General features: G+C 65.0%; 104 protein-coding genes, 3 tRNA genes and 1 pseudogene (1 of these 108 only partly in view). 52 read left to right on the forward strand and 56 right to left on the reverse strand.

Annotation, left to right across the window (positions count from 1 at the left end):
• Positions 1-50: 50 nt before the first annotated feature.
• From ACK4FK_RS11145 to ACK4FK_RS11175, 7 genes are all read right to left on the reverse strand, one after another.
• Positions 51-1241, reverse strand: coding sequence for an ABC transporter substrate-binding protein (locus tag ACK4FK_RS11145; protein WP_409745033.1), 1191 nt, complete (start codon positions 1239-1241; stop codon positions 51-53).
• Between the two features lie 343 nt (positions 1242-1584).
• Positions 1585-3213 carry an AMP-binding protein gene (locus tag ACK4FK_RS11150; protein ID WP_409745034.1) on the reverse strand — a complete coding sequence of 543 codons (1629 nt, stop codon included), beginning with the start codon at positions 3211-3213 and terminating at the stop codon, positions 1585-1587.
• Positions 3206-4678, reverse strand: a complete 1473-nt coding sequence (locus ACK4FK_RS11155) for an NADH:flavin oxidoreductase (RefSeq protein ID WP_409745035.1) — start codon at positions 4676-4678, stop codon at positions 3206-3208. The genes ACK4FK_RS11150 and ACK4FK_RS11155 overlap by 8 nt, the downstream gene beginning before the upstream one ends.
• Positions 4675-5874 carry an acyl-CoA dehydrogenase family protein gene (locus ACK4FK_RS11160; protein WP_409745036.1) on the reverse strand — a complete coding sequence of 400 codons (1200 nt, stop codon included), beginning with the start codon at positions 5872-5874 and terminating at the stop codon, positions 4675-4677. Before ACK4FK_RS11160 ends, ACK4FK_RS11155 begins: the two co-directional genes overlap by 4 nt.
• Before the next feature lies 1 nt (position 5875).
• Positions 5876-6718, reverse strand: coding sequence for an enoyl-CoA hydratase family protein (locus ACK4FK_RS11165; RefSeq protein ID WP_409745037.1), 843 nt, complete (start codon positions 6716-6718; stop codon positions 5876-5878).
• Positions 6715-7242: a MarR family winged helix-turn-helix transcriptional regulator gene (locus tag ACK4FK_RS11170; protein ID WP_409745038.1), complete on the reverse strand. Its 528-nt coding sequence runs from the start codon at positions 7240-7242 to the stop codon at positions 6715-6717. Before ACK4FK_RS11170 ends, ACK4FK_RS11165 begins: the two co-directional genes overlap by 4 nt.
• Positions 7239-8057, reverse strand: a complete 819-nt coding sequence (locus ACK4FK_RS11175; RefSeq protein WP_409745039.1) for an SDR family NAD(P)-dependent oxidoreductase — start codon at positions 8055-8057, stop codon at positions 7239-7241. Before ACK4FK_RS11175 ends, ACK4FK_RS11170 begins: the two co-directional genes overlap by 4 nt.
• A gap of 161 nt (positions 8058-8218) precedes the next feature.
• Here ACK4FK_RS11175 and ACK4FK_RS11180 point away from each other — a divergent pair, with 161 nt between their 5' ends.
• A complete protein-coding gene (locus ACK4FK_RS11180) occupies positions 8219-8701 on the forward strand; it encodes a hypothetical protein (protein WP_409745040.1) in 483 nt (160 codons plus the stop codon).
• 13 nt (positions 8702-8714) lie between these two features.
• Here the strand turns inward: ACK4FK_RS11180 and ACK4FK_RS11185 are convergent, their stop codons facing one another.
• A complete protein-coding gene (locus ACK4FK_RS11185) occupies positions 8715-8957 on the reverse strand; it encodes an Lrp/AsnC ligand binding domain-containing protein (protein WP_300302524.1) in 243 nt (80 codons plus the stop codon).
• A gap of 133 nt (positions 8958-9090) precedes the next feature.
• Positions 9091-10671 carry a DEAD/DEAH box helicase gene (locus ACK4FK_RS11190; protein ID WP_409745041.1) on the reverse strand — a complete coding sequence of 527 codons (1581 nt, stop codon included), beginning with the start codon at positions 10669-10671 and terminating at the stop codon, positions 9091-9093.
• A gap of 185 nt (positions 10672-10856) precedes the next feature.
• Between ACK4FK_RS11190 and ACK4FK_RS11195 the strand changes: the two genes are divergently transcribed.
• From ACK4FK_RS11195 to ACK4FK_RS11270, 16 genes are all read left to right on the forward strand, one after another.
• A complete protein-coding gene (locus tag ACK4FK_RS11195; RefSeq protein WP_409745042.1) occupies positions 10857-12026 on the forward strand; it encodes a M20 aminoacylase family protein in 1170 nt (389 codons plus the stop codon).
• A gap of 23 nt (positions 12027-12049) precedes the next feature.
• Complete coding sequence (locus ACK4FK_RS11200; RefSeq protein WP_409745043.1) at positions 12050-12874, forward strand: MBL fold metallo-hydrolase; 825 nt, start codon at positions 12050-12052, stop codon at positions 12872-12874.
• A gap of 9 nt (positions 12875-12883) precedes the next feature.
• Positions 12884-13444 carry a histidine phosphatase family protein gene (locus ACK4FK_RS11205; protein ID WP_409745044.1) on the forward strand — a complete coding sequence of 187 codons (561 nt, stop codon included), beginning with the start codon at positions 12884-12886 and terminating at the stop codon, positions 13442-13444.
• A 96-nt stretch (positions 13445-13540) separates the two neighbouring features.
• A complete protein-coding gene (locus ACK4FK_RS11210; protein WP_409745045.1) occupies positions 13541-13999 on the forward strand; it encodes a MarR family winged helix-turn-helix transcriptional regulator in 459 nt (152 codons plus the stop codon).
• A gap of 175 nt (positions 14000-14174) precedes the next feature.
• Positions 14175-15050 carry an FAD binding domain-containing protein gene (locus tag ACK4FK_RS11215; RefSeq protein ID WP_409745046.1) on the forward strand — a complete coding sequence of 292 codons (876 nt, stop codon included), beginning with the start codon at positions 14175-14177 and terminating at the stop codon, positions 15048-15050.
• A gap of 6 nt (positions 15051-15056) precedes the next feature.
• Complete coding sequence (locus ACK4FK_RS11220; RefSeq protein ID WP_409745047.1) at positions 15057-17783, forward strand: molybdopterin-dependent oxidoreductase; 2727 nt, start codon at positions 15057-15059, stop codon at positions 17781-17783.
• 16 nt (positions 17784-17799) lie between these two features.
• Positions 17800-19293: a 6-hydroxynicotinate reductase gene (locus tag ACK4FK_RS11225; protein WP_409745048.1), complete on the forward strand. Its 1494-nt coding sequence runs from the start codon at positions 17800-17802 to the stop codon at positions 19291-19293.
• Entirely contained in the window at positions 19290-20177 is an 888-nt protein-coding gene (locus ACK4FK_RS11230) for a UPF0280 family protein (protein WP_409745049.1), read from the forward strand. The genes ACK4FK_RS11225 and ACK4FK_RS11230 overlap by 4 nt, the downstream gene beginning before the upstream one ends.
• A 4-nt stretch (positions 20178-20181) precedes the next feature.
• Positions 20182-20766, forward strand: coding sequence for an amino acid synthesis family protein (locus ACK4FK_RS11235; protein ID WP_409745050.1), 585 nt, complete (start codon positions 20182-20184; stop codon positions 20764-20766).
• Positions 20767-20838: 72 nt separating this feature from the next.
• The gene (locus ACK4FK_RS11240) at positions 20839-22050 is read left to right on the forward strand and encodes an ABC transporter substrate-binding protein (RefSeq protein WP_409745051.1); all 1212 of its coding nucleotides are present in this window, start codon (positions 20839-20841) and stop codon (positions 22048-22050) included.
• Between the two features lie 103 nt (positions 22051-22153).
• A complete protein-coding gene (locus tag ACK4FK_RS11245; RefSeq protein WP_409745052.1) occupies positions 22154-24055 on the forward strand; it encodes an ABC transporter permease in 1902 nt (633 codons plus the stop codon).
• Positions 24052-24816 (forward strand): ABC transporter ATP-binding protein, encoded by a 765-nt coding sequence (locus ACK4FK_RS11250; protein WP_409745053.1) that lies wholly within the window; start codon positions 24052-24054, stop codon positions 24814-24816. Before ACK4FK_RS11245 ends, ACK4FK_RS11250 begins: the two co-directional genes overlap by 4 nt.
• Before the next feature lies 1 nt (position 24817).
• A complete protein-coding gene (locus ACK4FK_RS11255; RefSeq protein ID WP_409745054.1) occupies positions 24818-25519 on the forward strand; it encodes an ABC transporter ATP-binding protein in 702 nt (233 codons plus the stop codon).
• A gap of 10 nt (positions 25520-25529) precedes the next feature.
• On the forward strand, positions 25530-27572 hold the full coding sequence (locus ACK4FK_RS11260) for a hydantoinase/oxoprolinase family protein (protein ID WP_409745055.1): 2043 nt from the start codon (positions 25530-25532) through the stop codon (positions 27570-27572).
• A 10-nt stretch (positions 27573-27582) separates the two neighbouring features.
• Positions 27583-29307: a hydantoinase B/oxoprolinase family protein gene (locus ACK4FK_RS11265; protein ID WP_409745056.1), complete on the forward strand. Its 1725-nt coding sequence runs from the start codon at positions 27583-27585 to the stop codon at positions 29305-29307.
• A 3-nt stretch (positions 29308-29310) separates the two neighbouring features.
• Positions 29311-30105, forward strand: coding sequence for a hypothetical protein (locus tag ACK4FK_RS11270; protein WP_409745057.1), 795 nt, complete (start codon positions 29311-29313; stop codon positions 30103-30105).
• Here the strand turns inward: ACK4FK_RS11270 and ACK4FK_RS11275 are convergent, their stop codons facing one another.
• On the reverse strand, positions 30106-30600 hold the full coding sequence (locus ACK4FK_RS11275) for a hypothetical protein (RefSeq protein WP_409745058.1): 495 nt from the start codon (positions 30598-30600) through the stop codon (positions 30106-30108). It lies immediately after the preceding gene.
• A 163-nt stretch (positions 30601-30763) separates the two neighbouring features.
• Here ACK4FK_RS11275 and ACK4FK_RS11280 point away from each other — a divergent pair.
• Positions 30764-30840 (forward strand) — tRNA-His (locus tag ACK4FK_RS11280).
• Between the two features lie 124 nt (positions 30841-30964).
• Here ACK4FK_RS11280 and ACK4FK_RS11285 read toward each other — a convergent pair.
• Positions 30965-31846, reverse strand: a complete 882-nt coding sequence (locus ACK4FK_RS11285; RefSeq protein WP_409745059.1) for a sulfurtransferase — start codon at positions 31844-31846, stop codon at positions 30965-30967.
• A gap of 177 nt (positions 31847-32023) precedes the next feature.
• Positions 32024-32485: a DUF2147 domain-containing protein gene (locus ACK4FK_RS11290; protein WP_409745060.1), complete on the reverse strand. Its 462-nt coding sequence runs from the start codon at positions 32483-32485 to the stop codon at positions 32024-32026.
• A 96-nt stretch (positions 32486-32581) separates the two neighbouring features.
• Between ACK4FK_RS11290 and ACK4FK_RS11295 the strand changes: the two genes are divergently transcribed.
• The gene (locus tag ACK4FK_RS11295; RefSeq protein WP_409745061.1) at positions 32582-33676 is read left to right on the forward strand and encodes an FIST C-terminal domain-containing protein; all 1095 of its coding nucleotides are present in this window, start codon (positions 32582-32584) and stop codon (positions 33674-33676) included.
• 3 nt (positions 33677-33679) lie between these two features.
• On the opposite strand, the gene ACK4FK_RS11300 is transcribed toward ACK4FK_RS11295, so the two are convergent.
• A complete protein-coding gene (locus tag ACK4FK_RS11300) occupies positions 33680-34741 on the reverse strand; it encodes an alcohol dehydrogenase (RefSeq protein ID WP_409745062.1) in 1062 nt (353 codons plus the stop codon).
• Positions 34742-34839: 98 nt separating this feature from the next.
• Between ACK4FK_RS11300 and ACK4FK_RS11305 the strand changes: the two genes are divergently transcribed.
• The 4 genes from ACK4FK_RS11305 to ACK4FK_RS11320 are packed head-to-tail and all read left to right on the forward strand — an operon-like array spanning position 34840 to position 39908.
• The gene (locus ACK4FK_RS11305; protein ID WP_409745063.1) at positions 34840-35604 is read left to right on the forward strand and encodes an SDR family oxidoreductase; all 765 of its coding nucleotides are present in this window, start codon (positions 34840-34842) and stop codon (positions 35602-35604) included.
• A gap of 9 nt (positions 35605-35613) precedes the next feature.
• The gene (locus ACK4FK_RS11310) at positions 35614-37011 is read left to right on the forward strand and encodes a cytochrome P450 (RefSeq protein WP_409745064.1); all 1398 of its coding nucleotides are present in this window, start codon (positions 35614-35616) and stop codon (positions 37009-37011) included.
• A gap of 15 nt (positions 37012-37026) precedes the next feature.
• Entirely contained in the window at positions 37027-38427 is a 1401-nt protein-coding gene (locus ACK4FK_RS11315; RefSeq protein WP_409745065.1) for an amidase, read from the forward strand.
• Positions 38427-39908 carry an NAD(P)H-hydrate dehydratase gene (locus ACK4FK_RS11320; RefSeq protein ID WP_409745066.1) on the forward strand — a complete coding sequence of 494 codons (1482 nt, stop codon included), beginning with the start codon at positions 38427-38429 and terminating at the stop codon, positions 39906-39908. Before ACK4FK_RS11315 ends, ACK4FK_RS11320 begins: the two co-directional genes overlap by 1 nt.
• On the opposite strand, the gene ACK4FK_RS11325 is transcribed toward ACK4FK_RS11320, so the two are convergent.
• Both ACK4FK_RS11325 and ACK4FK_RS11330 read right to left on the reverse strand, forming a co-directional pair.
• Positions 39868-41598 (reverse strand): SulP family inorganic anion transporter, encoded by a 1731-nt coding sequence (locus ACK4FK_RS11325; protein ID WP_409745067.1) that lies wholly within the window; start codon positions 41596-41598, stop codon positions 39868-39870. The genes ACK4FK_RS11320 and ACK4FK_RS11325 overlap by 41 nt on opposite strands.
• A gap of 2 nt (positions 41599-41600) precedes the next feature.
• Positions 41601-41867 carry a transcriptional regulator gene (locus tag ACK4FK_RS11330; protein WP_409745068.1) on the reverse strand — a complete coding sequence of 89 codons (267 nt, stop codon included), beginning with the start codon at positions 41865-41867 and terminating at the stop codon, positions 41601-41603.
• Between the two features lie 201 nt (positions 41868-42068).
• On the opposite strand from ACK4FK_RS11330, the gene ACK4FK_RS11335 reads away from it, so the two are divergent.
• The 5 genes from ACK4FK_RS11335 (at position 42069) to clpX (ending at position 46704) form a co-directional block, all read left to right on the forward strand.
• Positions 42069-42779, forward strand: coding sequence for a glycosyltransferase (locus ACK4FK_RS11335; RefSeq protein ID WP_409745069.1), 711 nt, complete (start codon positions 42069-42071; stop codon positions 42777-42779).
• Between the two features lie 100 nt (positions 42780-42879).
• A tRNA-Leu gene (locus ACK4FK_RS11340) sits at positions 42880-42964 on the forward strand.
• 100 nt (positions 42965-43064) lie between these two features.
• Positions 43065-44387 carry a trigger factor gene (gene tig / locus ACK4FK_RS11345; protein WP_409745070.1) on the forward strand — a complete coding sequence of 441 codons (1323 nt, stop codon included), beginning with the start codon at positions 43065-43067 and terminating at the stop codon, positions 44385-44387.
• A gap of 176 nt (positions 44388-44563) precedes the next feature.
• On the forward strand, positions 44564-45187 hold the full coding sequence (clpP, locus tag ACK4FK_RS11350) for an ATP-dependent Clp endopeptidase proteolytic subunit ClpP (RefSeq protein WP_409745368.1): 624 nt from the start codon (positions 44564-44566) through the stop codon (positions 45185-45187).
• Between the two features lie 254 nt (positions 45188-45441).
• Complete coding sequence (gene clpX / locus ACK4FK_RS11355) at positions 45442-46704, forward strand: ATP-dependent Clp protease ATP-binding subunit ClpX (RefSeq protein WP_374299060.1); 1263 nt, start codon at positions 45442-45444, stop codon at positions 46702-46704.
• Between the two features lie 72 nt (positions 46705-46776).
• On the opposite strand, the gene ACK4FK_RS11360 is transcribed toward clpX, so the two are convergent.
• Positions 46777-47094, reverse strand: a complete 318-nt coding sequence (locus ACK4FK_RS11360) for an antibiotic biosynthesis monooxygenase family protein (protein WP_409745071.1) — start codon at positions 47092-47094, stop codon at positions 46777-46779.
• 130 nt (positions 47095-47224) lie between these two features.
• Here ACK4FK_RS11360 and lon point away from each other — a divergent pair, with 130 nt between their 5' ends.
• From lon to putA, 4 genes and pseudogenes are all read left to right on the forward strand, one after another.
• Complete coding sequence (gene lon, locus ACK4FK_RS11365; RefSeq protein WP_409745072.1) at positions 47225-49639, forward strand: endopeptidase La; 2415 nt, start codon at positions 47225-47227, stop codon at positions 49637-49639.
• A gap of 18 nt (positions 49640-49657) precedes the next feature.
• Positions 49658-49939, forward strand: a pseudogene (locus ACK4FK_RS11370) (HU family DNA-binding protein); the annotation flags it as partial.
• Between the two features lie 96 nt (positions 49940-50035).
• A tRNA-Val gene (locus ACK4FK_RS11375) sits at positions 50036-50110 on the forward strand.
• Positions 50111-50393: 283 nt separating this feature from the next.
• The gene (gene putA, locus ACK4FK_RS11380) at positions 50394-54242 is read left to right on the forward strand and encodes a trifunctional transcriptional regulator/proline dehydrogenase/L-glutamate gamma-semialdehyde dehydrogenase (protein WP_409745073.1); all 3849 of its coding nucleotides are present in this window, start codon (positions 50394-50396) and stop codon (positions 54240-54242) included.
• On the opposite strand, the gene ACK4FK_RS11385 is transcribed toward putA, so the two are convergent.
• Positions 54239-54700, reverse strand: coding sequence for an Lrp/AsnC family transcriptional regulator (locus ACK4FK_RS11385; RefSeq protein WP_409745074.1), 462 nt, complete (start codon positions 54698-54700; stop codon positions 54239-54241). The genes putA and ACK4FK_RS11385 overlap by 4 nt on opposite strands.
• 152 nt (positions 54701-54852) lie before the next feature.
• Here ACK4FK_RS11385 and ACK4FK_RS11390 point away from each other — a divergent pair, with 152 nt between their 5' ends.
• On the forward strand, positions 54853-55572 hold the full coding sequence (locus tag ACK4FK_RS11390; RefSeq protein ID WP_409745075.1) for an aspartate/glutamate racemase family protein: 720 nt from the start codon (positions 54853-54855) through the stop codon (positions 55570-55572).
• Between the two features lie 13 nt (positions 55573-55585).
• Here the strand turns inward: ACK4FK_RS11390 and ACK4FK_RS11395 are convergent, their stop codons facing one another.
• Positions 55586-56104, reverse strand: coding sequence for a hypothetical protein (locus ACK4FK_RS11395; RefSeq protein WP_409745076.1), 519 nt, complete (start codon positions 56102-56104; stop codon positions 55586-55588).
• Between the two features lie 237 nt (positions 56105-56341).
• Here ACK4FK_RS11395 and ACK4FK_RS11400 point away from each other — a divergent pair, with 237 nt between their 5' ends.
• Genes ACK4FK_RS11400 through ACK4FK_RS11410 form a run of 3 tightly spaced genes read left to right on the forward strand, consistent with a single transcriptional unit; the run spans position 56342 to position 58736 of the window.
• Positions 56342-57682 carry a two-component system sensor histidine kinase NtrB gene (locus tag ACK4FK_RS11400; RefSeq protein WP_409745077.1) on the forward strand — a complete coding sequence of 447 codons (1341 nt, stop codon included), beginning with the start codon at positions 56342-56344 and terminating at the stop codon, positions 57680-57682.
• Positions 57679-58311 carry a response regulator FixJ gene (gene fixJ, locus ACK4FK_RS11405; protein WP_409745078.1) on the forward strand — a complete coding sequence of 211 codons (633 nt, stop codon included), beginning with the start codon at positions 57679-57681 and terminating at the stop codon, positions 58309-58311. Before ACK4FK_RS11400 ends, fixJ begins: the two co-directional genes overlap by 4 nt.
• Positions 58312-58358: 47 nt before the next feature.
• Entirely contained in the window at positions 58359-58736 is a 378-nt protein-coding gene (locus tag ACK4FK_RS11410; protein ID WP_409745079.1) for a response regulator, read from the forward strand.
• A gap of 111 nt (positions 58737-58847) precedes the next feature.
• On the opposite strand, the gene ACK4FK_RS11415 is transcribed toward ACK4FK_RS11410, so the two are convergent.
• Positions 58848-59570 (reverse strand): Crp/Fnr family transcriptional regulator, encoded by a 723-nt coding sequence (locus tag ACK4FK_RS11415; protein WP_409745080.1) that lies wholly within the window; start codon positions 59568-59570, stop codon positions 58848-58850.
• Positions 59571-59735: 165 nt separating this feature from the next.
• Here ACK4FK_RS11415 and ggt point away from each other — a divergent pair, with 165 nt between their 5' ends.
• Both ggt and ACK4FK_RS11425 read left to right on the forward strand, forming a co-directional pair.
• Positions 59736-61511 (forward strand): gamma-glutamyltransferase, encoded by a 1776-nt coding sequence (ggt, locus tag ACK4FK_RS11420; RefSeq protein WP_409745081.1) that lies wholly within the window; start codon positions 59736-59738, stop codon positions 61509-61511.
• 182 nt (positions 61512-61693) lie between these two features.
• The gene (locus ACK4FK_RS11425; RefSeq protein WP_409745082.1) at positions 61694-63574 is read left to right on the forward strand and encodes a potassium transporter Kup; all 1881 of its coding nucleotides are present in this window, start codon (positions 61694-61696) and stop codon (positions 63572-63574) included.
• A 22-nt stretch (positions 63575-63596) separates the two neighbouring features.
• Here ACK4FK_RS11425 and ACK4FK_RS11430 read toward each other — a convergent pair whose 3' ends face one another.
• The 13 genes from ACK4FK_RS11430 to alr form a co-directional block, all read right to left on the reverse strand.
• On the reverse strand, positions 63597-64682 hold the full coding sequence (locus ACK4FK_RS11430) for an alkene reductase (protein WP_409745083.1): 1086 nt from the start codon (positions 64680-64682) through the stop codon (positions 63597-63599).
• 104 nt (positions 64683-64786) lie between these two features.
• A complete protein-coding gene (gene hemN / locus ACK4FK_RS11435) occupies positions 64787-66163 on the reverse strand; it encodes an oxygen-independent coproporphyrinogen III oxidase (RefSeq protein WP_409745084.1) in 1377 nt (458 codons plus the stop codon).
• A 263-nt stretch (positions 66164-66426) separates the two neighbouring features.
• The gene (locus tag ACK4FK_RS11440) at positions 66427-67704 is read right to left on the reverse strand and encodes an FCSD flavin-binding domain-containing protein (RefSeq protein ID WP_409745085.1); all 1278 of its coding nucleotides are present in this window, start codon (positions 67702-67704) and stop codon (positions 66427-66429) included.
• Between the two features lie 17 nt (positions 67705-67721).
• Entirely contained in the window at positions 67722-68036 is a 315-nt protein-coding gene (locus ACK4FK_RS11445) for a c-type cytochrome (RefSeq protein WP_409745086.1), read from the reverse strand.
• 100 nt (positions 68037-68136) lie between these two features.
• Positions 68137-69036: a DMT family transporter gene (locus tag ACK4FK_RS11450; RefSeq protein ID WP_409745087.1), complete on the reverse strand. Its 900-nt coding sequence runs from the start codon at positions 69034-69036 to the stop codon at positions 68137-68139.
• A 126-nt stretch (positions 69037-69162) separates the two neighbouring features.
• Complete coding sequence (locus tag ACK4FK_RS11455) at positions 69163-69915, reverse strand: hypothetical protein (RefSeq protein WP_409745088.1); 753 nt, start codon at positions 69913-69915, stop codon at positions 69163-69165.
• A 3-nt stretch (positions 69916-69918) separates the two neighbouring features.
• Positions 69919-70641, reverse strand: coding sequence for an SDR family NAD(P)-dependent oxidoreductase (locus tag ACK4FK_RS11460; protein ID WP_409745089.1), 723 nt, complete (start codon positions 70639-70641; stop codon positions 69919-69921).
• 26 nt (positions 70642-70667) lie between these two features.
• Positions 70668-72125 (reverse strand): amidophosphoribosyltransferase, encoded by a 1458-nt coding sequence (gene purF / locus ACK4FK_RS11465; protein WP_409745090.1) that lies wholly within the window; start codon positions 72123-72125, stop codon positions 70668-70670.
• A 55-nt stretch (positions 72126-72180) separates the two neighbouring features.
• Positions 72181-72849, reverse strand: coding sequence for a CvpA family protein (locus tag ACK4FK_RS11470; RefSeq protein ID WP_409745091.1), 669 nt, complete (start codon positions 72847-72849; stop codon positions 72181-72183).
• Entirely contained in the window at positions 72849-74306 is a 1458-nt protein-coding gene (gene radA / locus ACK4FK_RS11475; protein WP_409745092.1) for a DNA repair protein RadA, read from the reverse strand. The genes ACK4FK_RS11470 and radA overlap by 1 nt, the downstream gene beginning before the upstream one ends.
• Entirely contained in the window at positions 74306-75082 is a 777-nt protein-coding gene (locus ACK4FK_RS11480; RefSeq protein ID WP_409745093.1) for an ABC transporter ATP-binding protein, read from the reverse strand. Before ACK4FK_RS11480 ends, radA begins: the two co-directional genes overlap by 1 nt.
• Positions 75079-75855 (reverse strand): MlaE family ABC transporter permease, encoded by a 777-nt coding sequence (locus ACK4FK_RS11485; RefSeq protein ID WP_409745094.1) that lies wholly within the window; start codon positions 75853-75855, stop codon positions 75079-75081. Before ACK4FK_RS11485 ends, ACK4FK_RS11480 begins: the two co-directional genes overlap by 4 nt.
• Positions 75852-76982 (reverse strand): alanine racemase, encoded by a 1131-nt coding sequence (alr, locus tag ACK4FK_RS11490; protein WP_409745095.1) that lies wholly within the window; start codon positions 76980-76982, stop codon positions 75852-75854. Before alr ends, ACK4FK_RS11485 begins: the two co-directional genes overlap by 4 nt.
• A gap of 179 nt (positions 76983-77161) precedes the next feature.
• On the opposite strand from alr, the gene ACK4FK_RS11495 reads away from it, so the two are divergent.
• A complete protein-coding gene (locus ACK4FK_RS11495) occupies positions 77162-78076 on the forward strand; it encodes a DMT family transporter (RefSeq protein ID WP_409745096.1) in 915 nt (304 codons plus the stop codon).
• A 30-nt stretch (positions 78077-78106) separates the two neighbouring features.
• Here ACK4FK_RS11495 and ACK4FK_RS11500 read toward each other — a convergent pair whose 3' ends face one another.
• The 9 genes from ACK4FK_RS11500 to rpsF all read right to left on the reverse strand — a co-directional run bounded on the left by ACK4FK_RS11500 (position 78107) and on the right by rpsF (position 86587).
• Positions 78107-78874, reverse strand: coding sequence for a ZIP family metal transporter (locus tag ACK4FK_RS11500; RefSeq protein ID WP_409745097.1), 768 nt, complete (start codon positions 78872-78874; stop codon positions 78107-78109).
• Between the two features lie 123 nt (positions 78875-78997).
• On the reverse strand, positions 78998-79528 hold the full coding sequence (locus ACK4FK_RS11505) for a Spy/CpxP family protein refolding chaperone (RefSeq protein ID WP_409745098.1): 531 nt from the start codon (positions 79526-79528) through the stop codon (positions 78998-79000).
• Positions 79529-79692: 164 nt separating this feature from the next.
• Positions 79693-80163: a chemotaxis protein CheW gene (locus tag ACK4FK_RS11510; protein WP_409745099.1), complete on the reverse strand. Its 471-nt coding sequence runs from the start codon at positions 80161-80163 to the stop codon at positions 79693-79695.
• 2 nt (positions 80164-80165) lie between these two features.
• Positions 80166-82259, reverse strand: a complete 2094-nt coding sequence (locus ACK4FK_RS11515; RefSeq protein ID WP_409745100.1) for a methyl-accepting chemotaxis protein — start codon at positions 82257-82259, stop codon at positions 80166-80168.
• A gap of 179 nt (positions 82260-82438) precedes the next feature.
• Positions 82439-83956: a replicative DNA helicase gene (locus ACK4FK_RS11520; RefSeq protein ID WP_409745101.1), complete on the reverse strand. Its 1518-nt coding sequence runs from the start codon at positions 83954-83956 to the stop codon at positions 82439-82441.
• A gap of 302 nt (positions 83957-84258) precedes the next feature.
• Positions 84259-84807, reverse strand: a complete 549-nt coding sequence (gene rplI, locus ACK4FK_RS11525) for a 50S ribosomal protein L9 (RefSeq protein ID WP_409745102.1) — start codon at positions 84805-84807, stop codon at positions 84259-84261.
• Positions 84807-85778 (reverse strand): DUF2232 domain-containing protein, encoded by a 972-nt coding sequence (locus tag ACK4FK_RS11530; protein WP_409745103.1) that lies wholly within the window; start codon positions 85776-85778, stop codon positions 84807-84809. The genes rplI and ACK4FK_RS11530 overlap by 1 nt, the downstream gene beginning before the upstream one ends.
• A gap of 45 nt (positions 85779-85823) precedes the next feature.
• The gene (rpsR, locus tag ACK4FK_RS11535; RefSeq protein ID WP_409745104.1) at positions 85824-86102 is read right to left on the reverse strand and encodes a 30S ribosomal protein S18; all 279 of its coding nucleotides are present in this window, start codon (positions 86100-86102) and stop codon (positions 85824-85826) included.
• Entirely contained in the window at positions 86102-86587 is a 486-nt protein-coding gene (gene rpsF, locus ACK4FK_RS11540) for a 30S ribosomal protein S6 (RefSeq protein WP_409745105.1), read from the reverse strand. Before rpsF ends, rpsR begins: the two co-directional genes overlap by 1 nt.
• A gap of 423 nt (positions 86588-87010) precedes the next feature.
• Between rpsF and ACK4FK_RS11545 the strand changes: the two genes are divergently transcribed.
• The 3 genes from ACK4FK_RS11545 to ACK4FK_RS11555 are packed head-to-tail and all read left to right on the forward strand — an operon-like array spanning position 87011 to position 88624.
• Positions 87011-87274 (forward strand): FitA-like ribbon-helix-helix domain-containing protein, encoded by a 264-nt coding sequence (locus ACK4FK_RS11545; protein WP_409745106.1) that lies wholly within the window; start codon positions 87011-87013, stop codon positions 87272-87274.
• A gap of 13 nt (positions 87275-87287) precedes the next feature.
• Positions 87288-87710 carry a type II toxin-antitoxin system VapC family toxin gene (locus ACK4FK_RS11550; RefSeq protein ID WP_409745107.1) on the forward strand — a complete coding sequence of 141 codons (423 nt, stop codon included), beginning with the start codon at positions 87288-87290 and terminating at the stop codon, positions 87708-87710.
• Complete coding sequence (locus ACK4FK_RS11555) at positions 87695-88624, forward strand: SAM-dependent methyltransferase (protein ID WP_409745108.1); 930 nt, start codon at positions 87695-87697, stop codon at positions 88622-88624. The genes ACK4FK_RS11550 and ACK4FK_RS11555 overlap by 16 nt, the downstream gene beginning before the upstream one ends.
• Positions 88625-88628: 4 nt before the next feature.
• Here ACK4FK_RS11555 and ACK4FK_RS11560 read toward each other — a convergent pair whose 3' ends face one another.
• Complete coding sequence (locus ACK4FK_RS11560) at positions 88629-89681, reverse strand: methyl-accepting chemotaxis protein (RefSeq protein ID WP_409745109.1); 1053 nt, start codon at positions 89679-89681, stop codon at positions 88629-88631.
• Between the two features lie 250 nt (positions 89682-89931).
• On the opposite strand from ACK4FK_RS11560, the gene ACK4FK_RS11565 reads away from it, so the two are divergent.
• Both ACK4FK_RS11565 and ACK4FK_RS11570 read left to right on the forward strand, forming a co-directional pair.
• Positions 89932-91323: a class II fumarate hydratase gene (locus tag ACK4FK_RS11565; RefSeq protein ID WP_409745110.1), complete on the forward strand. Its 1392-nt coding sequence runs from the start codon at positions 89932-89934 to the stop codon at positions 91321-91323.
• 107 nt (positions 91324-91430) lie between these two features.
• The gene (locus tag ACK4FK_RS11570; RefSeq protein ID WP_409745111.1) at positions 91431-92852 is read left to right on the forward strand and encodes an FMN-binding glutamate synthase family protein; all 1422 of its coding nucleotides are present in this window, start codon (positions 91431-91433) and stop codon (positions 92850-92852) included.
• Here ACK4FK_RS11570 and eutC read toward each other — a convergent pair.
• A complete protein-coding gene (eutC, locus tag ACK4FK_RS11575) occupies positions 92845-93597 on the reverse strand; it encodes an ethanolamine ammonia-lyase subunit EutC (RefSeq protein WP_409745112.1) in 753 nt (250 codons plus the stop codon). The genes ACK4FK_RS11570 and eutC overlap by 8 nt on opposite strands.
• Complete coding sequence (locus tag ACK4FK_RS11580; RefSeq protein ID WP_409745113.1) at positions 93594-94979, reverse strand: ethanolamine ammonia-lyase subunit EutB; 1386 nt, start codon at positions 94977-94979, stop codon at positions 93594-93596. The genes eutC and ACK4FK_RS11580 overlap by 4 nt, the downstream gene beginning before the upstream one ends.
• Before the next feature lie 103 nt (positions 94980-95082).
• On the opposite strand from ACK4FK_RS11580, the gene ACK4FK_RS11585 reads away from it, so the two are divergent.
• Complete coding sequence (locus tag ACK4FK_RS11585) at positions 95083-95832, forward strand: SDR family NAD(P)-dependent oxidoreductase (protein WP_409745114.1); 750 nt, start codon at positions 95083-95085, stop codon at positions 95830-95832.
• A 3-nt stretch (positions 95833-95835) separates the two neighbouring features.
• Here the strand turns inward: ACK4FK_RS11585 and ACK4FK_RS11590 are convergent, their stop codons facing one another.
• The 8 genes from ACK4FK_RS11590 to ACK4FK_RS11625 all read right to left on the reverse strand — a co-directional run bounded on the left by ACK4FK_RS11590 (position 95836) and on the right by ACK4FK_RS11625 (position 102369).
• Positions 95836-96510, reverse strand: a complete 675-nt coding sequence (locus ACK4FK_RS11590) for an SOS response-associated peptidase (RefSeq protein WP_409745115.1) — start codon at positions 96508-96510, stop codon at positions 95836-95838.
• Between the two features lie 258 nt (positions 96511-96768).
• The gene (locus ACK4FK_RS11595) at positions 96769-97554 is read right to left on the reverse strand and encodes a serine hydrolase domain-containing protein (RefSeq protein WP_409745116.1); all 786 of its coding nucleotides are present in this window, start codon (positions 97552-97554) and stop codon (positions 96769-96771) included.
• Position 97555: 1 nt separating this feature from the next.
• Positions 97556-98023 carry a nuclear transport factor 2 family protein gene (locus tag ACK4FK_RS11600; protein WP_409745117.1) on the reverse strand — a complete coding sequence of 156 codons (468 nt, stop codon included), beginning with the start codon at positions 98021-98023 and terminating at the stop codon, positions 97556-97558.
• A gap of 50 nt (positions 98024-98073) precedes the next feature.
• Positions 98074-98922, reverse strand: coding sequence for a substrate-binding domain-containing protein (locus tag ACK4FK_RS11605; RefSeq protein ID WP_409745118.1), 849 nt, complete (start codon positions 98920-98922; stop codon positions 98074-98076).
• A gap of 19 nt (positions 98923-98941) precedes the next feature.
• Complete coding sequence (locus ACK4FK_RS11610) at positions 98942-99676, reverse strand: ATP-binding cassette domain-containing protein (protein WP_409745119.1); 735 nt, start codon at positions 99674-99676, stop codon at positions 98942-98944.
• 10 nt (positions 99677-99686) lie between these two features.
• Positions 99687-100394: an ABC transporter permease gene (locus ACK4FK_RS11615; protein WP_409745120.1), complete on the reverse strand. Its 708-nt coding sequence runs from the start codon at positions 100392-100394 to the stop codon at positions 99687-99689.
• 92 nt (positions 100395-100486) lie between these two features.
• The gene (locus tag ACK4FK_RS11620; protein ID WP_409745121.1) at positions 100487-101230 is read right to left on the reverse strand and encodes a cytochrome c biogenesis CcdA family protein; all 744 of its coding nucleotides are present in this window, start codon (positions 101228-101230) and stop codon (positions 100487-100489) included.
• A 38-nt stretch (positions 101231-101268) separates the two neighbouring features.
• Complete coding sequence (locus tag ACK4FK_RS11625; RefSeq protein ID WP_409745122.1) at positions 101269-102369, reverse strand: YeeE/YedE family protein; 1101 nt, start codon at positions 102367-102369, stop codon at positions 101269-101271.
• 151 nt (positions 102370-102520) lie between these two features.
• On the opposite strand from ACK4FK_RS11625, the gene ACK4FK_RS11630 reads away from it, so the two are divergent.
• The 5 genes from ACK4FK_RS11630 to ACK4FK_RS11650 all read left to right on the forward strand — a co-directional run bounded on the left by ACK4FK_RS11630 (position 102521) and on the right by ACK4FK_RS11650 (position 105694).
• Positions 102521-102745 carry a sulfurtransferase TusA family protein gene (locus tag ACK4FK_RS11630; protein ID WP_409745123.1) on the forward strand — a complete coding sequence of 75 codons (225 nt, stop codon included), beginning with the start codon at positions 102521-102523 and terminating at the stop codon, positions 102743-102745.
• Positions 102746-102828: 83 nt separating this feature from the next.
• Entirely contained in the window at positions 102829-103038 is a 210-nt protein-coding gene (locus ACK4FK_RS11635) for a hypothetical protein (RefSeq protein WP_409745124.1), read from the forward strand.
• Positions 103039-103058: 20 nt separating this feature from the next.
• Positions 103059-103643: an SPOR domain-containing protein gene (locus ACK4FK_RS11640; RefSeq protein ID WP_409745125.1), complete on the forward strand. Its 585-nt coding sequence runs from the start codon at positions 103059-103061 to the stop codon at positions 103641-103643.
• Positions 103644-103789: 146 nt separating this feature from the next.
• Entirely contained in the window at positions 103790-104674 is an 885-nt protein-coding gene (locus tag ACK4FK_RS11645; RefSeq protein ID WP_409745126.1) for a hypothetical protein, read from the forward strand.
• Between the two features lie 69 nt (positions 104675-104743).
• On the forward strand, positions 104744-105694 hold the full coding sequence (locus ACK4FK_RS11650; protein WP_409745127.1) for a calcium/sodium antiporter: 951 nt from the start codon (positions 104744-104746) through the stop codon (positions 105692-105694).
• A gap of 17 nt (positions 105695-105711) precedes the next feature.
• Here the strand turns inward: ACK4FK_RS11650 and ACK4FK_RS11655 are convergent, their stop codons facing one another.
• Both ACK4FK_RS11655 and gltX read right to left on the reverse strand, forming a co-directional pair.
• On the reverse strand, positions 105712-106260 hold the full coding sequence (locus tag ACK4FK_RS11655; RefSeq protein ID WP_409745128.1) for an RBBP9/YdeN family alpha/beta hydrolase: 549 nt from the start codon (positions 106258-106260) through the stop codon (positions 105712-105714).
• Positions 106261-106264: 4 nt separating this feature from the next.
• The gene (gltX, locus tag ACK4FK_RS11660; RefSeq protein ID WP_409745129.1) at positions 106265-107668 is read right to left on the reverse strand and encodes a glutamate--tRNA ligase; all 1404 of its coding nucleotides are present in this window, start codon (positions 107666-107668) and stop codon (positions 106265-106267) included.
• Between the two features lie 117 nt (positions 107669-107785).
• Here gltX and ACK4FK_RS11665 point away from each other — a divergent pair, with 117 nt between their 5' ends.
• Positions 107786-109993: a ComEC/Rec2 family competence protein gene (locus ACK4FK_RS11665; RefSeq protein WP_409745130.1), complete on the forward strand. Its 2208-nt coding sequence runs from the start codon at positions 107786-107788 to the stop codon at positions 109991-109993.
• Positions 109994-110061: 68 nt separating this feature from the next.
• On the opposite strand, the gene lexA is transcribed toward ACK4FK_RS11665, so the two are convergent.
• Positions 110062-110799 (reverse strand): transcriptional repressor LexA, encoded by a 738-nt coding sequence (lexA, locus tag ACK4FK_RS11670; RefSeq protein WP_409745131.1) that lies wholly within the window; start codon positions 110797-110799, stop codon positions 110062-110064.
• 365 nt (positions 110800-111164) lie between these two features.
• On the opposite strand from lexA, the gene ACK4FK_RS11675 reads away from it, so the two are divergent.
• Positions 111165-113471, forward strand: coding sequence for a methyl-accepting chemotaxis protein (locus ACK4FK_RS11675; protein ID WP_409745132.1), 2307 nt, complete (start codon positions 111165-111167; stop codon positions 113469-113471).
• Here ACK4FK_RS11675 and ACK4FK_RS11680 read toward each other — a convergent pair.
• A protein-coding gene (locus tag ACK4FK_RS11680; RefSeq protein WP_409745133.1) for an O-acetyl-ADP-ribose deacetylase crosses the window boundary here: on the reverse strand, positions 113441-113661 show its end. 298 nt of this gene lie beyond the right edge of the window; the window shows 221 of its 519 coding nt (coding positions 299-519); its start codon lies beyond the right edge, outside the window — the gene reads right to left on this strand; its stop codon occupies positions 113441-113443. The genes ACK4FK_RS11675 and ACK4FK_RS11680 overlap by 31 nt on opposite strands.

Below are 113661 nucleotides of genomic sequence, written 5' to 3' on the forward strand. Positions count from 1 at the left end.
CGCCGCACCCCGCGCCCCCCCGCCCGGACCGGGCTGTCAGACCTGCGGCATCACATCTTGCACTTGGATGCGTTCGGGTCTTCCAGGTTGTCGATGATCTTGCTGATCGTGCGGATGTCATACTCGGAGTCGGACACCTTGTAGACTTCCTGCTGATAGATCGCGTGGATCGGGAAGTGGTTCTTGTTGAACTTGAACGGGCCGCGCACGGAGTCGAATTTCGCCGCCTCCAGTGCCTTGCGCACGGCATCCTTGTCCTTGATGTTGCCCTTCGTCGCGGCCACCGCAGAGGCGATCAGGTTCATCGCGTCATAGGACTGCGCGCCGTAGAAGGTCGGCGTGTCCTTGTGCTTCTTCTTGTAGTCGCCGACGAATTTCTGGTTGCTGGCATAGGGCAGGTCCGGTGCCCAGAACAGGCCGAAATAGGTATCCAGCGCCACGTCCTTCTGCAGCTTCAGCGTCACCGCGTCGATGGTGAACACGGAATAGAGCGGGATCTCCTTCTTCAGACCCGACTGGCTGTACTGCGTGTAGAACTGCACGCCCCAGCGGCTGGGATAGAAGACATAGACCGCATCGGGCTTGGCGGCGCGGATCTTGGAAATCTCGGCCGAGAAGTCGAGCTGGTCGGGCCACTTGGTCATGTCCTGGCCGACGACCTGGCCCTTGAACGTGGCCTTCACGCCGTTGGCCATGTCCTGGCCGGCGGCATAGTTCGGCGCCACGATGTAGAGCTTTTTCACGCCCTTCTGGTTCAGCAGTTCGCCGACGCCCATCGGGTTCTGCTCGTTGGCCCAGGAGGCGGCGAAGAAATAGGGATTGCACTGCTCGCCGGCCAGCGGCGAGGGGCCGGCATTGGCGCTGATCAGGAAGGTCTTGCTGTCGACCACCGGCTTGTAGGAGGCCAGCAGTACGTTCGACCAGATGAAGCCGGCGACGAAATCGACCTTGTCGCGCTGCAGCAGCTTTTCGGTCTTCTGCTTGCCGACCTCGGGCTTCTGCTCGTCATCCTCGTAGATGACCTCGACCGGGATGCCGCCCATCTTGCGGCCCATATGCTCCAGCGCCAGCTCGACGCTGTTTTTCATGTCCTGGCCATAGGCGGCATTCGGACCCGACAGCGTGGTGACGAAACCGATCTTGATCTTCTTGGCAGCCTGCGCCTCAGCAGGCTGGGCGATCAGCGGCATTGCGGCGAATGCCAGCGCCGTGGTCATGCTGAGCAGCGTGGAAAATTTCATGGTCGGGCCTCCCTCTCTTACCCTTGCCCGGCTCCCGGATGCATTCCGGGCTGCCGATATTGCTTTCATTGCCGGTCTGCCCGCCGGGTGGCGCGCATGCCCCGGTACGCACTCTACTTCATGCCTCTCTCCGATGTCCCATGCGGCCTAAGTCACACGAGCGTCGTCAAAGGCTTATTGCGGCGCAACAGGAGAGGATGTCGATATGCAGCCTGAATAATAGTGCGCATATCGCACGACTCTGCTCGCGACGCCTCCCTTAATTCTTCTGTTCAAGCAGGTACTATAATGCCGGTTCGAAGCGTCGCAAGCATTATTCTGCATGTGAGGCAGCGTCCCGGAGTCAATTCCGCTGGCGTAGTATGAAACGCTGCACCTTGCCGGTCTCGGTGCGCGGCAGGGCGTCGATGAATTCAACCGCACGGGGATATTTGTAGGGCGCGATCTCGGCCTTCACGAAATCCTGCAACAGCTTCGCCGTCTCCGGCCCGGCCTTGGTCTTGTCGCGCAGTACCACATAGGCCTTCACGATCTGGCCGCGTTCGGGGCAGGGGGCGCCGATCACGGCGCATTCCTGCACCAGCGGATGCAGCATCAGCACGGCCTCCACCTCGGGACCTGAGATGTTGTAGCCGGCCGAGATGATCATGTCGTCGGCGCGCGCCTGGTACCAGTAATAGCCGTCCTCGTCGCACATGTAGGCGTCGCCGGTGAAATTCCAGCCATTCTGAACATAGGCCTTCTGGCGTTCCGGATTGTCGAGATAGCGACAGCCAACTGGCCCCCGGATCGCCAGCCGCCCCACCGTGCCGGGCGGCACGCGATTGCCGTCCCTGTCGAAGATCGCCGCTTCGTAGCCGGGGATCGGCTTGCCGGTGGCGCCGGGACGGATGCCGTCGCCTTCGGAGGTGATGAAGATGTGCAGAATCTCGGTGCCGCCCAGGCCGTCGATCAGTTTGACGCCGGTGGCGTCATACCAGCCCTGCCAGACCGGCAGCGGCAGGGTCTCGCCGGCCGAGACGCCTTTTTTCAGCGAGGATACATCGTAATCCTTCACCATGTCGGTCATCGCGCGATAGGCGGTCGGCGCGGTGAACAGGATGGTGACCTTCTTCTCCTGAATCGTCTGCAGCATCTTCTGCGGATTATACTGCTCGACCAGCACGGTGCTGGCGCCCACGTGCATGGGAAAGGTGACCAGCGCGCCAAGACCGAAGGTGAAGGCCAGCGGCGGCGATCCGGTGAAGATGTCGTCCTTGGTCGGCCGCAGCACATAGCGGTTGAAGGTGTCGCAGATCGCCATCACGTCGCGATGGAAATGCATGCAGCCCTTGGCCGGCCCGGTGGTGCCCGAGGTGAAGGCGATCAGGCAGACATCGTCCCAGGCGGTGTCCAGCGTCTCGAATTCCGCCGGCTTGCCAGCCATCATGCTTTCCAGGGAATCCCCGCCATCCTCGTAGAAATAGACGGCGCGCTTCAGGTTCTTCGACTCTTTCAGCGTGGTTTCCATCTCGTCGCGCAGGCGCCAGTCGCAGATCGCCAATTCGATCTCGGCCTTCTCGGTCATGAAGGTGAGTTCGCGCCAGCGATAGAGCGGCATGGTCGCCACCGCGATGGCGCCAACCTTCATCACCGCGAACCAGCAGGCGACATACATCGGGTTGTTGGGCGAGCGCAGCAGCACGCGATTGCCCGGCTTCACGCCCAGGTCCTGCACCAGCACATGAGCGATGCGGTTGGCGGTTTCCAGCAGGCGGGAATAGGTCCAGATCTCGTCGTTGTAATAGATCACCGGACGGCTGCCGTGGATGGCCGCCTGCTTGTCCAGCAGCTCGCGGGCGCAGTTCATCCGTTTCGGATAGGCTTTCAGTTCCGGCAGGGTATCCCACAGCATCACCGGCCACTGGTCCTGCGGCGGCAGATGGTCGCGGGCAAACGTGTCGACATGAGCAGATGGCTCGAACCTATGCATGATGCACCTCGGAAAGGGGAGAGGCGGGTCCGGCGATCGGGACGGGAAGGTCGATGCGCACCGCATCTGACGGCGGTGTCGCGCGTCCGGCCGCATCATGGGCGCGGACGTAATAGGTATAGCGCAGGCCGCCCAGCACGGTCTTGTCGGTGTGCTTGGTCGACTTCACGGCTTCGGTGACGCGGGCGGCGCCGTCATCCTCGGCACGATAGACGTTGTAGCCGGCAATCGGTGCGGCGCCGGCCTCGGCCTTTTTCCAGCTCAGTTTCACCATGCCACGCTCGACGGTTGCGGCAAGTGCCGCGCCGCCTTCGGGCCAGCGCGGTCCAAGGCCGTCGGTGGCATCGGGCGGTGCCTGGTTCACGCCCTTGGGCCAGAGGAAGCAGGTCACTTCCTTGAAATTCTCGTCGAGCTGCTTGCAGACGTTGCAGTAGATGCAGCGCACGATCTGGTCGGCGCGGCCCTGTGCCACCTTCTTCGGCCAGTCGGGATCGGCCAGCAACTGCCGCGCCATGCCGATCATGTCGGCCTGGCCATTTTGCAGAAGGGATTCTGCATCTGTAGGATCACTGATCTTGCCGACCGATATCACCGGCACGGTGTAGCCCTTGGCGTTGATATACTGCTTCACGCTGGCTGCCAGATGGGCGTGCGGCAGGGGCGGATACCAGTCGCCGGGCATGCAGCGGTCGCCGGAATAGCCGGTATAGGGATAAAGCGGTTGGCCCTCGCGATGCACCGCATCCTCGAACTTGCCGCCGACCGAAAGCGAGATGTAATCCACGCCGAGCTGTGCCATGCGCAGCGCGATCAGCTTGGCATCCTCCACGGTGTAGCCTTCCTTGATCGCTTCCTCGGCCAGGAAGCGCACGCCCACGGTCCAGTCGCTGCCGACATATTTGCGCACGCTGGCCATCACGCGGCCAAACATGGCCAGCCGGCCTTCCAGCGTGCGGCCATCGTAGTCGTCGCGGCGCGGATTGCGGCGCGAGAGAAAGGACGACAGCGTATAGGCATGGGCGGAATGCAGCTCGACGCCGTCATAGCCGGCCTGGCGCGCACGCGCGGCCGCCTGGCCGAACTGTTCGATGATGCGTTCGATGTCTTCCGTTGAAAGCGAGTCGATGGTCTGGCGCCAGCCCGAGCGCGCCACCTTCAGGAAATGGATGATCTGCGGCACCACCTTGGAATCCGAGGCCGCATGCACCTGGTTCACCAGCTCGCGGTGGCCGGGGATGAATTCGTCGTCGGACAGCCGCAGCAGCGGGCCGGACTTGTTGGAATGCACCGCCGTGGCTTCCACTACGATCAGGCCGACATTGCCCCGGGCGTAGCGCACGTAGCGGTCGATGATCGGCTGATTGACGAAGCCGTCCTCGCCCGACAGCCGCGTCACCATCGCCGGCACCGCAATGCGGTTGGGCAGGGTGGTCCCGTTCAGCCGGAGCGGTTCGAGAATCTTCATGCCCGGTTACCCGCGTCCTGCGTCTTCTCGCCGGCCCAGGCGGCATAGGTCTGGCCGGCGATCACCAGCTTGTTGATTTCGGTGGTGCCTTCGTAGATGCGCAATGCCCGCACCTCGCGATACAGGCTTTCCACCATGTTGCCCCTGGTCACGCCCAGGCCGCCCCAGAGCTGCACGGCGGCGTCGATCACGCGTTGGGCGGCCTCGGTGGCATACATCTTGGCCATCGAGGCTTCGCGGGTGACGCGGGCGGCACCCATGTCCTTGGTCCAGGCGGCGCGGTAGATCAGCAGGGCCGATGCGTCGATCTCGGTGGCCATGTCGGCGATCTTGGCCTGGGTAAGCTGGTAATCGGCGAGTTTCTGGTTGAAGACGCGGCGTTCGTGCACGCGGAAAAGCGCCTCGTCCAGCGCCCGCTTGGCAAAGCCGAGCGCGGCTGCGCCGACGGTGGAGCGGAAGACGTCGAGATTGCTCATGGCGATCTTGAAGCCATCGCCCGGCTGGCCGATCAGGTTGCCGGCCGGCACCACGCAATCCCTGAATTCCAGGCGGCCAAGCGGATGCGGCGCGATCACGTCGATGCGTTCGGGCACGCTGAAGCCCGGCGTGCCGGCCTCGACGACAAAAACTGCCAGCCCCTTGGCGCCAGGTGCGTCACCAAGGCGGGCGACGACCGTATACTGGTCGGCAATGCCGCCATTGGAAATCCAGGTCTTCACGCCGTTCAGGCGATAGCCCTGACCGTCCGGAACGGCCACGGTGCTGACATTGGCCACATCCGAGCCGGCATCGGGTTCCGACATGGCCAGCGCCGCGATCCTGTCGCCGCGCGCCACGCCGGGTAGCCAGCGCTGTTTCTGCTCAGGCGTGCCGAACAGGCTGATCGGCCCCGAACCTAGGCCCTGCATGACGAAGGCGAAATCGGCCAGGCCGTGGTGATAGGCGAGAATCTCGCGCGCCAGGGCCAGCGAACGCACTTCCAGCTTGTCCAGCGTGCCGCCGCCATCCTTGGGCACGGTCAGGCCGAGGAAGCCGTCGCGGCCGAGTTGCTTCACGAAGCCGCGGCAGACCGCGTCGATGTCTTCGTGCTCGTCGTGATGGGCGGCATGCTGCTTCGCCCAGGCCTGCAGGTTCTTGGCCAGCAGGCGGTGGCGGTCTTCGAAGAATGGCCAGGCAAGATAGCTGGTATCGGCCATCTCAGTTGCCCTCGAAGACGGGTTTCTGCTTCGCTACGAAGGCATGGTAGGCGCGGGCGAAATCCTGCGTCTGCATGCAGATCGCCTGCGCCTGGGCCTCGGCCTCGATGGCGGCATCCAGGTCCATCGACCATTCCTGGTGCAGGCAGGTCTTGGTGATGCCATGGGCGAAGGTGGGGCCGTCGGCCAGCTCCTTCGCCAGCGCCTGGGCCTCTGCCAGCATCTGCTCGGGCGCGACGAGGCGATTGTAGAAGCCCCAGCGCTCGCCTTCCTCGGCACTCATGCTGCGGCCGGTATAGAGCAGTTCGGCAGCGCGGCCCGAGCCGATGATGCGCGGCAGGATGTTGCAGGCGCCCATATCGGCGCCGGCCAGGCCAACGCGGGTGAACAGGAAGGCGGTCTTGGTGCGCGGGGTGCCGATGCGCAGGTCGGAGGCCATGGCGAGGATCGCGCCGGCGCCGGCGCAGACGCCATCCACGGCGGCGATCACCGGCTGCGGGCAGTGCCGCATCGCCTTCACCAGGTCGCCGGTCATGCGGGTGAAGGCCAGCAGGCCGGCCATGTCGCCGGAGTCCTTCATCTTCACCAGCGGGCCGATGATCTCGTGCACGTCGCCGCCGGAGCAGAAATTGCCGCCCTCGCCGGTGATCACCACCGTTTTCACGTCAGCGACGTAATTCAGGGCGCGGAAGGTGTCGCGCAGCTCGGCATAGGAGTCGAAGGTGAGCGGATTCTTGCGCTCGGGCCGGTTCAGCGTGACGGTGGCGACCTTGCCCTCGACCGACCAGCCGAAATGCCTCGGTTTGAAATCCTTCGCCAGCCTGCTCACGCCCAACGTGCTCATACCTTGTCTCCCTTATCCGGTTCGACGGCGTTCTGGTGCACCGACTGTTTCAGCTTGCCCAGAAGCTGGAAAAGCTGCTGCATGTCCTGGCGGTTCAGGCCCGCCATCATCGCGTCGATCCAGCCCTCATGTTCCGGTGTCATGGCGTCGAAAGCCTTCTTGCCAGCCGGGGTCAGGCTGACATGGCTGGAGCGGCGGTCGCGCACAGACGGTGTGCGCTTGACCAGTCCTTCCTCGACCAGCCGGTCGGTCAGGCCGGTGATATTGCCGTTCGACACCATCATGCGGGCCGACAACTCGCTCATGGTGAGGCCATCGGGCGCCCGATCAAGCTGGGCCAGCAGGTCGAAGCGGGGCAGGGTGGTGTCAAACCGTTCGCGCAGGGCGGTGCGCACATTCTGCTCGATCAGGCTGGAGCAGGTGAGCAGGCGCAGCCACAGCCGCAGTTCCAGCTTGTCGTCGCGGGTTGCCGCAGTCTCGCGGTCGTTCGCCGGCGCGGGCGTGGGCTGGCGCAGTTCGCTCATGGCATCACCTCTCCCCCGGCAATCGCAATGCATTGTCCGGTCACGGACCCGGCGGCATCGCCGGCCAGCCACAGCACGGCATCGGCCACTTCCTCCGGCTGGATCAGGCGGCCCTGCGGGTTGCTTTTCGCCAGCTCGGCCCGTGCCTCTTCGGCGCTGCGGCCGGTTTTCCGCACGATGGTATCGATGGTCGCGGCCGTCATCTCGGTATCGACATAGCCGGGGCAGACCGCATTCACCGTGATGCCCTGGCTGGCGTATTCGCGCGCCAGCGCGCGGGTCAGGCCCACCACGCCATGCTTGGCGGCCACATAGGCGGCGACATAGGCATAGCCGGTCAGCCCCGCCGTTGAAGCAATGTTGACGATGCGGCCCTGCTTGCGGGCCAGCATGCCGCCGATCGCAGCGCGGGTGACGTGGAACACGCTGGAGAGATTGACGGCCAGCATCTGATCCCAATGCTCGCTCGCCATCTTGGCGAAAGGCTGGCTGGCGCCATAGCCCGCATTGTTCACCAGCACGTCCAGGGGGCCCTGGGCTGCGATGGCCAGTTCGACGATCCTGGCGGCAGCGGCGGGGTCGGTGAGATCGGCCACGAAAGCCGCATGTCGGCCCGCAAGAGCGGTGCGGCGCTGTTCAAGCAGGTTGGCATCGCGGCCGCAGAGCGAGAGTATCGCCCCCTGGGCGGCGAAGGCCCGGGCGACGGCCCAGCCGATGCCGCGGCTTGCGCCGGTCACCAGCACATGCCGGCCGGCAAAGGCCGTCGTCATGCGCGGCTGCTCAGTCTGTGTGCCGTCCCGCGGTTGTGCCGTCACGCCAACCCTCCCGAATATTATTTTAAATCTAAAATAATTTGAGCGGCGGCACAAGACCATGCAACGAGAGCATTGGAACGCCACTTCGGCAGTCACAACGCGACGGACGGGGTCTGGTATGGTAAATAAAGATTGGCCGATTCGCGGGGGTGGCAGGCGCAATGAGCAAGGCGCAGTTCAACAGGATTCCGGTGTTTCTCATGGTTGCCATGCTGGCGCTAGCCGGCTGTAATTCCATGAATATCGGCGGCAGTTCGGGCAGCAGCGGGGGCAGTTCCGGCGGTCCGCCGCCGCAGATTTCCGGCGTTGCCCTGCCCGAGGGCTATTCGCTGGACGCCGACCGCACGATCATCCTGGGCGAGGGGGACCGCTGGATCGGGCGCCTGTCCTACAGCGTCAGTTCCTCGGCCGACTCAATGTTCGATTTCATCCGCTCGCAGATGTCGAATTACGGCTGGAAGGAAGTGGCCGTGGTGCGGGCCGAGACCAGCCAGCTCACCTACCTGTCGGGCGATGCCGACCGCGTTGCCTCGATCCTGATCACCCGCAGCACGCTCTACGGCTCCAAGGTCGACATGACGGTATCGCCGTCCTCGGGCAGCGGCACGATATCCTCGGGCCGTGCGCCGGCGGCGCGCCGCTGAACGGGGCAGATCGCTAGCTGAAAGCCTTGAAGGTGATGAGGGTGAAGGTGTCCTTCACGCCTGTGATGGTTTGCAGCTTGTTGACCACGAAATGGCCGATATCCTGCCCGTCGGGCAGGTAGCATTTCATCATCAGGTCGTACTGGCCCGATATGGAATGCACTTCGGAAACCTGTTCGATTTCCTCCACGGCCTTCACCGCCACGTCATAGGCGCGGCCCAGCTCGCATTTCACCATCACGAAAATCGTCTGCATCGCCGGCTCCGTTCGCTTTGCTGCCGCGGACTGTAAACGAAGCCGGCCGCCGCAGCCAAGTGGCTGGGCCCGGGATCGTCGGCCTGGATCAGGGGACCTGGCCCCAGGAGACCAGGCTTCAGGAGGCCAGGCTTCAGGAGGCTCGGCGGCTCGGACGCAGCAGGAAATCGGGGACATGGTCGCCCATGCCGATCACCGGCGGCTCGCGGTCCTCGCGATTGTCGCGGCGATTGCGGTCACGGTCGCCGCGATCCCGGTCGTTGCGGTCCCGGTCGCTGCGGTCGCGGCGCGGTTCGGCCTGCTGTTCGTGGCGCGGCCGATCCTGCTGCGGCCGATCCTGCTGTGGGCGGTCCTGGCGCTGCTTGTCGCGGCGCGGCCCGCGTTCGCGCGGCTTGCGTTCAACCTGCGCCTCTGCGACGGCCGGCTGTTCGCCCGCTGGTTCGACAAAGGCGGGCTGCGGCTGCATCGAGGCATCGCCGGCGCGTGGTTCCCGGGTGCGGTCCCGGCTGCGCTTGCGGTCGCCGTCGCGATCCCGGCTGCGGCCGCCGCGACCGCGGCTCTTGCGCTCGTCGCCGCGCTCGCTGCGCTCCTCGCCGGCTTCGCCTTCGTCATGGCCAAAACCATGCAGCTCCATCACAGGGATGTCGCGCTGGATCAGCCGGGTGATGGCGGAGAGATACTTGCCGTCCTCGCCGGCCACCAGCGTGAAGGCGCGGCCATTCATGCCGGCGCGGCCGGTGCGGCCGATGCGGTGCACATAGTCTTCCGGATGGGTCGGCACATCGAAATTGAACACGTGCGTCAGGCCCTGGACGTCGAGGCCGCGCGCGGCCACGTCGGAGGCAACGAGGATGCCGATCTCGCCCTTCTTGAATTTCTCCAGCGTGGCGGTGCGCACCGACTGGTCCATGTCGCCATGCAGCGCCGCGGCATCGAAGCCGTGGCGGATCAGCGATTTTGCCAGGATATCCACGTCGCGCTTGCGATTGCAGAAGATGATGGCGTTCTTCACGTCTTCGTTGCGGATCAGCGTACGCAGGGCTTCGCGCTTCATGCGATGCGAAACCTGGATCTGGAACTGGGCAATCGATTCCGCCGTGGTGGCCTGGCGGGCAACCTCGATTTCCTTCGGATTGCTGAGGAACTTGTCGGCCAGCTTGCGCATTTCGGGCGCCATGGTGGCCGAGAAAAACAGCGTCTGGCGCAGCGGCGGCAGCATCTTGGCGATGCGTTCGATATCGGGCATGAAGCCCATGTCCAGCATGCGGTCGGCTTCGTCGATGACGAAGATTTGCACGCCGGTCAGCATAACCTTGCCGCGCTCGAAATGGTCGATCAGGCGGCCCGGCGTGGCAATCAGCACATCGACGCCGCGGTCAAGCAGCTTTTCCTGCTCGGTGTAGTTCACGCCGCCGATCAGCAGCGCCATCGAAAGCGGAGAGTTCTTGCCGTATTTGTCGAAGCTCTGGGCCACCTGGTCGGCCAGTTCACGGGTCGGCTCCAGGATCAGGGCACGCGGCATGCGCGCCCGGGCGCGGCCGCCGGCCAGGATGTCGATCAGCGGCAGGGTGAAGCCGGCGGTCTTGCCGGTGCCGGTCTGGGCGGTGCCAAGCACGTCGCGGCCCATCAGTACGATCGGGATCGCCTGAGCCTGGATCGGGGTGGGGGTCGTGTAACCGGCTTCGGCGACAGCCTTGAGAACCGGCTCGCTCAAGCCTAGATCAGCAAATTCCATGGATTTCCGTAATGTCTTGACGGCGTTTGCGCAGATGCGCACCGTCCGCCGGCGGACAAGACCACAGCATACCCCCTGAGTCAATGCCAAACTCAGCGGCTAGAAACAGCAAAATCAATCGGTTATCGTGCGTTTCCCGATTTTTCCGTAGCCGGAGGGCCCCGATGAAGCTGATCAACGAGATCGTTGCCAACAAGGACCAGCTGACCGCCTGGCGGCGCGATCTGCACATGCATCCCGAAACCGCCTTCGAGGAGCACCGGACCTCCGATTTCGTCGCCAAGACGCTGGAGTCCTTCGGCATGCCGGTGCATCGCGGGCTGGCCAAGACCGGCGTGGTGGGCACGCTGAAGGCCGGGAAGGGCAACCGGGCCATCGGCCTGCGGGCCGACATGGATGCGCTGGACCTGATCGAGCTGAACGATTTCGGCCACAAGTCCAAGCACGAGGGCAAGATGCATGGCTGCGGCCATGACGGCCACACCATCATGCTGCTGGGCGCGGCGCAGTATCTGGCCAAGACGAAGAATTTCGACGGCACGGTGCATTTCATCTTTCAGCCGGCGGAAGAGAACCTGGCCGGCGGCAAGGTGATGGTGGATGACGGCCTCTTCGCCAAGTTCCCCTGCGAATCCGTGTTCGGCATGCACAACATGCCCGGCATCGACGTGGGCAAGTTTGCCGTGCGCGTGGGGCCGATGATGGCCTCGGCCGACATGTTCTGGATCAAGGTGAAGGGCGTGGGCGCCCATGGCGCCTACCCGCATCGCGGCGTCGACCCGGTGGTGATCGCCTCCGAGATCGTGCTGGCGCTGCAGACCATCGTGGCGCGCAACACCGATCCGCTGCAATGCGCGGTGGTCAGCTGCTGCCAGATTCAGGCCGGTCACACCACCAACGTGATTCCGGAAGAGGCGATGATCGCCGGCACCACGCGCGCCTTCCTGCCCGAGGTGCAGGACATGATCGAAAGCCGCCTGAAGCAGATCGCCACCGGCATCGCCGCCGCCCATGGCGGCAGCGCAACCGTCGACTACCAGCGCCGCTATCCGCCCACCATCAACACCGCCGACGAGACCGAGATGGCGGCGAATGCCGCGGCCATGGTGGTCGGCGGCGACAATGTGCTGCGCAACCTGAACCCCAGCATGGGCGCCGAGGATTTCGCCTGGATGCTGCGCGAAAAGCCGGGTTCCTATGTGTGGATCGGCAACGGCGCCGGCGAAGGGAGCTGCATGGTGCATAACCCGCGCTACGACTTCAACGACGACATCCTGCCGATCGGCGCCAGCTACTGGTCGCGTCTGGTCGAGAGCGTTCTGCCGGCAGGCTGAGGCAAGCGGAGGGAGCGGGGACGATGAGCTTCAAGGTGAAGTTCTGGGGCGTCCGAGGCAGCATTGCCACGCCGTCCCCGCGTCATATCGGCTTTGGCGGGAACACATCCTGCGTCGAGCTGAAGATCGGCTCGCGCCACATCATCCTCGATGCCGGCACCGGCATCCGCAACCTCGGCCACTGGCTGCTGCGTCGCAGCGTGATGCGGGGCGATATCTTCCTGTCCCATACGCACTGGGATCACATCAACGGCTTCCCCTTCTTTTCGCCCGCCTTCAAATCCGACCGGCACTTCACCATCCATGCCGGCCACCTGATCGATCAGGGCGGCATCGGCAAGGTGCTGGCGTCGCAGATGCAGCAGCCGTTTTTCCCGGTACCGCTGGAGAAGATGGGGGCGAAGATCGACAATGTGGATTTCCGCGCCGGCGACAGTTTCAACCTGGATGGCGGCATCAGGGTCCGCACCACCCCGCTGAACCATCCGGACGGGGCGACCGGCTACCGGTTCGAGTATGGCGGCAAATCGGTCTGCTACGTGACCGACACCGAGCATGTTCCGGGCAAACCGGACCAGAACATCCTGGGCCTGATCGAAGGGGCCGATCTGGTCATCTACGACAGCACCTACACCGACAAGGAATTCGAGGAGCATGTCGGCTGGGGGCACTCGACCTGGCAGGAAGGGGTGCGTCTTTGTCGCGCCGCCGGTGTCAAGACCCTTGCGATTTTCCACCATGATCCCGATCATGAGGATCTGTTCATGGAGGCTCTGGAAGCCGAGGCCAGACAACTCTGGTCCGGGGCCCTGGTGGCGCGCGAGAACATGCGCGTCAATCTGCTGTAAGGGGGAAACATGGCACGGCTCTATCTGGTGCGTCACGCCAAGGCGGCCGCGCGGTTCGACGAAGACCCTGATCCCAGCCTGTCGGAAGAGGGCAAGGAGGCGGCCGTCGACCTGGCGCTGCAGCTTGAAGGGCTGGGGCCGATCCCGATCTATACCTCGCCGATGGAGCGTGCCCGCGAGACGGCCCTGCCGCTGGCCAATCGCTGGGGCGTGATCCCCGAGGTGAGCGCGGCCTTCAGCGAAATTCCCACACCGCCCGAAATCGCCCAGCAGGGCATCAAGGCGCGCGGCCCCTGGCTGCAGCAACTGGCCGGTCAGCGCTATCCCAGCCAGCCGCCGATCATCCGCGCCTGGCGCGAGGGCCTGATCGGCATGCTGCGTTCGTGTCGCAGCGACACTATCGTATTCACCCATTTCATGGTCATCAACGCGGCCCTCAGCGCCGCCCTGAACGACGACCGCATGGTGGTGTCGCAGCCCGATTACTGCTCCTGCACGGTGGTCGAGAGCACCTCGCGCGGGCTGAATCTGCTGACCCGCGGCCTGGAGGCCGCGACCAAAGTTCTGTAGCGGCAGCATTCGAATATCTTGGCCGGGGCGCATCGCCCCGGTTAGACTGAACCATGCTGGACCGAACCCGGCAGGCTGTCGAGGAATTGCCCCGCGATGAACATGAAGCCCGAGATCAAGACCGAGCCCTCCCGCATGCCGGATGGTTATGTGCTGGAGGATCAGGTCGGGCATCTGATCCGGCGGGCACACCAGCGTCACACCGCGCTGTTCATTGCCATGATCGGCGACGAGCAGGTGACGCCGACGCAGTATGCCGCCCTGGTGAAACTGCATGAGATGGGCGAACTGTCGCAAAACCATCTCGGCCGCCTGACCGCGATGGATCCGGCCACCATCCAGGGCGTGATCCGGCGGCTGGCCGGCCGCAAGCTGATCTCGCACCGGCCCGACAAGAACGACAAGCGCCGCCGCTGCCTCAGCCTCACGGCGAGCGGTCGCGACCTCGTCCTGCGCCTGCTGGCCAATGGTCCGAAAGTGAGCAAGGCGACGCTCGATCCGCTGTCGCCGGCCGAGCAGCAGCAGTTCCTCGCGCTCCTCAAGCGCATCACGTAAGCCCTTTTGTCCTTCCTGCGCCGTATGCTGCACTGCCGCATTGCTGTGCAGACGATGCTCATATTTTGACGTTGACTCTTTCGAGACAGCATCGCAGCATCATTTGCACACGAATGATGTTGTCCGTGCAGGGCGGGCAGCGCATCGGGATGCCAGCGGGGAGGCCCCAAGTCCAATGGCGTCGTATGTGCGTCCAACGAGTCTGGAGGAGGCGCTTGCCCACTTGAGCGGCGCCCATGCCCGTGCGGCCCAGGGCGGCACGGCCTTGCCGGTGATTCTGGCCGGTGGCACCGATTTCTATCCCGCCCGCGTCGGTCGCGCGCTGGACGAGGATGTGCTGGACGTTACCGCCATCCCCTATCTGCAGGGCATCAGCGAAACCGACGAGGGCTGGCGCATCGGCGCCGCCACCACCTGGAGCGCGGTGGCCAAGGCCGACCTGCCGCCATTGTTCGACGCCCTGCGCCGGGCGGCGCGCCAGATCGGCGGCGCGCAGATCCAGAATGCCGGCACGGTGGCTGGCAACCTGTGCAATGCCTCGCCGGCGGCCGACGGCGTGCCGCCATTGCTGGCGATGCGGGCAAAAGTGGAAATCCATGGCCCGGCGGGGCGCCGCGAAATGCCGGTGGGCGAGTTCATCGCCGGCAACCGCCGCACGATGCTGAAGTCCGGCGAACTGGTCTCTGCCGTGCTGGTCCCGCGCCCGAAAAAGCAGGCGCGCAGCGTGTTCCTCAAGCTGGGCGCGCGCGAATACTTGGTGATCTCGATCGCCATGGTCGCGGTGGTGCTGGAAACCGAGGGCGGCGTGGTGTCGGGCGCCAGTGTCGCGGTCGGTGCCTGCTCGGCGGTGGCGCAGCGCCTGCCGTTCCTGGAATCCGAACTGATTGGCCGCCGGCTGAATGACGCGCTGGCCAATCGCGTGAAGCCGGCGCATTTCGACGCGCTTTCGCCGATCGACGACATCCGCGCCAGTGCCGCCTATCGCCGCGAGGCCGCGCAGACGCTGGTACGCCGCGCACTCGCCGTGCTGGGCAAGCAGAGGGAGAACTGAGGGCAGATGCGTCTGATCGTCAACGGAAAGCAGCACACCTATCACGGCTCCCCGCTGAAGCGCCTGAGCGATGTGCTGCGCGACGATTTCGGCCTGACCGGCACGAAGGTCGGCTGCAACGCCGGCGATTGCGGCGCCTGCACGGTGATGCTGGCGGGCAAGCAGGTCTGTTCCTGCCTGACCCCGGTCGGGCAGGCGGTCGGCCAGCCGGTGGTGACGGTGGAGGGCCTGAAGGCCCATGGCGCCCTGTCGCGCCTGCAGCGCGCCTTCCTGAAGCACGGCGCCGCGCAGTGCGGCATCTGCACGCCCGGCATGCTGATGGCGGCGACCGACCTGCTGGCCGAGACGGCGCGGCCGAGCGAACAGCAGGTGGCCGATGCCATCGGCGGCGTGCTGTGCCGCTGCACCGGTTATCGCAAGATCGTCGAGGCCGTGCTGGATGCTTCCCGCACCCCCGACCTGCCGCCGCAGCCCGAACTGGGCCAGGCCGTTGGCGCGCGCAGCGTGAAGGTCGACGGCCAGGCCAAGGTGGAGGGCACCGAGAAATACGGTGCCGACTATATCCCACAGGATGCCCTGTGGCTGCGCGTGATCCGCAGCCCGCATGCCCGCGCCAGCTTCACGCTCGGCGATTTTTCGGATGCGATCCGCAAATACGGCCTGGCGCGGGTATTTACGGCCGCCGACGTGCCGCGCAACGGTTTCGCCATCTTCGATGCCAAGGACCAGCCCGTGCTGGCCGACGGTCAGGTGCGCTATCGTGGCGAGGCGGTGGTGGCGCTGGTGGGGCCGCGCGATGCCGTGGAGGCCGTGAAGGCCGAAGAGCTGCCGATCCGGTATGTTCCCGAGGAGCCGGTGGTCGGCGTGATTGCGGCCGCAGCGGAAGGCGCCAAGCTGGTGCAGGCCGACAAGCCTGGCAATGTGCTGATCCGCGGCAACGTCGCCAAGGGCGATGTCGAACAGGGCTTCGCCCAGGCCGCCGCCATCGTGGAAGGCCAGTTCCAGACCAGCTTCGTCGAGCATGCCTACATCGAGCCGGAAGCCGGCTGGGCGATCCGCAAGGGCGACCGCATCGAAATCCATGCCACCACCCAGGCGCCCTACATGGACCGCGACGAGGTGGCGAGCGTGATGCAGTTGCCGCCCGACCGCGTGCGCGTGGTGCCCACGGCCTGCGGCGGCGGCTTCGGCGGCAAGCTGGATGTGTCGGTGCAGCCGCTGATCGCCCTGGCGGCCTGGAACCTCGATCGGCCGGTGGCCTGTGTCTACACGCGCCCGGAAAGCATGGCTTCCAGCACCAAGCGCCATCCGGCGCGCATCAAGGCGAAATTCGGCGCGGCGAAGGACGGCAGGCTGGTGGCCGTGGAGACCCATGCCGATTTCGATACCGGCGCCTATGCAAGCTGGGGGCCCACGGTGGCCAACCGCGTGCCGGTGCATGCCAGCGGGCCGTATCTGGTGCCGCATGTGAGGAACCGCAGTTGCGCGCTGTTCACGAATGCGCCGCCCTCGGGCGCCTTCCGCGGCTTCGGCGTGCCGCAGGCCGCCATCGCCCACGAAACCCTGATGGACGACCTCGCCGAAAGGCTGAAGATCGACCGGCTGGAAATCCGCCACCGCAACGCGCTGCGTGCCGGCGATCTCACCGCCACCAGTCACAGGCTGGAGCATTCCGCCGGCCTGGCCGCCTGCATCGATGCCCTGCGGCCGCAGTGGCAGGCCCTGAAAGCCGAGGCCGAAGCCTTCAACGCCCGCCGCAAGGGCGTGCGGCGCGGGGTGGGTATCGGCTGCATGTGGTATGGCCTGGGCAATACCTCGATCTCGAATCCGTCCACCATGCGGATCGCGCTACGCGCCGATGGCCGCGTGTTCTTCTACAATGGTGCCGTCGATATCGGGCAGGGTTCGAACACCATCTTCGTGCAGATCCTGGCGGATGCGCTGGGCGTGACGATGGACCGCATCGACTACGTGATGGGCGATACCGATCGCACGGAGGATGCCGGCAAGACCTCGGCCTCGCGCCAGACCTTCGTCTCGGGCAAGGCGGTGGAACTCGCCGCCCGCGACCTGCGGGGACAGATCCTGCGGCTGGCCAATGCCGGCGATAATGCCACGCTGAAATTCGATGGCGCCGCGCTGAGCGTGGACGACGGCGGCGTGGTCCGCCGCATCGACCTGGCCGCCCTGTCGCGCCTGAACGACGATGGCGACGTGCTGGTGGGGCAGGGCCGGTTTGATCCGCCCACCACCATGCTGGACGCCAATGGCCAGGGCGTGCCTTATGCCACCTATGGCTTTGCCGCGCAGATGGCGCTGGTCGAGGTCGATACCGAACTCGCCACCGTGAAGGTGAAGAAGATCATCGCCGCGCATGATGTGGGCAAGGCGGTGAACCCCACCCAGGTGGAAGGTCAGATCCATGGCGGCATCGCGCAGGGCCTGGGGCTGGCGCTGATGGAGGAATACCTGCCGGGCCGCACAGAGAACCTGCACGACTACCTGATCCCCACCGTGGGCGACGTGCCGGAGATCGAGGTGCTGATGATCGAGGATGCCGAGCCGCTCGGCCCCTTCGGCGCCAAGGGCGTGGGCGAACCGGGCCTGGTGGCCACAGCGCCGGCGATCCTGGGCGCGATCCGCCACGCCACCGGCGTACGCGTCACCGAGGTGCCGGTGCTGCCGCATCGCCTGCATGCAGCACTGAAAAGCCTGCCGCAGGCGGCAGAGTGAAGCGAGGAGGGCAGCCATGACCGCCGTTGCCACTGCCGAAGCCGTCAAGGATGATGTCGTCCGCTGCGACGCCTGTCCGGTCCTGTGCCGCATCCGCCCGGGCAAGGCCGGCGCCTGCGACCGTTATGCCAATGTCGAAGGCGTGCTCACTCGCGTCGATCCGCTGATCGTTACCGAACGCGCGCTGGCCCAGGGAGGCAGCGTCACTCCCTTCCTGTCCGGCAGCGAGGGCTGGAACGGCTCGGTCGCCGCACCGCCTCCCGCCGCTTTCGTCACCGGCGTCGGCGCCGGCACCACCTATCCCGATTACAAGCCGGCGCCCTTCATCGTCGCCTCGCAGCATGACGGCGTCGACATGGTGACCGTGGTGACCGAAGGCATATTCAGCTATTGCGGCGTGAAGGTGAAGATCGACACCGACCGCTATCTCGGCGCCGAACAGGCCGCCGTGCGGGTGAATGGCGAGGCCATCGGCCATGTCACCACCACCGAATACGGCTCGCAGATGCTCTCGCTGGGCGGCGTGCATCACCTGACCGGCGGCAGCAAGAAGGAAGGCACCGTCACCTGCGACGCATTGCTGGCTTTGTGCAACAAGCAGGCCGTGACCGTGCAGATCGATGGCGGCGCCGAGGTGGTGATCCAGGCCAACAGGCCGCCCGTGGTGAACGGCAAGCCCGAGGCGCGCATGCGCGTGGGCTGTGGCTCGGCCACCATCGGCATCTTCGCCAAGCAGTGGCTGGGCCATGCTGACGAGGTGATCGTGGTGGACGATCATATCACCGGCGTGCTGACCGAACATCAGGCCGGGCGCTTTCTCGACATGAAGCTGTCGGGCATCCGCGTGCGCGGACGCAAATCGACGCCGGGCCGCTATTTCCAGGTGGCCGAACCGGGCCTGGGCTGGGGCGGCACCAATGTTTCCGACCCGCTTGAGATCATCGAAAGCATCGACCCCAAGGTGGCCTGGCCGGGCATGCGGCTGCTGATGGTTTCCACTACCGGCGAACACAGCGCCTGGTATGTGCTGGACGGAAACCTCCAGCCGCAGCCGGCGGAGATGCCGGCGCCGATCAGGATGGTCGTCGAACGCATTGCCGAGAATTGCGAGCCCTCGCTGTGTACCGTGCTGTTCATGGCCGGCGCCGGCGGCAGCCTGCGTGCGGGCGTGACGGAAAACCCGGTGCGCCTGACGCTGTCGGTCAAGGATCGCCTCACGCGTGTCACCTCGGGCGGTGCGCCGGTCTATGTCTGGCCGGGCGGCGGCATCACCTACATGGTGGATGTGGCGCGCATGCCGGACAACTCCTTCGGCTACGTGCCGACTCCAGCGCTGGTGGCCCCGATCGAGTTCACTCTGCGGCGCGACGATTATGCGGCGCTGGGCGGCCATACGGATTATGTGGTGCAGCTTGACGACGTGCTGCAGACCGGCCGGTTGAGCAAGCTGGCCTGGCGACCGGACAATCCCTGGCCGATCACCCGGCCCACCGCCGAGGAACAGCCGTGATCGGCCAGCCCCCCAGCGCCGTCTGGCTCGCCGGCCGCGATCCGGCCGCGCCGAGACTGCATCTGCAGCACGGGCCGATCGACCTTATCGTCGAGGCCTTTGGCCCGGCCGCCGAACGCCACCGCGCCTATGAACAGGCGGTGACACGCTTCCAGGATATCCTCGGCACGCTGGTGAGCGAATTGCATACCTTGCGCAAACCGCTGAAACATGCCCATCCGCTGCTGCGTGGCCCGGTGGCCCGGCGCATGGCGGCGGCCTGCTGGCCCTATCGTGATGTCTTCATCACGCCGATGGCGGCCGTGGCCGGTTCGGTGGCGGATGAAATCCTGCAGGCGATGCTGGACGATGCCGCATTGAGCAAGGCCTACGTGAACAACGGCGGCGACATTGCCTTCCACCTGGCATCCGGGGAGTCATTACGCGCCGCCGTGGTCTGCAATCCCGAGTTGCCGCATCTGGATGCGGTTGCGACCCTGTTGGCCGATCAACCATCGCGTGGGATCGCCACATCCGGTTGGCGCGGTCGTTCGTTCTCGCGTGGCATTGCAGATGCCGTCACCATACTGGCGCCGAATGCCGCGATGGCTGACGCGGCGGCCACCATCGTCGCCAATGCCGTCGATGTTGATCACCCCGCGATCGAACGCCAGCCTGCCAGGGCTTTGCGCGATGAATCCGATCTGGGTGAAATTCCCGTGACAGTGAACGTAGGTACACTGCCGTTTTTTGCCGTGGACGAGGCCTTGTCGGCGGGTCAGCGCCGCGCGCAGGATTTGCGCCGCGCTGGCCTGATTCACGCGGCATTCCTCTCGCTGCAGGGCGAGCATCGCAGTATCGGCGGCGAGGCGCTGCTGAGCAGTGAACGAAAGGCAATGGGGTAGGGGCATGGTATCGGTCGAGGTCCGCAGGATCGTCTGCATTACCGACGAAATTTTCCACGACGGTGGCGCGAAGGTTGCCAGGCCGCCGCGGCGCGGCGTGATCGGAGCGCTGGTGAAGAATCCCTATGCCGGCCGGTATGTCGAGGACATCACGCCGATGATGGAGGCATTGAAGCCCGTCGGGGTCGAACTGACGCGCCGGCTGGTGGCCGCACTGGGCGGCAATCCGAAAGAAATCCAGGCTTATGGCAAGGGCGCCATCGTCGGTGCCGGCGGCGAACTGGAGCATGGCGCGTTGTGGCACGTGCCCGGCGGCTATTCGATGCGCGAAGTGCTGGGCAACGCCAAGGCCATCGTGCCGTCGACCACCAAGCTGGCAGGCGTGGGCAGCCGCATCGACATTCCGCTGCATCACATCAATGCCGCCTATGTGCGGAGTCATTTCGATGCCATCGAATTCTGCGCGCCCGACGGGCCGCGCGACAACGAGATCGCGTTCATCCTGGCCATGAGCACGGGCGGACGCGTGCATGCCCGCGTCGGCGGCCTGCAGGTCCACGAGATCAAGGGCGAGGACGGGCAGCGATAGGGGCTGAAAACAGAGCGATTAGCGTACCCGCGTTTCGGGGGATCCACAGAACTATCACCAAGGAGGCAGATTATGGATCGCAGGACCTGGTTGAAGTGGAGTGCAGCGTTCGGTGTCGCAGTGGCGGGTCTGATGGGGAATGGCGCTCAGGCGCAGGACACCATCAAGATCGGCGAAATGAATTCCTACAAGAATTTCGCCGCCTTCCTCGAGCCCTACAAGAAGGGCTGGGAACTGGCGGTTGAGCAGGTGAATGCCAGCGGCGGTCTGCTGGGCAAGAAGCTGGAGATCGTCAGCCGCGACGATAACGGCCAGCCCGGCGACGCCGTGCGCATCGCCGAGGAACTGGTGACGCGCGAAAAGGTGTCCTTCCTGATCGGCACCTTCCCCTCCCATGTCGGCCTGGCGGTGGCCAGCTTCGCCAAGGAGAAGAAGGTTCTCTTCATTGCCGCCGAGCCGCTGACCGACAAGATCGTCTGGGACCAGGGCAACAAGTATACCTTCCGCCTGCGCGCCTCGACCTATATGCAGACGGCCATGCTGGTGCCGGAAGCAGCCAAGCTGAAGAAAAAGCGCTGGGCCATCGTCTATCCGAACTACGAATACGGCCAGTCGGCCACGGCTGCCTTCAAGAAGCTGATGAAGGAAGCCCAGCCGGACGTCGAATTCGTGATCGAGCAGGCGCCGCCGCTGGGCAAGATCGAAGCCGGCGCGGTGGCCGATGCCATTGCCGCCGCCAAGCCCGACGCGATCTTCTCCTCGCTATTCGGCCCGGATCTGGCCAAGTTCGTGCGCGAAGGCCAGACCCGCGACCTGTTCAAGGGCGTCGAGGTGTTCAACCTGCTGGCCGGCGAGCCGGAATATCTCGACCCGCTGAAGGACGAAGCCCCGGTTGGCTGGTGGGTCACCGGCTATCCCTGGTATGCCATCAACACGCCGGAGCATAAGGCGTTCGCCGATGCCTACCAGAAGAAGTTCAACGACTATCCGCGCCTGGGGTCCATCGTCGGCTATGCCACCGTGCAGTCTGCGGCGGCAGTGATCAAGAAGGCGGGCTCGCTGGACACCGAGAAGCTGGTGGCGGCGATGAAGGGCCTGACCCACTCCACGCCGCTGGGCAACATCACCTATCGCCCGCAGGACCATCAGTCGACCATGGGTGCCTATGTCGGCAAGATCGGCCTGAAGGACGGCAAGGGCATCATGACCGACTGGTATTATGCTGACGGCGCCAAGTTCCTGCCGTCAGATGCCGATGTCGCCAAGATGCGCCCTGCTGACTAGGCGGCCGAATAAGCCATCGCGTGAAGTCCGCCCCCTGCCCATGCCGTCAGGCTGAGGGCAGGGGGCATCCTCTCCCTTCCATTCCTATTCGCGGGTCGCGGCCTTGCTTGCCAATATCGTCATCCAGTTCATGAACGGCCTTGCCGGCGCATCGTCCCTGTTCCTGGTGGCGGCCGGCCTATCGATCATCTTCGGCGTGAGCCGGATCGTGAATTTCGCCCATGGCTCGCTCTATATGCTGGGCGTCTATCTGGCCTATACGCTGGTGGAATTCTTTGGCCGTACTTCGATCTTCGGCTTCTGGGGCGGCGTGCTCGGCGCCGCCATCGCCGTCGGCCTGATCGGCGTCGTGATCGAGGTGGTGGTGTTGCGCCGCATCTACCGCGCGCCTGAATTGTTCCAGCTGCTGGCCACATTCGCGCTGGTGCTGGTGATCAAGGATGCGGCCCTCTACATTTGGGGTGCCGAGGATCTGGTCGGCCCACGTGCCGCGGGCCTGCGCGGAGCGGTCGATATTTTCGGCAAGCGCTTCCCGCAATACGACCTGGTGCTGATCGCCATCGGACCGGTGGTGCTTGGCCTGCTGTGGCTGTTGATGAACCGCACGCGGTGGGGCACGCTGGTGCGCGCCGCCACGCAGGATCGCGAGATGGTCGGCGCGCTGGGCGTGAACCAGAGCGGCCTGTTCACCAGCGTGTTTTTCCTCGGTGCCTTCCTTGCCGGCCTGGGCGGCGCGGTACAGCTGCCGCGCGAACCGGCCCAGCTCATGCTCGACATCACCGTGATCTCGGACGCCTTCGTCGTGGTGGTGGTGGGCGGCATGGGCTCGATCGGCGGCGCCTTCCTGGCCGCCCTGCTGATTGCCCAGGCCAAAGCCTTCTGCATTGGTATCGGCGACGTTTCGATATTCGGCACCACGCTGTCCTTCACCAAGTTCACCCTGGTGGTCGAGTTCGTCATCATGGCCATCGTGCTGGTGGTGCGCCCGCTTGGCCTGCTTGGCAAGCCGCAGGGAGCCCAGCGCGGCGCCGCCACTGTCGAACCGCCGCTCTATCCGCTCAGCCGGCCGTTCTGGCTGGCCGTGCTCGGCCTTGTCGCGCTGCTGGCGCTGATGCCCCTGGGCCGCGACGACTACATGCTGGTGCTGCTGATCGACATCGCGGTATTCGCCGTTTTTGCCGTCACGCTGCATTTCCTGATGGGACCGGCCGGCATGGTGTCGTTCGGCCATGCCGCCTATTTTGGCCTGGGTTGCTACGGAGCGGCATTGGCATTGCTGAAACTCAAGCTGCCGATGGAACTGGCGCTGCTGGCGGCCCCGGCGCTGTCGGGCCTTGGCGCGCTGATCTTCGGCTGGTTCTGCGTGCGGCTGTCCGGCGTCTATCTCGCCATGCTCACACTGGCCTTTGCCCAGATCGCCTGGTCGGTGATCTATCAGTGGGATGCCTTCACCGGCGGGTCGAATGGCCTGATCGGCCTGTGGCCCAGCGAATGGCTGAAGGATCGCACCGCATTCTACTTCTTCGCCCTGGCCATCTGCGCCGCCAGCATCGTCTTCCTCTGGCGTGTGGTGCATGCCCCGTTTGGCTACGTTTTGCGCGCCGGACGCGATTCCACCCTGCGCGCCGATGCCATCGGCATCGACGTGCGGCGGTTCCAGTGGTTCGGGTTCATCCTGGCAGGCACCTTCGCAGGCCTGGCCGGCGGCCTGTTCGCCTTCTCCAAGGGCAGCATCTCGCCCGAAACGCTGGCCGTGTCGCGCTCGGTCGACGGACTGGTGATGGTGCTGCTGGGCGGCGTGCAGACCCTGACCGGCCCGGTAGCCGGTGCCGCCGTCTTCACCTGGCTGCAGGATTCGATCGCGCGCAACACCGAATACTGGCGCGCCATCCTCGGCCTGACGATCCTGATGATCGTGCTGGCCTTCCCGCAGGGCATCGCCGGGTTCATCAAGCAGGCGACGACCCGATTTACCAGCATGCGTGAACGGGAGGCCGTGCGATGACCGTCCTCTCGGTGAAAGGCTTGCACAAGTCCTTCGGCGGTGTGCAGGCGGTGCAGGATGTCAGCTTTCAGGTCGCCGCCGGCGAGCTGCTGGCCCTGATCGGTCCCAACGGCGCGGGGAAGAGCACCTGCTTCAACATGCTGAACGGCCAGCTCAAGCCCGATACCGGGGAAGTGACCCTGCTGGGTCGCAGCCTGCTCGGCATGGCGCCGCGCCAGATATGGCGCCTGGGCGTAGGCCGTACCTTCCAGATTACCGCCACCTTCAATTCGATGACGGTGCGCGAGAATATCCAGATGGCGCTGCTGTCGTTCCATAACGGCCTGATGTCGTTCTGGCGGCCGGCCAATGCGCAGTATCGCGACGAGGCGATGGTGCTGCTGGACCGCGTCGGCATGGCCGATCAGAGCGAGCGGCCATGCGGCATCCTGGCCTATGGCGACCTCAAGCGCGTCGAACTGGCGATCGCGCTGGCCAACCAGCCCAAACTGCTGCTGATGGACGAGCCGACCGCCGGCATGGCGCCGAGCGAACGCATCGCCCTGATGGACCTGACGGCCAGGCTGGCGCGGCAGGACGACATCGCCGTGCTGTTCACCGAGCATGACATGGACGTGGTTTTTGCCCAGGCCGACCGGATCATCGTGCTCAATCGCGGCCGTCTGATCGCCGAGGGCAGCCCCGCCGAGGTGCGGGCCAATCCGGAGGTGCAAGCCGTGTATCTGGGCTCTGGCGCGGTCTTCGCCGGGGAGGGCCACTGAGATGCTGACGATCGAAGGGCTCAATACCTTTTACGGCCGCGCCCATATCCTGGCCGATCTGTCGTTGCAGGCCAATCCGGGCGAGGTAGTCGTGCTGCTGGGGCGCAATGGCGCCGGCAAGTCCACCACGATGAAGTCGGTGATCGGCATGGTGCCGGCGCAAAGCGGCAGCATCACCTTCGATGGCGCGCGGATAGACCGCATGCCGTCGCATCGCATCGCCCGGCTGGGCCTGGGCTATGTGCCCGAGGAGCGCCGCATCTTCACCGACCTGACGGTGATGGAGAACCTTGCCGTCGGCAAGCAGCCGCCGCGGGAGGGGGCGCCGACCTGGACGCCGGAACGCCTGTTTGAACTGTTCCCCAACCTGGGCCGGATGAAGGATCGTCCCGGCGGTCGCATGTCGGGCGGCGAGCAGCAGATGCTGACCATTGCGCGGACGCTGATGGGCAATCCCCGCCTGATCCTGCTGGACGAACCGTCCGAGGGCCTGGCGCCGGTGATCGTCGAGCAGATGGCGAAAACCATCCTGCAGCTCAAGGACGAGGGCCTGTGCGTGCTGCTGTCGGAGCAGAACCTGCATTTCGCGCAGATGGTGGCCGATCGCGCCTACATCATCGAGAAGGGCCGCATCCGCTATTCCGGCACCATGGCCGAACTCGCGGCCAATGCGGCCGTGCGTGAACAGTATCTTTCGGTGTGAGGGTCGCGTCATGGGTTGGATTGTCGGGATCGATGTCGGCGGCACTTTCACCGATCTGATCGGAATCGAGCCGTCGCTGGGCGCCGTTGCCCTGGCGAAGGTGCCCACCACGCTGGACAACCAGGCCTTCGGCGTGCTCGGTGCGCTGGAAAAGGGCGGCATCGCCCTGCCGCAGGCCGACACCATCGTGCATGGCACCACCACCACCACCAACGCCCTGCTGGAGCGCAAGGTGGCCCGCGTGGGCCTGATCACCACAAAAGGCTTCCGCGACAGCCTGGAGCTTGGCCGCCGCACCCGGCCGCAGGCCTATGGCCTGACCGGCAATTTCGAGCCGCTGGTGCCGCGCCAGTGGCGCCTGGAAGTGCCCGAGCGCATGGATGCCGATGGCGAGGTGGTCGTGCCGCTCGACGAGGCCGCCGTACGCGTCGCCGCCGAGCAGCTCAAGGCCGCCGGCTGCGAGGCCCTGGTGATCCATTTTCTGCACAGCTACATCAACCCGGCGCATGAAAAGCGTGCATTGGAGATCGCAGCCGAGGTGTGGCCGAACGGCTATATCACTGCCGGCCATCAGTTGCTGTCGGAATACCGCGAATACGAACGCGGCACCACGGCCTGCGTGAATGCCAGCGTGCAACCCGTGCTGCATCGTTACATCGAGCGCCTCAACGGCGAGCTGAAGGGCAAGGGCTTCGGCCGCGATCTGCTGGTGATGCAGGGCAATGGCGGCACCATCGCCGCCGGCATCGTGGCCGAGGCTGCCGTGAACACGGTGATGTCCGGTCCGGCCTCGGGCGTGATGGCGGCGGCCTATACCGCGCGCGCCGCGGGCCTGCCCAACGTGATCACCTACGACATGGGCGGCACATCCTCGGATGTGGGCCTCATCCAGGACGGCGTGCCGCAGGTCTCGTCCGAGCTTGAGATCGAATACGCCATGCCGATCCATGTCCCCATGGTGGATGTGCATACCATCGGTGCCGGTGGCGGCTCGATCGCCTTCATCAACGAGGCCGGCATGCTGCAGGTCGGTCCGGAAAGCGCCGGTGCGCGGCCAGGGCCGATCTGTTACGGCCGTGGCGGCACACGGCCGACCATCACCGATGCCAATCTGGTGCTCGGCCGGCTCAATCCCGACGGCCTGCTCGCCGTCGACAGCAAGGTTTCGCTGCAGGATGTGAAGGATGCCATCGACCGCGAGGTCGGCAAGCCGCTGGGGCTGAACACCGACGATGCCGCGGCCGCCATCCTGCGCATCGCCAATGACAAGATGGCCGGTGCGATCCGCATGGTCAGCCTGAGTCGTGGCCACGACCCGCGCGATTTTGCGCTGTTTGCCTTCGGCGGCGCCGGACCGCTGCATGCGGCGGCGCTGGCGCGCGAGCTGGGCATCCCGAAGCTGCTGATCCCGGCGCGGCCAGGCATCACCAATGCCCTGGGCTGTGTGGTGGCCGATCTGCGGCATGATTACGTGCGCACCGTGAACAAGCCGCTGGGCGTGCTGCCCGACGGGCTGGTGGCCGAGGTGCTGGAAGGGCAGATCGCCGAGGGCATGGCGACGCTGGAGCGCGACGGCGTGAAGGTGGAAGAGATGCAGGTGCTGCATTCGGCCGACATGCAGTTCCAGGGCCAGAGCCATCTGCTCACCGTGGCGGTGCCCGACAAGGGCATCACGCGCGAGGCCCTGCAGAAGGCTTTCGAGGAGGCCTATTGGCAGCGCTTCGAGGTGGAACTGCCGGAAATCCGCGCCGTGCTGGTCAATCTCCATACCGCCGTGATCGGCCGGCGGCCGCAGCTTTCGCTGGATCGCCTGCTGGCCGCCGAGCCGGCCAGGGATGTGGCGGGAGCGAAGAAGGGCAGCCGCAAAGTCTGGTATGATGCCGGCGGCTGGCAGGACACGCCGGTCTATGACCGCGAACGGCTGCCGCGCAATGCCGATTTTGCCGGCCCCGCGATCCTGGAGCAGCTCGACACCACGGTGGTGATCGAGCCCGGCAATCGCGTGCATGTCGACAATCTGGGCAACCTGATCGTCGCCGTCAGTGCAGAGTAAGAGGTGGACCATGGCCAAGCCGATTGATCCCGTCACCCTGGTCGTCATCCAGAATGGCCTGCAGCAGGTCTGCAACGAGATGGACCTGGCCTTCTGCCGCGCCGCTTTTTCGCCGGTGATCTCGGAAGCGCTCGACCGCTCCGATGGCATCTATGACGGCGATACCGGCGAACTGATCGCCCAGGGCGAGCTCGGCCTGCCGGTTTTCGTCGGCACCATGCAGTTCTCGACCCAGGCCGTGATCGAGCGCGCACGGAACACGCCGCTGCTGGCGCCCAAGCCCGGCGACGTCTACATCGTCAACGATCCCTATCTGGGCGGCACGCATCTGATGGACGTGCGGTTCGTCAAGCCGTTCTTCTACAAGGGTCGGCTGTTTGCCTGGCTGGCCAATACCGGCCACTGGCCCGATATCGGCGGCATGGTGCCGGGCGGCTTTTCGGCCAATGCCACTGAAGTCGAGCAGGAAGGTCTGCGCCTGCCGCCCGTGAAGCTGTACAAGGAAGGCGTGCTGGACGAGGAAATCCTCTCCATCATCCTCAGCAACATCCGCATCGCCGACCAGCGCATCGGCGACATCAAGGCCCAGGCGGCCGCGCTCGCCATCGGCGAAAAGCGGCTGGCGGCCCTGCTGGACCGTTACGGCGCCGATGTGGTGAAGCAGGCCATCGGCGAGTTGAAACAGCGCGCCAGCCAGCAGATGCGCGCCCGCATCCGCACCATCCCCGATGGTGTCTATCACGGTGAGGCAGTGGTGGATTCCGACGGCGTGGTCGACGAGCCGCTGCTGATCAAGATGAAGGTGGATAAGAGGGGCGAAGAGCTGCATTTCGACATGACGGGCTCCAGTCCGCCCTGTCGCGGCCCGATGAACAGCGTGATCGCCACCACCTATTCATCCATCTATCTCGCCGTGAAGCACATCTTCCCCGATGTGCCGATCAATGCCGGTACCTTCGAGCCGCTGAAGATCACCGATCCGCATGGCACTTTCCTGTATGCCAAATATCCGCGCCCGGTTTCGGGCTGTGCGGCCGAGGTCAGCCAGCGCATTGCCGAGGCTGTCTTCAACGCCCTGGTGCAGGCGATGCCCGACCGGCTGTTCGCCGCGCCGGCCGGCACCTCTGGGAATCTCGCGCTTGGCGGCTACGACCCCAAGCGCGACCGCAGTTACGTGATGTATGTGATCTCGGGCGGCGGCTATGGGGGCTGGCATGGCGGCGACGGCATCAGCAACGGCTGCTCGACCATTGGTATCTCCAAGACCACGCCGATTGAGGTGATGGAGCAGTATTATCCCGTGCTGTTCGAGGAATACTCGCTGCATGAGGGCTCGGGCGGGGCGGGGCAGCATCGCGGCGGCTTCGGCGTCAACTACACGATCCGCCTGCGGCGCGGCGAGGCCCGTGCCTCGATGGTGATGGACCATGGCCGCACCGGGCCGCGCGGCGTGCTGGGCGGCGAGGATGGCGGAATCAACACCGTCTCGGTCGAGTTGCAGCAGCCCGATGGTCCCAAGGTCTATGTACCGCCGCATCTGTCGAAGGACCAGGATATCGAGATCAAGGCCGGCGACCGCCTGCATGTCTCGACGCCGGGCGGCGGCGGCTATGGCGATCCGGCCAAACGCGATCCGGTCCTGATCGCGCGCGATATCGAGCGGGGCTATTACACGCGCGAGCAGATTGCCCAGCGCTTCGGTGTCAAACCGCCGGCGCGGTCGGCCGCCGAATAGGCGATGCTGGCCGAACTTGCCGTCTGGGCCGGGGTGCAGGCCGATCCGGCGGCGCGGCGGCTGGGCTATGCGAAGGCGGCGGTTTCGCTGTGGTCGCGCCGGCGCCGCTGTCACAAGGCATGGTCCGGGCATGAAGCCAACACACGCGATTTCGCGCTGAGTGTGACGCAGGATTGCGAGCGGCGCGACAGGCTGTGGCTGCTCGGCGGCGGCACCCTGGCCGACCTGCCGCTGGCCGAGCTCAGCACGCAGTTCAAGCATGTCCTGGTGTTCGACATCGCCTGGCTTGCCCCGGCGCGACGACTGGCGCGGCAATTCTCCAATGTTGAGCTGCGGCTGGCGGATGTGACCGGGGTGGTTGGGCCCCTGGCGGAATGGCGTGCTTCCCTGCCGCTGCCGATCCCGTCGGCCCGCGCGCTGATCGAACTCGATGACGTGCCGCCGGATTGCGTGTTGTCGCTAAACCTGTTGTCGCAGCTGCCGCTGCTGCCGATGGAGCATGTGCAGAAGCAGGGTGTCAGCCGCACCGGGGCGGAAAGCTTCGGCCGCGCCATCCTGCAGGCGCATCTGGATGGTTTGCGGGCGCTGGCCTGCCCGGTCGGCCTGGTGACGGATGCACGCCGCATCTGGCACAGCCGCGCGGGCGAAGTGATCATGAGCGAGAATGCGTTGCTCGGGCTGGGATTGCCGCCTGCCGAGCGGGAATGGCGCTGGCCGGTGGCGCCGCGCGGCGAGATCGATAACGAAAGCAGCCTTGATATAACCGTGCAGGCGCTGCACTGGCGCAACGAGGCCTGATTACTTCTTCACTTCCTGCACGGATTCGATCACGAAGCCTCGCTCGGGCGGGAATTTGCGCATGATGGTGCGGCGCACTTCGTCATCGTTGGTGGCCTGCAATTCGACGTAATTGATCTCGCCCCATTTATCATCGAGCTGACGATGTTTTTCTCCCATCATGTGGGCGCGGCGCACTTCGGAATTGTAGATGCCGATGCTGAAGGTCTTCACATTCGCCTCGGCCGCCACGGCCTTGCTGGCGAGTTTCTCCAGCTTGGCGACTTCCGCCTCCAGCTCGAATTTCTGCTTGGTCAGTTCCGCGATTTTCTGCTGGGCGGAACGGGTCAGTTTTTCCAGTTCATCCAGGCGCTGGCCGCGGCGCACCACCTCGGCGGCACTCCACTCATAGGCAAGCACCTGCCGCTTATGCTGCGCGATGAGCTGCAGCACGATGAAGGTAGCGCCGGGCACGCCGATCAGCAGGGCGCCCATGATGAGCCAGAAGCTGGTCATATCCTTAGTGTTTAGCGGAGTGTGAAATTCCCGACAAGGTGCTGAAATAGCACCAAAAGTCGGGACACGCCGGGCGGGTATCTGCTGCCTGAGCCTTGGTGGCGGCCGCGGAGGGAAAGCTTGACCGGGAGAGGGGGGCGGTTTAAGAAGCGCCTGCCCTGTGGCGGGGGTAGCTCAGTTGGTTAGAGCACCAGGTTGTGGCCCTGGGGGTCGCGGGTTCAAGTCCCGTTCCTCGCCCCATCGAATTTGAACGGCCGATCAATGACTTAATCATTGATCGGCCGTTTTCGCATGGGCAGCCCCATGCCTCCCGATTTTGCTCGGCCCGGACTGCGCCGCCGCAATTGCCCTAGGGGCAATCCAGCTATTCCGCCGCCGCCGCCAGGGCCGCCGGAGCGGGGAATCCGGTATCGATCGGCAGGGCGGGGTCGCGGGACCATTCATTCCACGAACCGAAATACAGCCGCACATTCTCGATGCCGGCCTCCTTCAGTGCCACCAGGGTGTTCGAGGCGCGGGCACCCTTGAAGCAATACAGCACCACGGGGGTCTTGGCCGAGATGCCGACGGTGGCGCATTCGGCGAGGATTTCCTGTCTGCTCTTGAACATCGGGCCTGAAGCGGTCGGTTTCATCATGCGGTACCACTCGATCCAGACGGCGCGCGGGATGCGGCCCTTGCGCGGGCAGAAATCCTTGCCGTAGGGCGAGGAGCTTTCTCCGATCCACTCGTCGACGTCGCGGGTATCCAGAATGGCGATCTTGGGATCGGCCACGGCGCCCTTCATGCCGTCCAGATCCAGCAGAATGCCCGCATTGGCGGCGCTGAGCGGGAAGGCCTTGGGCACCGGCATCGCCGGATCGGTCGTGACCGGCAACTCGGCAGCCACCCAGCCGGCATAGCCGCCGTGCAGGATCTTGATCTTCGGATAGCCCAGATAGCTGAGCAGCACGTAGCCGCGGCAGGACTGCCCGAAGCCGGAATTCATCGACTGCTCGTAGACCACGGCGGTCTCGGCGCCCGACAGGCCGGCGGCGCCGAACACGGCAGCGAATTTCTCGCGCATCGAAGCCACGCCTTCGGGCGTGGACGTGGCCAGATAGGTGAAGATGTCGTGGATGTTCACCGCGCCGGGCAGATGACCGGCAGCATAAGCCTCCGGACTGCGGGTATCGATCAGCACCACGCCGCCCAGACTGGTCAGGGCGGACAGTTCATTGGGGGAAATCAGCACGCTACCGCTCATGGCAGGCTCCTTCGCTGGAATTGCCGAATAGACGGAACGGTCTATCCAATTCAAGGAGCGTGCCATCCCGAATCCGGCAATGATTCCAATGGCGGGCCATCGGGGCCGGCTGCTGCAATGCTCATGTTTCAGTCAGAAGCCCGGCATCGCCGGGCGAAAACGCGCCAGCGCCGTGCGCTACTCGCGCAGCCAGACCTGTGTGCGACCCAGCAGTGGCGTGCCGATAAAGCCGCGCACCCGCAGCTTGCTGCCCCCCTCGGCCAGGCTGAGCTTCGCGTTGTAGATCTTTCCATTCTTGGGATCGAGGATGGCCCCGCCGGCCCAGTCGCCGCCATCGGGTTTCAGGCCCCACAGGAAGGTCATGCCAATCACCGGCTGGTTCTTCCGCTCGCCCTCGCAGGCCTCGCAGACCGGGTCGGGCTTTTCGTCGGGCCGATAAAAAATCTGCAGGATGCGCCCCTGCAACTCGCCGCTCACCTCTCGGATCTCGACGATGCTGCGAGGCGCATTGGTCTCATCGTCGATGGTCTTCCAGCGGCCGACCGGCAGCGGTTCGGCCGCTGGTGCGGAGGGCGGGACCAGGCCTGCGGCCAGCAGCGACATGGCCGGAGCCGCGATGTACAGGATGGCTTTTTGCATTGCGGTGTTCCTGTCATAAATCATTTTTGTGCCGATCATGCATTCCCGCCCGGGGGCAGTTCATTATAGTGTGAAGCGGCGGCAGAGGAGAAGCGCATGAGCGAACAGACAACAGGTGCGCAATTCCGTCTCGGTGTCGGCGCGTCGGAAGACTGGCGCATGGCGGTGGACGGTTGCCTGCTGCAGCTCATGCCGCTGGGCGAAGCCGCGAATGTCGGCTTCGTCTATGTCAGCGACCGCATGGCCGAGCGCTTGCCGCAGATCCTCAAGCGCCTGAGCGAGGCCACAGGTATCAGCGATATGGTCGGCGCCTGTGGCTACAGCATCGCCGCCGGCGATACCGAGTATTGCGACGAGCCGGTGGTGGCCTGCCTGGTCGGTGCCGTTCCGGAGGGCAGCGCGAAACTCTTCCGCCGGCCCAGCGAGCGGCCGCAGGGCTGGCTGGGCGTGGTGCATGCCGATCCGCAGGTGCCGGCGCTGCCGGAACTGATCGAGGATTTCGCCGAGGCCTGCGGCGCGTATCTGGTCGGCGGGCTGATCGCGGCCCGCGGCCCGCGCCCGCAATGGGCCGGCAGCCTCACCGAGGGCGGCATGTCCGGCATCGTCTTCTCCCAGGCCCAGCCGGTACTCACGGCGCTGACCCAGGGCTGCAGCCAGCTTGGCGACACGCACACCGTCACGGCCGCCGACGGCAACATCATCCTCCAGCTCGATGGCCAGCCAGCCTACAACGTGCTGCGCGACAGCTTCTCGGTGCAGTCGCTGCAGGATCTGCGCAAACTCTCGAACGGCCTGATGGTGGGCCTGCCGGTCAGCGGCGCCGACCGGCCCGATTACCTGGTGCGCAACATCATCGGCATCGATCCCCAGGCGGGCGGCATCGCCATCGGCGCCATGGTGGAGGAGGGCGACCAGTTATTCTTCTGCCGGCGCGACACCGACAGCGCGGCAGCAGACATGGACCGCATGCTGGCCGATCTCAAGCGCCGCTGCGGCGACCGCATGCCGCGCGGCGCGCTATGGTTTTCCTGCATGGCGCGATGCCAGGACCAGTTCGTGCAGGATCCCAGCGAGCTTGCCCGCATCCAGACGGTGTTCCCCGACCTGCCACTGGTAGGCATGTATTGCGGCGGCGAGATCGCCCAGTCGCGGCTCTACGGCTATACCGGCGTGCTGGCGCTGTTCCTCTGACGCTCAGGGCTGCAGCACGATGCGGCCGATCACCTGGCCGGCTTTCAGTTTCTCCAGCGATGCCGTGGTCTGGTCCAGCGGCGCGGCCGTGATCGGCAGCGCGGGCAGGGCGGTCTGTTGCGCCAGTTGCAGCAGTTCCTGCAACTCGATCAGGCTGCCGACGTAACTGCCGCTGATGCGCAGGCCCTTCATCACATGCAGGCCGATGGAAATCGTGGCCTGGCCGCCCAGCAGTCCGACGGTGACCAGATGGCCGCCCTTGCGCAGGGCGGCATAGGCGAAGGCAAAGCTGGCATCCGAGCCGGCGAAATCCACCGCCGCCATCACGCCGCCGGTGGTCTTGAACAGGATCTTGCCGGCATCGGCCTCGCGCGGATCGATGGCGGCCTTGGCACCCATCTGCATGGCGGTCGTCCGCTTGGCCGGATCGAGATCGGCCACGATGGGCGCCACGCCGGTCATGACTTTGGCCAGTGCCACGGCATTCAGGCCGACACCGCCGGCGCCCACGATCAGCAGGTCGTGATGGGGTGGCAAGCGGCCGATCTTCTTCAGGGCGGAATAGGCCGTCAGCCCTGAACAGGCGTAGGTGGCCGCCAGCGCCGGATCGAGGCTGCCGATATCGAGCAGATACTTTTCGTCCGGCACCAGCACATGGCTGGCATAGCCGCCATCGGTGAAGATGCCGATGGCCTGCTGGGCGCCGGCACAGATATGCTCGTTGCCGTCGCGGCAGGGCGGGCAGGTGCCGCATCCGATCCAGGGGAAAATCAGCCGGCGCTGTCCGGGCTTTGCAGGATGCGCCTCGGGCCCGGTGGCGACAACCGTGCCGACGATCTCGTGGCCGGGCGTCAGCGGCAGCAGCGTGCCGTTATTGGCGGCCACCACCTTCCTGCCCCCGCCCAGGTCGAAATAGCCGTCCCAGATATGCAGGTCGCTGTGGCAGACCCCGCAGCGTTCAACCTTCACCAGCACCTGGCGGCCGGCGGGCTGGGGCAGGGGCTTTTCCGCAAGGGCAAGCGGCTTGCCGAATTCGGTCACCTGATAGCAACGCAGCATGGACATGGGCGTCCTCCATTTCCGCGCAATGGTAGGAAGCCCGGCAGGCTGGAGTCCAGCCGCCAAACCGGTAAACTCCGTCATAACGGATAAGGGAGTGAAGCATGCTGCAGGGTCTGTTCGATCTCACCGGTCAGGTAGCGCTGATCACCGGCGCCTCGCGCGGTTTTGGGCTGGAATTCGCCAAGCTGTTCGCCGAGGCCGGTGCCCTGGTGGTGATCAACGGACGCCACCCCGAAACCCTGTCCACCGCTGCCGATGTGGTGCGCAAGCACGGACTGGTCGAGACAGCCGCCTTCGACGTGGCCGACATCCCGGCCGGCGAGGCTGCCATCGCCGCCATCGAGAAGACCCATGGCAAGCTGGACATCCTGATCAACAACGCGGGCATCAACATCCGCAAGCCGCTGGACGAAATCACGCTGGACGACTGGCGCGCCGTGCTGGAGGTGGACCTCACCGCTGCGTTCGCGCTGTCGCGCGTGGCGGCCCTGGGGATGGCCCGGCGCGGCCATGGCCGCATCATCAACATCGGCTCGGTGCTGTCGATCAAAGGGCGCGCCAGCATCCCGGCCTATACGGCGGCCAAGCACGGCCTGCTGGGCCTGACCAAATCCTTCGCCGCCGAACTCGGACCGTCGGGCGTCACCTGCAACGCCATCGCGCCGGGTTATTTCGAGACCGAAATCAACAGGGAACTGATGGCGCGGCCGGAATTCGTGAAATTCGTCAACGACCGCACGCCGCTCAGGCGCTGGGGCAAGCCCGAGGAACTGGCCGGCGCGGCGCTGTTCCTGGCCTCGCCAGCGGCGTCTTATGTGAACGGCCACCTGCTGGCCGTCGATGGCGGCATGACCACCACCTTCTGAGGACCGGCAATGTCTGTCGCCAGCGAGACCATGGGATTCGTTCCGGCCTATCCGACACGGCATGAGCAGCGGCTGCCGCTGCTGCAACTGATCCGCACCCTGCGCGAAAACGCCATCGGCACCTATACGAAAGACACCTACGAGCGCGACATCATCGTCTATCGGCTGCTGTTCAAGCCGATGATCATGGCCAACCACCCGGAGTTGATCCGCCATGTCATGCTCGACAATGCCGCCAATTACGAGCGCGACCCGGTCGGCAAACGCATGCTGGAGCCCGGACTGGGCCAGGGCCTGCTCACCAGTGAAGGTGCGGTCTGGAAACGCCAGCGCCGCATGATGGCGCCGATCTTCCAGCCGCGCCGCCTGGTCGGTTTTGCCGGGATCATGACCGAATATTCCGCCGCGCTGGCGGAAAAGCTGGTGCGACTGCCGGCGGACCAGCATGTCGACATGGCTGAGCAGATGATGCTGCTGACGCTCGACATCATCGCCCGCACCATGTTCGGCGCCGATGCCAGCACCGATGTTTCGGCGGTGGGCGCCGCGATGGACCGCTATCAGGTGACGGTGCGGCCAAACATTCCCGACCTGCTGGGCCTGCCGCGCTGGGTGCCGCGGCCCGACGCAGCCGAAGGCCAGCGTGCCCTGGCCGAGATGGATGCGATCATCAACACGCTGATCCGGCGTCGGCGCGACCGCGCCGCCCAAGGCGATGCTGTGGGCGGCGAGATGGGCAATGACCTGCTTGGCCTGCTGCTGGCGGCGCGCGACGAGGAAACCGGCAGCGCGCTGGACGACCGCGAGGTGCGGGACCAGATGGCGACCTTCTTCCTCGCCGGGCACGAAACCACGGCTACGGCTTTGGCCTGGACCTGGTATCTGCTGGCCCATGCCCCGGCGGTGGAAGCGAAACTGCATGCCGAACTCGATGCCGTGCTGGGCGGTCGTCCGGCCACCTATGCCGATTATGAAAAGCTGGTCTATACCCGCATGGTGGTGGAGGAGGCGATGCGGCTCTATCCGCCGGCCCATACCACGGCACGGCAGGCCGTTGCCGACGACAGGTTCCAGCATATCGACATTCCCGCCGGCACGATGGTCATCATCTCGCCCTGGATCATGCATCGCCACCGGCTGTACTGGCAGAACCCGGATGTCTTCGATCCGGAAAATTTCGCACCAGAGAAAACCGCCATGCGTCGGCGCTACACTTACCTGCCCTTCGGCGCAGGGCCGCGCATCTGCATCGGGCAGGGCTTTGCCATGATCGAGGCCGTGATCATCCTCGCGACGCTGGCGCAGAAATTGCGTGCCCGCCTGGTGCCGGGCGCCAGGGTGGCGCCGGTGGCGAAAATCACCCTGCGGCCGTCGCCCGATCTGCCGATGACCATCCTGCCGCGTTGAACAAGGGATTCCATGATGCGTGACGATCTGTGCTTTCTCTCTGCCGCCGAACTGGCCGAAGGCTACCGCGCCGGTTCCTTCTCGCCGGTAGAGGTGACGCGGGCTCTGCTGGCGCGCATCGAAGCGGTCAACCCGAAGGTCAATGCCTATAATCTGGTCGATGCCGACAGCGCGCTGCGCGATGCGCAGGCCTCGGAAGCGCGCTGGAAGGCGGGCAAGCCGCTCAGTCCCATCGATGGCGTACCGACCTCGATCAAGGACATCATCCTCACCAAAGGCTGGCCAACCCTGCGCGGTTCCAAAACGGTCGATCCGAACCAGGCCTGGAATGAGGATGCACCGGTGACCGCGCGGCTGCGCGAGGCGGGCTGCGTGATCCTCGGCAAGACCACCTCACCGGAATTCGGCTGGAAGGGGGTGACCGACTCGCCGCTCACCGGCATTACGCGCAATCCGTGGAATCTCGACACCACGCCGGGCGGCTCTTCCGGCGGCGCCTCGGCCCAGGTGGCGGCCGATCTCGGGCCCCTCGCGGTGGGCACCGATGGCGGCGGTTCGATCCGCATCCCGGCCGGCTTCGCGGGCATTGTCGGCCTGAAGCCCAGTTTCGGCCGCGTGCCGGCCGCGCCGCTCAGCCCCTTCGGCACGGTCGCGCATCTCGGGCCGATGACCCGCACGGTGCGGGATGCCGCACTGATGCTGCGCGAGATGGCCAAGCCCGATGCGCGCGACTGGTTTTCGCTGCCTTACGACAACGTCGATTACGCCGCGGCGCTGGTCGGCGGCGTGAAGGGGCTGAGGATCGCCTACAGTCCGACGCTGGGCTATGCGAAGGTGGACGCCGAGATCGCGGCGGCGGTGGATGCTGCCGCCAAGCAGATGGCCGCGCTGGGCGCCATCGTCGAGCAGGTCGATCCCGGCTTCGCCGATCCGGTCGATATCTTCCATACCCACTGGTTCGCCGGCGCCTTCAATGCGCTGATGCACCTGCCGAAGGAGAAATTCGCCCTGCTGGACCCTGGACTGGCGATGACCTTTGAACGTGGCGCGGCGATCACGATGAAGCAGTATCTGGAGGCGTCGAACGCGCGCGGCAAACTCGGCGTGCAGATGAAGCAGTTCCACACGAAATACGATCTGCTGCTGACGCCCAGCCTGGCCGTGCTGGCCTTCAAGGCGGGCCGTCTGGCGCCCGAAGACATGGGCGATGCCTACTGGACGGCGTGGACGCCGTTCAGTTATCCCTTCAACCTGACCCAGCAGCCGGCGATTTCGGTGCCCTGCGGCTTTTCAAAATCCGGTCTGCCCATCGGCCTGCAGCTCGTCGGCCCGATGCACCGCGACGACCTCGTGCTGCGCGCCGCCGCCGCCTATGAGGCGGCAACCGACTGGCACAGGAAACGACCGGTGCTCTGATGAATGACCATGCCGCCCTGCTGACCGTCGCCGAAATGGCCGAGGCCGACCGCCGCGCCATTGCCGGCGGCGTTCCGGGGCTGCAGCTCATGGAAGCGGCCGGTGCGGCCGTGGCGCGTATGGTGCAGCGGCATCATCCGCAGGGCAGCGTGCTGGTGCTCTGCGGTCCGGGCAACAATGGCGGCGATGGTTTCGTGGCCGCGCGCCAGCTGGCGCAGGCCGGGCGCAGCGTGGCGGTAATGCTGCTGGGCGAGTTGTCGGCCCTGCGCGGCGATGCGGCCGAGATGGCAAAACAGTGGACCGGGCTGGTCGCCGTGCCCGACCCCGCGCTGGTCGCCGGCCATGACGTGATCGTGGATGCGCTGTTCGGCGCGGGCCTGAGCAAACCGCTGAGCGGCGAGGCGCTGGCGCTGGTGCGAGCGGCGAACGAGTCCGGCAAGCCTGTGGTCGCCATCGATCTGCCCAGCGGTCTGCATGGCGATGATGGGCAGCCGCGTGGCGACGCCGTCCGTGCCACCCGCACGGTCACCTTTTTCCGGCCCAAGCCCGGTCATCTGCTGCTGCCGGGCCGGCAGCTTTGCGGCCATCTGCATGTGGCCGATATCGGTATCCCCGACGACGTGCTGATTGCCATCGAGCCGCGCCAGTGGCGCAACGATCCATCGCTGTGGCGCGCGGTGTTGCCGGTGCCGCGTGCCGATGGCCACAAATACGCCCGCGGCCATGTACTGGTGCGTGGCGGTGCGCTGGCCGGGGCGGCGCGGCTGGCCGGTCATGCCGCGTTGCGGATCGGCGCCGGGCTGGTGACGCTGGCGCAGCCGCACGAAGCGCTTTCGCAAGGCGCCAATAACTATGGGAGCCCTGATGCCCTGATGCGGCAGCCCTGCGACGGCATTCCCGACTGGCGGCATGCGATTGCCGACCCGCGTCGCAACGTCCTGCTGCTCGGGCCGGGCAACGGTGCCGGCGCGGCGACGAAGCAGGCCGTGCTGGATGCACTGGCCACGCGGCGCGGCGTGGTGCTGGATGCCGATGCGATCACCGTATTTGCCGATGATCCGGAAGAGTTGTTTGAAGCCGTGGCCGGCCCCTGCATCCTGACGCCACATGACGGCGAATTCGCCCGCTTGTTTCCCGATCTGGCGGTGCTGTCCAAACCCGAACGCGCACGCAAGGCGGCACGACGAAGCCGCGCGGTGATCGTTCTGAAGGGCGGGGATACGGTGATCGCCTCGCCCGATGGCCGGTTGGCGATCAACGCGAATGCGCCGCCCGATCTGGCCACGGCCGGGGCGGGCGATGTGCTGGCCGGCTTCTGCGCGGGTTTGCTGGCGCAGGGCATGCCGGCATTCGAGGCGGCCTGTGCCGCCGTCTGGCTGCATGGCGCGGCGGCAGATGCGGCAGGCCCAGGGTTGATCGCCGACGACCTGCCGCTCGCCGTCAGGCTTCCGCTGGCAGGGTTGCGCCGGCGGGAGTCCTGATCTCCTCCAGCGCCGCATCCACCGAACGCTTGTAGCGGACCAGCGGCGGATGCACGCCATGCGTCCACAGAACATGGCGCACATGCTTGGGCGTGCCGGTCAGGATCAGGGTCACACCGTTGCGCTGCGCCTTGCGGGCCACGCCCTCGATGGTATTTGCCGCGGTTGAATCGAGGAAGGGCACGGCCGAAAAATCGAGGATGAAGGTTTTCGGCCGGTCGGCGATGCGGTCCAGCACGGCGCCCACGGTGGAGGCCGCGCCGAAGAAGAATGCGCCCGAGATGCGGTAGACCAGCAGATCGGGATTGGTGGCCAGTGCGGCATCGTAGGGCCGGCGGCCGCCATTGGCGTCATCGGCCCTGTCCTCGGGTACGTAGGGCACGTGGTTGTCGACCGTGGTGGCCTGGGCCATGCGATTGAGGAACAGCAGCGTGCCGAGGCCGAAACCGACGAGGATGCCCTCGGTGAGATCGCGGAAGATGGTGAGCAGGAAAGTGGAAAGCAGCACCGCCGCATCGCCCGAGGACGAGCGCAGCAGCGTGATGAAGGCGTGCCGCTCGATCATGTTCCAGGCCACGATGGCCAGCACGCCGGCCAATGCCGCGAGAGGAATATGGCTGGCCAGTGGGGCCGCGATCAGCATGAACAGCAGTACGAACAGGGCATGCATCATGCCGGCGACCGGGCCGCGCGCGCCGGCGCGCACATTGGTGGCGGTGCGCGCGATGGTGCCGGTGGCACAGAAACCGCCAAACAGGGCCGAGCCAATATTGGCTGCGCCCTGCGCCACCAATTCGCAATTCGAGCGATGGCGCCGGCCGGTCATGCCATCGGCGACGATGGCCGAGAGCAGGGATTCGATGGCGCCCAGCAAGGCGAAGGCGATGGCATCGGGCAGCACCGCCTGGGCAAGGTCCCACGAGAAGGCGGGCAGGGCGGGCAGCGGCAGGCCGCGCGGGATGCCGCCGAACTTGCTGCCGATGGTTTCGACCGGCAGGGCGAAGAGTCCAGTGATGGCAGCGGCGAGGCTGACGGCGATCAGCATGCCTGGCCAATGCGGACGCAGGCGCTTCAGGCCGGCGATCACGCCAATGGTCAGCAGCGCCAGCGCGAAGGCTGTCGGCGTGAAGGTGGGCAGCGCGTCGCCGATGGCAGCCAGTTTCGGAATCAGCTCGCCCGGTTCCTTGCCGGCGAAGCTCAGGCCCAGCAGGTCGCGGATCTGGCTGGCGAAAATGATCACCGCGATGCCGGCGGTGAAGCCCACTGTCACCGGATAGGGGATGAACTTGACATAAGTACCCAGCCGCAGGAACCCGCCGATCAGCAGCATCGCGCCCGACATCATCGTGGCGAGGATCAGGCCATCCACGCCATGGCGCTCCACCGTGGCGGCCACCAGCACGATGAAGGCGCCAGCGGGACCGCCGATCTGGAAGCGGCTGCCGCCCAGCGCCGAGATCAGGAAGCCGCCGATGATCGCCGTGTAGAGACCGCGATCAGGCGTGACGCCGGAGGCAATCGCGATCGCCATCGACAGCGGGATGGCGACAATGGCAACCGTCAGGCCGGCTACGGCGTCTGCGCGCAGGTCGCCCAGGCGATAGCCCTCGCGCAGGATCGTCACCAGCTTGGGCGTGAACAATTCGGCGAAGCTGGGGTCGTGCTGGGCCAGGCGTTGCGGCTGGGTCATGCCTATCCCGCCACTGTGTCGGATGGCATGCGCAGGCGCACGCCGCGTCCGGCCGCCATGCTGGGGACGTTATCGCCGATCAGTTCGATGCCGGCGCTTTCCAGGGCGGTCACCAGCTTCATCAGGGAATCGACGTTGCCACGCACAACGCCGTCGCTGGCTTCCATGCGCTGGATCGTCGGCAGCGACAGGCCGGAGAGTTCGGCCAGCTTGCGCTGGTCGATGCCGATCAGGGCCCGGGCGGCTCGCATTTGGCCAGCGGTAATCATGTTTCAGATATCCCTTTGGATGTATGTGATATTTATAAAGCTATATGAAATAGTCAATATTATGTATAAAGTATCAATAAAAATATATAAAGCATCATGACTATGGTTCGCGGTGCCATTTGCGCCGGATCAACGCCAGAGCCTTAACGCTCCGGTAGGGGAGATGCTGTAGTGCAAGTCCAGGCAATCGAGAGAACCCAGATGATCCGTGTCTTCATCGGCTACAGCCGCGCCGCCCCGGTGGTTTCCAGCGTCGCCGCGCTCAGCATCAACCGCCGCGCCTCGCGCCCGGTTGCCATCACCCATCTGGCCCTGAACCAGCTCGGGGGCATCTACACCCGGCCACGCCACGAGCTGCAATCGACCGACTTCTCCTTCTCGCGCTTTCTGACGCCCTATCTGGCCGGTTTCCAGGACTGGGCGATCTTCATGGACGACGACATGCTGGTGCTGGACGACATCGCCAAGCTGTGGGAGCTGCGCGACGACCGGTATGCCGTGCAGGTGGTCAAGCACAACCACGTCCCTGCCGAAGACGTGAAATTCCTCGGCAAGGCGCAGACCAAATACGAGAAGAAGAACTGGTCCAGCGTCATGCTATTCAATTGCGCCAAATGCACGGCGCTGACGCCCGACTACGTCAATTCCGCCACCGGGCTGGAACTGCACCAGTTCAAGTGGCTGGGCAACGATGACCTGATCGGCGAGATCCCGCATCGCTGGAACCATCTGGCCGACTACGACCCCTTCGTGCCGGTGAAGGACGTGTCCATCGTGCACTACACGATCGGCGGGCCCTACTACGAGGACTTCCGCGATTGCTCCTATGCCAAGGAATGGCTCGATGAGCGTGCAGCGATGAACCACTGCGACCAGGCTGGAGCAAAAAAGCCTGTCAAAGCAGCGAGTTAACGGCCTGAGCGTAGGCCGGCGGAAAAGCGCCCAAAAGCCTCGCCACCCCGGTTTTCACATGCTATAGACTGCGCCTTCGCGCCGGCCCCCGGCGCGGGAAGCGGGCGTGGTGGAACTGGTAGACACGCAGGATTTAGGTTCCTGTGCCGCAAGGCGTGTGGGTTCAAGTCCCTCCGCCCGCACCAGATCCTCCGGCGCCCCACCGCCGGCCAGACCCGCGAGACGCCAAATCCGCGAGACGGCGGGCGGCGCAACGGAATTTAGCGAGAGACAGGTATTTCGGTCATGCAGATCACGGAAATCAGCGCCTCGGGCCTGAAGCGCGAATACAAGGTGGTGATCAACGCCGCCGCGCTGGAGAGCACGGTCAACCAGAAGCTGGAGACCATCCGCGGCCAGGTCAACATGCCGGGCTTCCGCCCGGGCAAGGCCCCCGCCGCCCTCATCAAGAAGCAGTATGGCCGCGCCCTGCTCGGCGAGGCCATGGAAGAGAGCGTCAATTCCGCGCTGCAGAAGACGCTGGACGACAACAATCTGCGTCCTGCCCTGCAGCCCAAGGTCGATATCCAGAACTTCGAGGAAGGCAAGGATTTCGAATGCACCATCGCCATCGAGGTGCTGCCCGAGATCCAGACCGGCGATTTCAAGGCGATCAAGCTGGAGCGCCTGGTGGTCGAGCCGGCCGATGCCGAGGTCGATGAATTCCTGACCCGCCTGTCGGAACAGCAGAAGACCTACGAGAAGGTCGAGCGCGCCGCCGAGAAGGGCGACCAGATCGTGATCGACTTCGTCGGCAGCGTGAACGGCGAGAAGTTCGAGGGCGGCGCCGCCAACGACTATCCGCTGGTGCTGGGCTCCAACACCTTCATCCCGGGCTTCGAGGACCAGCTGATCGGCCTCAAGGCCGGCGACCAGAAGACCGTGACCGTCACTTTCCCCGAGGCCTATGGAAATGCCGACCTGGCCGGCAAGCCGGCAGAATTCGCCTGCACCGTGAAGGAAGTACGCGGCGGCCAGGCGGTGACGCTGGACGACGAATTCGCCAAGCGCTTCGGCCTGCAGTCGATGCAGGAGCTGAAGGACAACATCAAGCGCGATCTGGGCCAGGAATATAAGAACCTGTCGCGCATGAAGCTGAAGCGTGGCCTGCTGGACCAGCTGGCCGAGCAGCACAGCTTCGAAGTGCCGCAGGGCATGGTCGATCTCGAGTTCAACCAGATCTGGGGCGAAGTGACCGCCGACAAGGCCCGCTTCGAGGCCGAACTGGCGGAAGAGAAGAAGACCGAAGACGAGCTGAAGGCCGAATACCGCAAGATCGCCGAGCGTCGCATCCGCCTTGGCCTGCTGCTGTCGGAAGTCGGCCGCGTCAACAACATCGAGGTGAAGCCCGACGAGATCACCCGCGCGATGATCGAGCAGGCCCGCCGCTTCCCCGGCCAGGAGCGCCAGGTGATGGAGTACTTCCAGAAGAACCCGGAAGCCGCCCAGAGCCTGCGCGCCCCGATCTTCGAGGACAAGGTGGTGGATTTCATCCTTGAGATGGCCACCGTGACCGACAAGGCGGTTTCCAAGGAAGAGCTGCAGAAGGCCGCCGAACAGGTCGCCTGATCCGCCGGGTTCCAGGCGCTTTACGAAAACGCCGGGCTTGCCCGGCGTTTTTCTTTTTCAGGCCGCTATTGGGCCCGGACTGGCGTCCCGGCGGGCCCGGCCATTGCCCGAAGGCACCGACTGCGCCACATTAAGGGCACAGGATTCTTCGTTTTATAGGGCGCGTCATGGAAAAGATGGTCGATACTTACATGAGCATGCTGGTTCCGATGGTGGTCGAGCAGACCAATCGGGGCGAGCGGTCCTACGACATCTACTCCAGGCTGCTGAAGGAGCGGATCATCTTCCTGGTCGGCCCGGTCAACGACGCTGTCGCCGCCCTGGTCACCGCCCAGCTCCTGTTCCTGGAGGCCGAGAATCCCAACAAGGAAATCTCGTTCTACATCAACAGCCCGGGCGGCCTGGTCACCTCTGGCATGGCGATCTACGACACCATGCAGTATATCCGGCCCAAGATCGCCACCCTGTGCATCGGCCAGGCGGCCTCGATGGGCTCGCTGCTGCTGGCCGCCGGCGAGAAGGGCATGCGCTTTGCCCTGCCCAATGCCAGGGTGATGATCCACCAGCCCTCCGGCGGCTTCCAGGGCCAGGCGGCCGATATCGAGATCCATGCCAAGGAAATCCTCGACATGCGGGCGCGCCTGAACGGCATCTATGCCCGCCATACCGGCAAGGATATCGCCGTGATCGAGGAGGCCATGGAACGCGACCGTTTCATGACCCCGGCCGAGGCCAAGGAATTCGGTCTGGTCGACGAGGTGGTGGACCGCCGCCCCGAGGCCATGGCCAAGAAGTCCTGATCCGGCGGCCGCCAGCCACCACCAACCCCCGGCTGTACCCGTCAGCCATCTCCGCGCGCATGTCCACGGCGCCGGCGGGGCGGGGCCGGCCGGTTGCCAAGGCGCCCGGCAGCGTTAAATCCCGGATATGTGACGGTTCCCCGCCCGCCGGAACGGCCTATGTCCGTTGTGCGGGAAGCCCCGGTTCCTTATGATGACGATTCGATGGAATAGGGCCTGCGTCGCCCGGCGCCGGCCCGCTCAGTGGAGCAGGTATGACCAAATTGAGCGGCGGTGACTCCAAAAACACTCTGTACTGCTCGTTCTGCGGCAAGAGCCAGCACGAGGTGCGCAAGCTGATCGCCGGCCCGACGGTGTTCATCTGCGACGAGTGCGTCGAGCTCTGCATGGACATCATCCGCGAGGAGCACAAGTCGGCCCTGGTGAAGACCCGCGACGGCGTGCCGTCGCCGCAGGAGATCTGCCGGGTGCTGGACGATTACGTGATCGGCCAGAACCATGCCAAGAAGGTGCTCTCGGTCGCCGTCCACAACCACTACAAGCGGATCGGCCACAGCGGCAAGAACAACGACGTCGAACTGGCCAAGTCGAATATCCTGCTGATCGGCCCCACCGGCTGCGGCAAGACCCTGCTGGCACAGACCCTGGCGCGCATCCTCGAAGTGCCCTTCACGATGGCCGATGCCACCACGCTGACCGAAGCCGGCTATGTGGGCGAGGATGTCGAGAACATCATCCTCAAGCTTCTGCAGTCGGCCGACTACAACGTCGAGCGGGCCCAGCGCGGCATCGTGTATATCGACGAGGTCGACAAGATCAGCCGCAAGTCGGACAACCCCTCGATCACCCGCGACGTGTCGGGCGAGGGCGTGCAGCAGGCCCTGCTGAAGATCATGGAAGGCACCGTTGCCTCCGTGCCCCCGCAGGGCGGCCGCAAGCATCCGCAGCAGGAATTCCTGCAGGTGGATACCACCAATATCCTGTTCATCTGCGGCGGCGCCTTCGCCGGGCTGGAGAAGATCATCGCCGGCCGCGGCAAGGGCACCTCGATCGGCTTCGGCGCCGAGGTGCGCGGACCTGACGAGCGCCGCTCGGGCGAGATCCTGGCCGAAGTCGAGCCAGACGACCTGCTCAAGTTCGGCCTGATCCCGGAATTCATCGGGCGACTGCCGGTGATCGCCACCCTGCACGACCTGGACGAGGCCGCGCTGGTGGACATCCTCAGCAAGCCCAAGAACGCCCTGATCAAGCAGTACCAGCGCCTGTTCGAGATGGAAGACGTGAAGCTGACCTTCTCGGACGAGGCGGTGGCCGCCGTCGCCCGCAAGGCCATTGCCCGCAAGACCGGCGCCCGTGGCCTGCGTTCGATCCTGGAGGCGATCCTGCTCGACCCGATGTTCGACCTGCCGAACATGAACGGCGTTGAGGAGGTCGTGATCTCTCCCGATGTGGTCGAGGGGCGCGCCAAGCCGCTGCTGATCTACGCCGATCGCAAGCAGGAAGACGTCAGCGCCTGACCGCGCCACGGCCGGACGCCTTAACCATTGCCGACGCTTTAACCATTATCGCCCGGTCATGCGGGCTGTCTCTCACAGGGGCGGCCCGTAATGTTCCACGACTGGAAAAGGCTCGTAGAATCCATGCAATAGCGCGCGCCACCGGCGGTAATCCTCCGACTGGCGAAACCCCTGTTCGTGATCGGCCAATCTGGCCCAGTACACCAGAAGCAGGTAGCGCCGCGGGTTCTCCAGGCAGGGGCGTATCTCGGCCCGCTGGCAGCCGGATTGCCGCCTGATCAGCGGCAGGGCCTGCTGCAGTGCTGTTTCGAAAGCCTTTTCCTGGCCCAGGCGCACGTCGAGCATGGCGACTTCCAGGATGTGGGCGGCATGCGACTCGGGTTGTGTCATCTTCGTGTTCCTGTGCGGTGCCACCGTGCCTTGACGGACCTTGCTGGAATTCCCATCTTAACCTCTGCCAGGCGGCAAAGGGATGCCCAAAACCGGGCCTTCACGCGTCGCCCCTCAGGATGAAAGCCGCATGTTTACATCGCCTCGCGCCCAAGTGTTTCCGGTCCTGCCCCTGCGGGACATCGTCGTATTCCCGCATATGATCGTGCCGCTCTTTGTCGGCCGCGAGAAGTCGGTGCGGGCGCTTGAGGATGTGATGAAGGACGACAAGCAGATCCTGCTGGTCGCCCAGAAGAATGCCGGTCAGGACAATCCCAATCCCGAAGACATCCACAACGTCGGCACCATCGCTTCGGTGCTGCAGTTGCTGCGCCTGCCCGACGGCACCGTGAAGGTGCTGGTGGAAGGCAGCCAGCGCGCCAAGATCGTCAAGTTCAACGAGAACCCGGATTTCTTCCAGGTCCAGGCCGAGGTCATCGCCGATGACAGCGGCGAGGGCCGCGAGACCGAGGCGCTGTCGCGTTCGGTGATCAACCAGTTCGAACAGTATGTGAAGCTGAACCGGAAGATCCCGCCCGAGGTGCTGGTGTCGCTGAACCAGATCGACGACGCTTCGAAGCTGGCCGACACGGTCGCCTCGCATCTCACCATCAAGATCAGCGACAAGCAGGAACTGCTCGAGATCGCCAACGTGGTCGAGCGGCTGGAGCGGGTCTATGCCCTGATGGAGGGCGAGATCGGCGTGCTGCAGGTCGAGAAGAAAATCCGCTCGCGCGTGAAGCGCCAGATGGAGAAGACCCAGCGCGAGTATTACCTGAACGAACAGCTCAAGGCGATCCAGAAGGAGCTGGGCGAGGGCGAGGACGGCCGCGACGAGGTGGCCGAGATCGAACTGCGCATCAAGAAGACCCGCCTGAGCAAGGAAGCCCGCGAAAAGGCCCAGGCCGAGGTCAAGAAACTGCGCTCGATGAGCCCGATGTCGGCCGAGGCCACCGTCATCCGCAACTATCTCGACTGGATGCTGTCGATCCCGTGGGGCAAGCGCAGCAAGGTCAAGAAGGACATCAAGAACGCCGAGAAGGTGCTGAATGACGACCATTACGGCCTGGAAAAGGTCAAGGAGCGCATCCTTGAATACCTCGCCGTGCAGCAGCGCTCGGGCAAGCTGAAGGGCCCGATCCTCTGCCTGGTCGGTCCGCCCGGCGTCGGCAAGACCTCGCTTGGCAAGTCGATTGCGCGCTCTACCGGCCGCAACTTCGTGCGCGTGTCGCTTGGCGGCGTGCGCGACGAGGCCGAGATCCGTGGCCATCGCCGCACCTATATCGGTTCGATGCCCGGCAAGATCGTCCAGTCGATGAAGAAGGCGAAGACCAACAATCCGCTCTTCCTGCTCGACGAGATCGACAAGATGGGCCAGGACTTCCGCGGCGATCCGTCATCGGCGCTGCTGGAAGTGCTCGACCCCGAGCAGAACAGCACCTTCAGCGACCATTATCTCGAGGTCGATTACGACCTGTCCGACGTGATGTTCATCTGCACGGCCAACTCGCTGCGCATGCCGCAGCCGCTGCTGGACCGCATGGAGATCATCCGCATTCCCGGCTACACCGAGGACGAGAAGGTCGAGATCTGCAAGCGCCACCTGCTGGACAAGCAGATCAAGGCCGCCGGCCTCAAGAAGGGCGAGTGGTCGATCACCGACGACGCCCTGCGCGACCTGATCCGCTATTACACCCGCGAGGCCGGCGTGCGCTCGCTGGAGCGCGAGCTGGCCAATCTGGCCCGCAAGGCGGTGAAGGAAATCCTGTCTAAGGGCGTCAAGTCGATCAAGGTCACGCCCAAGAACCTCGACAAGTATGCCGGCGTGCGCCGCTTCCGCTACGGCGAGGCCGAGCTGGAGGATCTGGTCGGCACCACGACGGGCCTGGCCTGGACCGAGGTGGGCGGTGAGTTGCTGTCCATCGAAGCCGTCATGCTGCCTGGCAAGGGCCGGATGACCATCACCGGCAAGCTGGGCGAGGTGATGCAGGAATCGGTGCAGGCGGCACGTTCCTTCGTGCGCTCGCGCGCGGTTGATTTCGGCGTCAAGCCGCCGACCTTCGACAAGCGCGACATCCATATCCACGTGCCCGAGGGGGCAACCCCGAAGGACGGCCCCTCGGCCGGCGTGGCGATGGTCACCTCGATCGTCTCGGTGCTGACCGGTGTGCCGGTGCGCAAGGACGTGGCGATGACCGGCGAGGTCACGCTGCGCGGCCGGGTGCTGCCCATCGGCGGCCTGAAGGAGAAGCTGCTGGCCGCCCATCGCGGCGGCATCAAGAAGGTATTGATCCCGAAGGATAACGAGAAGGATCTGGTCGAGATTCCCGACAATGTGAAGAAGGGTCTCGAGATCGTGCCGGTTTCCACCTGCGAAGAGGTGCTGAAACATGCCCTGGTCGCCGAGTTGAAACCAATCGAGTGGAACGACGTTGACGATCTCAATAAGCCGGCTGTGGTCGAACCCGAAGCGGAGGGCGACCGCGAAGGCATGGTCAAGCACTGACGCCAGCGTGTTTCGGAGGACGGCAGCGTGAACAAACAGGATCTGATGGCCCAGGTGCGCGACAGCGCGGGTCTCAGCAAGGAACAGGCCGAACGCGCCGTCGAGGCGGTGTTCGAACTCATCACCGAGGCCATGCGGCGCGGCGAGGAGGTGCGGATTGTCGGCTTCGGCAGCTTCTTCGTCGGCACCCGGGCCGCCAGTCCGGGCCGCAACCCGCGCACGGGCGAACGGATCGATCTGCCGCCCACGCGGCAGCCGAAATTCCGTGCCGGCAAGACGCTGAAGGAGGCTGTCGGCTGAGTTCGGCCTGAATGGCAGGATCATGCTCGGGCCCGGTAGCGATGCCGGGCCCGATCTGCTATAGAGCCCCGGCTTTGGCCGTTCCGGCGGCCCGGCGGGCGGTTAGCTCAGTGGTAGAGCGCCTCGTTTACACCGAGGATGTCGGGAGTTCGACCCTCTCACCGCCCACCATTTTCTCCCTTTAATGCCAAACTCTTGTTCCATCGCGATGCTCCATCAGAGCCTCGGGGCGCGTCCCATGTGGGAATCCGGTGTGGGAGTCGGATTGTGGTTTGCCGGTTGGCCCTGAAGGGGATCGCGGCGCCATTTACCTGGGGTTCAAGGCCCCCGAGCGCTCATTCCCAGGATCCCAGACGGGTTGCGCCTTTTTGGCTTGACGTGGTTGCGCCTTACTCCCGATAACGGTTGCGCCGGTGACGTTTCCCGACCGGCCACGACAGGGAGAAGGCTGGCCATGGCAGCAACCACCATCGGGGTGAAGATCGACGACGACCTGAAGGCCCGGCTGAAACAGGCTGCCGATGGACTGGGGCGCACCCCCCACTGGCTGATCAAGCAGGCCCTGCTCACGGTGCTGGACCGCCTCGAGCGTGGCCAGGACGTCAGCGACCTGCTGGGTCTGGCCGGCGCCACTCCGGCCGAACTGGCCGAGATGCCGGCCGACAATCCGGCGCCGGTCATGCCCTTTCTCGATTTCGCTCAGGGTGTGCAGCCGCAAAGCGTGCTGCGCGCCCGCATCACCGCGGCCTATCGCCGTCCGGAACCGGAATGCCTGCCGCTGCTGATCGCCGAGGCCCGCCTGCCGGTCGGCGTGACGCAGGCGGCGTCTGATCTTGCCCGCAGGCTGGTTGAGGCGTTGCGCGGCAAGGCCGAGGGCGGCGGTGTCGAAGCCCTGATCCACGAATACGCGCTCTCAAGCCAGGAGGGTGTCGCGCTGATGTGCCTGGCCGAAGCCCTGCTGCGCATCCCCGACCGCGCCACCCGCGATGCGCTGATCCGCGACAAGATCGGCATCGGCGACTGGGAAGCGCATCTGGGCCACAGCCCCTCATTATTCGTCAATGCGGCGACCTGGGGCCTGCTGATCACCGGCAAGCTGGCCGCCACCAGCAGCGGCAAGTCTTTGTCGAACGCGTTGACCAAGCTGATCGCAAGGGGCGGCGAGCCGCTGATCCGCAAGGGCGTCGATATTGCCATGCGCATGATGGGCGAACAGTTCGTTTCCGGCCAGACCATTGCCGAGGCATTGGCCAACAGCCGCAAGTGGGAAGCGCAGGGTTTCCGCTATTCCTACGACATGCTGGGTGAGGCGGCGACCACGGCCGCCGATGCCGCGCGTTATTACGCCGATTATGAACAGGCGATCCACGCCATTGGCCGTGCGGCGGCGAAACGCGGCATCTATGAGGGCCCGGGCATATCGGTGAAGCTCTCGGCGCTTCATCCACGCTACAATCGGGCGAACCTGGAGCGGGTGAAGGCCGAATTGCTGCCGCGGCTGAAGACGTTGGCCCTGCTGGCGCGGCAATACGATATCGGCCTGAACATCGATGCCGAGGAGGCCGAGCGGCTGGAAATCTCGCTCGACCTGCTGGAGGCGCTGTGTTTCGATGCCGACCTCGCCGGCTGGAACGGCATCGGCTTCGTTGTACAGGCCTATCAGAAACGCGCGCCCTTCGTGATTGACTGGCTGATCGACCTGGCCCGGCGCAGCCATCACCGCCTGATGATCCGCCTGGTGAAAGGCGCCTACTGGGACAGCGAGATCAAACGTGCCCAGCTTGAAGGGCTGGAGGGCTTTCCTGTCTTCACGCGCAAGGTTCACACCGACGTGTCATATCTGGCCTGCGCGCGCAAGCTGCTGGCAGCGCCCGATGCAGCCTATCCGCAATTCGCCACGCATAACGCGCATACGCTTGCCACCATCCATGCCATGGCTGGCGCGAATTTTTATCCCGGGCAATACGAATTCCAGTGCCTGCATGGCATGGGCGAGCCGCTGTATGAAGAGGTGGTGGGGCGTGACAAGCTGAACCGGCCCTGCCGCATCTATGCACCGGTCGGCACGCATGAGACTCTGCTGGCCTACCTTGTGCGCCGCCTGCTGGAAAACGGCGCCAATACCTCTTTCGTGAACCAGATTGCCAATAAAGATATCCCAATTGACGCGCTGATCGCCGATCCGGTCGAGGCCGCGAAGACGATCCAGCCGCTCGGCGCGCCGCATCCGAAGATCGCCCTGCCGCGCGAGCTGTTCGGCGATCGGACGAACTCCGCCGGTTTCGATCTTACCAATGAACAGCGGCTGGCTTCCCTGTCGGCAGCGCTGCTGGCCAGCGGCGATATCGTCTGGCGGGCCGCCCCGCTACTGGCCGATATGACGGTGGAAGAGGGGAGCGCTCTACCTCTGCGCAATCCGGCCAACCATGCCGATATCGTTGGCCATGTCGTGACGGCCACGCCGGATGTGGTTGTGGCCGCCATCGACAGGGCGGCGGCGGCCGCGCCGATCTGGCAGTCCACGCCGGCAAGCGAACGTGGCCAGGCATTGCGGCGTGCCGCCGACCTGCTGGAAAGCCGCATGCCGCAACTGCTGGGCCTGATCGTGCGCGAAGCGGGCAAGACATTGCCCAACGCGGTGGGCGAAGTGCGCGAGGCCGTGGATTTCCTGCGCTACTATGCCGGCCAGGCCGCCGGCTTTGCCGCCGACAGTCATCGCCCGCTTGGGCCCGTGGCCTGCATCAGCCCGTGGAACTTTCCGCTGGCGATCTTCACCGGCCAGGTGGCTGCCGCGCTGGCTGCCGGCAATGTCGTGCTGGCGAAACCGGCAGAGGAGACGCCGCTGGTCGCCATGCAGATGGCATTGATCCTGCGCGAGGCAGGCGTGCCGTCCGGTGCGATGCAGTTGCTGCCCGGTGCAGGCGAGACCGGTGCGGCCCTGGTGGCCGATCCGCGCATCCGTGGCGTGATGTTCACCGGCTCGACTGAAGTGGCGCGGCTGATCCAGCGCCAGTTGGCGCTACGCCTCAATCCCGATGGCCGGCCGGTGCCTTTCATCGCGGAGACCGGCGGGCTGAATGCCATGATCGTCGATTCCTCCGCGCTACCCGAACAGGTGGTGGGCGATGTGCTGGCCTCGGCCTTCGATTCCGCCGGCCAGCGCTGCTCGGCCCTGCGTATCCTCTGCCTGCAGGAGGATGTGGCCGACCGCGTATTGACCATGCTGAAAGGTGCGATGGCCGAACTGTGCGTCGGGTCGCCGGATCGCCTGTCGGTCGATGTCGGCCCGGTGATCACGGCGGAAGCCCAGCGCAATATCCGGGTCCATATCGATGCCATGCGCGCCAAAGACCGGCGGATCGAGCAATTTCCGCTGCCGCCCCACACCCGCCACGGTACTTTTGTGCCGCCAACCCTGATCGAACTGGAGGATATCGGCGAACTGCAGCGCGAGGTATTCGGTCCGGTGTTGCATGTGGTGCGCTATCGCCGGCACGAACTCGATGCCTTGATCGACCGCATCAACGCCAGTGGCTATGGCCTCACCTTCGGCCTGCACAGCCGCATCGATGAAACCATTGCCCATGTCACCCGGCGGATCGCGGCCGGCAATCTCTATGTGAACCGCAACATCATCGGCGCCGTGGTTGGCGTGCAGCCTTTCGGTGGCCATGGCCTGTCAGGGACCGGACCGAAGGCCGGCGGCCCGTTGTATCTGCATCGTCTTCTGCAAGCGGCGCCGCCGCCCAGCATCAAGGGCGAAGCACCTGCCACCGCGCAGCGCTACGCCGAATGGCTGCGCCAGCGCGGCGATCTGGCGCTGGCGGATCGCTGCATGGCGATGGCAACACAAAGCCCGCTGGGTGCGGCAGTGGAACTGCCCGGCCCGGTGGGCGAACGCAATCTTTATCTGCTGCTGCCGCGCGGCGTTGTGTTATGCGCGCCGCAGAGCGAGGCGGGGCTGAAGCTGCAGCTTGCAGCGGCCTTTGCCACCGGTAATCGCGTCGTGATCCGCGACGCAGCCGCATATACTGCGCTGCTCGGCAGCCTGCCCGATGATCTGCGCCAGCAGATCGCGGAATCCGGCATGCCGCCTTCGGCCGTGCTGTTCGAGGGCGACGGCGATGCCTTGCTGGAGCTGACCCGGCAACTGGCTGGAGGTTCCGATACGGTCCTGCCGGTATATGCGGCCGGATATGTTGCTGGGCCGGATTATCCCCTGCATGGTCTGGTGGCCGAACGCAGCATCAGCACCAACACGGCGGCCGCTGGCGGCAATGCCAGCCTGATGAGCATCGGTTAGGCGTATTTCGTCGGAATCGCGGTGGTGAATTTCAGTTCCTCCATGCTGATGAAGGAGGAAATGTCGGTGAAATCCAGCCGCGAGATGAGCTGCTTGTAGACGGCGTCATAAGTCTCGACATCCGGCACGATGATGCGCAGCAGGTAGTCGATCTCTCCGGTCAGGCGATAGGCCTCGACAATCTCCGGGATGTCGGCGATGGCCTGCCGGAATTTCTCCAGCCATTCCATCGAGTGGCGGGAGGTGCGCACGCTGACGAATACCGTGGTCGGCACTTTCGCCTTGCGCCGGTCGAGCAGGGCCACGCGCCTGGCGATCAGGCCATCCTCCTCCAGCCGGCGGATGCGCCGCCAGCAGGCCGAAACCGACAGCGCGCAGCGCTCGGCCAGTTCGGCGATGGGGATGGCGGCATCCCCTTGTAAAATATCGAGAATCTTACGGTCGCGCGGATCGAGCATGGTTTTGCCGTTTTGTCGAAAAATTTTTCTGTGATTATTATATATATCCGAAATTATTTATCGGTTTCCAGGCCATATGCGCCTGACTTTGCATCCTTTTGCCGCCCCCGACCGGCTACCCTCAGCCCGATTTCGGTTCCTGGAGGGGTAATATGAAAACCATTGGCCTGATCGGCGGCATGAGCTGGGAAAGCACGGCGGTCTATTACCGTCAGATCAATGAGATCGTCCGTCGGCGCCATGGCGGCCTGGCCTCAGCCGAAATCCTGCTGCGTTCGCTGGATTTCAGCCGCATCGTGGCCCTGCAGCAGGCCGGCCGCTGGGACCAGGCCGCGGATACGCTGGCGCAGATCGGGCTCCAGTTGGCCGAAGCCGGCGCCGAATGCGTTCTGATCTGCACCAACACCATGCACAAGGTGGCCGATGCGGTGGAGGTGAAAGCCGGGGTGCCGCTGATCCACATCGCAGATGTCGTCGGCCATGCGCTGAAGGATGCCGGCGCGAAGCGTCCGCTGCTGCTCGCCACACGTTACACCATGGAGCAGGATTTCTATCGCGCGCGCCTGGCCGAACGTTTCGGCATCGATGCGATGGTTCCCGCGGCCGATGATCGCGGCCTGGTACATGATGTGATCTTCAACGAATTGTGCTGCGGCGTCGTCAGGCCGCAATCGCGGCAAGCCTATCAGGATGTGATCGAACGTGGCCGCCAGGCCGGTGCCGATGCGGTGATTCTGGGTTGCACCGAGATCGGCCTGCTGATCGGGCCCGAGCATACCGGCCTGCCGGTTTTCGATTCCACCCTGCTGCATGCCGAAGCAGCGGTGGACTTCGCCGAGGGGCAGCCGGAGCGGATGCAGCGCGTGGCATAGGGCCTGCGCGGCGCTACCGACGCCGGCATTCCTCGGCGATGGCGGCGCGATCCGGCTCTCCGTTGCGGGTTTTCAGGATATAACGCTTCTCGCTGAGCAGGCGGAACTCTGCCGCACTGACCCTGAAATCAAGATTTGTATCCGCCGCCATCACCGGATCGGGCGAGCGGTCGATCACTGACTGGCCGCGGCCGCGGACCGGCGTGGGTGGCGGCGCAGCAGGCTCCAGCTCGCGGCGCAGCAGGGTCAGCTCGCTGACGGTGACAAAGCCGTCACGGTCGGCATCGGCGCGCCCGAACCAGGCTTCGGAATCCATCAGCCATTCGCGTTCGGAAAGGCGGCCATCGCGATCATGGTCGGTGCGGGCGAACCAGGCGGCCATCCGATCCTCGCAACCGGCCATGGTGTCTGCGTGGCCCAGTGGTTCGCCATTCGGGCTGACAACCATGCGCTGACCCTGCGGCGGGGCATTGGCGACACTGCAGGCCGCCGTCGACACGGCCAGCAGAAGAACTGCATACAGGTCTCGCATCACACCCATCCGGATTGGCGGCCTATCTGGCGGCCTATCTGTAGGGGCATTGGCGCCGGTTGGCCAGTCGGACAGACGGACCAGGCCACGCGCGTAGCAGCGGAAAAAGCTTGCGGATCAATGGCATTCACGGTTCTTATCGAGTAAACACGATTCTCGTTTGGACAATCGGACGATAGCGCCCACCAGCCATAAGCCAGCCATTTCAGTATGTCTCGCTTTTATATTCCCCTGATCATGGCTGCCACAGCGGCGGCCGGCGTGGTCCTCTCCTATATCGCCTATCGCGAGGCAGGGGCGGATTCGCGCTGGCTGGTGGCGGGCCTTGGCGTGACGGCGGCGTTGCTGGGGGCCTTCGCCTGGCTGCAACAGCAAATCGGTGCGGCGCAGCGCGATGTGGAACAGCACACGGCTGCCCTGGGCAGCGAAATCGCCAAACGCGAGCGGAGCGAGGTGACCGAACAGCAGGCTGCGGAGCGCTTCCGTGCCCTGATCGATAGCGCCCATGATGCCATCATCGCCATCACGCCCGAGGGCCGCATCGAGGTTTTCAACCGTGCGGCCGAACGCATATTCGGCTACCGCGCCATGGAAGTGATTGGCCAGAACGTGAATATTCTGATGCCGCAGCCCTATCGCCGCGAGCATGACGGCTATCTGCATAACTATCACGCCACCGGCAAGGCCAAGATCATCGGCACCGGCCGCGAGGTGCAGGCGCAACACAAGAACGGCGCGGTTTTTCCCATCGATCTTTCAATCGGCGAAATGCGCGGTCCGAACGGCAGCAGCGGGTTCATCGGCGTGATCCGCGACATCACCGAGCGGCATCAGGCGGAAAAGCGGGAACGCGAGCTCACCGCCGAACTGGTGCATATCTCGCGTCTCAGCGCAATGGGCCAGCTATCCTCCTCGCTGGCGCATGAACTGAACCAGCCCCTCACCGCGATCATGAATTACGCCGAGGCCGCACGGCAGATGCTGGAAACCGCCGGCAGCGACGTGCCGCCGCAGGTGCCCGATTTCATCGCCAAGGCGGTGGGACAGGCCGAAAGGGCAGGGCAGATCATCCGCCGGCTGCGCAGCTTCGTTGAGAAAGGCCCGGCCGAACGCAACCCGGAGGATATCAACCGCCTGATCGTCGAGGCCAGCAACCTGGCTACCATCGGGACCCGGGTGGATGACATACAGGTGCATCTTGATCTGGCACAGGACCTTGCCCCCGTGCGGATCGACAAGATCCAGATCCAGCAGGTGGTGGTGAATCTGGTGCGCAATGCCGTGGAGGCCCTGCGCGAGTCGAGCCGTCGCGAACTGACCATCCGTTCCCGCAGCGACGGGGAGTATCAGCAGGTCGAAATCATCGATACCGGCCCGGGCATTGCGCCAGAAATCGCGCAGGGCCTGTTCCAGCCCTTCGTCACCAGCAAAAAGGATGGCATGGGTATCGGTCTGTCGATCAGTCAGTCGATCATCGAAGCCCATGGCGGACGTCTCTGGACCGAACCCAACCCGGAGGGTGGCGCGATATTCCGTTTCCATCTGCCGGCGAAACCCGGCGAAACAACGGAATCATGATGAAGCCGACCATTTTCATCGTCGATGACGACGACTCCGTGCGCGAATCCCTGGCCGCCCTGCTGCTGGCCAAGGGCTTTGAGGCTGTCGTCTTCGCTTCGGCAGAGGCTTTCCTGCAAGGCTATCGCCCGCCGGCCAGCGGCTGCGCCATCGTCGATATGCGCATGCCTGGCATGGACGGCATCTCGCTGCTCGAGCATCTGCGTGCCCGCAGCATCATGCTGCCGGTGATTGTGGTCACCGGGCACGGGGATGTGCCGCTGGCCGTCCGCGCCATGAAGGCGGGCGCCAACGATTTCATCGAGAAGCCCTATACCAATGCCGATATTCTGCAGGCGGTGAACAAGACCTTGCAGGCGGCGCCGGCCGGCCTGCTGCCCGACGTGGATGTCGCCGAGGCCCGCACCCGCATCGCCAGCCTGACCGGCCGGGAACGCGATATCCTGCAGCAGTTGATCATCGGCAATCCCAACAAGGTGATTGCCCATCAATTGAGCATCAGCCCCCGTACCGTGGAAATCCACAGGGCCAACCTGATGAAGAAAATGGATGCCGACAGTCTGTCGCATCTGATCCGCATGGCCCTGGCGGCCGGGTTCCCTGGCAGCGATCCGGCAGACGCTAGGTAGTCTTCCTTAATTGTGTAACACGGTGGTCGGCCGCTATCCTCCGCATCATGGCAAGCGGACCCGAACACCTCATCTATGTCGTCGACGATGACGATGTCGTACGCGACTCGCTGAAGGCGCTGTTGCAGGTGCGCCGCTATGCCGTGCAGGACTTCGAGTCTGGCGAACGGTTCCTGGCAGCCGATCCCGACCTGTCGCGCTGCTGCCTGATCCTGGATGTCCACATGCCGAACATGACCGGAATCCAGTTGATGCAGGCCATGCGCGACCGTGGAAAGGTTCCTGCCACGATCCTTATCACCGGCAAACGCGACATGGCCCTGCAGAGCCAGGCGGCCGAACTTGGGGCGCTGGCGCTGCTTGACAAGCCGCTGTCGCATGCCGCGCTGTTCCAGACCATAGAACAGGCCTTCGCCGCCCATTGAGGCTTGGTCCCGCCATTCCCGGCGGCCATTCCTATATTGTGAGCACCCCAAAACGAATGCGGCAGCGTTGCCGCTGCCGCAGGAATCCGAAACGGCGGGTGTGCAGGGGGATCAGTCGCCCGCCAGGTCTTCCAGGCCGTCCGGATTGAGCAGCATGACGTCATTGCTGCCGCGCAGGTCGATCAGTTTCTGCCGGCGCAACTGGGTCACCACGCGGCTGACCGTCTCGATCGTCAGGCCCAGGTGATCGGCGATGTCGACGCGCGGCATGGCCAGCGCCACCTGGCGGCTTCCGGCCCCGCCCTGGCGGCGGGTCATGGCGATCAGGAAGGTGGCCAGCCGCTCGGCCGCGGTCTTGCGGCTCAGCGTCATCAGCAGCTCGTTGGCGGCGTTGAATTGCTGGCAGAGCAGGCGGAACATCTGCTGGCCGGCCTGCGGATCGGCCTCCAGCACGGCATCGAAGCGGCGACGCGGATAGCGGATCAGGGCGCAGTCGGTCAGGGCCTCCAGCGAATGGCTGTAGTCGCCCAGGTCGGCGAAACCGAAAAAGTCGCCTTTCATCAGGAAACTGGCAATGTGGCGGCGTCCATCGGGCAACAGGCGAGAAACCCGCAAGGTGCCATCCACCACCTTGTAGACGTAATCGGTCGGCGATCCCGCGGCGCAGACCTCTTCGCCGCGCGCAACGGCCACCGGAGTGCCGATCCGATGCAGCTCGGTAGTGATGCCGGGAAGCAGGGGTATTATGCCTGCTTCTGCCTTGCGTGGCGGCGGCGGGGCCGGCCGCATGCGGGGCAGGTCGCTGTGCTGCTGAACTGCGTATGCTGTGGCCATCGTCAAATCCCCCGCCCGTTTGCGTTGATGCAAAAGACTTAACGGAAATACGGCTGCCGGATAATCCCGGTCTTCTACCTAAGGGGAACTACCTATTCATGGCACCGGGATCACCCTATCATTACGGAATTGTTATCCGCTGGGTGAATGGAAACGAAAATGCACATGGCGTTTAAGCATGGAATCATTGCGCTGGCCGCAGCAATTCCGCTTGTTGCTTTTGTGCAGCGCACCGTAGCCCAGCCGCAGCCCGCCGCGCCATCTGCATACGAAAGTATTGCGCCCGAAGGGCGAACCGGCCGCAGCGAGAAATCCGCCGTCACCGCCAGCCGTTACATGGCCTCGGCGGCCAATCCGCTGGCGGCGCAGGCCGGCGCGCAGGTCATGGCCGAGGGTGGCTCGGCGGTCGATGCCGCGATCGCCACCGCCCTGGTGCTCAACCTGGTCGAACCACAATCCTCGGGCATCGGCGGCGGCGGCTTCATGCTGGTCTGGGACGCAACGGCAAAGAAACTGCGCGCCTTCGATGGCCGCGAAACCGCGCCGGCCGGAGTGGATCGCAACCTATTCCTTGATGCGGCGGGAAAGAAGAAGCCGTTCCTCGATGCCGTGGTGGGTGGCGCCTCGGTGGGCGTGCCTGGCTTGCTGCGCATGTTCGAGAAGGTTCATGGCGAATATGGCCGGCTGGCCTGGGCGCGGCTGTTTGATCCCGCCATCCGCATGGCCGAGCAGGGCTTCGCCATCTCGCCCCGGCTGCATGCCCTGCTGGCGGAAGACCGCCGCCTGCGCGACAATCCGGCGGCGCGTGCATTGTTCTATCAGGCCGATGGCAGCCCCAAGCCGATCGGCAGCCTGCTGGTGAACCAGCCGCTGGCCGACACCCTGCGCCGCGTGGCAGAAGGCGGCGCCCAGGTTTTCTATGGCGGGGATATCGCGGCCGATATGGTCTCGGCCGTGCGCAACGCACCGAATCCCGGTGCGCTGGCTCTGGCCGACCTCTCGGGCTATCGCGCTGTCGAACGCGCCCCGGCCTGCATCGCCTATCGGGTCTATCGCGTCTGTACCATGCCCCCGCCATCCTCCAGCGTCGCGCTGCTGCAGATGCTGGGCATGCTGGCGCAATACGATCTGCCAAAACTTCATCCCGGCGGCGTAGAGGCCATCGATATCATTGCCCAGGCCAGCCGCCTGGCCTATGCCGACCGCGATTTCTATATCGGCGATCCCGATCATGTGCGCCTGCCGCTCGGCGGCCTGCTCGACAGAGGCTATCTGCGCGACCGCGCCGCGCTGATCCGGCCGGGGCAGGTTTCGCCGCAGCCGGCATCTGCCGGCGAGCCGCCGCAGCGCGAGGGCATGCTCTATGGCCGCGGCATCGCGCCCGAGCTGCCGTCCACCAGCCATGTCGCGGTGGTGGATGCGCACCGCAACGCCGTGTCGATGACCATTACCATCGAGAATGCATTCGGTTCGCGCCAGATGGTGCGCGGCTTCCTGCTCAACAACCAGCTCACTGATTTCTCCGCCGCTGCCGTCAGCGACGGCCGACCGGTGGCGAACCGCATCGAACCGCACAAACGCCCGCGCAGTTCGATGACGCCGGTCGTGGCTTTCAACGCCGATGGCTCGCTGCGTCTGGTGGTTGGTTCACCCGGCGGCAGCCGCATCATCGGTTATGTCGCGAATACCGTTATCGGCGTGCTGGACTGGGGGATGGACATCCAGCAGGCCATCGGCCAGCCGCATTTCCTCGACCGCAATGCCGGACTGGAGCTGGAAGCCGGCACACCGCTGGCCGGGCTTGCCGACGAGATGCGCCGGCGCGGCCACAAGGTGGTAACAGGCGACATGGTCAGCGGCCTGCAGGGGATCGAGATCCGTGCCGACCAGCTGGTCGGCGGCGCCGATCCGCGACGGGAGGGAGTCGCTATCGGTCGTTAATGCATATATAAAATTCGCATAACCTGCTTGCCGCATGTCAGCAATGCAATGAATGCAGGGCAAATGTGGCTTGCGCTTTTGCTGAAATCGTACCAGCCTGCCGGCGTCTTTGACACAGGAGTCGCCAAACCCGCGCTACCACCGGTAGCGCCTGGCGCTGACAGACAGACACCGATCCCATCATGACAACTTCTCCCACCGGCACCCCTGCGGGTTCGTCGCTGGCCCGGCTCACGCTTGGCGCCATCGGCGTGGTTTACGGCGATATCGGCACCAGTCCGCTCTACGCCATGAAGGAAAGCTTCTTCGGGCCGCATCCACTGGCCACCGATCAGGCGCATGTGCTTGGCATCCTCTCGCTGGTCTTCTGGTCGGTGATGCTGGTCGTCTCGGTCAAATACGTGATCTTCATCCTGCGCGCCGACAACAAGGGCGAAGGCGGCAGTCTGGCCCTGCTGGCGCTGGTCGACCGCGTCACCCAGGGCTCGCGACTCTCCGGGCTGGTCGCCATTCTCGGCATCTTCGCCGCCGCACTGTTCTATGGCGACAGCATGATCACGCCGGCTATTTCCGTGCTCAGCGCGGTGGAGGGGCTGGAACTGGCCACGCCGCACCTCTCCCAGGCCGTCGAGCCGATCACGCTCGCGATCCTTTTTGCATTGTTCATGTTCCAGCGCCGCGGCACCGCCCGTGTCGGCCTGCTGTTCGGCCCGATCATGGTGCTGTGGTTCCTGTCGCTGGCGGCGCTGGGCATCACGGGCATCCTGCGGCAGCCCGACGTGCTGCTGGCCGTCAACCCGTATTACGCAATACAGTTCTTCGTCCTCGATGGCTGGACGGCGTTTCTGGCGCTGGGTTCGGTCGTGCTGGCCGTCACCGGCGCCGAGGCGCTGTATGCCGATATGGGCCATTTCGGCCGGCGCCCAATCCGGCTGGCCTGGTTCGGCTTTGTGCTGCCGGCGCTGATGCTGAATTATTTCGGCCAGGGCGCGCTGCTGCTGGCGGCCGGCCCGGTCGACAATCCCTTCTTCGCCCTGGCGCCGGCCTGGGCCCTGCTGCCGATGATCGTGCTGGCAACCCTTGCCACCGTGATCGCCTCGCAGGCGGTGATCACCGGCGCCTTTTCGGTGACGCAGCAGGCGATCCTGCTCGGTTTCCTGCCGCGCCTGCGTGTGCTGCATACCTCATCCGATGAGCGTGGCCAGATCTACATGCCCTTCATCAACTGGTCGCTGGCCTTCTTCGTCGCGTTGCTCGTGCTGGGTTTCCATTCCTCCAGCAACCTGGCCTCGGCCTACGGCATCGCCGTCACCGGCACGATGCTGATCGTCACGCTGATGTTCGCCATCCTGATGTTCAAGCAGTGGCAGGGCAACCGGCTGCTGATGGGGGCGCTGGTGGCTGTCTTCCTGCTGGTCGATTTCGTCTACTTCCTGGCCAATGCGGTGAAGATCCCCCATGGCGGTTGGTTCCCGCTGGTTACCGGCGTGCTGATCTTTACCCTGCTGGTGACATGGAAGCGCGGCCGCAGCCTGCTGTTCGAGCGCCTGCGCAGCGAGGCCCTGCCGGTCGACCTGTTCCTGAAATCGGGTGCCAAATCCGCCCATCGCGTGCCCGGCACCGCGGTCTACATGACCGGCACCGGCGACGGCATCCCGCATGCGATGATGCACAACATGAAGCACAACAAGGTTTTGCATGCCCGCAACGTGCTGCTGACCGTGGTGATCGCCGACCGGCCATACGTGTCGCGCAAGCAGCGGCTGGAGGTGCACGATCTGGGCCATGGATTCTGGCGCATCCTCGTGCATTACGGCTTCATGGAATATCCCGATGTGCCGGCGGCGCTGCGGCTGGGCGAACGGCACGGTCTGCAATTCGTGCCGTTCGAAACCTCGTATTTCCTCAGTCGCGAAACGATCATCCCAAGCACGCGGCAGGGCATGATGCTGTGGCGCGAGGTGCTGTTCGCCTGGATGTCGCGCAACGCCAACACGGCGATGGAGTTCTTCAACCTGCCTGCCGACCGCGTGGTCGAGGTCGGCAGCCAGATCGAGATCTGACTGCCGATCCGGTATCGGCGGTTTATTCCGCTGCCTCGAGCATAGGGTAGTCGGTATAGCCTTTGGCGCCGCCGCCATAGAGGGTGGCGCGATCGACCGGGCTGAGCGGCGCATTGCGGCGCAGGCGCTCGACCAGGTCTGGATTGCTGATGAACGGCCGGCCGAAGGCGACGAGATCGGCGCGCTTCTCGGCCAGCGCCTGCTGCGCGGTCTCCAGGCTGTAGCCGTTGTTCACGATCCAGGTATTGCGGAAACGCCTGCGCAGGGCTTCGTAGTCGAAGCCGGCGCCAAAGTTGCGGTCGCCGCCGGTGGCGCCCTCGATCACGTGGATATACACGAGGTTCAGCCTGTCGAGCTGCTCCACCACATAATTGAACACTGGCTGCGGATTGCTGTCGCTGGCGTCATTCGCCGGCGTCACCGGCGAGAGGCGGATGCCGGTGCGTTCGGCGCCGATCTCGGCCACGATGGCGGCGGTCACCTCCAGCATCAGGCGGGCGCGGTTCTCGATGCTGCCGCCATATTCATCCGTGCGCTTGTTGGTGCCGTCGCGCAGGAACTGGTCCAGCAGGTAGCCGTTGGCGCCGTGGATCTCGACGCCGTCGAAGCCGGCACGGATCGCATTCGCGGCGCCCTTGCGATAGGCCTCGACGATGCCGGGCAGTTCCTCCAGCCGCAGGGCACGCGGCTCGGAAACCTCGGTGAAGGTTCCGTTCACGAAGGTCTTGGTGTTGGCCCGGATGGCCGAGGGTGCCACCGGCGCCTGGCCATTGGGCTGCAGCGAGACATGGCTGACGCGGCCGACATGCCAGAGCTGCAGGAATATCCGGCCGCCACGCGCATGCACGGCATCGGTCACCTGTTTCCAGGCCGCCACCTGCGCCTCCGAATGGATGCCCGGCGTGTCCTGATAGCCCTGGCCCTCGGGGCAGACCTGCGTCGCCTCGGCCACGATCAGGCCGGCCCCCGCGCGCTGGGCATAATATTCGGCCGTCAACGCGGTCGGCACGTTGCCGGCTGCGGCGCGGTTGCGCGTCAGGGGCGCCATCACGATGCGATTGGCCAGCGTGAACTGGCCCATGCGATAGGAATCAAACAGACTGGTCATGTGAAAATCCGTTGGCTGGGAAGAGCGGATGGATCATCCGCCCACTACAGAAAGGGTAGCGCGATCAAAAAACAAGGCCGGCCGCCGTGCCCGCCATCACGCGATCAGGCGGCCGCGTGACGCGGCGGAGCGGCCGCCGACTGCCGGTGCAGGTAGCTGTCGAAGGCCGCGCAGACCTGGCGGGCCAGCGGCCGGGCAGCTTCGTTGATCACCACGCGGTAACCATGCCGCTCCACCACACCCTGACGCTCCAGCAGCTCCAGACGCGGCAAGTCGGCATCGAACAGATCCGGTCTCAGGCCGTGCCGCGTCGCCATCGTGGCCAGATCGACGTTCAGATGGCACATCAGTTCTTCGATCACGGCCCGGCGCAGGATGTCTTCCTGGCTCAGGGCCCGCATGCGCGCCACCGGCAGGTCGCCGTTGTGCACGGCCTGCCGCCAGGAGGCGACCGAGGCAACGTTTTGCGCATAGCCCTGCGGCAGGGTGCTGATCGCCGAGGGACCAAAGCCCAGCAGCACCTCGCCCACGGCGGTGGTGTAGCCCTGGAAGTTGCGATGCAGTTCGCCATTCACCGCATGCTGCGCCAGCCTGTCGTCGGGGCGGGCGAAATGATCGAGGCCAACCCGGCAGAAACCGTTTTCCACCAGCACTTGCGCCGCTGCCGCTTCCTGGGCGAAACGTGCCGCGGTATCGGGCAGGCTGGCCGTGTCGATGCGGGCCTGATGCGCCTTCATCCACGGCACATGGGCATAGCCGAACAAGGCCACGCGGTCGGGTTTCAGCATCAGGCTCTGCTGTACCGTGCCGACGACGTTCTCCACCGTCTGTCGCGGCAGGCCATAGATCAGGTCCAGATTGAGCGATTCGATCCCGGCCTCGCGCAGCATGTCCACTGTGCGCGCCACCATATCCAGCGGTTGGCGGCGGTTGATCGCGGCCTGCACGCTCTCGTCCAGGCTCTGGACGCCCAGGCTGGTGCGGTTGATGCCCAATGCCTTCAGGCCCGGGATCAGTTCGGCCTCGAAGCGGCGCGGATCGAGTTCGATGGCGATCTCGGCGCCGGGCTCGGGCGTGAAATGCCGATACAGCTTCTCGGCCACGCGCTGCAGCCCGTCGCCGCCCAGGATGCTGGGCGTGCCGCCGCCGAAATGCAGGCCGGTCAGGCGCGGCCGCGAAGGCAGGTAGGGCAGGGTCTGGTCGATCTCGCGCAGCAGCAGCGCGAGAAACCGCTCTAGGGTGTCGTCGTTCTTCACCACCTGCGTATGACAGCCGCAGTACCAGCACATCTGCCGGCAGAAGGGCACATGCACATACAGGTTGAAGGCGCTTTCGTCCGGCAGATCGCCCAGCCACGCGCGCCAGGCGCGGTCATTGTCTACCGCCTGAAAATGCGGTGCGGTCGGATAGGAGGTGTAGCGCGGCACCGGGCCGATCTGGGCTGCCAGCGCGGCCAGCAGCGGGGTGTGCGGGGTAGGCATTGAGTCGCTCATAGAATCAGGAAATCACGGCCCACGGCCAGCCGCTTTGACCTAGCGCAACCACTGCGGCTGGCAGGCCTAAATACCTGATCCATGACAGTTTTGCGGCGCTCCAAGAGCTGTGACCACGGTCACAGCCTTTTGATGCTCCGTCATGGGATAAATTTCCGGTCAGCGTCGAGGGATGACCCTCGTGTTCCCAACTGAACCCCCGGAGCCTCGTGCTCCGGGGGTTTTTTGCTGGGCCTGCGGCCGGCAGACGTTCAGCCGAAGGTGTCCGCAATGATGCCGGCATACCAGCCGGCAGTATGATCGGCTTCGGCCTTGCGCTGGGCGCTATCCGCGCGCATGGGCGACACGCCGCCGGAATTGGGCACTTCGGCCACGCCCTGCGGGCCGGGACGATAGGTGCCTGTCACCGAGATGCCATAGTCCGGCGTCACCAGGCTGTAGCAGGTGTTGTGGAACACCGCCGCCGGCGGCGTGGCACCGCGCAGGGACGAGACGATGTTGGCCGCCACCACCTTGGCCTGGCTGTTGGCCGCGGTGCCCGATTTCGGCATCGCGCCTGCAATCGAGGCATCGCCCAGCACATAGACGTCGCGCGCCTTGCGCGAGGCGAAGCTGGCCGGATCGACAGCGCACCAACCATTCGCCTCAGCCAGGCCGGCATCGATGGCGATCTTGCCGGCGGTCTGCGGCGGGATCACGTTGATCACCGCGCCTTTCTCCTTGCCGAAGCCGGCCGTCACAGTCATGCCCTTGGGATCGACGCTTTCGATCTTGCCGCCATCCTTGCCGGCGATCCAGGTGATCATGCCCGGATACTGGCTTTCCCAGCCCGAGACGAACAGGCCCTGTTTCGAGAAGGCATCCTTGGCATCCAGGACCAGGATTTTCGATTTCGGCTTATGGTTTTTCAGATACCACGCAATCATGCTGACGCGCTCGTAGGGGCCGGGCGGGCAGCGGAATGGATTGGCGGGCGGCGCCACGATCACCGTGCCGCCATCGGCCATGCTCTCCAGTTGCCTGCGCAGCAGCAGGGTCTGCGGCCCGGCCTTCCAGGCATGCGGCATCACGGTGTTGGCAGCCTGCTCGCTCCAGCCCGGCACGCCGGCGTAATTCAGCTCGATGCCCGGCGCCACCACCAGCCGGTCGTAATTGACCTGCGCTCCATCCTTCAGGCGCACGCGCTTGGCGTTGGTGTCGACGGCAGTGGCTTCGCCGCGCACGATCTTCACGCCATAGCGCTGCTGCAGCGGATCGCGGCGGTGGGTGATGTCGTCGATCTGCTTGATGCCGCCCAGCACATAATTCGAGAAGGGGCAGGTGATGTAGCTGGCATCGCGCTCGATCAGCGTCACTTCCGTGTTGGGCGAGAACAGCTTGATGTAGCGGGCAGCCGTGGCGCCGCCGAAGCCGCCGCCGATCACGACGACGCGGCCGGCGGTTTGTGCGCGAACGATGGAAGGCAGGCCGAAGCTGGCCGCTGCGGCGGCGCCGGCGGCGAGCAGGTGACGGCGAGAGAAATGGGTCATGGCTGGTCCTCCCGCGCTCAGTTCTTGGCCAGGTAATCGGCGAGCGCCTTGAGTTGCTCGTCGCTATAGCCGCGGGCGATGCGGCCCATGATGGTGTAGGGGCGCTTGTCGGTCTTGAACTCGATCAGCGCAGTATACAGCGTGTCGGCCGGAACGCCGTGGATGGCGGGCATGGTGGGCGAAATATAGGATGCGCTGCCATGGCAGACGCTGCAGGTCTGCGCGGCGAACATGGTGTCGGTGATGCCGTTGTTGCGCTGCTGGGCGGCGGCCGGCACGGCGGCCAGTCCGATGGCGATGGCCAGCAGCCATGGCGAGACGGTACGATGCATGTAAATCCCTCCCTGCAAGTCCGTACGGGGAGGATAGGCGGAACCGCAATATTTATCAATTTATAATGTTGATATTTATAATAAACACTTTTCTAGTGTTTTAATCCGCATGCGGCTGGTTGTGCGCCGCGCCAGGGCTTCTGGCGGCCAGCAGGATCGCCACCAGGATCAGTATCGTGCCGCCGATCATGCGGATATCCAGACTTTCGCCGAAGGCGGTCGCGCCCACGGCCAGTGCGGTCACCAGTTCGCTCGCGCCGGCGATGGCGCTGCGCTCCGCGCCTGCGGCCGGCGCCCCGATCAGCAGCAGGCCCAGCGCCACCACGGTACTCAGGATGGCCAGCGCCACCACCGCGGCCCAGCCGGTCGGCGAAACGGGGCTGGCAATGCCGCCATCCATGATCAGGCCCAGGCTCAGCATGGCGAGCAGGCCGCCAAGAAACACGCCGCCCAGACGCACCGGCACGGTCATGCGGCTGAGTCGCTTGGCGGCGATATGCACGAACAGCGCATAGGCCGCCGGTGGCACGAAGGCCATGCCGATGCCGACCCAGTCCAGTTCGCCATCGCCGAAACCGGCTGGCGAAAGGATCAGCAGGGCCGCCGCCAGCACCAGCAGGGCCGCCAGCGCATTCTGCCAGGTCAGCTTCTCTTTGAATCCAAGCCAGCCGATCAGGATGGTGAATAGCGGATAGGTGAACAGGATCAGCACCGTCAGGCCGACGGTCAGGCGTTCCAGCGCCAGGAAGTAGAAGAGATTGATGCCCATATAGCCGGCGCCGGCCAGCGTGGCCACCAGCGTTTCGCGTGGCGCCGCGATCATGCGCCCGAGAAACGGCAGCATGCACAGCACGGCGATGCCAAAACGCCAGGTCAGCAGCGACAGCGGCGGCAGGCCTTCGGCATAGGCGGTGCGGGCGAATAGCGGCATCAGGCCGAAACCGATGGCGCCGAAAGCGACCAGCGCCATGCCGGCAAGCGGAGAGCGGGGAGAGGACATCACGATACCAACATCAATCTTGTCATGCCCGGACTTGATCCGGGCATCCACGTGTTTTTTGTTAGATGACTTGACGCGGATGGCCGGGTCAAGCCCGGCCATGACGGCATCTCTCGGGCGTGTGCCTTATGCCTTAAACGCCGCGCTGATTGGAGCGAGGCCGGCGATGTGGCCGGTGAGGGTCGTGCCCTGCGGGAAGAAGCGCAGGCCGGTGAACGAGCCGGTGGTGACGATCTGGCCCGGCTGCACGCCGCCGCAATGGTTGCCGCCCGGGGTGCTGAATTGGCGCACCAGGTCGGCCAGCATGCCGAATGGCGTGCCGGTATTCAGCGTCGCCGGTCCGTTGCATACATCCGCGCCATCGGCGGTCAGTTGAACATGCGGATGATCGAAGTCGTCCGGATTCCACGGCGACGACAAGGGTTCACCACATATCAGGCCGGCATTGAGCTGGAAATCGGCCAGCCGCCACAGCGGCGTCGTGCCCTGCGGATCGGCCAGCCGGCTGTCGACCACTTCGAAGGCCGGCAGCGGCGTGACGCAGGCGGCCAGCCTGCGCAGGAAATTCGGATCGTCGGCGGCGGGCAGGGCGGCATCGATGCGGAAGGCCACTTCCAGTTCCAGGCCGCGCAGGCGGCTGTCGGCGGGCGACAGCAGGGCCGGCGAAGCTTTGATCGTCGCGGCGCGGATCGGCGCATAGATCAAGGGCTGGCCGGCATTCCAGCGGCCGACCTTCCAGCCGCCGACCGGGCCGAGCTTGGCCATCACCCCGGCCTGGATGGCCCATACATCGTCAAGGCTTGCCAGATCGTGGCCGGGCGCGAACAGCGGCCCGCCGCTGCGCGCGGCAAGCAGGCCGTCAATGGCGCCGTCATGCATTGCTTACTTGCCGATCCCGCAGAAGTCGCGGGCGGAAATCCATTCGCCGCTGCGTGTGCAGCCTTCCTCGGCCAGCGCCACGAACACCTCCATGATGTCCTCGGCCGTCGGCAGGGTGTTCGGATCCTCGCCGGGAAAGGCCTCGGCGCGCATGTTGGTGCGCGTGCCGCCGGGGTTGACCAGGTTCACGCGGATGTTGCCCTGCGCGCATTCCTTCGCATACCCCAGCACCATGGCATCCAGCGCCGCCTTCGAGGCCGCATAGGCGCCCCAGTAGGCGCGGATGTCGCGGCTGACGCTGGAGGTGACGAAGATGGCGCGGCCGGCCTTTGAGGCATGCAGCAGCGGATGCACGGCGCGGATCAGGCGCTGGTTGGCGTGCACGTTGACCTTGAACACCTTCTCCCACAGGTCGGGCGGGAACTGGTGCAGCGGCGTCATGCGCCCGAAGATGCCGGCATTGCCGACCAGGATGTCGATGCGGCCAAAGCGCTCATACAAAGGCGCGGCCAGGCCGTCGATCAGTTCGGTCTTTTCCAGGTCCAGCGGCACCAGCGTGGCGCTGCCGCCCAGGGCCTTGATCTCGTCGTCCAGTTCCTCCAGCGCGCCGGTAGTGCGGGCGACGCAGATCACATGCGCGCCCTCGGCGGCATAGCGTTTGGCGATGGCGGCACCGATGCCGCGGCTGGCGCCGGTGATCAGCGCGATCCGGTCTTTCAGACGCATGATGGAGTCTCTGTCTTGAAAACTGACTAGCCGGTCTCGGCCAGCAGGGTGAGCTGGCGCGGGCCGCGGGCGGTACGATCCGCTTCGTCGGTCAGGCCGATGGGATAATCGCCCGAGAAGCAGGCATCGCAGAAGGACGGCTTGGCGGCGTCGCGGGCCGGGCGGCCCATGGCGCGGTAGAGGCCGTCCATCGAGAGGAAGGCGAGGCTGTCGGCCTTGATGAACTTGGTCATTTCCTCGACGCTGTGCGTCGCCGCCAGCAGCTTGCTGCGTTCCGGCGTGTCGACTCCGTAGAAGCAGCTATGGGTGGTGGGCGGCGAGGCGATGCGCATGTGCACTTCCTTGGCGCCGGCCTCGCGCACCATCTCGACGATCTTGGTCGAGGTGGTGCCGCGCACGATGGAATCGTCCACCAGGATCACCCGCTTGCCCTCGATATAGGCGCGGTTGGCATTATGCTTCAGCTTCACGCCCAGATGGCGGATCTGGTCGGTCGGTTCGATGAAGGTGCGGCCGACATAATGGTTGCGGATGATGCCGAGCTCAAACGGGATGCCGCTCTCGGCGGCATAGCCGATCGCCGCCGGCACGCCGGAATCCGGCACCGGGATCACCACATCGGCGTCGATGGCGTTCTCGCGGGCCAGTTCGGCGCCGATGCGCTTGCGCGCCTCGTAGACGCTCAGGCCCTCCACCTGCGAATCCGGCCGGGCGAAATAGATGTATTCGAAGATGCAGAAGCGGCGTGGAACGGGCGGGAAGGGATGATGCGAGTGGATGCCCTCGGCGTCGATCACCACCAGTTCGCCCGGCTCGATGTCGCGCACGAAGTCGGCGCCCAGGATGTCGAGCGCGCAGGTCTCGGACGCCAGGATCGGCGCACCCTTCAGGTTGCCCAGCACCAGCGGCCGCACGCCCCAGGGGTCGCGCACGCCGATCAGCTTCTTGGGCGTCAGCGCGACCAGGGCATAGGCGCCCTCGATCTGCTTTAGCGCGTCGACAATGCGGTCCACCACGCTGGTCTTGCGGCTGAGCGCCACCAGATGAGTGATCACTTCCGTGTCCATGGTGGACTGGAAGATACTGCCCTTGGCGACCAGGTCGTCGCGGATCATGCGCGCGTTGGTCAGGTTGCCGTTATGGGCCAGCGCGATGCCGCCGAGTTCCAGGTCGGCGTAGATCGGCTGCACGTTGCGCAACAGCGTCGCGCCCGAGGTGGAATAGCGCACATGGCCGATGGCGCTGCTGCCCGGCAGGTCGCGGATCACCTTTTCCGACGAGAAATTCGGCGCCACATGGCCGAGCGCCCGGTGGCTGTTGAAGCGGCCCTCGTGGAAGGTGACCACGCCGGCCGCCTCCTGGCCGCGATGCTGCAGGGCATGCAGGCCCAGCACGGTATTCGCGGCCGAGTCGGGGTGGCCGTAAATACCGAAGATGCCGCATTCCTCGCGCAGCTTGTCGTCGTCGAAGGGATTGGTCTGCATGGTCAGCGGCTCCGTCGCCCGCGAGCGGTGGACATGGGGCAGGCTTGCGGCGGCTTCAAGGCTTATCCTGCCGGATGATGCTCTCGATGCCCTGGCGTTCCTCGGTCTTATAGCCGGTTTGCCCGCGCGAGTCAGCGCCGGCGGGCTGGCTTTGGCCCCCCCGGGTCTGGTGCGTCGGCACCGGCGTGGGAGCGGGACCGGGTTCTACCCGTTTTTCGGGCACCCGGCTTGGGTCGAGTTGTCGCAGGATCATCTCGGCGCCCCAGGTATAGCCGGTTTCGGCCAGGGGGCGCGTCTTGGCATCGTTCAGCCAGGCCGGGCGGGTCTGCGGCGGAATCAGCCGGTCGGTGATCCAGAAGGCCACCACCACGATCAGGGCGCCCCGGGCCAGGCCGAACAGGAAGCCCAGGCTGCGGTCCACCGCTGAAATCGCCGAGGCGCGCACCTGCTCGGAAATCCAGTGGGTCAGCAGGGAACACAGGATCAGGGTGGGCAGAAACAGGGCCGTGCCGGCGGCGATATCGGCGAACAGGCGCGATTCGATATAGCCGCGGGCGATGTCACGGGCATAGGGAAAGAAGAAATAGGTCGCCGCCAGCGCCGCCACCCAGCCCAGGATGGAGAGGACTTCCTTCACGATGCCGCGGAACAGCGCCAGCAAAGCCGACAGCAGCAGCACGACGATGACGAGCAGGTCGACGATATTCACCGGCAGGGACGACATCAGGCGTCTTCCTCCTGGCCGGTCCAGCCGCTGCGCTGGTTGCGCCCGGCGGCGGCCCGCTTGGCGGCGGCCCGGGCGGCGGGAAACAGTTCGACCAGTTCGTTCAGCCGCATCAGTTCGCTCGTTCCGATGCCCTTGACCTTGTTCTTCGCACCCGCCGGCATCACCGCGTGCTCAAAGCCCAGCTTGGCGGCCTCCTTCAGCCGCGACTCCGCCTGGCTCACCGGGCGCACCTCGCCGGCCAGGCTGATCTCGCCGAAAAAGACCGTACGCTCCGGTGCCGGGCTGTCGGCCAGCGCCGAGAGCAGGGCGGCGGCCACGGCCAGATCGGCGGCAGGTTCGACCACCCTGAGGCCGCCGGCGACGTTGAGATAGACGTCGCAGCCCGAGTAGCGCAAGCCACATCTGGCATCCAGCACGGCCAGAACCATGGCAAGCCGCCCGGTATCCCAGCCCACCACGGTGCGGCGCGGGGTGGCCAGCGGCGAGGGCGCAACCAGGGCCTGGATTTCCACCAATAACGGCCGGGTGCCTTCCATGCCCGCGAAGATGGCGGAACCCGCCACCGGTTCGCCCTTGCCGGCTTCCGAGCGGCCCAGGAATAGGGCGGAAGGGTTGGGTACTTCCGACAGGCCGCCATCGGTCATGCTGAACACGCCGATTTCGTCGGTGGCGCCGAAGCGGTTTTTCACCGCGCGCAGAATGCGGAACTGATGCCCCCGTTCGCCCTCGAAATACAGCACGGTATCGACCATGTGCTCGACCACGCGCGGACCGGCGATCTGGCCGTCCTTGGTCACATGGCCGACCAGGAACACGGCGGCATTCGACTGCTTGGCCACGCGGATCAGTTCATGGGCGCAGGCGCGCACCTGGTTCACGGTGCCCGGCGCACTTTCGATATTGTCGGCGAAGATGGTCTGGATGGAGTCGATCACGACCACGGCCGGCGCGCCTTTTCCTTGCGCCATCGCCGTGTCGATGCCGGCCAGGATGTCGCGCAGGGAATTGGCCGCTGCCAGCATCACCGGCGCATCGGCCAGCCCCAGACGCTGCGCGCGCAGGCCGATCTGCGCCACGGCCTCTTCGCCCGAAACATAGAGCGCGGTGGCACCACGCCGCGCCAGTTGCGCCACGGCCTGCAGCAGGATGGTGGATTTGCCGATACCGGGGTCGCCGCCGATCAGGATGGCGGAACCGGGCACCAGCCCGCCGCCCAGCACGCGGTCGAGTTCGGCGATGCCGGTGACGGTACGCACGACCTTGTCGGGCTGGCCGCTCAACGACGCGAAGCCGATCGCCTTGCCCTTGCCGGCGGAAAGCCCCTTGGGCACGGCGATCTTCGGCGCCTCTTCCAGGATGGTGTTCCAGCCGCCGCAGGAATCGCAGCGGCCCTGCCATTTGCGGTAGGCGGCGCCGCAGCTCTGGCAGACGAAGGACTCCGTCGCTTTCGCCATCAGGGTTTCAGCACTTCCATCTTGATCGGACCTTCCGCCCGACCGTGAATGAACTGGTCGACATACTCGTTGCCGGACTTATCGACCTCGGCCGCGGTGCCGTGCCAGATGATGCGGCCCTTGTAGATCATCGCGATGTAGTCGGCGATCTTGCGGGCGCTGGCCATATCGTGCGTGATGCTCAGCGTGGTGGCGCCCAGTTTCTGCACGCAGGACTTGATCAGGTTGTTGATCACGTCGGCCATGATCGGATCGAGGCCGGTGGTTGGTTCGTCGAAGAAGATGATTTCGGGTTCGGCCGCGATGGCGCGGGCCAGCGCCACGCGTTTCTGCATGCCGCCCGACAGCTCGGCCGGTGACAGCTCGCCCACTTCCGGGCCCAGGCCCACCTGGCCCAGTTTTTCCAGCGCAATTTCCTTGGCCTTGTCACGGTCCATGCGCCGGCCCTGGATCAGTCCGAAGGCGACATTCTCCCAGACCTTCAGCGAGTCAAACAGCGCCGAGCCCTGGAACAGCATGCCGAACTTGCGCAGCGCCTGCTCGCGCTCGCTGGCGCTGAATTTCATCGCGTCCTGGCCGTCGATCAGGATTTCGCCGCGTTCGGGCCGGATCAGGCCGAGCACGCATTTCAGCATCACCGACTTGCCGGTGCCCGAGCCGCCGATCACCACCAGCGACTTGCCGCGCGGCACCTCCAGGTCGATGCCGTCCAGCACCACCTTGCTGCCGAACTGCTTGTGAACGCCCTTCAGGGCTATCTTGGCGTCGCTGCTCATTTGCCCGAGAAGAAGAGTTCGGTGACGAAGTAGTTGGCGATCAGGATCAGGATCGAGGCCGACACCACCGCATCCGTGGTGGCGCGGCCCACGCCCTGGGCGCCGCCCTTGGAATGGAAGCCGTGATAGCAGCCCATCAATGCGATGATGAAACCGAACACCGAAGCCTTCACCAGGCCCGAGATCACGTCCATGGCCTCGAGGAAGTCGAAGGTGTTCTTCAGATAGGTGCCGGCATTGAAGCCCAGCTTGTGGGTACCCACCAGATAACCGCCCATCACGCCGATGATGTCGGCCACCAGGATCAGGACCGGCAGGGTGACGACGCCGGCGATGATGCGCGGCGCCACCAGGTATTTGTAGGGATTGGTCGAAAGCGTGGTCAGCGCGTCGATCTGCTCGGTCACGCGCATGGTGCCGATTTCAGCCGCCATGGCAGAAGCAACGCGGCCGGCCACCATCAGGCCGCCCAGCACCGGGCCCAGCTCGCGCGTGATGCCCAGCACCACGATCCAGGCCACGGCATTCTCGGCATTGAAGCGCGACGAGCCCAGATAGATCTGCAGGGCCAGCACCATGCCGGTGAACAGGGCCGTGAGGCCGACGACGGGCAGCGAGAAATAGCCGATCACCATCATCTGTCTGCCGGTCAGGCGCAGATAGACCGGCGGCGCGAAGACATGCCGCACGCCATGGAAGGTGAAGATGCTGACCCGGCCGATGGCGGCCAGGAAATTCAGGAAGACGCGCCCGATGACGGCAAGCGGGTTCATGCGGCGCTCTTGTAGACGCGGCGATAGCGTTTGCCGAGCTGGGTCAGCAGCTCGTAGCCGATGGTACCGGCCGCCGCGGCCTGCTCCTCGATGTCAATGCCGCCGCCCAGCAGGCTGACGCGCGCACCCGGCGCGCAGTCTTGGGCGTCGAGCGCCGAGACATCCAGCGTGATCAGATCCATGGAAACCCGCCCCGCGATAGGCACCCTGACATGGCCCTGGCGACCCTTGATGACGGCGCTGCCCCGACCCGACAGCGCGCGAGAGAACCCATCGGCATAACCGACCGCCACTGTGGCGATTCGGCTCGGTTTTTCAACGATATAGCCGGCACCGTAGCCAACGGTGTCGCCCCTGTCAACGGAACGGACCTGCAGGATTCTGCCTTGCAGATGAACCACTTCCGCCATCCGGCTGGCTTCGCGGCGGGGGCCGGCGGCGGGGTCCAGCGGGTTGCAGCCATACAGCGCGATACCTGGCCGCAGGATGTCGTGGTGGAAGCCGGCGCCCAGGAAGATGCCGGCGGAATTGGCCAGGCTGCCCTTCAGGGCGGGGAAGCGTTTTCGCCAGTCGGCGAAGCGCTCGCGCTGCGTCTGGTTCAGCGGATGGTCCGGCTCATCGGAACAGGCCAGGTGGGTCATGACGAAGCCGATATCCAGTCCGTCCAGCGCGCGGGGATCCTGGATCAGGATATTGGCTTCCGCCTCGCTCAGGCCCAGCCGGTTCATGCCGGTATCGATATGGAGCGCGGCCGGCAGTTTGCGGCCCAGCCGGCGCGCCTCGGCCGCCCAGGCGGCAATCTGGCCCGGGGTGGACAGCACGGGGCTGAGGTTTGCTGCGGCCAGATCGGCTTCCGCGCCCGCCGCCGGGCCATGCAGGATGTGGATGGTGCCGTCCGGGACCGCCTCGCGCAGGGCCAGCGCCTCGGTGGAATGGGCCACGAAAAAGCGGCGGCAGCCGGCAGCAAACAGGGCCGGGCCGACTTTCGCCGCGCCCAGGCCATAGGCATCGGCCTTCACCACGGCGCCGCATTCGCTGTTGGGGGCCATGCCGCCCAGCCGGCGCCAGTTGGCGACCAGCGCATCAAGATCGATGGTGAGAATCGCCTGGTCGCCGAAATCGGTCATGGCCGCTGTTTAGCCCAGACCCGCCGAAAGCGACAGGGCTAAATGCCGTTTCTGTGACCTTGTCCGGCCCGCCTGGCTGGGTCAGAGTACGGCCAAGGGGGATTGGCCACGGAAGAGGGCGATCAGAGTCGTTTTGCGTCCGCATCGCCATGCGCATTGCCCTGGGGGAGTTGCCGTCCGTGTTCCAGCCCATACAGCCCATCGTTCAGGGCATTTATTCCAGTCCGTATCTGCTGCTGGTGCTCACCACTGCGATGTGGGGCGGCCATTCGGTGGTCAGCCGGCTGGCGGTGGGCGAAATCTCGCCCGCCTCGCTCACCTGCCTGCGCTGGCTGGTGGTGGCCAGCATCATGTTCGCCATCAGCGGCCGGGGCCTGCGCGAGCACTGGCCCACGCTGAAACCACGGCTGTGGTATCTCGGTGCCATGGGCACGCTGGGCTATACCGGCTACAACACGCTGCTCTACTGGTCGGCGCATACCACCACCGCCATCAATATCGGCATCATCAACGCCGCCATGCCGGCGCTGATCTTCATCGGCGCGTTCATGATGTTCGGCCAGCGCGTGCGCCTGCTGCAATGGATCGGGATGGCCGTCTCGATGGTGGGCGTGGTGGTGACGGCGGCGAAGGGCGATTTCGCCACCCTGCTGGCGCTGACCATCAATCGCGGCGACATCCTGATCCTGATCGCCACCGTGCTCTATGCCGGCTATTCCGTGCTGCTGCGCAACCGGCCGCTGGTGCCCGGGCTGGTCTTCTTCGCCGCCATGGCGCCGGCGGCGGCGATCTCGTCGATCATCCTTCTCGGCGTCGAGATCATGGCCGGGGAATTCTACATCCCGACCTGGAAGGGCTGGCTGGTGCTGCTGTATGTGGCGATCTTTCCCTCGCTGCTGTCGCAGATTTTCTTCATCCGCGCCGTCGAGCTGATCGGCGCCGGCCGCGCCGGCCTGTTCACCAACCTGATGCCGCTGTTCAGCACCGGTTTCGCCATGCTGATCCTGAACGAGCAGCTTGCGCTGTATCACGTTGCCGCCCTGGTGCTGGTGCTGGGCGGCATCCTGCTGGCGGAATGGAAGCGGGGGCTCTAGTTCAGTTCGGGCTTTATCAGCCCAGAAACATCACCCCAGGGCCACATCCAGATACAGCATCACCACGAAACCGGCGAACAGGGCGGTGGTGGCGCCGCGTTCCACGCCATGGCGATGGGTTTCCGGAATCACTTCGGACGAGATGATGAACAGCATCGCGCCGGCGGCGAAGGCCAGCGCCCAGGGCAGTAGGCCGGCCGAGATCGCCAGCGCGCCGGCGCCCACGATGCCGCCCAGCGGTTCCAGTGCGCCGGTCAGCGCCGCGATCAGGAAGGCATGGCTGCGGCCATAGCCTTCGCCGCGCAGGGCCACCGCCACGGCCAGGCCCTCGGGCAGGTTCTGCAGGCCGATGCCGAGCGTCACGCCCAGGCCGCTGCCCAGATCGCCACTGGCGGCGCCGATGCCCACGGCCAGGCCTTCAGGGAAGTTATGCAGGGCGATGGCGATGACAAACAGCCATACGCGGGCCAGCCGCGTCGCATCCATGCCCTCGCGGCCTTTCTCGCCGAAATGTTCGTGCGGCGCGTAGCGGTGTGCCAGGTGCATGACCAGCGCGCCGACCAGCAGCGCGACGATGACGGCCAGCGCCGCCTGGCTGGGATTGCCCAGGCCTGACTCGGCCTGCGCCAGCGCGGGCAGCAGCAGCGAGAAGAAGGTGGCGGCCAGCATCACGCCGGCGGCGAAGGCCAGCATCATGTTCTGCGTGGTCGATTGCATGCCGCGCAGGAAAAACACCGGCACGGCGCCCAGGCTGGTGGCCAGGAAGCCGGCGATCACGCTGGCCAGGACGCCGAGCATGAAAGGGGAAAGCGATGCGGTAAGCGCGCTGAGATCCATGCCTCAGATGTAGCATGGCCGCCGCGGCATGGAAAAGGCGGGGTTCGGAAACCCCGCCTCGCGGTCCGTTGATTATGGATCGGTTCAGTGATGCCGGGGGCCGTGCTTGCCCATGCCATGCCCCATATGCGGGCCGCCCATGCCGCGTGCCAGCAGGGCGTCGGCGGTTTTCTTCTGCTCCTCCGACAGCGACTGATAGAGCGGCTTCATGGCGGCGAGATAACGGTCCTGCGCGGCCACGGCCTCCTTCATCATGGCCTGGCGCCGCTCCATGCGCTCGATGGCGGATGGCGGGGTCTGCGTGCTGGCCTGTTGGCGATGCGCCTCGAAGTGGGCCTGCATGGCCTGGGCGCTGGCGCGCATCTCGTCGGCCAGCCTGTCGAACAGCGGCTGCTGGGCGGTGGTGAGTTTCAGTTCGGTGCGCAGGAAGGCGATGCGGCCCTCGATGAAGCGGGCGGGGCCGGCTTGGTCGGCCTGCATCTGCATGTGCTGCCCATGCGGGCCAGGCCCCATCGAACCGGGGCCCATCTGCGGGCCGGGCTGGGCGAAGGCGAGGCCGCCGGTGAAGCCGGTGGCGATCACGCTGGCGGCGATGAGGAGGTTGCGGACGGACATGACAAAACTCCTGAGGTTGCGGGCGGGTGCCGCTCCGGTTCCCGGGTGTGTAGAACCGGAGCGGAGACGGCGCGGGAGGAAACTGAACACCGTCGTCACCCATAAACACGCAACGCATCGGGATTTCCTGCGGCGCATGTCCACCGCCGCAGGAAACGGCGGAATTACGCCGCCGCCGACATGTCTTCCAGTTCGGGCATGCCCTGGTCGGGCATGCGGTTGCCGGCCAGCTTCTGCAGGGCCAGCAGCGGCACCAGCTTCTCGCCGACCGTGGCGATGCCGTCGACCAGGCCTGACGACCAGGCCTCGCCCTCGTCGGCGCGGCTGATCCGACCGGTGTCGATGCTCACGATGTCGGACACGCTGTCGACCAGCAGGCCGAGCGGCTTGCCGTTCAGCACCGCCACCACGATCACATCCTGCGGCTTGGGTTCGGGCGCCGGTTTGCTCAGGATGCGCCGGGCATCGAAGACCGGCAGCACCTGGCCGCGCAGGTTGATCACGCCGAGGCAGCTCGGATCGGTGTTGGGCAGCGGCGAGACCGGCGACCAGCCGCGGATTTCCTGGATCTGCAGCAGCGGCAGCGCATAGGTCTGGTCCGCCACGTTGATCAGAAGGGCATCGTAGCTGTCCATGATCAGAACTCCTGCCAGTCTTGGTCGTTGGCTTGTTCCGCAGCCGGTGCGGCGGCCGGTTTCGCGGCCGGCTTGGCCTGCGCGGTCGTCTTCGCGGCGACGACCGGCTTGGTGGCGGCGGGTTTTTGCAGCGTGACCACCTTGGCGGCGGGCTTGGCGGCGCTGACCGCCGGAGCGGCGGCCGAGCTGCTGCCGGTCCGGAAGAAGCCGACCAGATTGGCCAGCTCGGCAGCCTGTTCAGACAGAGCCTGGGCCGAGGCGGAGGTTTCCTCCACCAGGGCGCCGTTGCGCTGGGTCATCTCGTCCATCTGGCCCACGGCCGTGTTGATCTGCTCCAGGCCGGTGGCCTGTTCGCGTGAGGCCGCGGCGATCTCCGAGACGATGTCGGTCACCTTCTTCACGGCGCCGACGATCTCGTTCAGAGTCTCGCCGGCCTGATTGACCAGCTTGCCGCCTTCGCGCACCTGGCCGTTCGACTCGGTGATCAGCGCCTTGATGTCGCGCGAGGCATCGGCGGCGCGCTGGGCGAGCGAACGCACCTCCTGCGCCACGACCGCAAAGCCCTTGCCGGCCTCGCCCGCACGCGCCGCTTCCACCGAGGCGTTGAGCGCCAACAGGTTGGTCTGGAAGGCGATCTCCTCGATCAGGCCGACGATGTCGGCGATCTTGCCGGCCGAACCCTCGATGCGGCCCATGGCATTCACCACGTCGCCCATCACCTGGCCGCCCTTGTTGGCGGCCTCGCGGGCCATGGCAGCCATCTGGCTGGCGGCCTGGGCGTTGTCGGCATTCTGCTTCACCGTCGTGGTGATCTCGTGCATGGAGGCGGCCGTCTCCTCGATGGAGGCAGCCTGGCTTTCCGTGCGCTGGGCCAGGTCCTGGCTGCCGGTCGAGATCTCGGCCGAGGCGCTCTTCACCAGTTCGGCGCTTTCGGCCAGGCGGCCGGCGAAATCGCGCAGCTTGTCGGCCATGGCGTTGACGCTGTCCTTCAAGGTACCGAAAACGCCGTGATAGTTGCCTTTCACCTGGTGGGTCAGGTCGCCCTGAGCCATGTTGGCGGTGACGGTGGCCATCTCGCCGGTCATCTGCTGCAGCATGCCGGTCAGGCCGTTCAGCCGCTGGCTGATGGTGAGCAGGAAGCCCTCCTTGTCGGCCTCGTTCAGGCGGGTATCGAGATTGCCGGCGGCGGCCTTGTCGCAGAGATCGGAGATCTCCTCGATGGCCTTGCGCTCGCGGGCCTCGCGGGCGGCGCGCTGCTCCTCGGCCACGCGGCGCTGCTCGGCGATGTCGGCTTCCGCCTTCTCGCGGGCGATCATGTTGTCCTTGAACACCTGGACGCTGCCGGCCATCTGGCCGATCTCGTCCTTGCGGCCGGCGCCGAAGACCTCGACCTTGGTATCGCCATCGGCCAGGGTGCGCATGCCTGTCGCCAGCTTGGCGATCGGCCGGGTGATCGTGAGCATCGAGATCGCCAAGCCCAGGGCCAGCGTGGCAATGATCACGGCGACGGAAATCCCGATGATCAGGGGGACCTGGGTATTGATGTATTCGTTGATCTGGGCCGTGATTTCGTCGATAGCCCTGTCGTTACGTTCGGCCGCCTCGCGCAGGCTCTTGTTTACCGCCGAGCGGTTGGCGCGGTTGGCCTCATTGTTGCCCTGCTCGTTGGCGGCGGCGATGCTCACTTCGGTGCCAAGACGCGCGGTCTCGCGCCGGAAGGTGATGAAATCCTGCAACTGCTTCTTGCGCTCCTGGAAGGCCTGCAGGCGGTGGGCCGGTTGGGTCTTCTCATACGGCGGGATCAATTTTTCTATTTCTGCCAGATGGCCGAGCAGGTTCTTGGCGAAGGGCTTAGCCGCCTCGGTGTCCTTCGACATGTAGATGCCGCGAGACTCCATAACCACGGCGTAGACCAGAGCATCGATTTTTTCCGCATAGAGGGCGCGGCGCGCGGTCTGGGTCAGTTCCTCGACGCGCCGGTCATAGGTATTGATGCCATTGACGCCCAGCCAGGCGACGGTGCCCAAGCCGATGGCGGAGATCAGGAGCACGATGGCGACACGCACGCCGATCTTGAGATTATTGAAGAAAGACATGATGGCTCTCCCGCTGTAAGTCCGAACCACGCGGCTGTTTAGCCTGCGTTGTCCGTCTCTTACGCGCGAGACGCAATCAGGGGGAGTTTATATCCAGTAAGGTTACACGCCCGTAATGCGCAGGTTATCAAAAAGTAATGCTCGCATAAAATGTTATGCGATGCCGGTCTGTCCGGGGGCTAATACGCCTCGGGCAGGTGGTCCGGGGCGATGTAGTCGCTGAAGCGGGTGAATTCGCTCTCGAACTGCAGCACCACCTTGCCGATGGGGCCATGGCGCTGCTTGCCGATGATGGCCTCGGCCAGGTTGGCGATGCGGGCCATCTTCTCCTGCCAGGCGGCATGCTCGGGCGTATCCATCGTCGGTTCCTTGCGGGCCTCGTAATATTCCTCGCGGAACACGAACATCACCACGTCGGCATCCTGCTCGATCGAGCCGGATTCGCGCAGGTCGGAAAGCTGGGGCCGCTTGTCGTCGCGGCTTTCGACGGCGCGGCTGAGCTGTGAGAGCGCGATCACCGGCACGTTCAGATCCTTGGCCAGCGCCTTCAGCGCCTGGGTCACTTCCGAGATCTCCTGCACGCGGTTGTCGTTGCGGCGCGAATTGGCGCCACGCACGAGCTGCAGGTAGTCGACGATGATCAGGCCGATATTGTGCGCGCGCTTCAGCCGGCGGGCGCGGCTGCGCAGCAGGGCGATCGAGATCGCGCCGGTATCGTCGATGAAGAAGGGAATCTGCGACAGCGTCTTCGACACCGGCACGATCTGGCGGGTGAATTCGTCGTCGGTGATGTCGCCGCGGCGCAGGCGTTCCGACTGGATGCGCGTCTGCTCCGACAGGATACGGGTGGCGAGCTGTTCCGACGACATTTCCAGGCTGAAGAAGGCCACCGGCGCGCCTTCCTTGCCGCCGCTTTCGAAATAGGCCTTGGCGGCGTTGAAGCCGATATTGGTGACCAGCGCCGTCTTGCCCATCGAGGGGCGGCCGGCCAGGATGATCAGGTCGGATGCGTGCAGGCCGCCCAGCTTGGCGTCCATGTCCTTCAGGCCGGTGGTGACGCCGGACAGGCCGCCGCGCTGGTAGGCCGCCTGCACCATCTCGATGGATTTGGTGATCGAATCCTTGAACGAGACGAAGCCGCCTTCCGCATTGCCCTCGTCGGCCAGCTTGAACAGCTTCTGCTCGGCCTGCTCGATCTGGTCCGAGGCCGGCTCGTCGATCTTGGGATCGTAGGCGCGGTTGACCATGTCCTCGCCGATGCCGATCAGCTCGCGCCGCATCGCCAGGTCGTGGATCACCTTGGCGTAATCCTCGGCATTGATCACGGTGGTGGCGGCGGCGGCCAGGCGGGCGAGGTAGGTGGTGCCGCCGGCCTTGGCGATCACCTCGTCGCGCTCGAAATAGGCCTTCAGCGTCACCGGATTGGCGATCTCGCCGCGCTCGATCAGCGTCAGGGTCGCCTGGTAGATGCGGCGATGCGCCTCGTGGAAGAAATGCTCCGGTTGCAGGAAGCCCGACACCTTCATGGCGGCGTCGTTGTTGACCAGGATGGCGCCCAGCAGTTCCTGCTCGGCATCCAGGTTGTGTGGCTGGATGCGGAAGGCCGGCTCGCCGGTCGTGTTCAGGCCGCCCCCATTGATGCCCTGGGCGGCCTGATCATTGGCGGTCGGTGCGGTAAACGGGGTCAGCACAGCCATCGCGGACTTCTTCCCAACTTCAATCCATGCCGTTCATCTTCGTGACTGCGCCATGACGGTTCTGTTGCGAAGCCACGCAGCGGGGCGGCATTAACGGCGATGCGGCCCCGCACTTCCAGTCCTGATTTTGGTTGACGGCGTATTATCCCCCGAATTCTCGCTGGGGATAAGTCAATTCGATAAGTCAGTATGTTAGCAGAGGAAATCCACAGGCATCGTTCATATGTATAAAACGTGTTTCACAAACGAATCGGGCCGGCATTGCTGCCGGCCCGATCTGTAACACACACGCGGCGAGGGGATCAGGCCTGTTCGGCTTCGCCCTCGGCCTCGGCGGCCTCTTCGCCTTCCAGCGTGACGCCTTCGTCCAGCAGGGTCTCGGCTGCCACCTGCTTCTCGGCCTCGGCCTCGGAGCGGGCGACGTTCACCTTAACCTCGACCGAGACTTCCGGATGCAGCGACACCTTGACCGCATAAACGCCCACCGCCTTGATCGGGGTGGTCAGGTTCACCTGGTTGCGGCTGACGGTGAAGCCGGCTGCGGTGATGGCGTCCGCGATGTCGCGGGCGCTGACCGAGCCATAGAGCTGGCCGCTGTCGCCGGCCTGGCGCAGCAGGGCCACGCTCAGGCCTTCCATCTTGACGGCGACCTTTTCGGCCTCGCCCTTCTTGGCCAGGTTCTGCGCCTCAAGCTGGGCGCGCTGCGTCTCGAAGACCTTCTTGTTGGCCTCGGTGGCCCGCAGCGCCTTCTTGCGCGGCAGCAGGAAGTTACGGGCATAGCCGTCCTTCACCTTCACCACTTCGCCCATCTGGCCGAGCTTCTCGACGCGTTCGAGCAGAATCACTTCCATTAGTCGTTCTCCCGGCTGGCTCCGGCCCCGGCGAAACGCCGGCGGAAACCCGCCCATTCTTCGATGAAACCCAGGATGACCACCAGTACGCCGACCAGTGCGCCAGCCACTACCAGAGCCGCATAAAAGGCGGCCAAAACCAGACCCGGCACAGCAGCCTTCGCCGCCATGCCATGCACCACCGCCAGCCCCTGCAGGAAGTAGGGGAAGGCCAGGATCGCCGCCGCCGTGGCGCCGATGAAACCGGCATCGCCCGGCAGGACGAAACCGGCGACGATCGCCGCCGCCAGCGCGAAGGCCAGCGGACGCGGCAGCACCAGCGCCCGGTAACGCGGGGTCGGGCGACGGGTCTGCTTGAGCATCCGTGCCAGGCCCTGCGCCAGGGTGCCGTTGATCGTCATCATCACCAGCCAGCTGAAGCCGAACACCGCCGGCATCAGGGTGGCCAGGCTCTTCGCCATCGCCGCCACGTCGCCACCCTGCCGGGCGGCTTCGTTCTGCGGCATCGCGGCCAGGAAATGCTCCAGCAGCGGCTGAAGCATGCCGGTCATGCCGCCTTCGCGGTCAGCCGTCAGCAGCAGCGCGAGGGCAAACAGCCCCAGCGCCCAGCCCACCAGCCAGACCACCAGATGGCCCGCGGGATACCATTCCAGCCCGTCATGCACCTCGGCATCGGCCGAGGCTTCCGTGGCCGGCCGCGCCAGCAGCGCCTGCCGCACCACCAGCGCGGCCGGAGCCGCGAAGGTGACGAGGAAGATGCCGCCCGACAGCAGCCCGTTCAGCCCGCTGATCAGCGTGCCGACGCCGCCGGCGATCACCGCGGCGGGAAGGCCGTGGGTCAGGCCGGCCAGAAACAGCGGCAGCGGCGCCAGATAGCCGAGCATGATGCCGAGCGGACCGCTTGCGGCGGTCAGCACCAGCACCGCGCTCGCTCCACCGGCGAGGCTACCGACTATCAGGCTGCGCATCATGGCTGCGGGTCCGTTACCGGCTTCCTTGCGGAAGCCGGAGGTGGCTCACTTGATGACGAACGGCAGCAGGGCCAGGTTGCGGGCGCGCTTGATGGCCTGGGCCAGTTCGCGCTGCTTCTTGGCGGATACTGCGGTGATGCGCGACGGCACGATCTTGCCGCGCTCGGAAATGAAGCGCGACAGCAGCTTCACGTCCTTGTAGTCGATCTTCGGCGCATTCGTGCCCGAGAACGGGCAGGTCTTGCGACGGCGGAAGAAGGGACGACGGGCGCCGCCGGCGCCGCCACGACCGCCAGCGGCGGGCTTGGTACCAGTGCTCGACATTATGCATTCTCCCCGGTCGAAGCTTCTTCACGTTCGAAACGCGGACGACGCTCGCCGCGATCGCCACGGTCGCCGCGATCACCGCCGAAGCCGCCACGGCCGCCGCCGAAGCCGCCGCGCTCGCCGAAGCCGCGCTCCGGACGGTCGCCGCGCTCGCCGCGATCCTTGTTGAGCAGCATGGCCGACTGGCCTTCTTCCAGCTTCTCGACGCGAACGGTCAGGTAGCGCAGGATGTCTTCATGAATGCGCATGTTGCGCTCCAGCTCGGCAACGGCGTTGCCCGAGGCCTGGATGTTCATGAGCACATAGTGCCCCTTCTTGTTCTTCTTGATGCGGTAGGCAAGGTTGCGCAGGCCCCACTGCTCGGTCTTGGTGACCTCGCCGCCCTGGCCCTTGATGATGTCGCTGAATTGCGCGACCAGCGCCTCGACCTGGGCGGTCGAGATGTCCTGGCGCGCGATGAATACGTTCTCGTAGAACGCCATCGGCAGCTCTCCTTCTGGCTTTAGCGGCCCGGCGGCGGCGCACCATGCGACGACGGATCGGGCCTGGCCGGACCCGAGGTGAGTCCAGCAAGGAGCTATGTGAGGGCGCGGACTATAGCGATTTTCCGCCCGTTGGCAATATCGGCCGGCAAGGCCGGAATCCCGCCTTGAAGCGGCAGTATCGTTCTATATATGTTCTTTTACGGCCTGCCGGCAAGGGCTGGCGGCCGGAATCCGGTAAAATTCTCGATAACCCTCTGATTTGACAAAAAGCCATTGGATTTGGCGCAGCGACGCCGGAAATCGCCGGAGAAGGGCCGAGGGCGGCGGAGACCGCCGCGAAACGCCGTCAAAACGACGGAAAAGGTCGAATTTATATCAACGATATCAACGATATCACTTTTTAACGCATAGGAGGCCGGCATGGCCAGCATCGTGATCCGCAACATGGACGACAACCTCAAGGCCCGGCTGCGGCTGCGCGCCCGGCGCCATGGCCGGTCGATGGAGGAGGAAACGCGCGAGATCCTGCGCGACGTCCTGGCCAGCGAAATTCGCTCCGGGCTGGAATTCTGGCGGTCGGTCCACCAGCGCTTCGCCGGGTTGGAGGACGTGTGGTTCAGCCTCGCCCGCCGCGGCGAAGATCAGGCCGCCGGCAGCACAGCAGAACCGCCGACCTTCGGCTGAACGGGGGCGGGCCATGATCGTTCTCGATACCGATCTTTCTGCGACCCTGATGCAGCCCGATCTGGACACGCCAGTCTGGCGCTGGCTGCTGCTGCAGACGGAATCCGAGCTGCACACCACCTGCATCACGGTGGCCGAAATGCTCCACGGCGCGCTGTTGCTGCCGGCCGGGGCGCGGCGCGAGCGGATGCTGGCGGCCCTGGCGGGCTGTTTCGGCGAGGGCTTCGGCGGCCGTGTCCTGCCCTTTGACGCGGCCGCCGCCGTGGAATATGCCGACATCATCGTATGGCGGCGCCACATCGAATGGCCGATCCGGTCTCGCGACGCACAGATCGCCGCCATCGCACGAGTCCATGGCGCCACGCTGGCGACCCGGTATGCGGCGGATTACGGGGAATGCGGGATCAGGGTGATCAATCCGTGGGAGCTGATGTGAAGACGGCCTATCTCGCCGCCGAAGGATTCGAGGCGCAGTTGCGCGAGGAACTTGGGCCGCGCGTTACGGCCGAGCATGGCCGGCTGTTCCTGACCGAAGGCGATGGGGATTCTGCCTGGGCTGCGAATACATGGTTCGACGTGCAGGAGGTTGCCATCGAGTCCATCGGCGATGCGGCGGCGCGGCTGAAGGCGGTCCAGCGCAACTGGGCCGCCTATGCGCCGCTGCATCATCGCCGGGCGAAGCTCATTGTCGAAAAGCTGCCCCATGTCTCGGCCAAGCCGCTCAGCTTTGGCGCGCTGCTGCCCACATCGCCATTGGGCAGCTTTACTTTGCTGGCGCCGGATCGGATGCTTTTTGCCGCGCGCTGTTCTTCGCCGTTGCCGAATGGTGAATTTGTTTTCCACGAGGATCGTGAGGGACCGCCCAGCCGTGCCTATCTGAAACTCTGGGAAGGCCTCACGCGGCACCGGCTGGAATTCGGTTCCGAGTTGCCGAAGGTCGGCGACATCTGCCTCGACCTCGGCTCGTCGCCCGGCGGCTGGACCTGGGTGCTGGGGTCGCTGGGCGCCGATGTCACGGCCGTCGACAAGGCGCCGCTGGCGGCCAACGTCGCGGCGATGCCCAATGTGCGCTGGCGGCAGGGCAGCGCCTTTGCGCTGGAGCCGAAGGAATTTCCGCGCGTCGACTGGCTGTGTTCGGACGTGATCTGCTATCCGGCGCGGCTGCTGAAACTGGTGCAGCGCTGGCTGGGGTCAGGCGGCGTGGCGAACGCGGTCTGCACGCTGAAATTCCAGGGCGAGACGGATTTCGAGACGGCACGCGCCTTCGCCGCCATCCCCGGCAGCCGGCTCGTGCACCTGCATCACAACAAGCACGAGCTGACCTGGCTGTGGCGCCGGCCAATAGGGTGAATGGTCAGGTGCGCGGCTTCTGGGTGATCACGCCATACCAGCCCATGCCATCGTAAGTCTCGTAACCGATGGTCTTGGCGAAAGCGATCAGCGATCCATCGGCGCCATAGTAATAGCCGCGATCCTTGTCGCCGGCCTCCAGCGGGAAGGGCTGGTACAGGCCCTGGTTGTCGGATGCGGCGATGATGCGGCGTTTGGCATCCAGCAGCAGCACGCGCGAGCGCTGCCATTCCTCGGCGCTTAAACTCGGCTCGTCCTTGACGATGCTCATGCCCTGCTTGTCCCAGTCGAACACCACGCCCAGCACGCCCAGCGGCTCGCCGTGGATCTGGCCGCCCGACCGCACGGCGGCGGCATAGATCGCCACCGCCTTGTTGTCGTGGCTGGCGCTCTGGCTGATGTCGTCCACGATGTAGTCGTCGCCGGTCGCCGACTGCATGGCACTCTGGAACCAGCGCGTCTGCGCCACCGAGGCCTTGGCCACGCGCGGGAACAGCTTGGGATTCGAGGTCGCCACCACACGGCCGCGCGCATCCGCCAGCACGAGGTTGAGATAGACGGTGTAGAAGCGGTTGATCATCGCCAGCCGCTCGCCGGCGCGGGCGAAGAGTTCATCCGACGGTTCGGCCAGGGCCTGCCACATGGCATCGTCGGTTGCCCACCAGCGGCAGTCGCAGGTACGCTCATACAGGTTGCGCACGATCAGCTGCACCATGGTCTGCGCCATGTCGGTCAGGCGCGGACCTTCCAGGTCCTTCACGATCTGGTCGACGATCTCTTCCGCCGCGCGCTTGGATTCCGTGATGCGTTTCAGCACCACCTCGCGGAAGCGCTTGGAATTCTGCGACGCCTGGTTGGCCAGCGACTTCACTTCCTGCGCCACCACGGCGAAGCTGCGTCCCACTTCGCCGGCGCGCGCCGCCTCGATCGAGGCATTCAACGACAGCAACGTGGTCTGGAAAGCGATCTCTTCGTTGTTGGCGCCGAATTGCTGGACATCCTGCTCGATGCCGTCGATGAGTTGATGCACCTGCAGGTGATGCGTTTGTGCGGTCATTGTTCCGGGGTGCTCTTGTTTCTGGCGAGACAGGGCCATAAATGCAGGATGTATGCCGACGAGTTTCGCGCGAAGTAGTGGGGACTTGCGCTATCCTTGTGGGTGGTATTTGCGAACTGTAAGCAGAAAACAGACGCGGTTTCACATTATCTTACGTATAGGTTTCCCAATGGCCTGAACGATTCGGCTGTAATTTCGGCATCGATTCAGGGCAAATGACGAAAATTTAGGCTGAAAGGGCGCGATCACCATGCAGACACGCCAGGAACGGGACGCTTTCGGCACCGTGGCGGTCCCTGCCGACAGATATTGGGGGGCGCAGACGCAAAGGGCGCTCAGCCTGTTCCGCATCGGCACGGAAAGGCTGCCGGCGGCGCTGGTGCGCGCGATCGGCCTGCAGAAACTGGCCGCAATCCGTGCCAATGCCAGGCTGGGCGAAGTGCCCACCGATCTCGCCACCGCCATCGAAAAAGCCGCGCGCGAGGTTTGGAGCGGACAATTCGACGATCATTTCCCGCTGCCGGTCTGGCAGATCGGTTCCGGCACCGCCACAAACATGAATGCCAACGAGGTGATCGCCAACCGCGCCAACGAACTGCTGGGGCAGCCGCTGGGTACCAAGTCGCCTGTTCATCCCAACGACCATGTCAATCGCGGGCAGTCGTCGAACGACACCTTCCCGACGGTGATGCATATCGTCACCGTGCTGGAACTGAAACAGCGGCTGATCCCAGCCTTGCAGGCCCTTCAGGCGCAATTGGAAGCAAAGGCGACAGCCTGGGCCGATATCGTGAAGATCGCGCGCACCCATCTGCAGGATGCCACGCCGATGACGCTCGGGCAGGGCTTCGGCGCCATGGCGCGGCAGGTGGAACTGGGCGTCGCGCGCATTCATGACAGCCTGCCGCGTTTATACCTGCTGGCGCAGGGCGGCACGGCGGTCGGCACGGGGTTGAATGCCAAGACCGGCTTCGATGCCGCCTTCGCCCGCGAACTGGCTGAGCTGACCGGCCTGCCATTCGCCGCCAACCCGAACAAGTTCGAGGGCATGGGCGGGCATGATGCCCTGGTGGAAGCCAGCGGGATGCTGAACACCATCGCGGTGTCGCTGGCCAAGATCGCCAACGACATCCGCTTCCTCGGCTCCGGCCCGCGTGCCGGCCTGGCCGAACTGGTGCTGCCGCATGACGGGCTGACCTCCTCCATCATGCCGGGCAAACGCAACCCAACCCTGGCCGAGGCTTTGCTGCAGGTCTGTTATCAGGTAATGGGCAACCACGTCGCCGTTACCCATGCCGCCGCTGCCGGCCATTTCGAGCTGAACGTGGCCAAGCCGGTGATCGTGCACAATATTCTGCAGTCGATCCGCCTTCTGGCCGATGCGGCGGCCGTATTCGGCAGCGACATGGTGGCGGGCATCGAACCCAATACGGCCACGCTGCAGCGCAACGTGGAGCATTCGATCATGCTGGCCACCGCGCTGAACCCGCATCTGGGCTATGACCGGGTGGCGCAGATCGTCAATAAGGCCTTCAGGGATGGGACCAGTCCGAAGCAGGCCGCCATCGAACTGGGCTTCCTCACGGCGGAAGAATACGACCGCCTGGCTGACCCGCGGGGCATGCTTGGGCCCCGGCCGTAGGCGCCCCGGTTATTGGATGTTTATCCCGCTGCACTAGCCCTGATTGTGCTAGACTGTCTCCCAAGTCGCCCTGTCGAGGCGGCATGAATAGGGTGGGAGAGACGGGTATGGTGCTGTATGTCTTCGGCGCCATCGTGCTGGTCGGTTTCGGCACGATGGGCTGGTATTACATCTACGACCGCTGGATCCAGCGCGACCATGCGATCCGCCGTAATTTTCCGATCTACGGCCGTTTCCGCTACATCATGGAAAATCTGGGCGAGTATTTCCGCCAATACTGGTTCACCGCCGACTGGGAAGAGCGCCCGTTCAATCGCCTGACCCGCGCATGGGTCTACCGCTCGGCCAAGGGCGTGTCGAACTACGTTGCCTTTGGCTCCGAGGTCGATGCGCAGCAGCCCGGTCATATCTATTTCCTGCATTCGGCCTTTCCAGTGAATGACGACGAGGCCGAAACCTATACCGGCAAATGGATCGGCAAGGATGTTGTCGGCAAGCCCTACAAGCCAAAAAGCTTTTTCAACATATCCGGCATGAGCTACGGCGCGCTGTCGTCGGCGGCGATCACCGCCCTGTCGGAAGGCGCGGCGATGGCCGGCATCTGGCTCGATACCGGCGAGGGCGGCCTGTCGCCCTATCATCTGAAGGGTGGTTGCGACATCTGTTTCCAGATCGGCACGGCGAAGTATGGCGTGCGTGACGCCGAGGGCAATCTGGACGAGGCCAAGCTGCGCAGGATCGCCGAAATCGAACAGGTGCGCATGTTCTGCATCAAGCTCAGCCAGGGCGCCAAGCCCGGCCGCGGCGGCATCCTGCCCGGATCGAAGGTGACGCAGGAGATTGCCGACATACGCGGCATCGCGGCCGGAAAATCGTCGATCTCGCCCAGCCGGCACCGCGATATCACCGACATCCCCTCGCTGGTTGGCTTCATCAATCGCGTGCGCCGCATCACCGACAAGCCGGTCGGCATCAAGATGGCGGTTGGCAGCTACGACTTCATCGACTCATTTTTCGAATACCTGCAGGACAGGCCCGAGGAAGCCCCTGACTTCATCCAGGTGGATGGCGCCGAAGGCGGCACCGGCGCCGCCCCGGCGCCGCTGGCCGATTACGTCGGCCAGTCCATCGTGCAGTCCTTGCCCCTTGTTGCGCAGCGGCTGCGCGAATACGGCCTGCGCAACCGTATCCGCCTGATCGCCTCAGGCAAGCTGCTCACGCCCGACAAGGTGGCCTGGGCGATCTGCATGGGCGCCGATTACGTGGTATCGGCGCGCGGCTTCATGTTTTCGCTTGGCTGTATCCAGGCAATGAAGTGCAACACCGGGCATTGTCCGACCGGCGTGACCTCAAACGATCCGCGCTTCATGCGGGGTCTCGATCCTGCCCGCAAGGCGGTGCGCGTGGCCAATTATGCCAAGGCGGTGCAGCATGACGTGGAAGCCATCGCCCATGCCTGCGGCTGCAAGTCGGTGCGCGACCTGAAGGCGCAGCATGTCCGCGTCAACGGCGGCGACATCATCATGTAGAACCGGGCGGCAGCGCGGCGACGCCGGCCGGATCGAGTTTCAGGCCGATGCCGCTAAGCTGAAGGCGTTTGGCCTCGTGCAGCAGCCAGAGCAGTGTCGCGGCGGCCTGATCATGGCTCATGCCGTCGGCATGGATGTTGGAGATGCAGTTGCGCTCCGAATCCGCGCGCCCGATACCTGGCGCCCAGGTGAGGTAAATGCCTAAACTGTCGGCCACGCTCAGGCCGGGCCGCTCGCCGATCAGAACGGCCACCGCTTTTGCATTCAGGCAGGCGGCGATGTGATCGCCCAGCGCGACGCGGGCCTGGGTGGCCAATATGATCGGTGCGATGCGCCAGCCTGCCAGCCCCAGCATGCAATGCTGCAATACCGGCACCGCATGTGTCATCGCGGCGCGCGCCGACAATCCGTCGGCGATCACGAAAGCGATGTCCCAGTCGCCGGCATGATCCTTCAGCATTGCCGCCGAGGCATCGTCCAGCCGGCGGCCGAGATCGGGGCGGCGCAGATAGGTGGTGCGATCCGGTGCTTGGCTGCGTACCGTCAGGCAGGGCCGGGGCGCGAGCCTTTCGGTCAATGCGACGCAATCGACGGCGCCGTGCACGGCATCGCGGGCGCGGCCATGGGCGGCCTGGAATTCCAGCAATGCAGTGGTCGGCAATGCATCGCCGCTGCGGCCCAGGCCGATGCGGGCCCGTGTCGTGCCGCGCCAGCGCGCCCAGATGTCGCGTGTCACATCATTCATGGCGCTGTCAGATTGGCCAGTCGGCGCTGCACGGCCTGATCCGGTGGCGGCAGGCGGCCGGCTGAGTCCAGCATGCCCATCCGACCGAGCCAGGCCTCGAATTCCGGGGCCGGCCGAAGGCTGAGCAGGTGACGCAGGCCGAGCACGTCGTGGAAAGACAGGCTCTGGTAATTCAGCATCACGTCGTCGGCACCGGGCACCGCGATCAGGAAATTCACGCCCGCCGTGCCCAGCAGGGTCATCAGGCTGTCCATGTCGTCCTGATCGGCCTCGGCATGATTGGTGTAGCAGACATCCACGCCCATCGGCAGGCCAAGCAGCTTGCCGCAGCAATGATCCTCCAGGCCGGCGCGGATGATCTGCTTGGCATCGAACAGGTATTCCGGCCCGATGAAGCCGACCACGGTGTTGACCAGAAGCGGCTTAAGAGCGCGTGCCACCCCATAGGCGCGCACTTCCAGAGTCTGCTGGTCCACGCCGTGATGGGCGTCGGCCGAGAGCGCGCTACCCTGGCCGGTCTCGAAATACATCACGTTGTCACCGACGCTGCCACGTTTCAGCGCCAGCGCGGCATCACGCGCCTCGCGCAGGATGGCGAGGTCGACGCCAAAGCCTTTGTTCGCCGCCTCCGTTCCGGCAATCGACTGGAACACCAGATCGACGGGCGCACCACGTTCGATCATCTGCAGGGTGGCCGTCACATGGGCCAGCACGCAGCTCTGTGTCGGGATATCGAAACGCTGGCGGATCGTCTCCAGCATTTCCAGCATACGGATGCCATCGGGTACGCTGTCGCTGGCCGGGTTGATGCCGATCACCGCATCGCCGATGCCGAACAGCAAACCATCCAGCAAGGCGGCGGCAATGCCCTCCGGATCATCGGTGGGATGATTGGACTGCAGCCGGCTGGCCAGCCGCCCGGGCAGGCCCAGGGTGTTGCGGAAGGCGGTGACCACCCGGCATTTCGCCGCCACGGCGATCAGATCCTGGTTGCGCATCAGCTTGGAGACGGCAGCAACCATCTCAGGCGTCAGGCCCGGCGCCAGTTGCGCCAATGCTACCGTATCGGCCTGATAGGAGAGCAGCCAGTCGCGGAATTCGCCCACGGTGAGCGCGGCGACCGGCGCGAAGGCGGCGGCATCGTGGCTGTCGATGATCAGCCGTGTCACCTCGTCCTGCTCGTAGGGCACCACGGCCTCGTGAAGGAAGCGGCGCAGGGGCAAATCGGCCAGCGCCAGTCTTGCCGCCACGCGGCGTTCGTCGCTCTCGGCCGCGATGCCCGCCAACTGATCGCCCGAGCGCAGGGGCGAGGCGCAGGCCAGCAATGTCTTCAGGTCGGCGAAGACATGGCGGGTTCCGTTCAGGCTGGCAGCATAGGGCATGATATGACCGGCCGATAATCAGCAAGAAGCATACCAGAGACCTGAAGCCGTTGCATGACGGAATGGTTTCCGTGAAGCTGCGGACAGCGAACAGGAGGCCGATATGGAACTTGGATTGAAGGGCAAGCGAGTCGTGGTGGCGGGTGGCAGTCGCGGCATCGGCCGCTCGATCGCCCTGGCCTTTGCCGGCGAAGGCGCGGATGTGTCGATCTGTGCCCGCTCGGAAGGCGCGCTGCGCGAAACCGAGGCGGAACTGAAGCGCGCCGGCGGTCGGGTCCATGCCGCCATCTGCGACCTGGGCGACGGCGCCGCCGTGCGCAGTTATGTCGAGGCTGCCGCCGCTGCATTGGGCGGCATCGATATCCTGGTCAACAACGCTTCGGGTTTTGGCCGCACCGACGACGAGGCCGGCTGGGCGGCATCGATCAATGTCGACCTGATGGGCAGCGTGCGCGCCAGCCATAACGCAATCCCGCATCTGGAGAAGGCCGGCGGCGGCTGCATCCTGCATATCTCGTCGATCTCGGGGCTGGGCGCCAATGTGCGCACGCCGCCCTATGGCGCGGTGAAGGCGGCCCTGATCCAGTACACGCTGACCCAGGCCGCCGCGTTGGCGAAACAGAACATCCGCGTGAACTGCATCGCCCCGGGCTCGATCGAGTTTCCCGGCGGTGTGTGGGACCAGGCCAAGGCCAACAATCCAAAACTCTATAATGCCATCCTGGGCGGCATTCCCTTCGGCCGCATGGGCAAGCCGGAGGAGGTTGCCAATCTGGCGTTGTTCCTGTGCTCGGCTGCGGCGAGTTGGATCACCGGCCAGACCGTGGCGGTGGACGGCGGTCAGAACCTGTAGGCGTCAGGCCACCTTCAGCGCCGGATTGAGCGGCGCGAAGCATTCGGGCCCATCCACTTTCACGCCGTTGACAACCGGCGTGACGCGATAGCGTGCCATGGCCTCGGCCGGATAAGGCTGCATCAGACGCTGCAGCATGCCGGGCGGCGTGGCCGGGTCGAGCCAGAGCGAAAACCGTTCCGGCGGCAGGATCACCGGCATGCGCTCATGCAGAGGGCTGAGATAGTCGTTGGCTGCCGTGGTGAGGATGGTGAAGCAGTCCTCGCCGCCATAGGCGGGCTCGCTTTGCCACAGGCCGGCGAAGGCAAACAGGCCGCCGCCTTTCAAGCCGATCCGCCACGGTTGTTTCGCTTTCTGTCCTTCGATGGCCTGCCATTCATAGAAGCTGTCGGCCGGCACCAGACAGCGGCGTTTCGCGAAGGCTTCGGCGAAGGTGGGCTTGCCCGCCGCCGTTTCGCTGCGGGCGTTGATCAGCGGCGCATTGTTGGGCCCGGCAAAACCCCAGCGCAGGGGCACGAGTTCGCCCTTACCGGGCATGGAGCTGCGCAGCACAAAGCTTTTCTGGGTCGGCGCAATGTTCCAGCGCGGCGCCAAATTGGGGCGCTGCATCAGCTCATAGGCCTCGAAGAACGAGGCCAAGTCGTCGAGCGATTTGGTCAGGCTGTAGCGGCCGCACATGCAGCCTGCATAGCCGATCCGGCCCGAGTCGGGCTAGTCCGGCGCGGCTTCATATCCTAGCCAGAGCAAGGAGGGGCGTCGCCCCGGGAAAACCGGGGCGACCAGTTTGGAGATGAAGGACAGGCCGGCATCGCCATTGGTGAATACGACCAAGGCTTTTGCGGCTTCCGAAGTGGCAATCGTGAAGGCTTTGTAGCCTTTCTGGTCGCCCCAGTGGAAGAAATTGCGTGGCCCTATTTCCAGGCCCCAGCCGAGCCCCTAGGCAATATCGGGATTGCAGACCGGTTCTGGCGCGGCGTCGAGCGCGGTCAGCTGGTTTCGAAAGACATTGGCGTGAGGCGTGAGCCAGTCCTGCAGAAAGGAAATCTGCAATACGGCTTGCAGGAAGCGGGCATAATCCTGTGCCGTGGTGTAGAGGGAGCCGGCGGCATTCGCCGCCAAGGCGCGCTTACCGACAAAGCCGTCTTCAAAGCGGTTTCCCGATGCGGTATGTGGTGCGGCGTGGTTGGGCGGGAATTTGTCCTGCCATACGAAACTGGAATTGCGCATGCCCAGTGGTTCGAAGATCAGCCGTTCAGCGATCTGCTCGAATGAATCGCCGCGAATCTGTTCGATTGCCCGTTGCAGATAAATGAAGCCTTCCCCGGAATAGCTGAAGCGATCACCGGGCGGGTAATATACGCGCAGTGGGTATGAATCGCTGCACCAGTTGGGTAGGCCGCTGGTATGAGACAGGACATGTCGGGCTGTGATCGCCTGCGCATCCGGGATGTGTTCCATATATTGCGGGACATACCGGGCGAGAGGCTGATCTAGAGAGAGCACACCATCCTGCACGAGAATCATCGCGACGAAGGCCGCGACTGGTTTGCTGAGCGAGGCGGCTTCGAAAACCGTGGTGGCATCCACGGGCCTGCCGGACTCTACATCGCTGACGCCGACTGTTGTGCAGACTGGCGGTTCATCGCCCCGAACCATTGCCATCGACAGGCCCGGAACACGATGTTCGGCCATTAGGTCTGCAATATCCCTTGTAGTTTGCATATCAGCCCAGATGAGGCCTGGCCTCCGGGCGGGCTTTCAGTGCCGCGCCTTCGCGGGAAAGGATTTTCGCCACGCGCTCGGGCGGAAAGCCGAGGTCGAGCAGGGCGGGGCCGGTATTGGCCACCTCGCGGTATTCGGCAATTTTGCCGTCGCGCAGGGTATAGATGCCCACGCCCTCGAACATCACGCGTTTGCCTTGTGCCTCAGGCAGCAGCGATTTGTAGGAGAAGGTGTAGCGGGCATAGAGCGTGCGGCCGTCGCTGACCGGATCATGCAGGTGCCAGCGGAAATCCTCGGCCGTTCGATAGAACCAGTCGTTCACCAGTTCGGCGATACGGGCGCGGCCCTGGAAGGCGCCGTAGAAGACGTCGTGATAGACGGCATCCTCGGTAAACAGCTGCGCGAAGGCCTCGCCATCGCGTTTCTGCACGGCCTCGCTGAAGGCGCGCAACAGGGTTGTGGTGTCCATCGTTTCCTCCTGGTTCCCGAATGGTAGGGGGAAACGACGGGTCCGTAAACTCAGCTATTCTGGCCCGGCTTATAGTTCGGGAAGAACAGCTGCTCGCCGCCGATCCTGTAGTCGGCGATGGCATCCTGGCCCTCCTTCGAGGTCAGCCAGTCGATGAAGGCCTTGCCCTCGGCCGCCCTCACATGGGCGTGCCTCGCCGGGTTTACCAGCATCACGCCGTACTGATTGAACAGCTTCGCGTCGCCTTCCACGGCGATCACGAGGTCGCCGCGGTTCTTGAAGCTGAGCCAGGTGCCGCGATCGGTGAAGGCATAGGCATTCATGGCGCTGGCGGTGTTCAGCGTCGGGCCCATGCCGGAACCGGTCTCGCGATACCACCCCTCGCCGGCCGCCTTCACATCGATGCCGGCTTCCTTCCAGATGCGCAATTCGGCGGCATGGGTGCCCGAGCTGTCGCCGCGCGAGGCGAACGGCGCCTTGGCGGCAGCGATCTTCCTGTAGGAGTCCACCACATTGCGGCTGCCGATCACCCTGGCCGGGTCGTTTTTCGGGCCGACGATGACGAAGTCGTTGTACATCACCAGTCTGCGGTCGACGCCGAAGCCGGCATCGATGAATCTCTGCTCGGCCTCCGGATCGTGCACGAAGACCACGTCGGCGTCGCCCTTTTCGCCGGTCTTCAGCGCCTGACCGGTGCCCTGTGCCACCACGCGCACCTCGATGCCGGTCTTCTTGGTGAAGATCGGCAGGATATGGCCGAACAGGCCGGACTGCTCGGTGGAGGTGGTGCTGGCCACCACGATGAACTTACTCGATGTCTGTGCCTGTGCAAAAGCAAGGCTGCCGGTCAGAGCGAGCGTGGCGCCGGCCACCAGGCCGAGGACATGTCTACGCTTCATGGGCGCCTCCGCTATCGGATTACCAGGCGAGATCGCCATTGAGGAAGGCCTGTGCCGGGGCGCTGCGCGGCCCATTGAAGAATTCCGCGGCCGGCGTACGTTCGGCGATGCGGCCACGATGCAGGAAGATCACATCCCCGGCCAGCCGTCGCGCCTGGCCCAGATCATGGGTCGTCATCACGATTTTGGTGCCGCTGGCCGCGATGTCGGTGATGATGCTCTCAACCTGTCGCGTGGCGTTGGGATCCAGCGCAGCGGCGGGTTCATCGAGGAACAGGATCTGCGGGCCCAATGCCCAGGCCCGTGCCAGCGCCAGCCTTTGCTGTTCGCCGCCCGATAGGACGCGGGCCGGACGCTGGGCCAATGCCGTGAGGCCGACGCGCTCAAGCGCCTCCATGGCGCGGGCAAAGCGTGTGCCGGCATTCAGGCCGCGCAGTTTCAGCGGGAACAGCATGTTGGCCAGCACCGAACGGCGCAGCAGCACCGGCTTCTGGAACACCATGGCTTGGCCGAAACGCAGGGCTTCCGGATTCTGCGCTGCCAATCCCTGCCAGACCACGCGACCGGCCGTGGGCTGGATCAGGCCGTGGCAAAGACGCAGCAGCAGGCTTTTGCCCGCACCGTTCGGACCCAGCACCAAGGTTGGCGCGCCAGGATGGAACGCGAGATCGATGCCCTGGATCAGCATCTGGCCATTGATGGCGTAATGCACGTTCTCAAGGACCAGCGGCAGAAGCATGGCGGGCGCATGCATGGCTGGCACCTCATGCCCCCTGGGCACGCCGGGCGGCGTTGCCCAGCGCGGTGGCGGCGGCGTTGATGCTGATGGCGATTGCCAGCAGCACGATGCCGAGCGCCATGGCCAGGGCCAGATCGCCGCGGCTGGTTTCCAGCGAAATTGCGGTCGTCATGGTGCGCGTCACGCCGGCGATGTTGCCGCCGACGATGATGATGGCGCCGACCTCGGCGATCGCGCGGCCGAAGCCCGCCAGAACGGCCGTGCTGAGACTGAAGCGGCCGTCCCATAGCAGGGTGGCTATGGCGCCGAGCCGGGTCAGGCCGAGCGAGCGGAGCTGTTCCTCGTATTCGCGCCACAGGTCCGCCACCACCTGGCGCGACAATGCAGCAACGATGGGCGTGATCAGCACTACCTGGGCCACCACCATGCCGGCGACGGTGAACAGCCAGCCGAAGGCACCGAGCGGACCGGAGCGGGAAAGAATCAGGTAGACGATCAGGCCGACCACCACCGGCGGCAGACCCATGCAGGCATTCAGCACCACGATGCAGGCATTGCGGCCCGGAAAACGCGCCAGCGCCAGGAAGGCGCCAAGCGGCAGGCCGATCAGGCTGCCGATCACCACGGCGGTGAGACTGACGCGCAACGACAGGCCGATGATGCGAAGCAGCTCGGCGTCGAAATGCCAGATCAGGCTGAGCGCGAGATGGAAAGCGTCGGTGATCGTGTTCACGACACCGACTTAGCGCATGCCTTAGTCCCGGCAAAGGGCTAAGCGGTTATGTCCACAAGCAGTTTTGGCAACAAAAAATCTTGTCGCCAAATTCAGCCGAACTTCGCCAGCCAGGGGAAGGCCTCCAGCATGTAATAGCTGATTTGGCCCAGGCTGTTGGTGAAGATCAGGATTCCGGTGATCACTAGCAGGGCCCCGGCCACGATCTCCACCTTGTGCAGGTGACGGCGGAATTTCTGCATGAAGCGCATGAAGGGTTTCACTGCCAGCGCCGCCAGCAGGAAGGGGATGCCCAGGCCGAGCGCATAGGTGGCCAGCAGGGATACGCCATAGCCGAGCTGGTCGCGGCTGGCAGCAACGGTGAGGATGGTGGCGAGGATCGGGCCGACGCAGGGGGTCCAGCCGAAGGCGAAGGCCAGGCCGATCACATAGGCGCCGACGATGTTGGTCGGCCGCTCGGTGGTGTTGATGCGTGCCTCGCGGTAGAGCAGCGGAATCTTCAGCAGCCCCATGTAATGCAGGCCGAAGACCACGATCACGGCGCCGGCGACCTTGCCGATGATGTCGATATTCTCGACGATCAGGCGGTTCAGCGCCGAAGCGGTGGCCCCCATGATGATGAAGACGGTGGAAAAGCCGATCACGAAGGCCAGCGCCGAGACGAATACGCGGCGGGTGAGGGCCGGATCGACGCCATCTTCGCCAACCAGACGATCCAGCGTGGTGCCGGCAACGAAACACAGATAGGCCGGTACCAGCGGCAGCACGCAGGGGCTGAGGAAGCTCAGCAGGCCTGCGCCGGCGGCGGCGGCATAGGAAACGTCAAGACCACCCATAACGGCATTCACTCCCGGCGGTTGGCCGCCGGAATGCATCAGCCGCGTGCGAATAGCGCGCGGATCGCCCCGGGCAGGCTGCCTTCTTCAAGATAGCGGACGCCCAGAACGCCGCCAATCACGATGCCGCCAAGTGCGACAAAGCTGCCCAGGGCGAGCGTGCCGATCCCGGTCAGGCCCTGACCGACGGTGCAGCCCAGAGCCGTCACGCCGCCGATGCCCATCAGCGTGCCGCCAAAGACATGTGACATGACATCCTGCGCGTTGGCGAAGCTCTCGACGCGGAAGCTGCCATCTGCCTTTGCCATGAGGAAAGCGCCAAGGATCACGCCACCCACGGTGCTGACGCCGAAATCCAGGGTCGCACCGGTGAAGGTCATCAGATATTGCAGGGCGTTGCCGATGGGCGCGACAAAGGTCATGGATACCAGGGGCGCCGGTTCGAAGTCGTCGGCCCCCAGGATCCCGGTTGCGGCCCAACCGCCAGTGATGGTGAGGCCGATCACGATGCCGGCGGCGATCAGCGTGGGCTGTCGACGGAAACGCGCATTGCTGAAAATCCACAGCAGCAGCGCGGCGGCAATGGCCAGCACCAGGATCCAGCGCAGCAGGCGGGCATCGGCGCCGAAGGCGGCCAATAGGTCGGGCAGGGTCTGGCTGGCGAAGCCGCGGCTTTTCAGATCGATCACCGACCAGCCTTCCAGCCACAGCCGTGCCGGACCGATCAGGCCGCGCAGGGTGGCGTAGCCGGCGATACCGATCATCAGCACCACCAGCAGGGACTTCAGGTTCCCCGCGCCCAGCCGCACGAGCGTGCGGCTGCCGCAGCCGCCCGCCAGAACCATGCCGAAGCCGAATAGCAGGCCGCCGAAGGCAGCGCCCAGCCAGCCGAGGTTGGCGGTGGCGTAGATCGAGGCGTTGAGGTCGATCAGGCCGGCCAGATGCAGCAACTGGCTGCCCAGCATGGCTGTGGCGATGGCCAGTGCCCAGGCGCGTGCCCGATTGCCGTCACCCATCAGCACCAGGTCGCTGATCGCGCCCATGGTGCAGAAGTTGCTGCGTTGCACGGCGGCGCCGAACACGATCCCCAGCACCAGGCCGGCAAGATTGACGAGATAGGGCAGGGGCATGGCACTCATGACGGCTCGGCGATACGGTTGCGGGCTGTTGCGGCAGCAATTATGACGGGATGGCTGAGGATTATAGTATTTACATTATGGAAGTGAAGTATTATATTAATCAACAAAATATATCGTTAAATATGTTCGAAAGCCCTACGGAACCCCAGCCATGAGTCAGACTCTCGATGTCAAAGGCTTGAATTGCCCGTTGCCGGTCCTGCGCGCCAAGAAAGCGATGAAATCGGTGGCAAGGGGCGACGTGTTGACGGTCGAGGCGACAGACCCCAACACCATGCGGGACATGGCCGCCCTGTGCGAGGCATCTGGCTTCACCCTGCTGTCGTCGGAGGAGCGGGGCGGCGTTTTCGTCTTCCGCATCCAGCAGGCCGCCTGAACACACTCTGGTTCCCGTTGCAGGAGTTGGCGCATCACCTTGAATGCGCTAGCCTGCGGACCTCGCGATTCAAGGTGTTTACGATGGCAAAGTTCTCGGCCGACGACATAGTTCCGGGCCAGCGTTTCGAGCAGCGGCATGGCTTCATTTGGCGCGTCACGCGCCTGATCCAGTTTCCCGGCGAGGACGCCATGCATGTCCAGCTGATCAACGAGCGGGATGCCAGCAGCACCAAGACCGTATCTGTCAGCGCCTTGCTGGACCGCAACCTGTTCAAGCTGGTCGAGAAATGATGCTGGCGGCGGCGCTTCCGATGCCTGTGCGCCGCCTGCTGGCCATGCTCGGCCTGTTTGCTCTCGTGGCCTGCGCCGCCGATACGGCGCCGCCCGCGCCACCGGTGGCAGCCGAGCCTCCACCACCGGTGGCGGTCGCTCCGCCCCCACCGTCGCCCCCGCCACCCCCGCCGCCGAATGTCTTTGCCGGCCATGTCGCCAGCTACAAGACATTGCTGGAGGCTGAAGCCGCCTGGCCCAAACTTTCGGAACGCTTCCCTGTCATGAGGGGCGCGGCCAAACGGTATGTCGAAGTCGATCTGGGCGGTGATCGCGGCAAGGTTTTCCGCTTGCTGCTTGGGGCTTTCCCGGATCGTCCGGCGGCTGCCGACTATTGCCGCAGCCTGCGGGGCGCTGGTGTGTATTGCGCGCCGCATGACTTGCCCGCGCCGGAAATGCCGGCGCCCACCGCGGCTACCCCATCCCTTTTGCAGCCCGCACCGCCGCCACAGGCCGCGACGCCGGCCCCAGCCCCCGCGGCAAACCCGCCCACTCCCGCGCCTGGCCCCAGGCCAGCCCCCACGCCGGCACAAGGCATGCCGGCCTCGGTGCTCAAACAGGGTTAACCCATCGTTAACCTGCAGTTGTGCCTGTATTGCTGTGTTAACAGTTTTCTGGCACAAACGATGTGTTGCGAAGGCGTCGCAGGCAGTTCCGTCCCGGGGCGGATGCACCGACTGGGCCTATTGCGGCAGACAGGCAGGTTGCTGCGGTGAATGAGGCGATCAAACCGGTTGTTCAGGAGACCCTGAAGCTGGTCGGCGTGGTGGAGAGCCAGAGCCGCGAACTGCTCGCCTTTTGCCAGGAGCCGGCCAACCTGTCGGGCTATTTCTCCGAATACAAACGCTTCGTCGAAAAGATCGAGCATTTCTACGTCTTCGTCGACCTAGTCGACGGACGCATCCCGGAATTCGATGAAAGCAAGCAGAAGCCCCTGCGCAAGCATCTTTCCAAGATCCGCTGGAAAATAACCATCCTCGAACTCGATACCACGCGGATCTACCTGATCAACATCCGCAGTTCCGGTCGTCGCCTGCCGCTGGGCTCGCGTGAATTCCTTTCCCGTCGTCTTGATCGCCTGAGCGAGATCGCCCAGTATTACGACCGGTTCGGCGAGGAGCACGACCTGCCGCCGATCAGTCAGGAACTGATCGAGGCCGTGCGCAAGCTGCTGGAGCAGAGCATCGAGAATGCGCCGCGGCTGGACGAGTTCCAGCCCGCGCCGCCGCCGCCCAAACTCTCGGCGACCCCGGCAATGCCTGCATCGAACCTGATGGCGCCGGAGGCGGTGTCGGTTTCGCGGTCGCTGTTCAATGTCGGCCTTCCCAGCCTGCCGCCCAAGCTGAATGTGAAAGAGCAATGGGGCCGCTTCTATGTCGAGAAGGGCTCGATCGTGGCCGTTTCACAGGCCTGCAAGTCGGCCGCGATTTCTCTCGACCAACTGGCGCAGAAGATCGGTGTCAGCCGCGTTGCGCTCACACTGATGCTGAGCGGGCAGGACCCCATGCCGCGCCCGGCCATGGAAAAGCTGCAGCAATTCATGGCCGACCAAGCCCGCATGTCGCAGCAGGCCGAAGCCCGCCGGCGCGGGCTCTAAGTTCCTCCAGATTGAGAAAACTTGGCTCCCGCATATCAGCTCACCCGGTAGCACACGGCAGAATAGTATATGCATACAGCAATTGCTTTGTTCGGCGGTATTGCCCTGCTGCTCGGGGGCGGGGAGATGCTGGTACGCGGTGCAGCCCGCTTCTCCGGGAATATCCGCATCTCGCCTCTTATGATCGGTCTCACCGTTGTTGGATTCGGCACCTCTATGCCGGAATTGGTAACCAGTATTGAAGCGGCAAGTATCGGTGCGGCGGGAATTGCAGTTGGCAATATCGTTGGGTCCAATATCGCAAATGGCCTGCTGATCCTTGGGCTATCTGCACTGGCATCGCCATTATCAATAGAAACCGCCGCATTGAACCGGGATTGCCGTGCCGTGATGGTGGCATCGGTTCTGCTGCTTGCAGCCGGCTTGACCATCGGACTCGGCCGGATTGCCGGCATCATCTTCCTGCTGATGCTGGTGGGGTATCTGGTGCTAGCCTACAGGCAGGAGAAGCGATCTTCTGTGCCCGGTGGGGTATCGCCGGCAATTCATGGTGTACGGCTGACCCCGGCGGCGATGGCTGCGCCGCTGCTGCCGATGTTTGCAGGGCTGGCTGGTGTGATCTTCGGGGCGCAGATTCTGGTTCAGGGCGCTGTAGCTTTGGCTGACTCGGCGGGTTTGTCTCACTCGTTGATTGGCCTGACGATCGTAGCGGTCGGCACCTCTTTGCCGGAACTGATAACCTCTATAGTGGCTGCCGTCCGCAGGCAGGGGCAGATTGCGCTCGGCAACGTGCTGGGCTCAAACATCTTCAACATCTTCGGCATCGGTGGCGTGACTGCTATGGTGGCGCCCGGGCCGGTACCGCCTGAAATGACCTCGGTGGAATTGCCGCTGTTGGTTGTTTCCACGGGTCTGATCATCGTTTTTTCGGTATCGGGGCGCGAGATCAGCCGTCGTGAGGGTGCGTTGCTGGTGCTGGCTTATCTGACCTACCTGGCTTACGCGATCAATCGCGCCTGAAGCGCACAGGCTGGCAATTATTCTGCAGCGATCAGGTCGGCAAGCAGGGCTGCACCGAATGGCCAGTCGCCAAGGCCGGAGGATGAGTTGAGATGCCCACAGGCGCCGGCATCGATGAACCGCGCACCCCAGCAACGCGCGAAATATTGCGCCCTGCTGAAATCCACAAAGGGGTCATCCCGACTCGCCACCACAACGGCAGGGCAGCCAAACCGTGCCAGCGGCATCGGCCGGAAGCCATGGGTCTCGGGCGGCGTATGGCTGTCGGAATCGATATCCGCAGGTGCCACCAGCAGCGTGCCATGCAGATTGCCGCCATGACGTGCGATCCAATGGGCGGCGAGCGAACAGGCCAGGCTATGCGCCACCACCAGCGGGGGCGCCGGGCAGGCGCGGATCGCGGCATCGAGTCGGGCGAGCCAGTCGGCGAAGTCTGGCTTGTCCCAATCGGCCTGTTCGACGCGGATGAAATCGGGATTCAGCTGCTGCCAGCGGGTTTGCCAATGCTCCGGGCCGGAATTGCCCAGGCCGGGCACGATCAGCACCGAGGGGCGCAGCGGCTGCATAGCTTCAGCCAGCCGCCTCTTGCAGCCGGGCCAGCGTTTCCTCGCGGCCCAGCACGGCGAGAACGTCAAAGATCGGCGGCGACACGGTGCGGCCGGTCAGCGCGGCACGTAGCGGCTGTGCCAGCTGGCCCAGCTTGACCTGCTGAGTCTCGCTTAACGAACGGATCGCGGCTTCGGTATTGGCGGCGGTCCAGTCGGAAACCTGGTACAGCTTATCGATCATGGTCTTCAGCCGCGCCTTTGCGGCATCATCCAGATGCTTCTGTGCAGCGGCATCCGGCTGGATCGGGCGCTGGGCAAATAGGAACAGCAGGGCCTCGGCCAGTTCGTTCAGGTCCTTGGCGCGTTCTTTCACGGCCGGCAGGATCATTTTGATCTGCGCCTGCTCGGCCTGATTCGGTGCACGGCCGGCATGTTTCGCGATGAACGGCAGCGCCGCCTGCAGCAGGTCGTCATCGCCGCTATGGCGGATGTAGTGGCCGTTCAGGTTGTTCAGCTTGGCGAAATCGAAACGAGCCGGCGAACGGCCGACATGGTCAAGGCCGAACCATTCGATCGCCTGCTCGGTGGAGATGATCTCCTCGTCACCATGGCTCCAGCCCAGCCGCAGCAGGTAGTTGCGCATTGCAGCCGGCAGGTAGCCCATATCGGCATAGGCCTCGGTGCCCAGCGCGCCATGGCGCTTGGACAGCTTGGCGCCATCCGGCCCGTGGATCAGCGGAATATGCGCAAATTCCGGCACCGGGAAGCCGGCGGCAAGATAAAGCTGCGTCTGCCGTGCGGCGTTGGTGAGATGGTCGTCGCCGCGGATGACGTGGGTCACGCCCATGTCGTGGTCATCGACCACGACCGAGAGATTGTAGGTGGGGGTACCGTCGGAGCGCAGGATGATCAGATCGTCGAGCTGCTCGTTCTGGAAGGTCACGTCGCCCTGGACGTGATCCCTGATCACGGTGGCGCCGGCCTGCGGCGCCTTGAAGCGCACCACCGGCTTCACGCCGACCGGCGCATCTTTGGGGTCGCGGTCGCGCCAGCGGCCGTCGTAGCGCATCGGCCGGCCCTCCGCCTTCGCCTTGTTGCGCATCTCTTCCAGTTCTTCGGGCGAGCAGTAGCAATGATAGGCCTTGCCCTCTGCCAGCAGGCGATGCGCCACCTCGGCATGGCGCTTCATGCGGGCGAACTGCATCACCGGTTCGCCGTCCCAGTCCAGCCCCAGCCACTTCAGGCCCTGGAAAATCTTGTCGACCGCATCCTGGGTCGAGCGTTCGCGGTCGGTATCCTCGATGCGCAGCAGGAAGGTGCCGCCGTGATGGCGGGCGAACAGCCAGTTGAACAGGGCCGTACGGGCACCGCCGATATGCAGGTAGCCGGTGGGCGAGGGGGCAAAACGGGTAACGACTTTGGTCATCGGGCAATCCGGAAAGCGAAGGAAGCAGGGTTTTAGCATACGGGGGCAGGCGGGCAAGCCGCGTTCCCGTTTTGCACGGATTGGCGGAAGCAGGGCTTGCATGCAGAGAATTCAGCCATGGCGCGGCCGGCCCGATTTCTCCTGGGGCAGCGGGTTGCCGCCGGCCTGACCGCCGGCTGGCGCGACCTGCGCGATTTCGACGCCGCCACCTGTTTCCTGTCGGAACGGGAGCGCTGGTTCCTCTGGCTGCCGGCCCTACTGGGCAGCGGCATCGTCCTGTATTTCCTGCTGCCGGCCGAGCCGCCCCTGCTGCCATCGCGGATGGGCATTGCCGCCGGGATTGTGGTGCTGTTGCTGGCGCTGCGCCGACCGCCCTGGCATTTGCCGGTGCTGGCTGCTTTTGCGGTTTGCTGCGGCCTGTGGCTGGCCGCCGAACGTAGCGCGGCTGTCTCGGCGCCGGTGCTGCAGCGGCCGAGTGGCGCAGTATGGCTGGAGGGCCGCGTGGTCGAAGTCGAACCGCGCGATGCCGGCCATCGCCTGCTGCTCGACGATCTGGTGCTGCCGGGATTTACCGCGGCTGAGACGCCGCAACGCCTGCGTATCACGTTGCGGCGCGATGGCGATCCGCTGTGGCCGGGCGATCGCATCCGGGTCCGTGCCATGCTGCTGCCGCCACCGGAACCCGCCATGCCCGGGGCCTTCGATTTCGCGCGGTATGCCTGGTTTCGGCAGATCGGCGGCGTCGGTTATGCGATCAGTACGCCCGAGGCCATGCCGAGCGGCGAGGAGGCCGGCCTGCGCGACAATGCCATGCTGGCCCTGAGCGCCCTGCGGCAAGACTGGACGCGGCGCATTGCGGCGCAAACCGAAGGTGCTGGCGGAACCATCGCCACGGCCCTGATGACCGGCGTGCGCGGACCGATCCCCGATCACATCGATGCCGCCTTTCGCGATTCCGGACTGGCACATGTGCTGTCGATCTCGGGCCTGCATCTTACTCTTGTGGCTGGATTGCTGTTTTTCCTGGTGCGTGCCGTGCTCGCCCTCAGCCCGGCTTTAGCGCTGCGCTATCCGATCAAGAAATGGGCGGCCGGCGTGGCGCTGCTGGGCGCGCTGGCCTATACGCTTGTCTCTGGCTCCGCTTTGCCCACCCTGCGCGCCCTGTTGATGATTGCGCTGGCATTGTTGGCCGTGATGCTCGATCGACGTGCCATCACGCTGCGCGCCGTGGCATGGGCGGCGCTGCTGATGCTGGTTCTCTGGCCCGACAGCCTGCTCGACCCCGGATTCCAGATGTCGTTCGCCGCCGTCACCGCCCTGGTGGCGGCGTTCGAGGACCTCGCGCCGCGCCTGACGCGCTGGCGCCAGCAGGCCGGAGGATTGCGCATTGCCCTGCTGTGGCTGATCGGGGTGATGGCCGCTAGCCTGGTGGCGGGACTCGGATCGTCGCTTTTTGCCGCCTACCATTTCAACCGTGTGGCCGATTACGCGCTGATCGCCAACCTGCTGGCGGCGCCGTTGGTGGATTTCTGGATCATGCCGCTGGTCGTGCTGGCCTTCATCCTGATGCCGCTGGGGCTGGAAGTGCTGGCGCTGACGCCGATGGTGTGGGGCGTCGATCTGCTGATCGCGCTGGCACAATGGGTGGCGGGTTGGCCCGATGCAGTCGGCACCGTGCCGGCGATGCCCGGCTGGGGTCTTGCCGGGGTTACGCTCGGCGGTTTGTGGCTCTGCCTGTGGCGGCGGCGCTGGCGCTGGCTGGGTGTCATCAGCATCTGTGCCGGCGCCGCTTCCCCCTGGCTGGCAGCGCAACCCGACCTGCTGGTCTCAGGCGATGGCCGCCTGCTGGCAGCCCGCGCGCAAGATGGCCACGTTTATTTCTCCAGCACACCACCGCGGGGCTTCACGGCCGAAGCCTGGTGGGAAAGGCTGGGGGCGCCGCCGCTCTATCCATGGCCGGCGCTGAGGCGTAACGAAACCGAAGGCCGCGCCGGCGCCGATGGCAGCCTGCGCTGCGATCCCGCCGGCTGCGCCTGGCGCCATCAGGGCTTTCTTGTCGCGTTTCCCAGACAGCCGCAGGCCATCGCGGAAGACTGCCGCCACGCCGATGCCGTGATTGCCACACAGATGCCGGTTCGCTACCGCTGCCCATCTGCGCGGGTGGTGATCGACCGCAATGATCTGTGGCGCAATGGCACCCATGCCTTGTATCTGGACGCCCAGGCCGGCATCCGCGTCGTGACGGTGGCGCATGTGCGCGCCCGGCGGCCATGGGTGATCGCCAGAGGGCATGGCGCCATGCGCGACAATGAAATCGCTCCGTGACGGACAGGCAAGCGGGCAAGAAAAAAGGCGGGATGCCCCGCCTTTTTCCGAAATCGTGACGCCCTGTCTCAGTAGCGCCGCAGCAGGCCGACCAGCCGGCCCTGCACCTTGACCCGGTCTGGCCCGAAGATGCGGGTCTCGTAGGCCGGATTGGCGGCTTCCAGGGCCACAGAGTTGCCTTTGCGGCGCAGGCGCTTCAGCGTCACTTCCTGATCGTCGACCAGGGCGACCACGATGCTGCCGTTCTCGGCGTTGTCGCTGCGCTGGATGATCACGGTGTCGCCGTCCATGATGCCGGCATCCACCATCGAATCGCCGGCCACTTCCAGGGCGTAGTGGTCGCCATTGCCGAGCAGACCGATGGGCACGTCGATCTGGGTGCTCATGTCGCGCAGGGCCTCGATCGGCGTGCCGGCGGCGATGCGGCCGTAAAGCGGCAGGGTGACAATGTCGCGCGCATTATAGGGGCTGACATTCACCGGCGTGCCCTGCATTGGGCCGCCGCCCTCGACAGCGCGGGGCGTGAGGCGGTTGCGCGGAGCCGCAGGACGGACATTGCCGCCGCCCACACCGCCGCGGGTCGGCACGGCCGAATCGGGCAGGCGCAGCACTTCCAGCGCGCGGGCACGGTGGGCGAGGCGGCGGATGAAGCCACGCTCCTCCAGGCCGGTCACCAGCCGGTGGATGCCCGACTTGGACTTCAGTTTCATCGCCTCTTTCATTTCCTCGAAAGAGGGAGAGACGCCGGTCGTTTCCAGCTTCTCGTGAATGAACAGCAGCAGGTCGTGCTGCTTGCGGGTCAGCATGGTCAGCCTCCTCGGTCTGGGTTCGGCCGCCCTGGTTCCGTCCATCGCGGCCCGCCGAGACGCGAGTCCTGCGAAAACGGAGAGCCGGAAATGGGATCCAGCCAAGCGGAACGAACAAGAAACCCACGAAATGTTCTAATGAGGTTCTGCATTCGGGTCAAGTATTTTTCCACAGGCCTAGGGATATATGTGGGGTAGGTCCCGCCCTGACCCACCTACAGGTTGGGTAGTTTCGCCTCTCAGCCCGGCGGCCCGGGCTTTACGGAGCCATTCGTACCGGGAAATATGGCGGCATAACAAAACCCCAGCACGGCCAGAAGGCCGACGGGACCGGATCGTCTGGCCCGGGGGGATGGAGGATGATTATGGGTATTCGCCAGAAGCTCACCCTGGCCATCGCCGTGCTGGCGGGCCTGACGCTGGTCTCAAATGTCATCGGTGGATTTTTCTTCGGTCGCGTGCAGGGCAGCTATGCCAGCATCACCGGCACCAATCTGCCGGCCGTCGTCTCGGCCCTGAATCTTGCGGCGAGCAGCGCCGAATTGACGGCCAATGCGCCGGTGCTGGCCAGTGCGATGACCGATGCCGACCGCGAGAAGGCTGCCGCCGATCTCAAGGCCAAGCAGGATGAGTTGAAACAGGTGGTGGAGCGGGTGAAGGCCACCGCGTCGCCCGAGCAGGCCGAGCAGATCGAAGGCATCGACAAGGCCATCGAGACGCTCGACCGCATGATCGCCCAGATCAACCGTTCGGTGAATGCGCGGTTGACATACACGGCTGACCGCGAACAGCTCCTCAGCAAGATCAATGCGGATTATCTCAGCTTTCAGGCCCAAATCCGTCCCGCGCTGGACCGGGCGATCTATGAACTGCGCCAGCCCAATGCCAAACCGGCGGTGGCCGAGGCCGCCAACGCGCTGATCGCCGCCGGCAATGCAGTGAACCAGCTTGTCGGCGTGCTGGCGGTGGCCGCGCAGGCGCCAAGCAATGCCGAGCTCGACAAGCTGTTCGCAGAATTCTCCAAACTGAACAGCACGGCGCTCGAAGAGCTCGATTGGGCCTCCAAGCAGTTCGATATTTCCGAGCTGCTTGCCACCACGCAGAAGCTGCTGGGCTACGGTCAGGGCGCCGAAAGCATGTTCGGCGTGCGACGCGGCGAATTGCGGACGGTGAACACCGCCGGCACGGCATTGAATCTCGCGCGCAATGCCGCGGCGGAACTGTCGGGCAAGGTTCAGGCCCTGGTCGATGCGGCAAGCAAATCGGCCGATGGCGCGGCGACGCAGGCGGCCAGTCAGTCGAATATGGCGCAGATCGTTCTGGTCGTCATCACCGTGCTCTGCCTGGGCATCGCTGCGCTGATCGGGGTTTTCTTCGTGGGGCCGCAGGTCACGGCGCCAATCGACAGGCTGACGGCGGCGGCGCGACGCCTGGCCGAGCGCGACTGGTCGGTGGAACTCGAGGAGACGAAGCGTAATGACGAGTTGGGCGAGATGGCGCGTGCCATCGAGGTGTTGAAGACCAGTGGCCAGGAAAACGAGACGCTGCAGCGCGAAGTGGAACAGGGCCGCACCGAATTCGAACGCCAGCGCAAGGCACAGGAGGAACTGCTCGAACAGGCCATCGGTCAGATCGTGTCGGCGGCAACGGCTGGCGATCTGACGCGCCGCATCGACGCCAACGCGCTGCAGGGCGTCATGCATACGCTGGGGATCGGCGTGAACGATCTGCTGAGCACTGTGGAGCGCGCACTGAATGACCTGGGGCAGATGTTGGAGGCGTTGGCCCATGGCGACCTGACGCATCGCATCGACGGCAACCATCGCGGCCTGTTCGCGCAACTGGCCGAGAATGCCAACACGCTGGCCGGCAAGCTGGCCGAAATCGTCGGCCGCCTGAGCCAGACGGCGGGCAACGTGCGCGACGCATCAGCCGAAATTTCCGTCGGCAGCAACGATCTGGCCCAGCGCACCGAGCAGCAGGCCGCCAGCCTGCAGCGCACAGCCGCTTCGATGGAGGAAATCACTGCCACCGTTCGGCACAATGCCGACAATGCCCGACAGGCGAGCCAACTGGCGGTCACCGCCCGCGACACGGCCGACAAGGGCGGTGTCGTCGTCAACCGTGCCGTCGCTGCGATGGGGCAGATCGAGGACAGCGCGCGCAAGATCGTCGATATCGTCGGGCTGATCGACGAGATCGCCTTCCAGACCAACCTGCTGGCGCTGAATGCGAGCGTGGAGGCCGCGCGTGCGGGCGAGGCGGGCAAGGGCTTTGCCGTGGTGGCGCAGGAGGTGCGTGCCCTGGCGCAGCGGTCGGCCAATGCCTCGAAGGACATCAAGGCTCTGATCCAGGAATCGAACACCCAGGTGCGCGACGGCGCCAAGCTGGTGAACGAGGCGGGTGGATCCTTGAGTGGCATCGTCGATGCGGTGAAGCGCGTGGCCGGCATCATCGAGGAAATATCGATCGCCAGCCAGGAACAGGCCTCGGGGCTGGACGAGATCAACGATGCCGTGGCGCAGATGGACGAAATGACCCAGCGCAACGGTGCATTGGTGGAAGAGACCACGGCATCGGCCCAATCGCTGGCCGATCAGGCGCGCGACCTGGCGGCATCCATAACCTTCTTCCGGCTTGCTCAGGACGCAGAGGCAAGAGCGGCCGAATAGATCGCCGCATCGCGTTCGGAGAAACAGCAGAAGACGATGTGTTCGGGCCTGGGCTGCGCCGATGCCCAGCGCCGAGCCTCTGCGACGGCGATTGCCGTGGCGGCTTCCAGCGGATAGCCGAAGATGCCGGTCGAGATCGCGGGGAAGGCGATGCTGGCAAGCCCGTGCTGCAGCGCCAGTCCAAGACTGT

The organism is Ferrovibrio sp. (assembly GCF_046297895.1).
Taxonomy (GTDB): Bacteria; Pseudomonadota; Alphaproteobacteria; order Ferrovibrionales; family Ferrovibrionaceae; genus Ferrovibrio.

Coding starts and splice junctions, on each gene's coding strand:
- ACK4FK_RS11145 (WP_409745033.1), bottom strand. CDS start 1,241: ATGAAATTTTCCACGCTGCTCAGCATGACCACGGCGCTGGCATTCGCC.
- ACK4FK_RS11150 (WP_409745034.1), bottom strand. CDS start 3,213: ATGCATAGGTTCGAGCCATCTGCTCATGTCGACACGTTTGCCCGCGAC.
- ACK4FK_RS11155 (WP_409745035.1), bottom strand. CDS start 4,678: ATGAAGATTCTCGAACCGCTCCGGCTGAACGGGACCACCCTGCCCAAC.
- ACK4FK_RS11160 (WP_409745036.1), bottom strand. CDS start 5,874: ATGGCCGATACCAGCTATCTTGCCTGGCCATTCTTCGAAGACCGCCAC.
- ACK4FK_RS11165 (WP_409745037.1), bottom strand. CDS start 6,718: ATGAGCACGTTGGGCGTGAGCAGGCTGGCGAAGGATTTCAAACCGAGG.
- ACK4FK_RS11170 (WP_409745038.1), bottom strand. CDS start 7,242: ATGAGCGAACTGCGCCAGCCCACGCCCGCGCCGGCGAACGACCGCGAG.
- ACK4FK_RS11180 (WP_409745040.1), top strand. CDS start 8,219: ATGAGCAAGGCGCAGTTCAACAGGATTCCGGTGTTTCTCATGGTTGCC.
- ACK4FK_RS11185 (WP_300302524.1), bottom strand. CDS start 8,957: ATGCAGACGATTTTCGTGATGGTGAAATGCGAGCTGGGCCGCGCCTAT.
- ACK4FK_RS11195 (WP_409745042.1), top strand. CDS start 10,857: ATGAAGCTGATCAACGAGATCGTTGCCAACAAGGACCAGCTGACCGCC.
- ACK4FK_RS11200 (WP_409745043.1), top strand. CDS start 12,050: ATGAGCTTCAAGGTGAAGTTCTGGGGCGTCCGAGGCAGCATTGCCACG.
- ACK4FK_RS11205 (WP_409745044.1), top strand. CDS start 12,884: ATGGCACGGCTCTATCTGGTGCGTCACGCCAAGGCGGCCGCGCGGTTC.
- ACK4FK_RS11210 (WP_409745045.1), top strand. CDS start 13,541: ATGAACATGAAGCCCGAGATCAAGACCGAGCCCTCCCGCATGCCGGAT.
- ACK4FK_RS11215 (WP_409745046.1), top strand. CDS start 14,175: ATGGCGTCGTATGTGCGTCCAACGAGTCTGGAGGAGGCGCTTGCCCAC.
- ACK4FK_RS11220 (WP_409745047.1), top strand. CDS start 15,057: ATGCGTCTGATCGTCAACGGAAAGCAGCACACCTATCACGGCTCCCCG.
- ACK4FK_RS11225 (WP_409745048.1), top strand. CDS start 17,800: ATGACCGCCGTTGCCACTGCCGAAGCCGTCAAGGATGATGTCGTCCGC.
- ACK4FK_RS11235 (WP_409745050.1), top strand. CDS start 20,182: ATGGTATCGGTCGAGGTCCGCAGGATCGTCTGCATTACCGACGAAATT.
- ACK4FK_RS11240 (WP_409745051.1), top strand. CDS start 20,839: ATGGATCGCAGGACCTGGTTGAAGTGGAGTGCAGCGTTCGGTGTCGCA.
- ACK4FK_RS11250 (WP_409745053.1), top strand. CDS start 24,052: ATGACCGTCCTCTCGGTGAAAGGCTTGCACAAGTCCTTCGGCGGTGTG.
- ACK4FK_RS11255 (WP_409745054.1), top strand. CDS start 24,818: ATGCTGACGATCGAAGGGCTCAATACCTTTTACGGCCGCGCCCATATC.
- ACK4FK_RS11260 (WP_409745055.1), top strand. CDS start 25,530: ATGGGTTGGATTGTCGGGATCGATGTCGGCGGCACTTTCACCGATCTG.
- ACK4FK_RS11265 (WP_409745056.1), top strand. CDS start 27,583: ATGGCCAAGCCGATTGATCCCGTCACCCTGGTCGTCATCCAGAATGGC.
- ACK4FK_RS11270 (WP_409745057.1), top strand. CDS start 29,311: ATGCTGGCCGAACTTGCCGTCTGGGCCGGGGTGCAGGCCGATCCGGCG.
- ACK4FK_RS11275 (WP_409745058.1), bottom strand. CDS start 30,600: ATGACCAGCTTCTGGCTCATCATGGGCGCCCTGCTGATCGGCGTGCCC.
- ACK4FK_RS11285 (WP_409745059.1), bottom strand. CDS start 31,846: ATGAGCGGTAGCGTGCTGATTTCCCCCAATGAACTGTCCGCCCTGACC.
- ACK4FK_RS11290 (WP_409745060.1), bottom strand. CDS start 32,485: ATGCAAAAAGCCATCCTGTACATCGCGGCTCCGGCCATGTCGCTGCTG.
- ACK4FK_RS11295 (WP_409745061.1), top strand. CDS start 32,582: ATGAGCGAACAGACAACAGGTGCGCAATTCCGTCTCGGTGTCGGCGCG.
- ACK4FK_RS11300 (WP_409745062.1), bottom strand. CDS start 34,741: ATGTCCATGCTGCGTTGCTATCAGGTGACCGAATTCGGCAAGCCGCTT.
- ACK4FK_RS11305 (WP_409745063.1), top strand. CDS start 34,840: ATGCTGCAGGGTCTGTTCGATCTCACCGGTCAGGTAGCGCTGATCACC.
- ACK4FK_RS11310 (WP_409745064.1), top strand. CDS start 35,614: ATGTCTGTCGCCAGCGAGACCATGGGATTCGTTCCGGCCTATCCGACA.
- ACK4FK_RS11315 (WP_409745065.1), top strand. CDS start 37,027: ATGCGTGACGATCTGTGCTTTCTCTCTGCCGCCGAACTGGCCGAAGGC.
- ACK4FK_RS11320 (WP_409745066.1), top strand. CDS start 38,427: ATGAATGACCATGCCGCCCTGCTGACCGTCGCCGAAATGGCCGAGGCC.
- ACK4FK_RS11325 (WP_409745067.1), bottom strand. CDS start 41,598: ATGACCCAGCCGCAACGCCTGGCCCAGCACGACCCCAGCTTCGCCGAA.
- ACK4FK_RS11330 (WP_409745068.1), bottom strand. CDS start 41,867: ATGATTACCGCTGGCCAAATGCGAGCCGCCCGGGCCCTGATCGGCATC.
- ACK4FK_RS11335 (WP_409745069.1), top strand. CDS start 42,069: ATGATCCGTGTCTTCATCGGCTACAGCCGCGCCGCCCCGGTGGTTTCC.
- tig (WP_409745070.1), top strand. CDS start 43,065: ATGCAGATCACGGAAATCAGCGCCTCGGGCCTGAAGCGCGAATACAAG.
- clpP (WP_409745368.1), top strand. CDS start 44,564: ATGGTCGATACTTACATGAGCATGCTGGTTCCGATGGTGGTCGAGCAG.
- clpX (WP_374299060.1), top strand. CDS start 45,442: ATGACCAAATTGAGCGGCGGTGACTCCAAAAACACTCTGTACTGCTCG.
- ACK4FK_RS11360 (WP_409745071.1), bottom strand. CDS start 47,094: ATGACACAACCCGAGTCGCATGCCGCCCACATCCTGGAAGTCGCCATG.
- lon (WP_409745072.1), top strand. CDS start 47,225: ATGTTTACATCGCCTCGCGCCCAAGTGTTTCCGGTCCTGCCCCTGCGG.
- putA (WP_409745073.1), top strand. CDS start 50,394: ATGGCAGCAACCACCATCGGGGTGAAGATCGACGACGACCTGAAGGCC.
- ACK4FK_RS11385 (WP_409745074.1), bottom strand. CDS start 54,700: ATGCTCGATCCGCGCGACCGTAAGATTCTCGATATTTTACAAGGGGAT.
- ACK4FK_RS11390 (WP_409745075.1), top strand. CDS start 54,853: ATGAAAACCATTGGCCTGATCGGCGGCATGAGCTGGGAAAGCACGGCG.
- ACK4FK_RS11395 (WP_409745076.1), bottom strand. CDS start 56,104: ATGCGAGACCTGTATGCAGTTCTTCTGCTGGCCGTGTCGACGGCGGCC.
- ACK4FK_RS11400 (WP_409745077.1), top strand. CDS start 56,342: ATGGCTGCCACAGCGGCGGCCGGCGTGGTCCTCTCCTATATCGCCTAT.
- fixJ (WP_409745078.1), top strand. CDS start 57,679: ATGATGAAGCCGACCATTTTCATCGTCGATGACGACGACTCCGTGCGC.
- ACK4FK_RS11410 (WP_409745079.1), top strand. CDS start 58,359: ATGGCAAGCGGACCCGAACACCTCATCTATGTCGTCGACGATGACGAT.
- ACK4FK_RS11415 (WP_409745080.1), bottom strand. CDS start 59,570: ATGGCCACAGCATACGCAGTTCAGCAGCACAGCGACCTGCCCCGCATG.
- ggt (WP_409745081.1), top strand. CDS start 59,736: ATGGCGTTTAAGCATGGAATCATTGCGCTGGCCGCAGCAATTCCGCTT.
- ACK4FK_RS11425 (WP_409745082.1), top strand. CDS start 61,694: ATGACAACTTCTCCCACCGGCACCCCTGCGGGTTCGTCGCTGGCCCGG.
- ACK4FK_RS11430 (WP_409745083.1), bottom strand. CDS start 64,682: ATGACCAGTCTGTTTGATTCCTATCGCATGGGCCAGTTCACGCTGGCC.
- hemN (WP_409745084.1), bottom strand. CDS start 66,163: ATGCCTACCCCGCACACCCCGCTGCTGGCCGCGCTGGCAGCCCAGATC.
- ACK4FK_RS11440 (WP_409745085.1), bottom strand. CDS start 67,704: ATGACCCATTTCTCTCGCCGTCACCTGCTCGCCGCCGGCGCCGCCGCA.
- ACK4FK_RS11445 (WP_409745086.1), bottom strand. CDS start 68,036: ATGCATCGTACCGTCTCGCCATGGCTGCTGGCCATCGCCATCGGACTG.
- ACK4FK_RS11450 (WP_409745087.1), bottom strand. CDS start 69,036: ATGTCCTCTCCCCGCTCTCCGCTTGCCGGCATGGCGCTGGTCGCTTTC.
- ACK4FK_RS11455 (WP_409745088.1), bottom strand. CDS start 69,915: ATGCATGACGGCGCCATTGACGGCCTGCTTGCCGCGCGCAGCGGCGGG.
- ACK4FK_RS11460 (WP_409745089.1), bottom strand. CDS start 70,641: ATGCGTCTGAAAGACCGGATCGCGCTGATCACCGGCGCCAGCCGCGGC.
- purF (WP_409745090.1), bottom strand. CDS start 72,125: ATGCAGACCAATCCCTTCGACGACGACAAGCTGCGCGAGGAATGCGGC.
- ACK4FK_RS11470 (WP_409745091.1), bottom strand. CDS start 72,849: ATGTCGTCCCTGCCGGTGAATATCGTCGACCTGCTCGTCATCGTCGTG.
- radA (WP_409745092.1), bottom strand. CDS start 74,306: ATGGCGAAAGCGACGGAGTCCTTCGTCTGCCAGAGCTGCGGCGCCGCC.
- ACK4FK_RS11480 (WP_409745093.1), bottom strand. CDS start 75,082: ATGAGCAGCGACGCCAAGATAGCCCTGAAGGGCGTTCACAAGCAGTTC.
- ACK4FK_RS11485 (WP_409745094.1), bottom strand. CDS start 75,855: ATGAACCCGCTTGCCGTCATCGGGCGCGTCTTCCTGAATTTCCTGGCC.
- alr (WP_409745095.1), bottom strand. CDS start 76,982: ATGACCGATTTCGGCGACCAGGCGATTCTCACCATCGATCTTGATGCG.
- ACK4FK_RS11500 (WP_409745097.1), bottom strand. CDS start 78,874: ATGCTCGGCGTCCTGGCCAGCGTGATCGCCGGCTTCCTGGCCACCAGC.
- ACK4FK_RS11505 (WP_409745098.1), bottom strand. CDS start 79,528: ATGTCCGTCCGCAACCTCCTCATCGCCGCCAGCGTGATCGCCACCGGC.
- ACK4FK_RS11510 (WP_409745099.1), bottom strand. CDS start 80,163: ATGGACAGCTACGATGCCCTTCTGATCAACGTGGCGGACCAGACCTAT.
- ACK4FK_RS11515 (WP_409745100.1), bottom strand. CDS start 82,259: ATGTCTTTCTTCAATAATCTCAAGATCGGCGTGCGTGTCGCCATCGTG.
- ACK4FK_RS11520 (WP_409745101.1), bottom strand. CDS start 83,956: ATGGCTGTGCTGACCCCGTTTACCGCACCGACCGCCAATGATCAGGCC.
- rplI (WP_409745102.1), bottom strand. CDS start 84,807: ATGGAAGTGATTCTGCTCGAACGCGTCGAGAAGCTCGGCCAGATGGGC.
- ACK4FK_RS11530 (WP_409745103.1), bottom strand. CDS start 85,778: ATGATGCGCAGCCTGATAGTCGGTAGCCTCGCCGGTGGAGCGAGCGCG.
- rpsR (WP_409745104.1), bottom strand. CDS start 86,102: ATGTCGAGCACTGGTACCAAGCCCGCCGCTGGCGGTCGTGGCGGCGCC.
- rpsF (WP_409745105.1), bottom strand. CDS start 86,587: ATGGCGTTCTACGAGAACGTATTCATCGCGCGCCAGGACATCTCGACC.
- ACK4FK_RS11545 (WP_409745106.1), top strand. CDS start 87,011: ATGGCCAGCATCGTGATCCGCAACATGGACGACAACCTCAAGGCCCGG.
- ACK4FK_RS11550 (WP_409745107.1), top strand. CDS start 87,288: ATGATCGTTCTCGATACCGATCTTTCTGCGACCCTGATGCAGCCCGAT.
- ACK4FK_RS11560 (WP_409745109.1), bottom strand. CDS start 89,681: ATGACCGCACAAACGCATCACCTGCAGGTGCATCAACTCATCGACGGC.
- ACK4FK_RS11565 (WP_409745110.1), top strand. CDS start 89,932: ATGCAGACACGCCAGGAACGGGACGCTTTCGGCACCGTGGCGGTCCCT.
- ACK4FK_RS11570 (WP_409745111.1), top strand. CDS start 91,431: ATGGTGCTGTATGTCTTCGGCGCCATCGTGCTGGTCGGTTTCGGCACG.
- eutC (WP_409745112.1), bottom strand. CDS start 93,597: ATGAATGATGTGACACGCGACATCTGGGCGCGCTGGCGCGGCACGACA.
- ACK4FK_RS11580 (WP_409745113.1), bottom strand. CDS start 94,979: ATGCCCTATGCTGCCAGCCTGAACGGAACCCGCCATGTCTTCGCCGAC.
- ACK4FK_RS11585 (WP_409745114.1), top strand. CDS start 95,083: ATGGAACTTGGATTGAAGGGCAAGCGAGTCGTGGTGGCGGGTGGCAGT.
- ACK4FK_RS11590 (WP_409745115.1), bottom strand. CDS start 96,510: ATGTGCGGCCGCTACAGCCTGACCAAATCGCTCGACGACTTGGCCTCG.
- ACK4FK_RS11595 (WP_409745116.1), bottom strand. CDS start 97,554: ATGCAAACTACAAGGGATATTGCAGACCTAATGGCCGAACATCGTGTT.
- ACK4FK_RS11600 (WP_409745117.1), bottom strand. CDS start 98,023: ATGGACACCACAACCCTGTTGCGCGCCTTCAGCGAGGCCGTGCAGAAA.
- ACK4FK_RS11605 (WP_409745118.1), bottom strand. CDS start 98,922: ATGAAGCGTAGACATGTCCTCGGCCTGGTGGCCGGCGCCACGCTCGCT.
- ACK4FK_RS11610 (WP_409745119.1), bottom strand. CDS start 99,676: ATGCATGCGCCCGCCATGCTTCTGCCGCTGGTCCTTGAGAACGTGCAT.
- ACK4FK_RS11620 (WP_409745121.1), bottom strand. CDS start 101,230: ATGGGTGGTCTTGACGTTTCCTATGCCGCCGCCGCCGGCGCAGGCCTG.
- ACK4FK_RS11625 (WP_409745122.1), bottom strand. CDS start 102,369: ATGAGTGCCATGCCCCTGCCCTATCTCGTCAATCTTGCCGGCCTGGTG.
- ACK4FK_RS11630 (WP_409745123.1), top strand. CDS start 102,521: ATGAGTCAGACTCTCGATGTCAAAGGCTTGAATTGCCCGTTGCCGGTC.
- ACK4FK_RS11635 (WP_409745124.1), top strand. CDS start 102,829: ATGGCAAAGTTCTCGGCCGACGACATAGTTCCGGGCCAGCGTTTCGAG.
- ACK4FK_RS11640 (WP_409745125.1), top strand. CDS start 103,059: ATGCCTGTGCGCCGCCTGCTGGCCATGCTCGGCCTGTTTGCTCTCGTG.
- ACK4FK_RS11650 (WP_409745127.1), top strand. CDS start 104,744: ATGCATACAGCAATTGCTTTGTTCGGCGGTATTGCCCTGCTGCTCGGG.
- ACK4FK_RS11655 (WP_409745128.1), bottom strand. CDS start 106,260: ATGCAGCCGCTGCGCCCCTCGGTGCTGATCGTGCCCGGCCTGGGCAAT.
- gltX (WP_409745129.1), bottom strand. CDS start 107,668: ATGACCAAAGTCGTTACCCGTTTTGCCCCCTCGCCCACCGGCTACCTG.
- ACK4FK_RS11665 (WP_409745130.1), top strand. CDS start 107,786: ATGGCGCGGCCGGCCCGATTTCTCCTGGGGCAGCGGGTTGCCGCCGGC.
- lexA (WP_409745131.1), bottom strand. CDS start 110,799: ATGCTGACCCGCAAGCAGCACGACCTGCTGCTGTTCATTCACGAGAAG.
- ACK4FK_RS11675 (WP_409745132.1), top strand. CDS start 111,165: ATGGGTATTCGCCAGAAGCTCACCCTGGCCATCGCCGTGCTGGCGGGC.